Here is a 115,343-nt window from a genome sequence, read left to right on the forward strand (position 1 = left end):
GTATAGTCTCTGCTTGCTGACTGACCTGGAAGTAGGGTGCCTACATTCTCAGATACTTCTAGCATTTCGTCAACTAGCATTACATCTGTCAAGGTTGTGTTACCTGTGTTCGTTACCGTCAAGGTGTACACTACTTCCTCACCAGCCACTGTCACTACTGACTTATCTGCTGATTTAGCTAAGCTGATCGCTGAGTTCTGATCAACGTCTACTGTTACCGTTGCATCGTCTTCTGGCATATCTCCGTTTGGATCTTCACCTGTTGTGCTCGCTACGTTCACGATAGAACCGTTGTCTATATCAGACTGGGTTACTGTGTATGTATAGTCTCTGCTTGCTGACTGACCTGGTAGTAGGGTGCCTACATTCTCAGATACTTCTAGCATCGCATCCACGATCATCACATCTGTCAAGGTCGTGTTGCCTGTGTTCGTTACCGTCAAGGTATACACTACTTCCTCGCCTGCTGCTGTTACTATTGTTTTGTTCGCTGATTTAGCTATTGCGATTGCTGAGTTTTGTACTGCATCAACCTCTTCATCATCACTTACTGTGATATCGCCTACTGTTGCTGTCGCTACATTCGTCACACTTCCCGCATCAATGTCATCTTGATCTACTGTGTAAGTAGTGTTGATTACTTCTGATGCATTTGGTGCCAACGTTGCTATCGTCTGGTTCAAGCCTGTCAATGGATCTACAACAACTATGTTGCTCAAAGTCACATTTCCAGTATTCGTTACCGTAATCACGTAGTCAATCTCGTCGCCTACTGCTTCATAGCTTGAGCCAGGAGCTGCTGCCTTCGTGATGGCTAAACCTGGTGTCTGTACTGCATCAACCTCTTCATCATCACTTACTGTGATATCGCCTACTGTTGCTGTCGCTACATTCGTCACACTTCCCACATCAATGTCATCCTGATCTACTGTGTAAGTAGTGTTGATTACTTCTGATGCATTTGGTGCTAACGTTGCTATCGTCTGGTTCAAGCCTGTCAATGGATCTACAACAGCTATGTTGCTCAAAGTCACATTTCCAGTATTCGTTACCGTAATCACGTAGTCAATCTCGTCGCCTACTGCTTCATAGCTTGAGCCAGGAGCTGCTGCCTTCGTGATGGCTAAACCTGGTGTCTGAGTGATCGTCGTCGTCACACTCGCCTCTTCCTCTCCTGTCAAATCTGTGTTAACAAATGCTGTATTTACGATATCAGCACCTGCATCGATCATCGCTTGTGTAACTACAAAAGAAGCATTGAAAACCCAAGTTTCGTCTGTATCTAAGTTTCCATCTCCATTTGTATCACCTGAAGCAAGTGTCAATGGAGTAGCATCATTTGTTAATGGGTCAGTTACTACAACACCCGTCAATGGTGTATTACCTGGATTCGTGACTGTGATGGTGTAGTTCAAAGTTGTTGGCTTATCGATTTCATCGAAGTCAACTGTCTTAGTGATTGCTACGCTACAGTCATTGATTGTCAAAGTCACTGGTGTTCTTTCAAGAGACACACAACCCTCAGCTGTTACTGCCTCTGCATAAAAAGTAGCAGAACCGATCGAACTCAAAGTTGGTGTAACTTCAGATCCACCAGTGGGAGTAGCATACCATCGGTAAGTAATATCTGAAACTGCTTCGATTGCATCATTTGCATCTAAAGTCTGGATTGGATCTACTGAACAAACAGTGATATCACCAGTAGATACAGGTCTAACTGGAGCTTGATTTACAATCACTTCTACTGGCTGAATCACGAAACAACCTGCTAAAGAAGTAGCTTTGATATAATAAGTACCTGTTTCTGATATTTCTTCTGGATTAGTTAACTCAACTAATCCCGCTGCATCTGAAAAATAGGCTAAAGAATTAAACCCACTAGAACCAGCTGTTATTGCACCAGCAGTCAAATCAACCGTGCCTGGCTCACATACAGCAGCTGGGTTGGTGATAGTTAATACTGGAAGTGGGTTCACTGTAATAGACACTTCTACTCTAGTACTTTCACACTGACCGTCTTTCACTTGAGCAACCCAAACTGGATAAGTACCGGAGGCTACATTATCTGTATCTACCGTAGGAACAGATTCAAATGGTAAATCTGAAGTTTGTGAATCATAATATACCAATGAATATCCTGCATCAGCAGTGATATTGTAACCCTGTACCCCAGAACCCACACAATAATTCTCATTGCTGAAAACTGATGGTGCTGGTGCAGCATTTGGTCTGGTGATATTGGAAGTGGATATATTGAAACAGCCTCTACCATCTGTAACAGTCACAGTGTATGTACCAGGGCTTAAATTGGTTTGGTTTTGATTGTTTTCTGTACCAGCAGGAATAATCCCACCATCTGTAGCTGTCCATGAGAAAGTATAGTTCCCATCACCACCTGTAACATTCGTCAACGTAATGGTGCCTGCACCTTCTACTGAGCAATCATCATCTATTTTAGTCGCTGTAATTGAGAGTGGACTGAGTACAGTTACAGTTTTTGTTTCTGAACTAGTAAGCCTACCATCAGTGGTAGTTAAAGTTACGTTATATTCTCCAGGACTTGAGAAATTAAAAGTAGGGTTAGCATCAGTAGATGTTCCTAAACCACCAAAATCCCATAAATAGGAGTAATTTTCGGGATTACCCCCAGAGGTAAGATTTTCAAAACTAACCGAAAAGTCATTACATAAATCATCAAAATCAAAATCAACATTGATAGGGGTAATTATAACCCTAATAGCTTCTGGTTCTTCTTGACATTGAGAAGAGTTAGTATAACTAGAACAGTCATAATTGCTTTCCGTAGGATTTGTCCCTGAACCACCTGATGCTTGCTGTCTCCAAACTAATAATATATCAGTCAATCCAAGACTAGTTCCACAGGACCATAAAAAAGGAGAATCTGTTAAAATCAATTCCTGAGGCCCAGCAGTTTGAGATGGCAAAACTGAAATCCACCTATTTATAAAAAACACATCATTTCCGATAAGCAAGTCAGCTTGAAACCTTGCTCTATATCTATCAGCAGCTGCATTTGATTGATACTGTATGGCTACATTAACAAGAAAAGAATCTCCTTGATTACATTCTGTAACGATTTCATCAAGTCTATTTCCATTAATATCTACTAAATAAACATCTGTCAAAGTATAACTGTTTTGAGGACAATTATAAGTGTTTGAACAATCCGATGATGATTCTCTTAAATCAAGTAAACTTTGGGAATACCCAATTTGAATACCTAAAAGAAGGAAAACCAAACTCAATAACGATTTAATATACGTCTTCATAACCTAATAGATTAAGATACCTGACCCGTGAAGGTCATGGTTTGTGAATAAACATTTTTGATGGATGGAAGCGGGGTGCTAGGTGTACTAAGCGGCTTCTTGAAAAATCCCCCTGATGCTTCTGAATGAAAATCTAAAATCCAGTCTCCAAAATTGACTGGGATTACCTCGAAGAACTTCTGCGCGTCCTTCTGCATCTGCGCATAGCAGTAATACTGTAAACCTTTTCCCATAACCTGTTTTATTAAAAGCTTCAATTTCAGTTCGATACCCTGTTTTTTGATTCAATCTTGTTACACAGAATCAATCGAACATATTTATTTGCTGTAAAAATACACAAATTTGTATTTCATAAACAAGTTTTTTCAAAAAAAATATTCAACATAATGCATTTTTTTTTATTCAAAATACATTTTTATTTTTGTATAATAATTTTAATCAGCTGATTATTAATGTTTTATGTATTTTTACATTTCGAAAAAAATTTGAAATTATTTCAGACAAAGCTTAAAAATAAATTTCTACTTCACTGAAATATAATTGATTATAGATTTTTCGGTAGATTAAAAACCCATTGATTTAACAATTAAACATAAAAAAATATGACCTTTTGAGTTATACTTTATCTTTTGATTTTGAAAAAAACTTTTTAAAACTTAATAATCCTATTTTGTCATATTTTAAAATGACAAGAAAAAAACTGCCAGGTTTCTTTTAATACAATAAATATTACAGCTATTATGATTTACAAACCTGGCAGGTTTGACCAAAACTGCTACTTAGACTAAGTAGGAATAAATCTAATTTTATTTTACCGTGAGTAATCTAAACTGAAACAGGTCTTCATCTATATCGGGATTGTTAGGATGATCCGTAGAAAACCAAATCCCTTCCTCTGTCTCAAAAATATAATTGGCATTGGTGGCGCTTTCGGGAAGTATGATTTCTCCCACTTTTTGGAAATCCTCATCTAAAAATACCAAAGCCCATTTTGAAGCTAGAAATGTCACCCTTGACTCCATCTCATCGCCAGGGGATTCCTCAAACCTCGCCACACGCATATATAAGTTGTGCAACGGCAAATAAGCTGTACGCTCATAAGCATTTGAATAATTCATGATGCGCATGATTTCATCCATATCCTCAAACATATCCTTTGATGAGGTGGGAGGGTCTGCGGGGAATTGAGAGAAAGAAGCTGGGTAGCTATGCTGCACTCCATCCTTCATCACATAGATATCTCGAAAGTTAAGATTGACGATCAGTTCTCCATTTTTCCCCAAAGTGACTCCTGACATGATCATTTTATTGAGGTTTGTTCCCAAAAACTCCCGATCAAACATACTTGCAAACTCATATGTATCATCTTTCAAGTTGTAAGCAATTACATTAGGCAAAGCTGCCAGCTCATCGACAGTCAATGACGTCCATTGAAAAACCATTGGAATAGTTGGAATATAGAGCACATCATCTACCTTTTCCAATGCAAAACCTAGTGGAGAAATGTTCTTTTCAAAAATCTCCGCAGTCTTCAAAGTATGTTGTGATAAGACCTCCCCTGATGCATTCATTTGAAAAAATCTATCTCCTGATGTATAAAGCCAAATCTCGCCATCATCGGTGATCTTGACATCAGCAACATTTCCTCCCATGCCATTTGGCCCCTCTTTTTCAAACTTGGTTTCAAAAAGCAATTCCGAGGTCTTTTTATCAAAAGCAACTAGGGAATTTTTTCCATAATTGTAGAAATAAATCTTGTCTATGGTATTTACAAAGATATGGTTGAAGTGCCCCCAACCCTCTGGCATGGCAAAGGTTTTGATTTCAGTACTGAGATCTAACTGTATTTCGCTAGCTACATCTTCTTGATTTTTAGCTGTATTACAAGCAATAAGTAGGCTGATACTAATAATTGTAAAAATACTTCTGATCATGGTCTGGATTTTTGATGACTATATATTTCAGAAATATACTAAAAAATATTTTTAAAACTAAAACTTATATACTTACCCTTTAACTTCAATTTGATCTTGAGAATTACCAGCTTCTATCTCCACCACCAATTCCGCATACCAAGATTCTCCAAATTTCCTAATCAAAGCATCCTTCAAAAACTTGTAAACAGGAACACCTAATTTGGTTCCTAACACACAAGCGGCACTACAGATATCCCATCGATCATAGTTCAATGCTTCAAATCCATCATACTTTTTGACTCTGATGGGATAGAGGTGACAAGAAATTGGCTTTTTGTAGGCGATTTTCCCATCTAGATAAGCCTGCTCTATTCCGCATTTCAAAATACCTTTTTCATCATATAGGGCATAAGCGCATTCTCTATTTTCTCCAATGGTAGGAGTTCCCTTATCTCCTTCTGTGTCAATCACCCAAGTACCTTGTGCTTCAATGGCATCACGCCCTTCTTGTGTAATATAGTCCTTAACAATCGGGTATATATCTTCAATAATCTTAGTCTCTTCATCTTCCAGCGGTGCTCCAGCATCCCCTTCCACACAGCAAGCTCCCTTGCATTTTTCTAAATCACACACAAAAAACTGGTCTTTTATATCATCAGAGATGACTGCATTGCCTACTAGGATCATGATCATTATTCTTTAGACCTCAAAGCTACAAAAAAGCTTCTCTTTAACTCTACAAAAGATTCATTTGATTGTCTGGAATGCCTACAGTATATATTAAAACTTTCAGAATGGACCAAAAAAAGAACCGCCCCGATTTCTCGGAGCGGTTCAACCCAGCACTATGAAGAAAAGCTATTTAAAGCCTTACTAACATCATAAACAGTACTGATTAGATAATGTTTGAAAGTTTGAAAAAAAAATTACTTTTTTTTCTTAGAATCTAAATTCGTAGCCTGCTGTGATGAATCTAGGGATACCTACTCTGATTCCTTGTGGTCTTCTTGTAGCTATATACCTCTCATCTGTCAGGTTTTTGATAGCTACATTGAATCTAGAATTCCACTTTTTGACATCATAGCTTATCATGGCATCCAGAACTGTATAACTATCTAGCTTTCCTATTCTCCCATCTACAGAAGGCGCTACTGTATTCAATTCATCACCAAACTGATCACCAACATAGTTCAAGGTCAGTCGAGCACCAAAACCAGACTCAGTTTCTAATGTCAATGCTGAATTGATAAACCAGTTAGGCGCATAAGGCGTTCTGTTGCCGTTGATATTTATATCATCGATAAATCTATCAGCTGAATAAGTGGAAAGCGCATATGTTGCATTGATGTCATAGTTTAATCTTGTTTTGGTCAGACCGAAAAGGTTACTCAAATCAAAAACCATTGCAGATTCCACACCTCTATGTAAGGTAGCGCCTGCGTTGACTACTCCAAAGCCAAGTCCACCAGCAGACTCTGCCACAGGAATGATCTGATTGCTGAAATCCATGTAGAAACCAGTCATTTCCATAAAAATCCAATTGCTGATCTCTGTCCTGAATCCCAATTCATAATTCCAGCTTTCTTCCGCATCAAGGTCTAGCACATCTCCCATGGCTGTAATCGCATCTTTAGTTCTTGGAGGAGCATATCCTTTGTGCACACCACCAAAGAAATTCACTTTTTGAGCTGGTCTATAATTGAAACCCATACCTGGGATGATTTCTTGAATTACATTTCCTGCTACTAAGATGGTGTCTCTGATACCGACTCCTGCAAAATTTCTTCTTCTGATATCTCTCTCGTAGTTGAAATTTTCATATCTCACCCCAAGGTTGAAGTCAACTTTTTCAGAAAGTGCGATTTTATTTTGCGCATAAGCAGCAAAAGCATTGCCTGTTCTTACTTCATCTTCGACCAAGTTCCCACTCTTCACACCTGCCTTTGTACCGTTGATACGTTGTTCGTTGGCTTGTTCCCATAGTAGTCTAGTTCCTACGGTCAACTCATTCTTCAAATTGAAAAGCTTGTGATCTATTTCTAATCTAGGCTCAATTCCACCTACAGCAAACTGCCTATTTCTATTTCCTGTACCATTTCTCATGAAGATAGCACCTCCTGGAATCTCTCTATCACCCCAAACCACTCCAGTCCAATTTGAAGGAGGGGTATTCGTATCGTTGATGCTGAAATCTTGCCTATTCCAATTTCTAGTTGTGGTGTAAGCATAGGCAATGGTATTCAACCTTACATTGCTATTGAATCTGTATTTATGACTGAAGCTGATAGAATATCTTGACACATCAAGTTGATCATCAGGAGCCAATCTAGTAAAGTCTTGACCACCTTGATCAAACATCACTTGATTGATACCTATATAAGTGGAATTAGAAACTTCATTGTATAGGCCCAACTTTAAGCCCAATTCAGATTTATCATTGATGTTAAAAAGAAACTTGGTATTGAGGTCAGTGATATCAAATTTTGTAGGTCCAATGTTATCCGCTCTCTTTTTCAAAAGGTTGACTTGCATACCTGTGTTGCCAAAGGTGTTGCCATAATTTACCAAGCCAGAGAAAAATCCTCCTTGCCCTCCTAGAATTTTTACTGATCCTTCTTGTTCTTGCGGAGGATTTGGAGAGATATAGTTGACCACCCCACCGATGGTCTGAGGACCGTAGAGGATTTGTCCAGAACCTTTAAGGATTTCCACGCCTGCCATTCTGTCGATTGCTGGAGTGTAGTACATTTCTGGCTCACCGTAAGGAGAAAGCGCTACTGGCACTCCATCTTCTAAAACCAAAACAGATCTACTTCTATCAGGGTCTAGTCCTCTGATACCGATATTGACACGCATGCCAATACCTTCCTCATCTACTACGTGTACACCTGGAGATCTTCTGAGTACTTCATTGCCACTGATCGGAGAAATGGTATTCAACTCTCTTTGATCTATATAAGTAACAGAGCCAGGAACTTTCGAAAACACCCTGTCTTTGTTAGCGATCACCGTGATCTGCGGCATTTCAACACCAGTCTCTTCAAATACCAAGTCCAACTCGCTAATCTGACCACCTCTGACAGTGACTTCGCGCGTGAAAGTTTTGTATCCTACAGCAGATACTTTGATGGTGTAGGTACCATCTTCCAAATCATAAATTTGAAAAGTCCCATCAAGGTTGGTGAAAGTCCCTTTCACTGTTCCCACTACCAAGATATTAGCATACGGGATGTTTTCTCCTTCTTTGGATTTGATTTTACCTGATATGACTACTGTCTTTTCATCTTTATCATTGATCAGTACTTCATTTGAAAATGCTGCCGTTGTAAAAGCGAGCATCAAAAGGGTGATAATTACCTTGATTTTCATACAATTGGTATAAAACTTATCTATTCTTATTTAGATTTAATTCAATTAACGATGCAAATGTATACGCTATTTAAACTTAATCCAAATAAGGTTAATAAGATTATCATAAATATTTTTTATGAAATACAGGCTATAATAGAAAAAATCAAAGCCTCATATTCTGCTCATAATTGCGACAACTTCTCTTGGTCAAAGGCAAAACACAAAGATAATTAACAGCTCTTGGGATATAATTTAGTAGTCTAACCAGACATACTTTATAAGGATTCTACAGAGCCAATGGAATCACATCTGAATAATTTGCGTTTATTTGCATTGTGCAAGCTGGCTTGTCGCCGTCCCGCTTCTTGGCGGGAAGGAGGAAAGTCCGGGCAACATAGAGCACCATACTTCCTAACGGGAAGGTATCAAGTTGGTGACGACTTGATAACAGATAGTGCCACAGAAAATATACCGCCCCGATCCGATCGGGGTAAGGGTGAAAAGGTGGGGTAAGAGCCCACCGCCCTGGTAGTGATATCAGGGGCAGGGCAAACCTTATGGGTTGAAAGACCAAATAGGTCCCGCACCGGATTCAATTTCGGAAAAGGTGGCTCGTCTTTCTGCGGGATGGGTAGGTTGATTGATCCCGACTGTGAAGTCGGGACTAGATAAATGACAGGCACTCTTTTTGTCTGACAAGAGGAGTACAGAACCCGGCTTATAAGCTTGCACACTTTTTATTTAAATAAACCAAAAACTGAAATATGCCAAAGATTCTAATTATCGATGATGAAAAAGTCATCAGAGCGACATTAAAGGAAATTCTGGAATACGAAAAATACGAAATCTCAGAGGCACAGGATGGTGAAGAAGGTTTAAAGAAAATACAACAAGAAGATTTTGATTTAGTGCTTTGTGATATCAAAATGCCAAAAATGGACGGCATAGAAGTTTTGGACAAAGTAGCAGCTTTGGATAAGCAACCTCAATTTATCATGATCTCAGCGCATGGTTCTATAGAAACGGCAGTAGAAGCTACCAAAAAAGGTGCATTTGATTTTGTACCCAAGCCACCTGATCTGAACAGGCTTTTGTTAACTGTTCGCAATGCCTTGGATAAAAAGAATCTTGTGACGGAAACTAAGGTCCTAAAGAAAAAACTTTCCAAAAAATTGGATATGGTGGGTGAGTCAGCCACCATTCAACAAGTCAAAGAAACTATTGAAAAAGTAGCTCCAACAGATGCTAGGGTTTTGATCACTGGGTCAAATGGTACTGGCAAAGAATTGGTAGCACACTGGCTCCATCAGAAAAGCAACAGATCATCAGCTCCATTTATAGCAGTCAACTGTGCTGCCATCCCAGCAGAATTGATAGAGTCAGAGCTATTTGGACACGAAAAAGGGGCTTTCACTTCTGCTGTGAAACAAAGACAAGGAAAATTTGAGCAAGCTGATGGTGGAACTTTATTCTTGGATGAAATCGGAGACATGAGCCTTTCAGCACAAGCTAAAGTACTTCGAGCGCTTCAAGAACATAAAGTCACTAGGGTAGGTGGTGACAAGGACATCAAAGTAGATGTGAGGGTACTTGCTGCCACCAACAAGGACTTGAAAAAAGAAATTGAAGAAGGAAAATTCAGGGAAGATCTTTATCATAGACTGAGTGTCATATTAATTCAAGTACCTGCACTGAAAGACCGGAAAGAAGATATTCCGATGCTTGTAGATAAGTTTTTGGGTGACATCTCAAGCGAATATGGTACTGCAAAAAAAGATATTGATAAAAAAGCCATTGCCAAGCTTCAAGAATTTCCTTGGACTGGTAATATTAGAGAATTAAGAAATGTAGTCGAACGCTTGGTGATACTTGGAGGACAAGTGATTAGTGAAGATGATGTAAAAAAATATGCTGACTATTAATGGTCAGCATATTCTTTATCCCTTGATTTCTTTGGCGTCCATAGCTTTGGCGTATGCTGGACATGGTCTGCTAGAAGCACAAGAAGCTAAAGCCAAAAGTCCAACTGCTAATACTGCGATCATTAACCTTTTCATAGATTTACTTTTTATAACTGTTTTCAAATATGTCTATTTCTCTGAGGAATACAAAATTAATTCAGCATTAAGTTGCAACCTCTGACCTCACTGTGGTCAAATCTTCCTAGAATTTCCAAATAACCATTTTCATCAAACTTGCCCAAGTCTTGAGTTTCTATAAAAGCGCAGGAATGAAAATTTGCCAAATCAATCACATTGATGCCGCCCTGTGATTTTGGAGACAAGGTATATGGATCATTCACATCTCTGATCATGACTTTCATGGTAGGTGGCAAGATGTACTTACCAAAGCCCCTGGAATAAGCTTGCGACATCAGTTCGGTCATTCCATACTCTGAATGGATCACATCCACTTGAAATGCAGGTTTAAGAATCGCATGCACTTCCTCTCTGATCATTTCCTTCCTTCTACCCTTCATACCACCGGTTTCCATAATAATAAGATTATCCATTTTCGGAAATTCCAACCCACCTTCTGCCAAATCCAATAAGGCAAAAGTGACACCTAAAAGTAAAACATTCCTGTTACTCTCTTTTAATAAGTATAACTTTTGAAGTAAATCTTCATGATTGTAAAGATAACTATCCGAGTGTTCAGACCCCGATTTTCCTATAAAATATTGCGCCATACTCACCAGTGAACTCCCAGGGCGTTCCAAGTAAGCTGGCAATAGTGCCAATACATGAAAGTTGTTTATACTGCCATATTCTAATTCAAAAAGATTTAAAGCGTGTTGCAGATAAAAATCCTCCGACCAAATATAATGTCTGCTCGTAATCGCTCCAGTCGTACCACTAGAGGAATAAAACTTATTATATTGATCAGGATTTCCGCTGATTACTTGATGATCCTTGAAAAATCTGATCGGTAAAAAAGGAATTGATTCTACGGATTGAATCTTCAAAGGATCGACCTTCCTCAGTGCGAGGTATTTGCTATATATTTGATTATATTGAGCCTGATAATGAAAAAGTTCTAGGGCTTTTTGATCAAAATCATCGAGTCGGAGATTTATGATATCTTCTGAAAAACTTTTGAAATAATTCATCGTTTTATAATTTGTCATTTCAAAATTAAGCAATTTTACAAGAGTAGAATCCCTAATCAATAAATCCTAGGCATGGACAGCATCAAACACCTGATTTACACCTTACTTTTTACAGTCATGACGGTGGCATGTATCACTCCACCGGACAACTTTCCATCTGTTCCAGAAATAGTCTTTGAAAAATTAGAATTTGTCAATACTTCAGGTGCAGATTCATTGATGGTGACCATTGGATTCAGAGATGCAGAAGGTGATATTGGACTCAATCCGACCGATATCAATCCTCCCTTCAACGCCATTAATTTTATCAGAGACGCGGGAGGAAGTGTGATCACTTACAGCCAAAGACCTCCTGGAGCACCTAATTTTAACCCTTTGGACTGGGCAATCAACCCAACTATCAACAATCAAGTATTTAGAGATACTGTCTGGGTAGAACAAAACCCTGATCACAATAATATTTTTGTCAAATTCTTTATCAAACGAAATGGTGTATTCCAAGAATTCAGATGGGAAGACCCTCCATTTTTCACAACTTTCAATGGTCGTTTTCCGAGAATTCTCCCAGACAATAGAACACAAGCTGTAGAAGGAAGTATCCGCTACAATATGCTTTCCTTTGGTTGGGAGTCAATTTTCCGAAATGACACCTTGAGAATTGATGTGCAAATTCAGGACAGACAGTTGAATAAAAGCAATGTGGTCTCAAGTCCTGAATTGACATTAAACCAAATTACTAGAAGGTAGGAGACTTTCATATTTCACCAAAGTTTGGCATTTCTAACCAATCTTCCTTTTTTATAAAGTCTTGGCAAGGAATGTGTTAAAATATTATTATAGATTGTTATTATCTTACTATATATGATACTTTCATTCTTTAAAAATCTAAACCAAACTCCTACTAACATGAAAAAAACAATTTATTTATCTCTGCTGATATCTATGATCAGCTTCTCAGGTGCTATGGCACAGGGATTAAATTTCGGTATCAAAGGTGGTGCTAATTTCTCGAATTTTGCGGGTAGCACCGATAACTTCAATCAAGAAAGTATTACTTCCTATCATGCGGGTATTTTTGCTGAGCTTGGATTAGGAGCTAACTTCTCCATTCAACCTGAATTGCTTTATTCCACAGTGGGTTCTAATTTGACTTTTGCAGGAGCTCAAGAAGATTTCAAGAATGAATTGGGCTACTTATCACTTCCAGTATTGATGAGAATTTATTTGATTCCAAATAGACTCAGTTTGGATTTAGGGCCACAAGTTTCCTTTTTGATGAGCGAATCTCAAAATGTGGATGTCTCTGATTCCAACACCTTTGACTTTTCTTTAGCTGGTGGCGCTACGCTTCATGTATTGGGGCCACTTTTTGTACAAGGTAGATATAACCTAGGGCTCACAGATGTGAAACCTGACGCCCAAATCACCAACAGAGTAGTACAACTATCTGTTGGTCTCAGATTCTAACTTCAATTGATTTCAGCAAGGCAGGAAGTCCCTCAGGGGACTTTCTTCATTTGTAGAAATTCGAAATCAACGAAATCATTTCGAGGACAAATGAGTTATATAAGTGTATCTTGTTTTTAATCTAACTGATTTATATTTTATGAAATGCTCACCAAAAACAAGTTTTCATTCGATTAATAATTATTTTGAGCATTCCATCTGAACCCTAAAAACAAACCATAAACAGATGAAAGCATCAGATCTTTTTGTCAAAGCATTGGAAAACGAAGGCGTAGAATACATCTTTGCCGTGCCAGGTGAGGAAAACTTAGACCTACTCCATTCCCTGAAAAATTCCAAAATCAAACTTATTCTTAATAGACACGAACAAGGTGCTGGCTTCATGGCTGCTACTTATGGTCGACTGACTGGCAAACCCGGTGTCTGTATGGCTACATTGGGGCCAGGAGCGACTAACTTGGTCACTCCTGCAGCTTATGCTCAGCTAGGAGGCATGCCCATGATGATGATCACAGGTCAGAAACCTATCAAGAAAAGCAAGCAGGCACGGTTTCAAATCATTGATGTGGTGGACATGATGCGTCCCATTACCAAATACACCAAACAAATCGTCAATAGCAATAACATTGCTTCTCAAATCCGAGAGGCATTTAGAATCGCACAAGAAGAAAAACCCGGAGCTGTACATTTGGAGTTCCCAGAAGATATCGCGCAGGAGGATTGTGAGGATACGGTCTTCCAAGTGACAGGACATATCATCCCCAAGCCAGATGAGCAAGCTATTACTGATGCTGTCAAAATGATAGAAGCTGCAAAAATGCCTCTGTTATTGATCGGAGCTGGAGCAAATAGAAAAATCACTTGCGAGGCTTTGAAAGCATTTGTAGATCAAACAGGGATCTATTTTTTTACTACGCAAATGGGCAAAGGGGTCATCGATGAAAGACATGCTCAATACCTTGGGACGGCAGCTTTATCTAGCAATGACTTTCTTCACGCTGCCATCGAAGAGGCTGATTTGATCATCAATGTAGGTCATGATGTGATTGAAAAACCACCCTTCTTCATGAAGCAAGGCGGTAAAAAAGTAATTCATGTCAATTTTGATCCTGCTGAAATTGATCCAGTTTATTTCCCCCAACTCAATGTGGTAGGAGACATTACTAATGCTGTCAAAAAGCTAACAACAGAAATATCCCATCAGAAACACTGGGATTTTGAATTCTTTGAAAAAGTAAAAAAAGAAGTCGGAGAGCATCTGAGTAAGTATTTCGAGGATATGCGATTCCCGATGCTTCCACAGCGATTGGTCAACCTGCTGAGAAAAAAGCTTGACTCCAAAGATGTCATCACGCTAGATAATGGGATCTATAAACTTTGGTTTGCAAGAAACTACACCTGTCATCAACCCAATACACTTCTGCTAGACAATGCGCTAGCAAGCATGGGCGCGGGGCTTCCATCTGCTATGGCAGTCAATATGCTGTATCCTGATAGAAAAGTAGTCTCAGTCTGTGGAGATGGAGGATTTATGATGAATTCCCAGGAAATCGAAACAGCAGTCCGTCTCAAACTCAATCTCACCGTGATCATTCTCAATGATGAAGCTTATGGCATGATCAAGTGGAAGCAAGAGGATATGGGCTTTGATGATTTTGGCTTAGGTTATAAAAATCCCGATTTTGTCAAATATGCAGAGAGCTATGGAGCAAATGGCTACAGACCAGCTAACGACCAAGACTTTCAAAAGATCTTGGCTCATTGCTTAGCGTCAGAAGGAGTTCACTTGATCGACCTGCCAGTGGACTATTCCCTCAACCACCCTATATTAAATGTTATGTTGAAAGAAAAAGCACAAAAACTATGAGTAATCAGAAACTGAAAATATTCAATCCATATAACCAAAGTCTGATCAGAGAAATCCCCATAGTGGGAAATGAAGCTGTAGAATCAGCCTTAGAAATTGCATCTACACTTTTCTTAGATAGGACGAAATGGATTCCTTCTTATAAGAAAATTGAGATTCTGGAAAAGGTTCAGGAGATCATGAAATCTAAAATTGAAGCACTTACAAAAACTGCTGCTGAGGAAGGTGGTAAGCCTTATCAAGACTCAAAAGTGGAAGTCCTTCGCGCCATCAATGGTGTAAAAATAGCTGCGGAAGAAATTGGTAAACTCAATGGTGAGCAAATCCCTATGGGACTTACCCAAGCTTCTGTCAATAGAATCGCTTTCACGACAAGAGAACCCATCGGTGTAGTGGCGTCCATTTCGGCATTCAACCACCCGCTTAATTTGATCATCCATCAGACAATCACTGCCTTCGCTGCAGGCTGTCCGGTCATCGTCAAGCCAGCCTCTACCACGCCACTTTCTTGCTTAGCTTTTATAGATATCTTGCAAGAAGCAGGAGTTCCTGAGGGCTGGGTGCAATGTTTGATCATTGACAATGAAGCTGCGGAAACTTTGGTGACAGACAAAAGGGTCAATTATCTTTCTTTCATCGGCTCGGCCAAGATTGGTTGGTACCTCAAATCAAAGCTGGCTCCAGGAACTCGCTGCGCACTAGAGCATGGCGGTGCTGCGCCTGTGATCGTCGAACCTGATGCAAATATGAATGAAATGATCCCCGCATTGGCCAAGGGTGGATTTTATCATGCAGGTCAAGTTTGTGTGTCCGTGCAGAAAGTATTTGTTCACGAATCTATCGCAAGAGATGTAGCAGAAAAAATCGCCGAAGCTGGCTCTAAGATGCTAGTAGGTGACCCTCTAGATGAAAAAACTGAAGTTGGGCCATTGATTCTACCCAAGGAAGTCGATCGTGTAGAAGAATGGGTCAAAGAGGCTAAAGCCAAAGGAGGAGAAATCCTAAGCGGCGGCAAGCGAATCTCTGATACCTGCTATGCTCCTACAGTAATATTCAACCCTCCACAAGATGTAAATGTATCTAAAGAAGAGATTTTTGGACCAGTGGTCTGTATCTATAGTTATACTGACCGATTAGAAGCTATTGAGCAAGCCAATGCATTGGATTATCACTTCCAAGCTGCTGTTTTCACCCAAGATATTGACATTGCTTTAGACACAGTTCAGCGACTCAACGCCACTGCCGTGATGGTCAACGACCATACTGCCTTCCGTGTTGACTGGATGCCATTTGGAGGAAGAGATGCTTCGGGAGAAGGTCTGGGAGGTATACCTTACTCCATGCATGAAATGACAAGAGAAAAACTAATGGTCATCAAAAGTAAATTACTATGATAACAGTAAAACATCAGAAATCGGAAAGTAAAGGTCAATTTGTATTGGAAGATGACGACAAGCAGATAGGTATAATGACTTATTCAGTAGCTGGAGCAGACAAGATCATCATAGACCACACAGAAGTAGACCCAGCTTATAAGGGTGAAGGTTTGGGGGAAAAGCTTGTCATGGCAGGAGTGGATTTTGCTCGAGAACAGAATATCAAAATTCTACCACTTTGCCCCTATGCAAAAAGTATTTTTGCAAAAAAGGAGGATATTCAGGATGTAAGATTATAACTTGTCAAAATGAAGATCATCCAAAAGTACTGAGGACTGCATGAAGCATATTTTACCCACTATTGTCATTGCACAGTTTCTCTGTACATCATTATGGTTTGCCGGCAATGCTGTACTTCCTGAGCTGGCAGCAGCCATGCAGTTGCCAAGTTCTTACTTGGGACACCTGACCAGTGCAGTACAGATAGGGTTTATTGGAGGCACGCTGATCTTTGCTATTCTTACGATTGCAGATAAGTTTTCGCCATCCAAAGTGTTTCTGATCTCTGCTTTGATCGCAGCAGCATTCAATTGGATGATGGTCTTCCCTAATGTTGAAGCGTGGCAGTTGTTACTTTATCGATTTGGTGCTGGCTTCTTCCTTGCGGGGATCTATCCTGTGGGTATGAAGATAGCTGCTGACTATTTTGAAAAAGGTCTAGGTCAGTCCTTAGGCTTTTTGGTTGGTGCCCTTGTATTAGGAACAGCCTTTCCGCATTTGGTTAGAAGTCTTACGGATTCTTTCCCTTGGGAATTTGCCATTTATTCCACTAGCATTTTAGCTATATTTGGGGGTTTGCTAATTTACTTCCTTGTTCCAGATGGCCCATTTAGAAAACCGGGGGCAACATTCAATCCATCTGCCTTTATCAAAGTTTTTGAAATCAAAAACTTCCGAAATGCTGCCTTTGGCTATTTTGGACATATGTGGGAGCTTTATGCATTCTGGGCATTTATACCCGTGATATTAGCTTATTTAGCCGGAAATCAAAATTTAAATATTCCCTTTTGGTCATTTTTGATCATTGCAGTTGGTGGAATCTCCTGTGCTTTGGGAGGGATGATTTCAAAAGTGATTCCTCCAAAAAAAATCGCCTTTTCAGCATTGGCGCTATCGGGTATTTGTTGCCTATTATCCCCTTTCATATTAAGCATTCCCAACCTGTACTTTACACTATTCTTTTTATTAATCTGGGGATTAGCAGTGACCGCCGACTCACCCATGTTTTCAACTTTAGTGGCTCAAAATGCTCCATCAGCATCCAAAGGAACTTCACTGACTATTGTTAATAGTATTGGGTTTGGAATTACAATCCTAAGCATTCAACTCTTGAATTTTCTGGCTCAATCTATCCCCACGCAATATCTTTTTCTTATTTTAGCGTTAGGACCTTTGCTAGGATTGATTGCCACTGCGAAGATCAAGACCCAACACTAAACTCAACAGCATGAAAAAAGAGCATAAATGGCAAGAAGAAATCGACTTGCTTAAATCTATTGTGGAGCAAAAAACGCAACTTGTACACAGCATCAAATGGGGCGGTGATGTCTATACCCATGAAGGAAAAAACATCATCGGCATCAGTGGCTTCAAAAACTATTTTGGTATTTGGTTTTTCAATGGAGTATTTATCAACGACCATCAAAATGTTTTTGTCAACGCGCAGGAGGAAAAAACAAATGCCATGCTCCAATGGAGAATGACTTCAAAATCAGAAATTGACGAAAAAACACTTCTAGACTATATCGCACAAGCCATAAAAAATGAGGAAGCAGGAATCAGGTGGACTCCTAAGAAGTCCGAGAAAAAGGAGGCTACGGGACTTTTGGCAGAAGCCTTAAGTGCCGATAAAGTTTTTAAAACGCACTTTGATGCATTGACGCCAGGTAAACAAAAAGAATATATCGATTATGTCAGTAGTGCAAAAAGAATAGAAACGCAACAAGCTAGAATAGACAAAATCAAACCGATGGTTTTGGAAGGCAAAGGACTCAATGATAAATACAAGAAGTGAGAACATGTAAACTATTGCATTGTATTAGGTGTTGAAACTGTAATGAAACGAAAATACATTTTTGCACTCCTGATTCCTGCCTTGCTGCTCTTTATGATAATCGATACAAAAGAAGAAACCATCACTTATACTTCAAATCCAAACCTTAAAACTACCGCTCCAGACGAAAATTGGAAAGGAAATCCCATAGAAGAGGACAGGCAATTTATCAATTTATACCATCCTTTTGAATCTTCGGTTAAAGACTTGCTCAAGTGGAAATTGAGTAAAAATCCACAAAAAGAAGAAAAGGAAGCTGACATTAGGACTTTACCGATTTCAACGGAAACATTTGATTTTGAATCAAAGGAAGATTATATCATTTGGCTAGGACATGCAAGCTATCTGATTCGATTGGATGGGGTTACTTTTATTACAGATCCATTGTTAATAGATAACCTTTTTTTAAAAAGAAAGAGTGAGCTTCCCTTTCCCCTAGCGCAATTTCCTCAAATAGATTACCTTTTGCTTTCACATAGTCACAGAGATCATTGTGATAAGTCAAGTATTAAATGGCTTTCGGAACAAAATCCAAACCTCAAAGTACTAACCGGCTTAGGGATAAATAAGGTCATAAAAAATTGGCTTGACGACCAGGAAGTACAGCAAGCAGGCTGGTATCAGACTTATGATTTAAATGATTCCAATCTTAGTATACATTATGTCCCGAGTAGGCATTGGTCTAAGCGTTGGCTCAATGATGACAATAAAAGCCTATGGGGTGGTTTTTATATTCAAAGTAAAAATCAGCGCATCTACTTTATGGGGGATAGTGGTGCAGGCCCACATTTCGAGGACATCAAAAACACTTTGGGCTCACCTGAGTACTGCTTGATGGGTATAGGCGCCTATAAACCAGAATGGTTTATGCATCAAGCACACATCAGTCCAACTGATGCAATAGAAGCTTTCAATGTTCTTGAAGGTAGCTATTTTATCCCCATGCATTACGGAACATTTGATCTTTCGGACGAGCCACTTTTAGAACCATGGGATGTTGTTGCATCCAATCAACAATCAATTAATGGCGAGTTGATTGAGCCAGTATTAGGCAAAAACCTGATCAAAAAATAAGCTTTTCACATTAGAGAAATATTAAAAACTATTTATTAGGTTTATCCACTTCTTGGAAAAACTTTGAACCCATCTTTATAAATTAATTTATCGTATCTTTACAGCACTTTGTAAAAAGATCGACCAGTTGTAGGTCGCTTTAATAGAACATTTCCTGCTGTCATAGACCATACAACATCTTTTGCAGCATCATTACACACAGCCAAATGGCATTCAAAAATCTTAATCTTATTGACCCTATCCTTAAAGCATTGGCTTTGGAAGGATACACTACGCCTACACCCATTCAGAAGCAAGCAATTCCTTTGATCTTGGAAAGAAGAGACCTCTTGGGCTGTGCTCAGACGGGCACGGGTAAAACCGCCGCATTCTCCATCCCGATGATCCAATTGCTTCATGATCAAAAAAAGCAAAAATTTGGAATCAAAGCATTGATCCTTACTCCTACCAGGGAGTTGGCGATTCAGATAGATGAGAGTTTAGCAGCATATAGCAAATTCACAAGCCTAAGACATACCGTCATATTTGGAGGAGTCAACCAAAATCCACAAACTGCTGCCTTGAAAAGGGGCGTAGATATCCTTGTGGCTACTCCAGGGAGATTGTTGGATTTGATCAATCAGAAATTCGTAGACTTGAGGCAATTGCAGTTTTTTGTACTTGACGAAGCCGATCGTATGTTAGATATGGGCTTTATTCATGACATCAAGAAGATCATTGCACTACTACCTACAAAAAGACAAACCTTGTTTTTCTCTGCTACAATGCCTCCAGAAATTCAGGTGCTTGCAGACAGGTTATTGACCAATCCTGCAAAAGTTGAGGTAACGCCACCATCTTCTACAGTTGATAAAATAGATCAGAGGCTTTATTACACTTCCAAAAGTGATAAGCCGAAATTACTCAAGCATTTATTGGAGACGCTTGATATTGAGACTGCCCTGGTATTTACCAGAACCAAACACGGTGCGGATAAAGTAGTAAAATACTTGCAAAAAGATGATATTCGAGCTGCTGCGATTCATGGAAATAAAAGCCAAAATCAAAGGCAAAACGCCTTGAAAGATTTTAAAGCAGGTAAATTAAAAGTTTTGGTAGCCACCGACATTGCTGCTAGAGGAATCGATATTGATGAACTTGCCCACGTTATCAATTTTGACTTACCCAATGTATCTGAAACTTACGTGCACCGAATCGGTAGAACAGGTAGAGCTGGCAACTCAGGAATCGCTGTATCCATCTGTGACGAAGAACAACACAAGGAATTGAAGGATATTGAAAAGTTGATCGGGAAAAGAATTCCTGAGATCACTGACCATCCCTATCCATTTACTGGTAAAGTAACTGGTCCAGCACCAAAACAACAAAGACCTTCTAGAAATAGTAAATCAGGAGATAGACGACCTGAAAATCGGTTCAAAAGAAGATAAACAAAAAGCCGTCAGCATCCTGCTGACGGCTTAGTTTAAAAAGGTTACGGTATAATATTCTTGATTTTTTTACTACCTGAATTGATATTCAACACCAGAAACTTGTGTCAAAAGTGTAGCTGGGGCATCCAATGCTTTTGCCGCTCCCTTTGGTGTAGGTGTCACGGGAGAATTTTCAGCCAAATACTCCAACATCACTTGATGTAAAGTCAAATCTTTATTGACTACGTTCTGTACATTGTTCATTCTACAGATCACATCGGCTGGATCTCCATCTCTTTCACAGGCACTGATCGAATAGGTCTTGGTCAATTCCAAGGGTTCACCTTTTACAGTCACTGATTTTACACGCTTCCCTTCATCTCCAAAAGCGTAAAATTCCACTTCCATTCCTTGAAACTTAATCACCCAGCCTCCAAATCGCTTTGAGGCATCTTCGGCAAAGACATTGTTCAATTCCTTCTCCAACCAATTCATCAGCTGGAGCCCTGTGACCCTGCCTGTTCTCACAATGCTATCCACTGGCAACATGTCGTATACATTCCCCCTGGTGATCGGGATATTACCTGTCTCATCCGGAGTAGTATTCGGCGGACAGAATCGGAATCCATTGGATAATACAATATCAATATCTGGTATCTTCCAACTCAAAGCATCCAGCACCATCTGATCGATGGGATTCTCGATGACAAAATACCGATAAAGAGGTATGGTAGAATAGCCTACTACTTTTTCAATGTCTGATTTAAAAGGCGCTTCTACTTGCTCGATGATGTTAGTTATTTTTTCAGAGCCTTTGATCTCATCAGCTAGCACATCCAAGAGCTCGTATTCATCTTTGACGACCTTACCATCTTCAAAAGTCAGCTCCAATTTCCCTAGAAAGGAACCGAAGGCACCCGGCTGTACTACTTTCGCATATTTGCCTTGAATAGGTTTTCTAACTCGTTCGTGTGTATCCGCTCCCAAAATGTAATCCACACCTTCTGCTGCAGGATTGTTAGCTAAAGCGATTTCTTGAGAAAGTCCTATATGTGAAACGATGGCTACAAAAGCACATTTTTCCTGATTTTTCAACACATCCACATAATGGGCTACATTGTCTTCTGGCTTGGTGAAAATGATACCCTCACTGTAATTTGGAGATTGTCGATTTGGAACTAGGTGATCATTGTAGCCCAAAAATCCGATTTTCACCCCATTGACTCTCCATATATAATATGGGGGAAAAATCAACTCTCCTTTTTGTCCATTTCCCAAATCATGGTACATATTGGCACATACCTTAGGTGCATTAAGTGAACCAAGAAGGTCTTGCATGGATTTCTTGTAGTAGACCACTTCCCAGTTACCTGGTAGATAGAGATCATAACTCATGGCATTGAGTATGGGCACCATGGCTTCACCTTCAGTCTTTACAGAAAGCATAGAGCCTTGGAACATATCGCCTGTATCAATCAAAAATGAATTTTCAACTTTGGCACGTTCTTGTTGAATGAATGTATGTAAATTAGCATACCCTCCAGCTTTTTTGAAAATGGACTCTCCATTTTCCCAGTATAGTTCATCATGCGGATGAATTTGACAGTGGACATCAGTAGTTTGAAATATGGTCAGTTTAAAGTTGGTTTTTGGGCTATCGTCTAAATCTACGGCTTGTTTTTGAGTTTCATTGGCACAACCTGGAGCTAAAGAGATCAAGCCTGTTCCTGCACTGAGTGCGCCCAATTTGGCAATAAAACTTCTTCTTGAGTTTTTCATGTTTGAATGTTAGTGTTTGCATCAAGCTACCAATAATATAAGGTAGATTGAATAATCAATATGTCACAAAGCAAAAATGTGAATTTCCGTAAATCAATGAAGTGATAAAAGTTACAAAGACAAAAAAAATCCAAGATTTCAAAATTTATAAAACATCGCTTCAGATGTAACAAACATCACCAAACCTAATCTCAATAGTTATGACTTTTGTAGGGTGATTTCAGGAAATGCTGATGGCTAGCCTGATTTTTACTATCTTCAAATAGAATTTAGACTATGAACAATACGTTTGCACATAAGCTTAGAGGTTTCCTTCCTATTTTGGAATGGCTACCTAATTATAAAAAAACAGATCTGCAGGGTGACCTTTCAGCGGGTCTAACTGTAGGTATCATGTTGATTCCTCAGGGAATGGCTTATGCCATGCTTGCAGGTTTGGAACCCATACATGGATTGTATGCAGTGACTGTCCCGCTTCTACTTTATGCGATTTTTGGCACATCTAGACAGCTTGCAGTTGGCCCTGTGGCGATGGTATCACTATTGACAGCATCAGGTATAGCGAGTTTGAATGCTGGATCTCCCGAACAATATTTGATTTATGCACTAACACTCGCTTTTTTGGTTGGCTTGATTCAGTTTGGAATGGGAGCACTCAAACTTGGATTTGTTGTCAACTTCCTCTCCCACCCTGTAATCAGTGGCTTTACTTCCGCTGCTGCTATCATTATTGGTTTGAGTCAGATCAAGCACCTTTTCAGAATCAACCTGCCTAATTCTGAGCATATTCAAGAAATGGCTGTAGCCATATTCCAAAATATTGGGGACATTCACTGGATCACTTTTGGAATCGGCGTAATTGGAATCATCATCATCAAGTACGGTAAGAAAATTCATAAAAGCTTTCCTGCTCCTCTAGTCGCAGTAGTGGTGGGTATTGCATTAGTTGCAGGTTTTGATTTGACGCAATATGGTGTCAAAATCGTAGGTGATGTACCAAGTGGACTCCCTACCTTTTCTTCACCATCTTTTGATATGGAGTCTTGGAAAACACTCTTCCCTATTGCATTGACGATTTCATTGGTTGGTTTTGCAGAGAGTTTTGCAGTGGCTAAAACTATCCAAGCAAAGCATAAAAATTATCGACTCAATGCCAATCAAGAACTGATCGCTTTGGGAATGGCCAACTTTGGGTCTGCCTTTTTCAGAGGTTATCCTGTGACAGGAGGATTTTCTAGGACAGCTGTCAACAATGATGCTGGGGCTAAGACTACTATGGCTTCTATCATTTCTGCGGTACTAATCGTATTGACTTTACTATTCTTCACAAGTTTATTCTACAATTTACCAAGTGCAATTCTTGCAGCAGTGGTTTTGGTGGCTGTTTCTGGCTTGGTTGATTTCAAAGAACCAGTTCATTTATGGCATAAGGATAAGTTTGATTTCACCATGCTTGTGGCGACGTTTATCATCACATTGACACTGGGGATAGAGACCGGAATCATTTCAGGGATGGTTTTATCCCTTTTAGTGGTGATCTACAAGGCTTCTAGACCTCATATGGCTCAGCTTGGTAGAGTACCCGGCACCAATATCTACAGAAATATCAATAGATTTTCGGACTTAGACGTCAAGGAGAATTTACTAATGGTCAGAATCGATGGCCCAATCTACTTTGCCAATGTAGAATACATCAAAGACAAACTGGACAAATGGATTCAAGAGCGCAATGATCAGGTAAAAATGATCGTGTTCAACATGGAATCTGTCACCAATATCGATAGCACGGGCGCACATGAACTTAATGAATGGATCAATGCTTGGAGAAAATCGGATATAGATATTTGTATGACAAGCATCAAAGGCCCAGTAAGAGATGTGCTCAACAGGTGGGCAATTCTAGAATGTGTGGGTGCAGACCATGTATTTGTAGATGATAACTCAGCCGTCTCAGCTTACGAGCATACAATGGATACTGAAACATTAGAAAAATATACGCCATACGCCATTCAATCAAATATCAAGAAATAATGTGCCAGATCAACGTCAATCAATACCTGTCCAATAATGAAAATTGGGTAAAAGAAGTACTGGCCAAGGATGCTGCGTATTTCGATGAATTGAAAATAGGTCAACACCCCAAGGCATTGCTCTTAGGATGTTCTGATAGCCGAGTGAACCCTTCTAAAGTTCTAGGGACTGAACTTGGGGAGCTATTTATCCATAGAAACATCGCGAATGTGGTATCACACACCGACTTGAATTTCCTCTCTGTCATGCAATATGCCGTGGAAGCATTGGGAGTGAGAGACATCATCGTGTATGGTCATTATGGCTGCGGAGGAATCAAGGCTGCTTATGAAAACAAAGCCAATGGACTGATCGATAACTGGCTTGCCAACATCAAAGATGTGATCAGACATTATAGAAAAGACCTAGAGGCTATAGCAGATGAAAACGAAAAACTCAATCGGCTTGTAGAATACAATGTACTGGAGCAAATAGAAAATATCAAACAATCCTCAGTCTATACAGAAGCCTTGGCCAAAGACATCAAACTCAACCTCCATGGCTGGGTATTTGACTTATCTACAGGATTAGTGAGAAATTTGAAGGAAGAGGTGATTGTTTGAAGAAAAATCAATGGTCATCATAATGACCCCAAGCGGCAAGAACTAAAAATACTTCTTTTCCCTTTGCTTCTCTCCGTCCCTTAGAACCCTTTGCGAGCCAGTAAACCCACTATGCAATCAACTCTTCGAAGTCATCTCGGATATAGATTACATTTCTACCTAACTCAATCCATTTCTTCTTTTCCAATTGCTTGAGCAATCTTGAGATTACTTCCCTGGAAGTTCCTAGTTCATTGGAGATTTCTTGATGGGTGGTATGTAGCTCATTTGACTTATACTGCTTCATTTTGGTTACAATGTAGCGCATCAATCGCTCATCCATTCGCTTGAATGCAACTGCATCTAAGGCCACCAACATTTCTTGGAATCTATTTTGATAAGTATTGGCTACAAAATCTTTCCACTGCTTGTATCTATCAGACCACTGTTCATGGAGTTGAATCGGGATGCCTAAAATGACGGTATTTTCTTCAGCTACAGCCTTGATTTCTGATGGTTTGGAAGTAGTACAGCAGGTCAAGGAGAGCGCACAAGTTTCTCCAGGCTCGAGATAATACAAGAAAAGTTCTCTCCCATCTTCATCCATTCGCATGATTTTGATCGCTCCCTCCAGTACAATAGGCACCATTTTCACAAACTGACCTGGTTCTGTGATCACCTTGCCATAATCGAATTTATGCACTGTACCCTGCTCCAACATGGCACAAAGCAAATTAGGGTCGGTGATGTTGGGTAATTTTTGTTTGAGGTAATCTAATTCCATGTGATAAAGAAAAGCTGAATGAATATCCAAAATAGTGATAATAGTCACAAAAAGAAAAAGGGTTGGATAAAATACCCAACCCTTTGTTAAAATAGTAAACCAACCACACGCTCAAGTAGTAAAGCCTCCGTCGATTACATAAGTCGCACCAGTGATAAATTTACTTTGATCAGAGGCAAGAAATGCAACCAAGTCAGCGATATCCTGATTATCCGCGTATCTTCCAAGTGGGATCATCTGCTCAAAACTCTTTTTCACTTCAGCTCCAGCACCTGGTGCAAAGCCATCTTCCAAAGAGCGCATCATCCTATTGTCTACAGGTGATGGATGGACAGAATTAACCCGTATTTTCAATGGAGCACCTTCTAATGCTCCTACTTTCATAGCACCTATAGTGGCATGCTTACTAGTGGTATAAGCCATCATTTGTGCAGTGCCTACCATGCCTGCTACAGAAGAGGTGATGATGACAGCACCTCCGTTTTTCATTTCTGGGAAACCATATTTCATCCCTAACCATACCCCCTTGACATTCACAGCGATTACCTTGTCAAACATCTCCTCTGGATACTCAGTCAGAGGCTTCACTACTCCTTCAATTCCTGCATTGAGAAAAAGAATGTCAATAGGCCCCATCTTTTCTACTGCTGCTTTGGTATAAGCCTCCACTTGTGAAGCTTGACTGACATCTGCTGCAAATGTGTAAACCAAGTCAGAATTGAGGGTTTGCTTTGCTGCTTTCAAATCTTCTTCCCGGAGATCTACCAGCATGACGGCGGCTACCCCCATCTCCAAAAATGTCTTGGCAGTAGCCAGGCCTATTCCTCCACTGCCTCCAGTAATAATTGCTGTTTTTCCTTTGAGTGTCATGGTTTTTGTTAGTTTATTGATGTAACTCAAAGATACGACACAGCTTCACTTACTAAACAGTCTATAATCAGCACTTTAACTGACTTTTGTCATAAAATAAAAAAGAAAAATTAAAGACCTTTGAATCATTGAAACCAAATAACCCTAGCCATGAAAAGAATCATCGTCCCTGTAGACTTCTCGAGTTACTCAGAGAATGCTTTCCTAAGTGCTTTGAAGATTGCTTCCAAAGGCAACAGCAGTATCACCTGTGTTAATGTCGTGGCTTCCACACTCAAATGGGCAAAATTGGATGAAAAAGAAAAATCCAAACATCAAGATATCATAGATCTAGAGGCAGAGAGCAGAGACAAGCTCAAGGCTTTTATCATGGACCACAAATCACCCGGAATCCCAATAGAAGGTGTAGTAGAAGTAGGCCTTCCTGATGAAGAAATTGTCAACTTAGCCGAAAAACAAGCCGCTGATCTTATCGTGATCGGTGCCTATGGAAAAGGACATATAGAGGGTAAGTTCATCGGCTCCAACCTTCAAAAAGTCATGCGCCAAGCCAATTGCCCTGTATTGGCTGTGAAAAAACCTCTCAATGGAAATGATCTGCGCAAAATGGCTTTTGCATCTCTTTTCAACGAGGAATCCAAACCTGCATTTACTCGAATGAAGCCATTGATCAAGCAACTTCGATGCGCAGTGCATTTCCTTTTCGTCAATACCCCTGAGAAATTTGTAACCTCTATGGAGTCAGAACATAAAATGCAAAAATACGCTATAGGTCAAGAGGAATTGATCATTCACAAACATGTGTACAATCACCACGAAGCAGAAAATGGTATCGTCGAATTTGCCACTAGAAATAATATTGGCTTTATAGGTATGGCATCCAACAAGAGGAAATCTGCCAACACTTATATGATTGGTGCTACAGAAACTGTTCTTTTCAAATCAGAAATCCCAGTACTCAGCGTTAAATTTGAGTAAGAAATCGAAAAGTTGCAAAACCACCCAAATGTAACCCTAAGCAGTAGTCGAAAGGCTACTGCTTTTTTTAATCTATCACCACTTTTTCCATGTGTTTCCAATGAATAATCGAGTTACCCAAATTATCCAAACTAGAAATCACTTGTTTGATGACATTGGTTAAAGTAGAAATCGGGATCTCAGGTTGGTGCTTTCTAGCTTTCTGGTAGAGTTCACCTATGGCATTTTGATATACCTTATCATGCATACTGATCCAATCTGGCCTATCGCCTTCATGACTGGCATCAATGTAGGCTTTCATCTTAATGAGCTGGTCAAAAGTGATTTTTTTTAGAAAACTCAATAGTTCTTTGACCTGATCATCTTCTGATTCATGCATTTCTTTGACATTGTGCATGACATCTTTGATATCTTTGGCTGAGTAGACCATCGTTCTCAGTGCCAACATCAGGGAAGTTGCTCTTTGAGCTGATACTTCATCCAAATTTTCTTCTTGCAATTGGATATGATAGGCGGTGAGCTCGTCTTCTAGTTGCTTGATATTTTTATATTGAGAAAGCAGGTCATAGGGCTGTTGGATCAATTTTCGCCAGATAGACATATTCTTATTTTCTATTCTATCTCCTTCCCAAATTTTGAAAATGAAGTCAGCCGTCAGATCAAATGCCAAGTGAATTTCCTTTTCCAAAGCAGCTACTGCAGCTTCTGGTATTTGGGGACTCACTTTGCCAATATATCTTGCCAATCCTTGCTGCTTTTCTTCTCCAAACTGATGTCGAAGCCAGTTTTCTAGTTTGTTGATAAAAGGATAAAAGAGCAAAATCCCAATCAAATTGATCACGGTATTCAGCAATACCAACTCCATCAATGGGTCATGGATGGAGAATACTTGCATTGTGATATCTATCAAAGGCCGGATAAAAGCAAACACAATCAAGCCTGTAATCAGATTAAAAAGGAAATGAGCCAGAGCCAGCCTTTTCTTATCTGCCGGCCCATTGAGCGAACCGATACCAACAGTTACTGTCGTGCCAATATTAGCCCCAATGATCAGGACTGCCCCCTCTACTAAGCCTATGACACCAGCACTCATGGCTGATAGGATGATCACAACCATCGCTGAACTAGATTGGATCAATGCCGTCACTACTAGTCCAATGACTAGATAAATCCAAAGTCCATATTTATCAAATTGGCTTAAATCAATCTGATCAGCAACTGCCTCGATAGCTGATTTCATAAAATCCAAACCCAAAAAGAGGAGCCCAAAACCAACTGTGAAAGCTCCCAAATTACGAAGCATAGGCCTGCTAGAGGCAAATAAAAATAATAAACTCCCCATTCCAAGAAAAGGCATAGAAAAAGCTGCTACACTAAATTTAAAACCCAACGTTGCTACAATCCATGCAGTGACTGTAGTTCCTAGATTAGCACCTAGTATCACCCCAATGGCATTTTTGAGATTGATCACCCCTGCTCCTAGAAATGCCAAGACCATCAAGGTCACCAATGAACTACTTTGCAAAACCGCAGTAATCATTGCTCCAATCAAAATTCCTTTCCATGCGGTATTGGTAGATTTTTGAAGCAAATTTTTAAATGACTTCCCAGCCAATTCCTTGATAGATCCCTCCAACTGATTCATCCCCCAAAGGAATAGCCCAATCCCTGCCAAAAACTTCCAAAAGTCAAATATCTCTTGTTCCATAGTGCTCAATGATGCTGAAAACTAAGATAGGGAAAATCTTCCCAAATAAGCAAGTCTGATAGAATACTGATGAAAGGGATTAGGCGGATGTTCACAGTTTTAATCATATCCACTCGTCTGACGGATTGAAACCTTATTATGGGATTAACGCTCTACCCGTCTGACGGTTTGGAACCGTATTAAGGTTTACCGTTGACCCGTCTGACGGTTTAGAACCGTCTGACGGGTATCGGGTATCGTCTATCCATCTGACGGTTTGGAACCGTCTGACAGATTTACAAACTTCACTAAAATCCCAATCAGTTTAAATCCGCTAGATCAGCGTTCTATTCTTCTGGCTTTTTCCTTCTTTATTGCTTTTGGATTGTACCATAGAATCAAGCCTGTGATACTTAAAAGAATCAAAAAAACTGAGGTAATGGTAGAATAAATATGCTTTACCCCGCCATCTCTTCCAAAGATAAAATCCAAGATACTACCATCATGAATTTTTTCTATTAGGTCAGAATTCCTTTGGCTGACAGACAGTATTTCTCCAGAATAACCATCCACCTGTATTTCTGTAAAATGCCTTTTAAAAACTACTTTAGCAATACCTTTTTCTGGTCTGATATCTACTCGATCAATTTCATATCCCTTACCAACACTGTCCTTCATGTGAGTGCTCGCTACAACAATAATTTGTTCTACAGGAATCCAATTAGCTCCTTCCGCAACTCTTGTCTTTTGACTCGTTGGAATGAGGCGCATTTCTTTTTTCCAAGCCAACATAATTGCTGTTACCGATACCAAGATCAAAAAAATGGCAATAGGCACACCAAACCACTTGTGTAGCCTTCGAGAGATTCTGGTTTGGGTGACGAGTTGGTTGATTTTTGGCATTTTTTATTTAGAAACTCCAAAGTACACGAGAGATCATCAATAAACAAAAAGATTCATATCAGCGGTGAAATTAGATTCTCAACTAGGCAAAAACCACATTGGCTAATTTCATCGCTTCGTTGAACTCCATCATATTCAAGCCTGGAGTTCTACCGCATTTTTCAAGGATTTTGATCAGTGACTCTGTTGCTACATTTCCTACCAAGTCATCTTTGGCCATTGGGCAACCACCATAGCCTTTGATCGCCCCGTCAAATCGCTTACAACCAGCTTTGATCGCAGCTTTAATTTTGGGTTCTAGCTCATCAGGTTTGGTATGTAGATGCGCCCCAAACTCAATATGTGGATAAGCTTGGATATTGACCTCAAAAAGATTGCTTATCAATGCTGGGCTGGCTGTACCCACCGTGTCAGCAAATGAAATAATTTTGATGCCAAGTTCGTCCAATTGCTTGACAAAATCAGCAATCAATTCAGGTGAATAAGGATCATCATAAGGATTTCCAAAGCCCATGCTGAGATAAGTTACAAGTATCTTGCCTTTGACTTCAGCTAAGTTTTGGATTTCTTCCACCGTCTGCAAAGCTTCCTGAATAGTCCTATTCGTATTGCGTTGCTGGAAGGTCTCAGAAACAGAAAGCGGAAAACCAAGATAGTCAATCTGCTCAAACTGCAAAGCATCCTCAGCTCCTCTTGTATTCGCTACTATAGCAAGGAGCTTTGATTTACTCTCAAAAAGGTCTAAAAGATCGAGCACTTCTGCGGTATCACGCATCTGAGGAATGGCTTTGGGGCTTACAAAACTCCCGAAATCTATAGTATCAAAACCTACTTGAAGCAATTGATTGATATAGGCAGCCTTGATGGCTGTGTCTATAAATTGCGGAAGCCCTTGCATGGCATCCCGTGGACACTCTATCAGTTTAATCATGCCTTGAAGATAGTCCTAGAGGTCTGGAGGAACAAGTTTTTTTTGCAATTATTAACTCTTAGAGTTCCAAAAAAGACTAAGATCCACTAGTTAGAAATGATAGGTTCTCGCAACGATCAAAATGGAACTGTAAAGGACCTAAAAGGAAAAAAGAAAAACATATGTTGTGAATTTTACAGATTTCTCTGTGGACGATGAATGGAAAAACAAAACCCTCGAGATTTCCAAAAACCTCACAGGTTTAGCATATCAAATTTAATACTTTGAGGTCTCAAATGAATTCAAGGAAAAGATCTTGATATTATAAAGACCTCAAAGGATTTTTAATAAAGACCTTTAAAAGACCTCTTTTGCAATCTTATAAGTCGCGTCAGCCTTACTCATGGTGTAGTAATGCAGGCAAGGAGTCCCAGCTGCAATCAACTCTCTACTTTGCTGGATCGCCCATTCGATTCCGACTTGCTTGACATCTGCATTGGTCCTGCATTTTTCTAAGTCATCCATCAGTGCATCTGGCAAATCAAGAAAGAAAGTCCTCGGTAACATCGTAATCTGCCCCAAAGTTGTAATAGGCTTCAAGCCTGGTATGATCGGAACTGTAATTCCCAAGTCCCTAACTTTCTTGACAAAATCAAAATACTTCTCATTATCAAAAAACATCTGTGTGACGATGTACTCAGCACCAGCATCTACTTTTTCCTTGAGATGCTTGAGATCAAATTTTAAGCTTGGCGCTTCAAAATGCTTCTCAGGATAACCTGCCACACCCACACAAAAATCTGTCTGAAAGCCTGTTTCAGTCTCTTCATGCAGGTATTTCCCCTGATTCATCCCTATAATCTGAGCTACCAAGTCCTTGGTAAATGCATGCCCATCGGGCTCTGGCACAAACTTATTCTCACTTTTAGGAGCATCTCCTCGCAAAGCCAGCACATTCTGCACACCAATAAAATTCAGGTCAATCAATGCATTTTCTGTCTCTTCCTTTGTAAATCCCCCACATAACAAATGTGGTACTGCTTCTACCTGAAATCGATTCATGATCGCAGCACATATCCCAACAGTGCCAGGACGTTTTTTGGTACTGACTTTTTCAAGCAGGCCATTGGGATGCTTTTTGTAAATGAACTCCTCTCTATGATAGGTCACATCCACAAAAGGTGGCTGAAACTCCATCAAAGGCTCAATTCCTTCACAAAGATCCTTGAGACTTTGCCCCTTCAAAGGAGGTAAGATTTCAAAAGAGAAAAGTGTTTTCTCAGCTTGAGAAATATATTCTGTAATTTTCATTCGTTTAAAATTTATCTGTCAGTTGCCACATGGAATGGTTCAATGAATCAAATTATTTGATTAAATCTACTACTTGTAGGCGCGTTAAACTTAAGATTCTTGAATATTAAATGATGGTGAATATGCCAAATTTGGAGAAAGCCACTTTTCTGCTTGTTCTTGGCTGACACCTTTTCTTCTAGCGTAATCTTTGACTTGATCCTCTCCGATTTTTCCTAGTCCGAAATACTTGCTCTCAGGATGCCCAAAGTAAAATCCACTTACCGAAGAGGTAGGGTACATGGCAAAACTATCCGTCAAAGTGATTCCTATACTTTCTTCTACTTGCAACAAGTTGAAGAGCGTTCGCTTCTCGCTGTGCTCTGGACAAGCAGGGTAACCTGGAGCAGGTCTGATTCCTGTGTAGGTTTCCTTGATCAGCGCATCATTATCCAGGTTTTCATCCTTAGCGTAGCCCCAAAGTTCCTTTCTTACCAATTCATGAAGATATTCCGCTCCAGCTTCAGCGAGTCGATCGGCTAGTGCTTTGAGCATGATATCATTATAGTCGTCTCCTTTTTCTTGAAACTCCTTCAGCTTCGTCTCGATCCCCCAGCCAGCAGTCACTGCAAAGCCCCCTAGGTAATCTGTTTGATCTGGGTGAATATAATCAGTTAAGGAGCGATTAGGCACACCTTTGCCTTTTTTACCCTGTTGTCTCAAGAAATGAAAACTTACTCCATGCCCTGGAAGTACTAAGTCATCTTCCACACGATCCACAGGGAATAGTCCCACTACTGCCTTAGCTTGAAGCCATTTCTCAGCAATGATTTGATCCAGCATGTCATTGGCCTCTTTGAAAAGTCGCTGTGCTTCTTGACCTACAACTTCATCTTTGAGGATTTTAGGGTATTTGCCCGAAAGCATCCATGTGCTGAAGAAAGGGGTCCAATCGATGTATTGCCTCAAAATATTCAAGTCCAAATCTTCCAACACAGTGGTTCCAAGTTGAGAAGGCACCACAGGCTGGTAATGCTCCCAATCAATAAATACTGGATTAGCTTTGGCTTCTTCATACGTTGCCATTTGCTTTACTTGTTGCTTAGCTTCGTGCTCGATTCTCAGTTGTCTATACGTTTCCTTGATTTGCTTGTGATAAGCTTCTTTGGTCTCTTCAGAGATGGACTCACCTGCTATGGGGACAGATTTGGATGCATCCGTTACGTGAATCACTGTTCCAGAATATACAGGGTCAATTTTGACAGCTGTGTGAATTCTTGAAGTCGTAGCCCCACCGATGAGCAGTGGAATTTGAAGGCCTTGGCGCTCCATCTCAGCAGCTACATGAACCATCTCGTCTAAAGACGGTGTGATCAGACCACTCAATCCAATAATGTCAACTTTATTCTTGACCGCTTCATCGATGATCTTTTGCGCATCTACCATCACACCTAGGTCGATGATTTGATAGCTGTTGCAAGCGAGTACTACTCCCACTATGTTTTTACCAATATCATGCACATCACCTTTCACAGTGGCCAAAAGTATCTTCTTGATGCTACTTTGCTCTTCATTGTAATCCACATCTCCTACTTTTGGCATGAAGGGCTCTAGGTAAGCTACGGCTTTTTTCATCACCCTGGCAGATTTCACTACCTGCGGCAGAAACATCTTACCTTCTCCAAAAAGATCCCCCACCACATTCATCCCGTCCATAAGAGGTCCTTCGATGACTTTGAGCGGATTTTTGAGTTCAATCCTAGCTGCTTCTGTATCTTCGATGATGTAGTCTATGATTCCTTTGACCAATGCATATTCTATTCGTTTAGACACAGGCTCTTCTCTCCAAAGTTCCGCTGCTGCCTCTTTTTTATCAGAAGCCTTCACCGTCTCGGCAAATTCCAATAAATCTTCTGTAGCCGAATCATGCCTATCAAAAAGCACATCTTCTACTTTTTGAAGCAAGTCTTTTGGAATATCATCATAGACTTCTAGCATCGTCGGGTTGACAATTCCCATATCCATTCCATGCTTGATGGCATGATAGAGAAAAGCTGCGTGCATAGCTTCCCGCACAGGGTTATTCCCTCTAAAAGAAAAACTCACATTACTCACTCCTCCGCTGACTTTGGCGCCAGGGAGATTTTGTTTGATCCATTGGGTTGCATGGAAAAAATCTAAAGCGTTTTTCCTATGTTCTTCCATTCCAGTAGCAACTGGAAATATGTTTGGGTCAAAGATGATATCCTGAGGATTGAACTTTACCACATTAACGAGAATATCATAGCTACGCTTACAAATGTCGATTCTACGTTGGTAGGTATCCGCCTGACCCGCCTCATCAAATGCCATGATCACCACAGCTGCACCAAATTTTTTGATAGTCTTGGCTTGGTGAATAAATTCAGTCTCTCCATTCTTCAAACTAATGGAATTTACAATCCCCTTGCCCTGAATACACTTGAGGCCTGCCAAGATTATCTCCCAGCGGCTACTATCGATCATGATTGGAATTCTACTGATCTCAGGCTCAGAAGCAATCAAATTGAGGTATTTTTGCATTGCAGCTACACCATCAAGCATCCCTTCATCCATACACACATCTAATACCTGAGCTCCTCCACGAACTTGCTCTAATGCTACATCCAGTGCCTCATCATATTGCCCATTGAGAATTAATCTGGCAAACTTCTTAGACCCTGTGACATTGGTTCGCTCTCCTATATTGACAAAGTTGATTTCAGGTGTAAAAACCAAAGGCTCCAACCCCGAAAGCTTCATCACATCTATATTTTTGATTTTACTCATCTGAATCGTTTACAAATTCTAATTTCCTTGGACTATACTTTGCTGCTGTCTTAGCCAAAGCAGCAATATGGTCTGGTGTAGTTCCACAACATCCTCCCAGTATATTGATCAAACCATCTTTGAGAAACTCCTCCACCTGACCCGACATCTCTGCTGCATCTTGATCATATTGACCAAACTCATTAGGCAATCCTGCATTGGGATATGCACTGATATTGAAAGATGCATTTTCTGAAAGCACTTTCAGATAAGGGCGCAATTCTTTGGCACCAAGTGCACAATTTAGCCCCACACTGAATAGGGGTATATGGGATACAGATATCAAAAATGCCTCCGTGGTCTGACCAGACAAAGTCCTGCCTGACGCATCAGTGATCGTACCAGAGATCATTACTGGAATACCTCCATCTTTAGGATCTAGTGGTAAGCCTTTTTCTTCAAAAACCTCCTGAATAGCATAGATAGCGGCTTTGGCATTCAGTGTATCGAATATAGTCTCCACTAAAATGATATCAGCACCTCCGTCAAGGAGACCTTCTACTTGCTGCTTATAAGCTGCTGCAAGTTCATCAAAAGTCACAGCTCGATAACCAGGATCATTCACATCTGGTGATATAGAAGCCGTCCTATTAGTTGGCCCCACTGCTCCAGCGACAAACCTTGGCTGATCAGGGGTCTTCTCTGAATATTTTAAAGCGACCTCTTTGGCAAGCTTCGCAGATTCATAATTGATCTGATAAGCTAGATGTTCTAAACCATAGTCAGCTTGGGCAATGGTAGTCCCGCTGAAGGTATTGGTTTCGATGATATCTGCACCTACTTCAAGGTAAGCAGCATGAATGGCTGTGATAATATCAGGACGGCTGAGGGAAAGTAAGTCATTGTTACCTTTGAGTGGCTTTGGGTGATGCTTCAACTCAGGAGTTCTGAAATCATCTTCAGTGAGTTTATATCGCTGGATCATGGTACCCATGGCTCCATCTAGGATAAGGATTCTATTTTGTGATTGGTTGAGAAGTAACTCGGTTCTATTCATGTCTGTCGCTATCTATTCAAAAACCTATGCGAGCAAGAACCGGAAGAAAAAAGATTTTTGAATCTAATCTACCGCTCATCTTTTCCCGAACTCAATTCGGAATGGGAGTTAGCACCTTGCTGATTCAGGTTGCTAAGACGTCTCAGGGCCCTTCCCTCGGTCTTTCTCGATAAGCAAGTCCAAAGGTACTGCCTAATCTTCAATAATATCAACTTTTTTAAAAAATCTTTGTCAACGTAGAGAATTTGACAATAAACTACATCGAAATGAAATGATTTAACAATAAAAAAGCGATTATGGCCTGATTCCTACTGTGAAGTGTAGATAAGAATTTGACATATACTGATACATAGGCACGCTGGCCAGGCGATACCTACTTAGCGGAACTTCATAGCCTCCGTGCACAGAAAAGAGTAAGTTGAAGACATTCTCAGAAGTGAAAGGAATACCATAAGCAATATAAAGCTCAGGCTTTGCCATCATTCCTGCATTTCTCAAATACCCATCAAAATCAGGCTCCTCAAAAAGTCTTGGAAAGTCAGGTTTGATATTATTGGTAAGCGTATATCTAATATTAGCATAACCAAGACCTGCCAATCCACCTATTTCGAAATTTTTTCGCTCAAAGAATTTATACCCTGCATTCCCGTACATCCTTACACTGTTGAGGGTATGGGAGTGATTTTCTTTCGCCTGACCTTTCATCCCTAGATTATAAAGATCCATGCCATAGAGCCAACCTTTGGACTCACCAAGAATTTTGATACCCCAATTATTAGGTCGACCTTCGAAAGCTTCTAATCCATTTGCTTCAAGAGATTCATTGAACCGATTAGGCTGCGTAAAATGAAACCCCGTCAATATCTGAGCAGAAAGAGAGGCGTCACGATAGAAGAAGTTTCGATCTGGAAGAGAAATTCCCGTACCAACTCTGAAAAAAGCGCCACTCTGTACATTCCCAAATCGAATTCCGTTCAATTCCCATGATTCTTCAAATGGACTGAAAGAGTAGCCAAACTTTGCCATCACTTCAAAAACCTCTTCTCTTCCAGGAATGTCTAAATCATAACTCATCTGAAATCCTATTTCTGTCAATAGACCAGTAAAATACCTTGATCCTTTATGAATATTACCGTCTCTCAAGATAAATCCATGCTGAGGTTGTTCCAGAAATTGATTGATATTTTGAGCGGTATTTTCCCGCAACATCTGAAAGTTCAAAAAGCCAGAGCCTAAAGACATGTAATGTATAAACTGAAATCGACCCTCTTCTGTCAAGGCATAACCAACATTGAGCAAAGCACGGGTTGACCTGTAATCAATGTCATATCCATTGAAAGTAGATTTAAGACCTGCATTTTGATAAATTTCAAATCCTAGGATAAAGTCATTATACCTTGTTTGATAACCCATCCCTAGATTAGAATATCCATTTCGCATGGGGGTGAGCCCTTTATTAGCCAACATTTCATTGAATAGTCTTAGATTGGCTCCTGTGTGCCCATAGGTCACATAGAAGGTAGATCTATTCCCTTCATTATTTTGGGCAAAGGCTCCAAGAGAAAAAAAGAAAATAAAAACGAAAACAAGATTTTTCATAGTTGGCATTTGTCTTTCAAAATTAATTGAAAAACCTCAATAGAAAAGCGCTGTAAAATCAAACATTAAGGTATTTGATGATTTTGGCATAGAGGTTATCTGGATTGAATGGTTTTGGAATGTAGTCATTCATCCCTACAGCTTCTAGCTGATCTTTTACCTCCAACAAAGATGATGCTGTTAGTGCAATGATAGGAAGATTCCTTATTGAGACATCTTTATGAGCACGGATAAATTCGCCCACTTCAAATCCATCCTTCTCTGGCATTTGCAAGTCTAATAGAATCAAATCGAATGATTGAGATAGCACAGCCTCTATGGCTTCATTACCATCGTTGGCCATGATGACTTCTTTTACTCCCCACTTATTCAAAAACTTCTTGATCATAATTTGATTCACCAAGTTATCCTCAGCAACGAGAATTTTGGCATGAGACAAATTTTTCTCAGTATTCACTTTTTCTTCTTTGCTCTCAAGCAATTGAATATCTGGTTTTTCAAACCCTATCTCAAAAGAGAACATAGTTCCGCCGTGGGGCATTCTGTCCACTTGTATCTGTCCGCCAAATAATTCTACTAATCTTTTCACAATGGCCAATCCAAGTCCAGTACCTCCATATTTGCGGGTAGTTTCTGCACTTGCTTGTGTGAAGGCTTCAAAAATACTCCCCAATTTTTCCTTAGGAATCCCTATTCCGCTATCTTCAAACTCAAACCTAATTTTGACCTCATTTGTAGTTTCCTCTAGGTTTTTCAAATGAATTCTTACAAACCCCTTTTCGGTAAATTTGATCGCATTTGAAATCAAGTTATTCGCAACCTGTGCCAGTCGAACTGGATCTCCCATTACCACCTTAGGAAGCCTGCCATCCACGTCAAAACTGACTTCGAGGCTCTTTTCTCTTGTCTGATAAGTATAAGAATGAATGATGCGATTGAAAACCAAAGAAAGATCAAAGGCAACTCTTTCCAATTCTATTTTTCCGGATTCTATTTTACTGTAATCCAAAATATCATTGATTAATCCAAGTAGATTTTCAGCAGAAAACTGAAGGGTTCTCAAATTTTCCAATTGATCAGGCCTCGGCTCATCTTCTATTAATAAATGTGCCATTCCTATAACTGCATTCATTGGAGTCCTGATCTCATGACTCATGATAGACAAGAATTGAGATTTGATGGTAGATGCTTTCTCTGCTCGATCTTTGGCATGAAATAGTTCGCGCTGAGCTTCTTTGAGTTTTGTGATATCTCGGGCAATCCCCGTATAATGTCGGATATTACCCATTTCATCTTTGATCAACCTACCATTAGAGCTAAATACCCGATAATCACCTGATCTGTGCTTTAGCCTGTATTCTAGGTATTGATTCACTTCAAAAAAATCAGTAGAGGCAGATTTCAAGATATCAGAAAACACCATCAAGTCATCTTCGTGGAGAAACTCTGTCAGTTTCCTACCTGTGACTTCTTTATATTCGTAACCCAAAAACTGCTTCACATTGGGAGACACATAGGTCAACTCCATATCCAAGGATAGGGAGAAAATGATCTCAGTTGACTCTTCTACCAGCGTCCTATACTTTTCCTCACTTGTCCTGAGATTTTCCTTAGCTTCGTATTCTTCGTTGATATCTCTTACTATACCCAATGCATATTCTACTTCTCCGTCATAAACGATCGGTCTAACAGTCATTTCATAGACCCGCTTTTTATAAAGTAAGGTTTTTTGCACAAACTCTCTCTTTTCCAAGGCTCTGATTACCGCAGGCTTGATTTCGTGAAGATTGTACTTATGGATTTCTTCGAGTGACTTCCCCTCAAAATCAGCAGAAGACATGCCCCAATTCCCGAAATTTGTCCCTTCCGCCACGATATAAGTGAGATTTTTGTCAATCAGGAAGACATTCGTCAAAGGAATGTTTGCAGCAAGGACTCTATATCTTTGTTGTGAACGGATAATTTCTTCTCTATTTTTTTTGCGCTCGGTAATATCTTGAAGCAAGCCTTCATGTAAGATAATATTTCCCTGAGAATCATATACTTCTTGCGTTTTATCTTCCACCCAGCGATAGGTGCCATCTTTTTTACGAATTCTATATTCTCCAGAAAATGCTGGTACTCCTTTCCCATCTTTTTTAGCATAATGATATTCCACCAATTGCTCTGCGTCATCAGGATGAATCAAATCCAAAATACTCACTCCACTAGCCAGTAGAAAATCTGCTTGATATCCAAATTGCTTGATATTCTCAGTGATGTAGACCAATCTAAAGTGATCATTGGGGTCCACTGTAAAAAGAATTGCAGAACTATTCTCCACGATCATTTTAGCCTTTTTAGCCAAATCCTGCTGTTTAAACAATTGAGATAAGTTTCTAATCAAAAAAGAAAAACCAATGGGCTCTTTCAAATCATTGCAAAAAACCTGTACAGATAATTCATAGGGGTCAGTTTTTCCTTTGATATTTTTTAAGACAAGTTCTTTTCTAAATTCATCTTTTCCATCAAGTTTTTGTAATATTTCGATCAAATCAAATTCCTCCTGAAAATTAAAATCGAACAATTCAGTGATCTTTCCTTCAAACTTGGTCTTCACTTCCAATTGACATTCCATAAAAGCTGCTTCATTCATATAAATGACTTTCAACTGATTGTCAGTCACATAAACTGCATCATTAACTTGCGCAAGAATCTGTGATTGGAGTTTGAGGTATTTCTCTGCATCACGCTTATCAGTGATGTCAGTACAGTAACCGTAGATCTCAAAGCTTGATGTGCCTGGAATATTCCTTACCTCTATCGTGTAGCTAATATACTTGGTCTCTTCAGCACCGATGAGGTTGAATTCTCCTGAGATAGAACTACGCTTATTAATTGCCTGGTTGATATTGTCCAAAAATCCAACTCTATCAGCTTTATCAATTTTTTTGATCAGTTCAGTAACTGATGCAGACCCAACATGCTCGTCTAGTCCAAATAGAATATTTAAACCTTTAGAGAAGAAGAGTCTATTCTTAGAATTACTGTATCTCCAAGAACCAGATTTGGCAAGCAATTCTGTCGAAGTCAGTAAGTTTTCATTTCGTTCAAGACGCTTCTTGATAGACCTATTGATAAAAGTACCCGCATACACATCTCCAAGCTGTCGTAGTACATACTCATCCTTCTCGTGCCATGCTCTTGCTTGCCCTACAGCATCTAGCCCAAAGAATCCAATCAATTTATTCTCAGAAAAAATCGGTATAAGGATCACTGATTCTATCCCTTGTTGCAAATAGATTTCTCTTTCATAGGCGAATTTATCATCCATTTTGGACACTTCTGGAATGATAAAAATTTCCCCTTCCTTGAGAGACTTGATCGTAAGTAGATCATCCGTGATCTGTATACTCTTCATGAATTCCATCTGCGGCTCAACTCCGTCAGCCACCCACTCATAAGCATACTCTATCTCTCCTTTGACTTCATGGAAAAGGAAAATATAAGCACGATCTGCTTTTTCAAATTCTCCCAACATACGCAAGGAATCGTTGAATACCTCGTCTAATTGCTCTTGCGTCGCATTTACAAATTTTTTGGAAATTCGATTGATCAGCCGCTCTAATTCATAACGCTTTTGAAGTGATTTCTCTGCTTTCTTGTAGTCTGTGATATCCCGAGCACTGAATAGTATTCCTCTAATCTGTGGATCCTTGAGAAGATTCCTTCCATAACTCTCTATGTAAATTTTTTTTCTTCCTGGAATTTTGATCCAGAAGTCAAAATTCACCTCTTCTTCCGTCCCCAAAAGTTGTTCGAAATCACCAGTTACAATTTTCAAAATACCTTGATTGATGAAATCTATATAGGTTTTTCCTAATACTTTTTCAGGTTCAACACCTAATTTCTCAATGATAGAGGAACTGATGAATTTGTACATCCCTTTTTCATCCAAAATCACCACCATATCATGGTTATAGCGCAAAATGCTCTTGACCAACTCAAGATCCGCGTTTGCTGACTTTGAACGAGTAGCCATCTCAGATATTTCCATGATATCTTTGATCAATCTACCTTTGACAAAGAGTAACCTATCTGATTCCCCTTTTGGCATGCTTACAAAAACCCATTCGAAACTTCTTAGGTTACCAGATTTATCTTTAAGAGATTTGATAATTTCCACTTTCGGTAAGTCACCATCAAGAAAAAATTTGTTAATTTCTGATTCAATTGTATCTGCCTCGAAAAAATCATGAAATCCTTGGACATTCAGATCAAAATTATCTTTGAAATACTGATTGAGATAGACAATTCTATCAGGTGCAAACACCAAAATAGGTTCATTTACTTGATCAAAAAAACTAATTAAGTCTACTGGGGTGAATTCGTTCATCTTGGAAAATAATCTTAGCTTCGATTCAGATAGGATGTACAATATAAGCTTTGCGACTAAACTACAACATTTTCTCTTAAAACATATTTGCAACTAAAATTAAAATAATGTTCCAAAAAACAAAAACCCTATTTGTGCTATTCCTGCTGCTTTGGCAATACAGTATCGCACAAGAAAATGACTTGATTCAGTTGACTGATCTGACCAAAATCATCACTACTTCTTCACATCAAATTACCCCTGATGGTAAGCAGGTAGTTTTTGTAAAAAACTTTGTGGAGAGCAAAGGAAATGATCAGTATAGCTACAAAAGCCAAGCTTTTATAGCTGACCTTACAGCACCATTCGCAACTAGACCTTTGACTTCTGCAGAGTACAATGTCTCTTCTATTGCACTTTCTCCAGATGGCAAGCATCTGGCATTTGTAAGACCCAAAGACGGTAAGGCTCAAATCTGGATACTTCCAATGAACGGAGGGGAAAGTCAAGTGCTAACTAATGAAAAAAATGGCGCAAGCAGTCCTCAATGGTCTCCTGATGGTAAGAAAATATTATTCTCCTCTACCTTCCCTATTTGGACTGTGGATGGAAGGCCTGAGTGGGAACACCAAAGACCTGGCAGAGAATATGGTGACGAACCAAATTATAAGGCAATCAATGCTGGAATTGGCAAGGAGGAAATCAAACCGAATCCTGATGGAAACTTGGAAGAACTCCGTGCCTGGTTGGCAAAAAATGCAGCCAAAAATGATCCAAGGGTTATAGATCGCTTAAATTTCCTTGGCGAGAAAGACTTGAGTCCAGACCTTTTCTTCTCTCATCTAGGCATTTATGACCTCAATACTGAAAAATCTGAGATAATCACCCAAGGATTCCAAAGTTACTTTGGGGCTACTTGGTCTCCTGATGGAAACTATATTTTAGCGTCTTCATTAAAAAATGAGGAGCATCCAGACCTAACATCACATGCTGAAATCTGGAAAATTGACCTAAAAACTAAGGCTTCTGGGGTATTTTTCAAATTGGATAATCATAGGGTCGGCAACCCTTCTTTCTCTCCTGATGGAAAATGGTTACTTATCAATGGTCAAAACATAGAAGAGCCTAGTTATAACCAAAGTATGATCGGTGTGATGAAACCTGACGGCTCTGGCTTCAAATGGCTTTCCGAAAATCTTGACAGAAGCATCTCTAGTGGTCAATGGACAGCAGATAGCCAATCAATCTACTTCACGGGAGGCAATCAAGGAGGTACTTCACTCTGGAAAGTCAATCCAATTAATGGCAAAATCGACCCCATTATCACCGGGCCAATAGGTGTGGGTAACCTGAACATCGTAGGGCAAAAAATGGTCTATAGCCTGATAAAAATCGAAAATCCTTCTGAATTTTACGTGGCTGACCTTGCAAACAAGTCTCCACAACAAGTGAGTAAATTCAATGAAGGCTGGCTAGCTGGTAAGAAAATTTCCAAACCAAAAGCACATCAAATTCAAACACCTGAAGGTTTCACCATCGATTATTGGGTAATGGAGCCAGTGAATAGAAAAGAAGGTGTCAAATATCCAACAGTGCTTCAGATGCATGGTGGGCCTTCTGCTATGTGGGGTCCGGGTGAAGGATCCATGTGGCATGAATTCCAAGTCATGACAGCCATGGGTTATGGAGTAGTCTATGCCAATCCAAGAGGAAGCGGTGGCTATGGCAAAGCTTTCCAAAAAGGCAATTATAGAGATTGGGGAGACGGTCCTGCTGCGGATGTCCTAGGATCACTAGATGATGCGACCAATAGATATGACTGGATTGACAAGGATCAGTACTTCCTGACAGGAGGTTCCTATGCAGGCTATTTGACTGCTTGGATAGTCGGACATGATCACAGATTCAAAGCAGCATTTTCTCAGAGAGGTGTTTACGAACTGACTTTTTTCCTTGGTGAAGGAAATGCATGGAGATTGGTTCCAAATCACTTTGGGTATCCATGGGAAGAAGGTGTGAAAGAAATCATGGATTATAACAGTCCACAAACTTACGTGGCTAATATCCAAACGCCTCTATTGATCAAGCATGGCGATGTGGATTACAGAACTGGTGTCCGTCAATCTGAATTGCTCTACAAGAGCTTAAAAATCCTCGGTAAACCAGTAGAGTATGTCAGATATCCAGATGAAGGTCACGAGTTATCAAGGTCTGGGGCTGTACATAGGAGAATAGACAGAATCGGACGTATCATGGAGTTTTTTGAACGCTATGTAGCCCACCCATAATTAAAACCAATGAAAAACAGAACAATGAAAAAACAGCTATTTTATTTCCTGTTTGCATTTCTCTTCATTTTTGAAGCTAATGCGCAGGACAAATCCGAACCTCGTCCAATGGACTGGAAAGACATCCCCTCTTGGAAATCCATTTCCAGCAATAGTGTTAGGATGTCTCCCGATGGCAAATGGATGGCCTATGCTATGCTACCTGTAGAAGGCGATGGGGAATTGATTATCCAAAAAACAGATGATCCAAAATCAAAAAAGACTTATGCAATTGGTTCTACCAACTTTGCGAGCCTAAGCTTCAGTGAAGATAGCAGATGGATAGCCTTCAAAGAATATCCAAAAGAGAAAGAAAAAAAAGCAAATAAAGGCAAGCCTCTTCCTGAAAAAGTAATCCTATTGGACTTAAAGGAAGATAAAAAGTCTGAATTTGAAAAAGTAGCCAACTTCTCTTTCAATGGAAAAGCCGCTTCTCACTTGGCACTAAATCTTACCAAAGAAGGTACAAATGGTGATGCTAAAGGTTCTGATTTACTTATGGTACAATTGAACTCAGGTAAAAAACAGAATCTAGGTAACGTCCTGGAGTTTTCTTTTAATAAGTCAGGGTCACACTTGGCCTATGTAGTCGATGCTGCTAATCAATCTGGCAATGGAATTTACCTGATGAATATGGCCAGCAATAGCACGCAAGTCTTAGACAGTGATGCAGCATCGTACAAGTCCATAAATTGGACTGAAAATGGGGATGCTTTTGCTTTGCTCAAAATGGTCAAAGACAAAAAATATAAACAAGATCATGGTAAATTGATCGGTGTCAAAAACCTGAATAATCCACAATTGACAATCTATGATCCTGTGAAGGATAGTGTCAATTTCTCAAAGGACTACACCATCAGCCCAAACAGAAGACCACAATGGTCTGAGGACTTAAATAAGCTATTCTATGGCATACATCCGCTTGTTCTTGCCAAAAAAGAAGATAAAAAAGAGGACAAAAAAGAAGTAGATCAAGACTCTGTCAAAGCAGCTGAGGCTGAGAAATTGGCGAAAATTATGGCTGACACTTCTATCAAATCTATTGCTGATCTTCAAAAAGCGATCGCAAAAGCTGACAGTACCAAATCCAAGCCAGCAACTTCTAATGGAGATTTGACAAAGCCTGATATGACCATCTGGCATTGGCAAGACAGCAGACTGCAGTCCAGGCAGCAAGTGCTAGAAAATCAGGACAAAAACTACAGTTTCTGGGCTATGTATGATGTGAAGTCAGGTAAGCATATTGTACTTCAGGACAGCAGCATGAAAGAGTTGACCTTGATGCCTCAGGAGAAATTTGCACTCGGAGCAGATCAGAGTGCTTATGAACTGGACATCAACCTTGATGGACAGAATTATAGAGATATTTATGTAGTTGACCTTTCCAATGGTGAAAGAAAGCAACTATTTGAAAAATTCTATCTTCCTTCATTCGCTTCCTATCCAAGATCATCACCTGATGGGACTAAAATGTTATATGCATATGATGGACATTTCTACATCTATGACTTGAACAACGAAAGCAAAACCAATATTACTGAATCCATTCCTGTCACCTTTGTCAATGAAGAAGATGATCACAATGTGATCAAACCGATGCAGAATGCTTTGGGATGGAGCAATGACAGTAAATATGTCTTATTGAGAGATGGCTGGGATATCTGGCAGGTTCCTTTGAACCCGAAGGAAAAAGCTGTGAATCTAACCCAAAACGGCAGAAAAGAAAACATCAGATACCAAAGCAGATTTGTCTTAGATGATGAAGAAAAAGGCTACGATTGGAAGCAAACTCAGTACTTCAGAAGCTACGGAGAGAATTCTAAAAAGAGTGGAATTGTCTCTATAGAACCAGGTAAAGCAGGATTGAAAACAGGTGCTAGGTCTTTGATTTGGGAAGATGCCAATATCAATAGGTTTACTAAAGCTAAAGATGCTCCTGTCTATTTCTTCACAAAAGAGACATTCAATCAACCTACCGAATACTATCTCACCGATGCCCAAATCAATCAACAAACTCAGCTGACAGAGAATACGCCTGATGCCTCAAAATTTGTATGGTCATCTGGAGTGAGATTGGTAGATTATACTTCAGACAAAGGAGCCGAACTTCAAGGAGCTCTTTTCCTTCCGGCCAATTATGAAGAAGGCAAGAAGTACCCTACTATCATTTATTATTACGAGAAACTTTCTCAAACCTTACATAATTATAATGCTCCGGGATTTAGTGGTACAGGCTGGAATCCTAATATCTACACAAGTAATGGTTATGCGGTATTTATTCCAGACATCGTCTATACTATGGATGATCCAGGAATGTCTGCAGTATGGTGTGTCTTACCAGCAGTGAAAGAAGCCATCAAAACAGGTGTAATCGACGAGAATAGAATGGGACTTCATGGCCATTCTTGGGGAGGTTATCAGACTTCCTTCTTGATTACACAAACTGACATGTTCAAAGCTGCAGCAGCTGGAGCACCACTGACCAATATGATCTCCATGTATGACTTGATCTACTGGAATACTGGTGGCGGCAATATGTCCATCTTCGAAGCTTCTCAAGGAAGATTCACAGGAGGCCCGTGGGAAAACTGGGGATCCTATCAAAGAAACTCACCCGTATATCATGTCAAAAACGTCAAAACACCACTTTTGATGTTGCATAATGACAAAGATGGGGCTGTTGATTTCACTCAGGGTATTGAATATTACAATGCGCTAAGAAGATTGAAAAAACCTGTGATCATGGTTCAATACAAAGGTGAAAATCACGGACTGTCTAAGTTGGAAAACAGAAAGGATTACAGCGTAAGAATGATGGAATTCTTCGACCATCACCTCAAAGGAAAAGAAGCACCAGACTGGATTGCTGATGGCGTTGAGAAACTCAAGCTGGAAGAACATTTAGAGACAAGAGTATTCGGGAATAACTAAAAATAAAATTAATTTTAAATAATTTTATTGATATTTTATTTCACTATTCAAATATGATAGTTCAAAAAATACCTACAAGTAGCTATTTTTTGAATAAAATTTTATAATCATATTTGAAATGCTTTTAAGAGTAAATCTGTAAAGGTGTTTAAGTTTTAAGTGGGATCCACGAGATTCAAAAAAAAGTCTTTGCCAGTGGCAAAGACTTTTTTAATTTTTAAAAGTATACAATTCGGTTCAAATAGACTTCATTCGAAAACTTTATAGGATACCTTTGTAATTCTATATTAAAAAGGTGCATTAGTGAATATGAAAAAAGACCTTCGAATTATTTATATGGGTACGCCTGAGTTTGCTGTACCTTCTTTGGAAATATTGGCCGAAAATGGCTGGAATATAGTAGCTGTAATTACCGCACCTGATAAACCGAAGGGAAGAGGACAAAAACTGATACCTTCACCAGTAAAAGAAGCCGCGCTCAAACTTAACATACCAGTTTTACAACCCACCAACCTCAAATCACCCGAATTCCTAGATGAATTAAAATCCTTTCAGGCAGACATACAAGTAGTCGTAGCTTTCCGAATGCTCCCTGAGGTAGTTTGGAATATGCCTCCATTAGGGACATTCAATTTGCATGCCTCACTTTTACCCAATTACAGAGGCGCTGCACCTATCAATTGGGCCATCATCAATGGTGAAAAAGAAACAGGTGTCACTACTTTCTTCCTCAAGCATGAAATAGACACAGGAAGTATTATCTTCCAAGAAAAAGAATCTATTCATCCAGAGGATAATATTGGAACATTGTATACAAGATTGATGGAAAAAGGGTCAAAACTGGTACTCAAAACAATCCAAGCTGTAGCAGAAGAAAATATTCATCCACTTCCACAAGATGAATCAAATGCCCTACATCATGCTCCCAAAATATTCAAAGAGACTTGTGAAATAGATTGGAACAAATCTGCCATAGAAATCCATAATCTGGTACGTGGGCTCTCTCCTTATCCAGCAGCTTGGACCACTTTCTTAGATAAAAACTGTAAAATCTATCTGACAGAAGTAAGTGATAAAAACCTTCCAAATCTAAAGCCTGGAGAATATTATTCGGATAGTAAATCCAAATTAACCTTTCAAACTGGAAATGGCAGTCTCAATATCCTAGAGCTACAACTAGAAGGAAAAAAGAGAATGCCTATAGCTGACTTCCTGAGAGGAAATAAATTACCTTAAAAATAACAATTAAAAAACTTGCCAATTGTCTGATTTTTTACGACATTTGTTGTATATAAAATCAAGAGCCATGGGGATTGTCAGTGATTTTGTTGCCAGCTATGGATTTGCAGGAGATAGACTTTCACTACGTCTAGCAAAGACCAGCCGTAATGGGCTAGCTTATGAAGATTTCTCAAATATCGTAGCAGATAGCCCTATCCCAGAAGAGAGTTGGGCTGACCTCTTACACGTATCAGAGAGGACCATGCAGCGCTACAAAAAAGACCAAAAGCCATTTGAATCAATTCATTGTGAGCGCATCCTTAAATTAGCCATGCTCTTCAAGTTTGGCGAGGAGGTATTTGGCGATATGGATTTATTCAAATCATGGCTTTATGAGACTTCTATTCCATTGGGTTCACAGACTCCCTTTTCGCTATTAGATACCTCTTTTGGGATGGACTTAGTCAAGGACGAGTTAGGGAGGATTCAGCATGGTATTTTTGTATGATAGTCTATCGCATCAGCAGAGAAGCATACGCTAATGACCTCAGCGGAAAAGGTGCCATGCTCTATGGTGCAAGATGGAATAGCAAAGGAAAACCTGCACTTTACACAGCTGCTTCCATATCTTTGGCCATGCTAGAAGTAGCTGTGCACATCAATCCTATTAAAGTCCCCAAAGACCTACAATTGGTCAAAATCCAAGTTCCAGAATTATTAATTAAAAAAATCCATCTGGAAGACTTGGATCCTTCTTGGAAAGAATCACCCCCTAGTCACTTTACTCAAGATATCGGAGACAAATTTTTATTGGAACGAAAATATTTTATACTTCAAGTCCCTTCAGCTGTGGTACCAGAGGAGAATAATTATATCATCAACCCCATGCATCCTCAATTTGACAACTTAGAAATACTATCAATCTCACCAATGCGATTTGATGCTAGACTTTTTCCATAAATAGAACATAGGACAGCTTATCTCTTTGATCAACAATTGATTTTGCATTTTTTATACTCGAATTTTTGAATTTCATCACAGCAAGTGGTAATTTTATATCCTTATTTAAAATCTATTTGATATGAAAAAAATGATAAAACTTTTCTTACTGATTTTTCTCTTTTCATCAGCAGCAGAATCAGAAGCACAAATTGGCAATAGGCTGAAACAAGCCGCAAGTAGAGGACTAAGCAATGCTTTAGAAAAAAGAGTTGAAAAAGAAGCAGAAAACATTGCGCAAAGGCAACTTGAAAAGGCATTTGAAAACATCTATGGACCTGATATGCCTGCTGGAGGCGGATTCAACATGGAAAAGATCCTTAGCGGAATTTCTATGGATGTAGAAGTTGCAGATACTTATAATTTTGATGGCTATACAACCATGGTTGTCAAAAGTGTAGATGAAAAAGGGAAAGATTTAGACCCTTTTATGATGAAAACATATATCTCTGAAAGTGATAAGGCGGTTGCAATGGAATTTGAAAATCAAGATAAAAAAAGTAATGCTAAGACCGTCCTCATCTATGATATGGAGCGAAATGCTTCGATTTTCTTAATAGATTCCGACGGAAAGAAAAATAGCATGGCTTATAGTTATGATTTTGAAGCAATGTCAGAGGGAGTAGATATGACAGACTGGGAAAACGATTTGGAAGATGCGGATTTCAAAATTCGTAAAACTGGTAATAGTAAAGTCATACATGGATACACCTGTGAAGAATATATTGCAGAATCAGAAGATGGAAAAGCGACTTATTGGATTACAGATAAGCCAGTCAAAGGAAGTGGGACATTTTGGGGTGAGGGTAACCCTCTCATGAGCACCAAAGCTTATCAACAGCAAAGTGGTAGAATGGACAATCTCCCTAATGGTCACATGATGGAGATGTATTTTGAAAGTCACAAAGACCAATCTAAGAGCGAAATTAAAATAACAGAAATCAATGATAATAGCCCCTCAAATTTTATCATGAAAGACTATCCGAACATCCTTAAGGGAGAAGAAAAGTAAAAAAGACAAACAACCCTATTACCTAAAACCAAAGTCCATCTATTTTAAAAAATTGATGGACTTTTTTCTAGATGCGGGTCAATTGTAGTCATATGAAACATCATCATCCCGCAAGACCTATAACTAGTCAAAGTATGAAAACTTGAATACTGTAAATTCATTTTCACAATTTGATTTTTTGCCTTCAAAATCCTTGGTATCTTGTGTTCCTAACCTATAAATTCCCACATTGAAAATATCTTTAATAGTTGCCAAGGCTGAAAATAATGTCATAGGCAAAGACAATCAGCTGATTTGGAGACTTTCATCAGATTTGAAACTCTTCAAAAAATATACTACTGGTCACCATATCATCATGGGTAGAAAAACCTATGAATCTATGGGCAAACCACTACCCAACCGTACATCTATCGTGATCAGTAGAAATAAAGACTTTGAAGTTCCGGAAGGTCACTTTTTGGCACATTCTCTTGAGGAGGCTATCCAATTGGGCATCAGTAGGAACTTAGATCAAGTATTTATCATTGGTGGAGCTCAAATATACAAGGAAGCAATACAATTCTGTGACGAAATGATCATTACCGAGGTACAAGCTGCTCCTGAGGGAGATGCCTTTTTCCCTGAATTTGACCGTAAAGCATGGAAAATTGTACACTCAGAGCACTTCCCAAAAGATGATAAAAACGAGTATGATTTCAATTTTATGATTTATAAAAGAATCAATCCATGATAGACTCAGTAGTGTGGATCACGGGAGCTTCTTCTGGAATAGGTGAAGCCTTGGTAAAAACTTACCATCAAGCTGGTTGGAAAATCATCATTTCAAGTAGAAAAAAAGAGGCTTTAGAAAATCTTAAAGCAACCTGTCAAAACACGGGAAATATTTACGTACTCCCTTTAGACTTAGCTGACAGCTCCCAATTCACTGAAATAGTAACAGATGCAATCAAGGCATTTGGCCATATAGATATCTTGATCAACAATGGTGGAATTAGCCAAAGATCCCTTGCTCTAGATACAAGCATAGAAGTGGACAGGAAGATTATGGAAATAGACTTTTTTGGAACCATTGCTTTGAGCAAGGCGATTCTTCCTCACTTTGTGGAAAGAAAATCTGGGCATTTTGGTGTGGTAAGTAGTCTAGTGGGGAAATTTGGATCCCCATATAGATCCTCTTATTCAGCAGCCAAACATGCTTTACATGGCTTTTTTGATTCATTAAGAGCTGAGATATATAAAGAAAATATTTGGGTAACCATGATTTGTCCTGGTTTCATACGCACCAATGTCTCCATCAATGCCCTCACGGCTGACGGCACTCCACTTAACGAAATGGATGAAGCACAGGACAAAGGAATGAGTCCCGAAGATTGTGCCCAAGCAATCAAAAAGGCTTTGGATCGCAAAAAAGAGGAAGTGCTAATAGGGGGAAAAGAAGTTTTGGCGGTATACTTGAAACGTTTCTTCCCAAAGGTCTTTTCAAAACTTATCAGAAAAGCCAAAGTTAGATAGTCGAGAGAATTTTCGCCAATAATTTCATTACTTATCATTCTCTTTAAGCAAAAGATTACCCAAAAATGACTAATTACAAAGAGATCAAAGCAGAGATTTTAGCCATCGGAGACGAGCTCCTCTATGGTCAGATCATAGATACCAATAGCCATTGGATCAGCCAAGAGTTGGATAAAATTGGCGTACGAGTAGTAAGAAGAACGACTGTTGGTGATAATCGAGATTCCATCTTAGCTGCATTTGCAGATGCCGAAAAGCGTGCAGACATCATCTTAATGACAGGTGGACTAGGTCCGACAAATGACGATCTGACCAAACCGCTACTGGCAGAATACTTCAAATGCTCCATTGAGCTGGTACCCGAAGCCTTGGAAGCGGTAAGAATATTTTTTGAAAAAAGAGGAAGAGAGCTTACTGAATTAAACAGATTGCAAGCTCACTTACCTACCAAATGCACCTACGTACCCAATGAAGTAGGAACAGCTCCGGGCATGTGGTTTGAGGAAAATGGCAAAGTATGGATGTCAATGCCAGGGGTACCTCACGAAATGAAAAAATTGATGACGGACTTCGTACTCCCAAAAATAAAATCACTTTATGCTCTCCCAGTAATTTATCATAAAGTAATTAAAACTGTAGGGATTGGTGAAAGCTGGCTAGCCAATATCATCAAAGATTGGGAAAAAAATCTTCCAAATCATATCAAATTGGCCTATCTCCCATCTCTTGGTCAAGTGAAGCTCAGACTGACAGCTTTTGGAGATGACTACGACGAACTTCAGGCTGAGGTAGAAACTGCCATTGATCAAGTCAGACCTCTAATTGATAAGTACATCTATGGCTACAACCATGAAAGCTTGGAAGAATCCATTGGTAGACTTTTGAAACAGGCAAATAAAAAAGTAGCTTTGGCAGAAAGCTGTTCTGGAGGATATATTTCACATCTAATCACCAGCATACCCGGAAGTAGTAAGTATTTTCAAGGTTCTTTGGTCCCGTATCACAATCAATTCAAAAATGAAATTTTAGATGTAAATGCCGATACCTTGAAAGCATATGGAGCTGTAAGTGAAGAAACCATCATCCAAATGGCCGAAAATATCAAAACAATGTTTGGTGCAGATTATGGTTTGGCAAGTAGTGGAATAGCAGGCCCAGATGGAGGTTGGAAAGAAAAACCAGTTGGCACGGTTTGGATCGCTTGTGCATATGAAGGAAAAACAGTCAGTAAAAAACTTCAATTAACTCAAGACAGAATGTTGAATATTCAATTGACGGCTATAGCCGCCTTGAATTTACTAAGATTATGCATTTTAGGAAAAACAGAATAAAAATTTTATTAAATGATTTTGTATTACCTAAAATAAAATTTAATTTTAAAAGTCAGAAATAAACCCAATTAAATAATATAAACATGGCAACTGTAGAAATGGTAATGCCCAAGATGGGTGAAAGCATTATAGAGGGTACCATCCTAACATGGCTTAAAAAAGAAGGAGACAAAATCGAGCAGGATGAGTCTGTTTTGGAGGTCGCCACGGACAAGGTGGACACAGAAGTTCCAGCTATATATGGTGGTATTTTGAAGCAAATATTAGTTAAAGAAGGAGATGTAGTCGCTGTAGGTGCAACGATTGCGATCATAGAAACTGATGAGGAAGTCTCTCAATCAGACAATACTGAAGCACCTTCTCCTGAGACTGCTAATAAGGCAGAATTGATCGCAGCAGCTCCTGCGCAAACAGCAACTTTGGTTGAAAGTATTTCATCTGATGATTCTAAGGGAGATAATCGCTTTTACTCTCCACTGGTACAAAGTATTGCTAAGGAAGAAAATATTTCAAAAGCCGAATTAGCCGCTATTTCTGGAACGGGCAAAGATGGAAGAGTCACCAAAAACGACATGCTTCAATACCTCAAAAATAGAGGTCAACAAAAGCCTCTTCCACAATCAGCTACACCAAAACCATCAGCAAGTGCACCTATGCCTAAGGTAGAGGTGAGTATTTCTGCCCATGACGAGATTATCGAAATGGATAGAATGCGTAAGATGATCGCTCAAAGAATGCTTGACTCCAAGCGTATATCTCCACATGTAACTTCTTTTGTGGAGGCGGATGTAACCAATATCGTTCTTTGGAGAAATAAGGTAAAAGATGCTTATAAGAAAAAAGAGGGCGAGGCACTTACTTTTACTCCTTTCTTTGTTCAGGCTGTTGCAAAAGCCATTAGGGATTTTCCAATGATCAATATTTCTGTTGATGGTGAGAATATCATAAAAAAGAAAGATATCAACATTGGAATTGCAGTCGCTTTACCTTCGGGTAATTTGATCGTACCCAATATCAAAAATGCTGATCAATTCAACTTGACTGGACTTTCTAAGAAAGTGAATGATTTGGCTACTAGAGCTAGAAACAACAAACTTTCTCCTGATGAATTGGGAGGAGGCACTTATACGATTTCTAATGTTGGATCTTTTGGCAATGTCATGGGAACGCCGATCATTATGCAACCTCAGGTGGCAATTCTCGCAGTAGGAGCAATCACCAAGAAGCCAGCTGTGATAGAAACTCCAACTGGTGATGTCATCGCTATCAGACATAAGATGTTCCTTTCCCACTCGTATGACCATAGAGTTGTAGATGGTTCACTTGGGGGGATGTTTGTAAGAAGAGTGGCTGACTACCTAGAGGCATTTGATTTAGAAACTGAGCTTTGATCAATTCAGCAAAAAAGGAGGCTTCTAAGCCTCCTTTTTTGCTTTCTTTTCATATTGTTTTTTGATGGTGAGGGCTATTTCCTGAACTTGTACAGGTTTGGTTAGGTAGCCATCCATTCCGATCGCTATAGCATTGTTGATATCTTCTTGAAAAGCATTTGCTGATAAGCCAATGATAGGGACATTCTTTTTCTCATCATCCATTTGTCTGATGATTTCCGTAGCTTCAAGACCATTCATTTTTGGCATTTGAATATCCATCAGCACTAGATCAAACTTACCATCACGAACAGCAGATACCGCTTCTACCCCATTCTTTGCTATATTAATTTTATATCCCAACTCTTTCATGAGCATTTTCATAAATTTCAAATTAGTATCGTTGTCTTCTACCAATAAAATATCAACTGGGTAGGTTTTGGCCATGTTGCCCCATTCGAATTCCTCCAGCTTTTGGTCTGGCAATTCGCTAAGAAAATGCTCTTCTTCCAACCAGACCGTCCCATAAAGATTAAAGGCAAAAACAGACCCCTTACCCAATTCACTGGTAATTTTCAACTCTCCACCCATTAGTTCTATCAGCTTCTCTGAAATAGCCAAACCAAGACCCGTCCCTTTGTACTCTCTAGTAGTACTTCCATCAGCCTGTACAAAGGGCTGGGTTAAAGAGTTGATTTTATCAGCAGGTATACCAATACCCGAATCTATGATAGTAAAATAGAGAATGACATTCGTTTCCATAAAAAGTTCCCCCGTGATATGAATACTGATCTCTCCCTCTTCCGGTGTAAACTTCACGGCATTTCCAATCAGGTTAAATAGAATCTGACCGAGTTTAGTTCTATCTAACTGTACATATTCAGGCATCAATGGTCCAAAAGTATACCTCAGTCTAATTCTTTTCTCCTGAACAAGGCCGTTGAATATTTTAAGAATTTTTTCAATCTCATTTTTGAAGTGAAATTTACTCACATCCAGTTTCATCATCCCCGCCTCAATTTTGGAGTAATCAAGGATGTCATTGATAATTACTGAAAGTGATTGACCAGAGTCCTTGATTACTTGCAGAAACTCTTGCTGCTGCACGTCAAGATTGGTCTTTTCCATCAAACCAATGATTCCAAGCAAACCATTCATTGGCGTTCTAATCTCATGACTCATATTTGCCAAAAATTCTGATTTGGCTTTGTTGGCTAGTTCTGCCGCTTCCATAGCTTCTTGCAAACCCTTTTCCCAAAGTTTTTGCCCAGTGATATCTCTTGCTATGGAAATGACACGTTCATCATCCAATTTGAAAAGTCGTGTTTCAAATATCTTCTTCCCAGATTGAGATATAGCTTCAAATTCGATGGTGACCAGTTTCCCTGTTTTCTTTACCCGCTCAAAACCTTCCATTATTTCTAGACTTAGTGGTTCGGGCAGGACTTCTTTAATATTTTTCCCTATTGATTCGCTAGCAGAGCTAATCAATAGGCTCTCGTCCTGAACATAGTAATCCAAAAACATACCTTCATTATTATAAATAAAGATAATATCAGGTAAGCTTCGTAAAACTGAAACCAATCTATTATTACTCTTGAACAATTCTTGATCTGCCAAAAAACGATCTTGGATATCTGTACAGATCCCTACATTTCCAGTGAAAACGCCTTTATCATCAAAAAACAATTTTTCAAATACACGAACCCTTAGCCACTCCCCTGATTTTCTTAAAAAATTAAACTCCAAAGAAAAACTCTCTTCTTTATTTTCAATGGCCTTTTGAATGACTGTATCCAATATCTGATCATCTTTAGGGTCGATAAATGATTTAAATCCATCAATAAATTCTGTCTCATCATAACCCAAAATCTTTTTCACTTCACTACTGACATTCGTCATTTTCCGGTCTGCATTTTGAAAATAAATAAAGCCTTTAGATTCTTGCAAAAGGAGACTTTGTTGCCTAAAAAGTGATGTGATCTTATCAGAATTCTGCATCAAAACCCTATTCGACTCTTGAGCGTTTTTGATAAATCGGTATAAAATCAAGATTACCACGACAAGTAAAAACATCAAACCTACAAGTAAATAGGCATAAGTTGAGAAAATCCCTGAAGTGATGGATTGTCTATCTTGAACAAAAACCACAGAAAATTTATCATTGAGTGGGTATAATGTGAATGGATATTGGAAAATCAAGGCTTCAAACTCCCTGCTCTCTGGTTCATTAGTTAAAAAACCTTGGTAATTCCCTTTTAAACCTATTTCTATATCTTTCTGGATAGTATTGAATACCTCCTGCTGAATTTTGTAGCCTTTAGTAGGCATATACTCAAAAACACCAAAAAGCTGCCCATTGAAAAACAAGAGTTTTTCACTATTGATTCCTAAGTAATAATTACCCAACTGATCACCCAAAAATCTCTCTATATTAATCGCTGCTAGGATTTTAACCTTCTTTACAGGATTTTCAAATTTGATGTAAGCATCCTTATTTTGGACAGCTTCATCAAGGTTAGTGAAAGAGTTTTTTACAAAATTATTCCTTTGATCAAAGTGAAAAGACACCACTTGATCAGGAAACTCAACCACTATGGTATCCAATAAATTGCGATGATTATTGAAAACCCGTCTAGCCCGTCCTTCAAAAGCCATCTGCTCATTCTCAACTTGGTAGGTCCAAGGCTCTAGATTATTGACAAAAAAAACTAAATCATCATAGGTAACACCAAAATGATTCTGTATATCTTTTGCTGCCAATTCTACTTGTCTATTTAGGAATTGCTTTCTAGCTTCAAGTTGATTTTTGGATAGTGCATCATAAAAATTAAAAGCCAAAAAAACGACAAGCAAAACTACCAAAATACCAGTAATCACAAACCATCGATAGGCCTTGCTATATGAGTTTGAAGGTTGTTTTTCAATATCTATCATCAGATTTCTACATCTAAAATTAACCAACCTGTCCTTTTCATCTTGTATGCTCCAACCTCGAAATTGTCTAAACCTTCATTGAGTAAATATCTGTCGCCACCTGAAAGTAGGAAATGAGAAATCATACTTCTTACGGTCTTATTTTTACTTTTGAAAAGATTATATTCTTCAGGTCTAAAGCTATCAGAAGAAATCGTCTGAATATAAGTGTGGTTTTTCAAAGGTGGTAAGGCTAAAGCTTCTATAGCTCTTGACTTTCCTGCTATAACAGTTCCTGCTTCATCCAGTATTATTAACTTTCGATTAGTTTGTGATAGATAATTATCCAAAATCGCATTGATCGAAATATCAAAAGCTAAGACCATCTTGAGGTCATCATCAATGTAAACAGGGTTCAATAATGAGACCACCCATCCCTTTCCGACGGGGTCAATATATATTTCTCTCACCCAAACCATCTTTCTCTCTGGATTATTAACTTCATCAGCTTCATAATAAAAATTATAAGAAGTTACATCCAAATCTGGATCCAACATGGTAGCTGCATCATAGGGTGGATACAATCTGTTGAACTGTACTTTACTATTGAGGTATACTTGGGATATGACTTCGTTATTACTAATAACCCTCCTGAAAGCATCGTCCAATGGGTTAGTTAAAAGCAACATCTCCTCTACAGCTTGTGGGTCTGTATTGGGGATTTTAGGCAAGTACAATGTGCTCAACTCTGGATTTTCGTTCGGCGCAGAATTAGCATAATGCCCCTCAATCTTGTATCTACTACGATCTGCCAAAGCCAGTACACTATCTTTAGAGGCATAAAGTTTTTGAATTTGATTACCCAATCTTGCTAGCTCTTGCTCCAAAGCCTCAAAATCATAGTCCAATAATGCTATAAACGCCTCTACCTCCAATGATTTTTCTTCAGAGGAATAGTTTTTATTTGGCTGACAAGCAGTTATTATCAGAAAAAGAATAAGAAAAAGTAATGGTTTGCGTCTCATAAACCTTTAGGCTTTCATAAAGCTAAAGATTTTCAAGCTGTTTTTGAAAAGATTGTCCCATTTCTTTAAATCTCAGCTTGACAGCATCAAAAAAATCTGACTCATAAAAGGTATTCAAGTCAGACTCATCAAGAACATCCATTTCTGGAATCTTGAACGTTTGCTCCATCGGACCAAGCTCAAACTTGATCAAATATTTATTGTTCCAAGAGAAAATAGATATCCTGATGTCTTCTTTGACAAACTCTTGAACTACTCTCATGCTGGTCTTCTTACTTCAGAGCTATAGGTAATTTCAGATTTCAAAGAGGACGCTACTGAACAATACTTGTCCACCGACAAAGCTACCACCTTGGCAAACTCTTCCTCTGTAGCATCGGGAGAAACTAGCACAAATTTCAAATTGATGCTTTTATAAAATGCAGGAATCCCATCATTTCTATCTCCTTCTGCCTCCACATAAAAATCCACTATTGTTTTACGCTTTTTCTTCATCATCACCACTGCATCTACAGATCCGCAGCCCGCCAGGGCTGAAAGTAATAAATCCATTGGGGATTGAGCCTGCTTATTTGGTGCATCATACATGTCAATCTCCACTTTATTACCCTGTTGATTGACAGCTTCGTATTCGTAGTCCGCCTTCATGCGTACTGTTACACTTCTCTTACTCATAAATTAAAGATTATATATTCCAGTTTTTCACCTTCAAAACTACACCATCCCCCCTTTTCAACCTTAATCCTTTCTTAAGATTTACATATTTCTTCTATACTGCCCACCTACTTCATAAAGGGCATTTGTGATTTGACCTAATGAACAGTACTTGGCTGCATCCATCAGCTTTTCAAATATATTTTCATTTTTGATAGCTGCTGTTTGAAGTTTAGTCAGCCACTCTTCTGTGGTGGCTTCATTTCTCTTATGGAGATTGTTTAAAGTTTGAATTTGTGCTTCCTTCTCTTCTACATTTGCTCTGATCACCTCTCCTGGAGTTACTGTAGGAGATCCTTCTGATGAAAGAAAAGTATTCACTCCAATTATAGGGTATTCACCGGTATGCTTCAGCATTTCATAGTGAAGACTTTCCTCTTGGATTTTACCTCGTTGGTACATGGTTTCCATGGCTCCTAATACACCTCCACGCTCAGTGATTCTGTCAAATTCAGCGTAAACTGCCTCCTCTACCAAATCGGTCAGCTCCCCTATGATAAAAGCCCCCTGTAGAGGATTTTCATTCTTAGCCAATCCCAGTTCTTTGTTGATGATCAACTGAATAGCCATTGCTCTTCTCACTGATGCTTCTGTAGGAGTAGTAATCGCCTCATCATAAGCATTGGTATGAAGAGAGTTACAGTTGTCATAGATTGCATACAATGCTTGGAGTGTAGTTCTGATATCATTAAAATCAATCTCTTGAGCATGCAGTGATCTCCCTGAAGTCTGAATATGATATTTCAGCATCTGGGAGCGCTCATTGGCAGCGTATTTCAACTTCATCGCTTTGGCCCAAATTCTCCTTGCTACTCTACCGATGACTGAATATTCTGGATCGATGCCATTGGAAAAGAAAAACGAAAGATTTGGAGCAAACTTATTGATATCCATCCCTCTAGAGACATAGTACTCTACATAAGTAAATCCATTGGACAAGGTCAGCGCCAATTGTGTAATTGGATTGGCTCCTGCCTCAGCAATATGATATCCTGATATGGAAACGGAGTAGAAATTCCTGATTTGATTTTCTATAAAATACTGCTGTACATCTCCCATCAGTCTCAAGGAGAATTCTGTAGAGAATATGCAAGTATTCTGGGCTTGATCCTCTTTGAGAATATCCGCTTGAACAGTACCCCTCACCTTTGCTACAGTTTCAGCTTTGATTTTGGCATATACCTCTGCCGGTAGCACTTCATCCCCTGTCACTCCAAGCAACATCAGACCTAGCCCATCATTTCCTTCTGGGATTTGTCCTTGATACTGAGGTCTAGTAATTCCTTTATTTTTATAAATCGAATCAATTTTGGCATTGACCTCTTCCTCAAGGCCATTAGCCATAATGTAGATTTCACACTGCTGATCTATCGCAGCATTCATAAAAAATGCAGTCATAGTGGCTGCAGGCCCATTGATGGTCATGGAGACAGAAGTCATCGGATCAGCTAGATTGAAACCAGAATAAAGTTTCTTGGCATCATCCAAGCAGCAGATATTAACTCCTGAGTTACCTATCTTTCCATAGATATCAGGCCTATAATCTGGATCTTCTCCATAAAGTGTCACCGAGTCAAAAGCAGTGGAAAGTCTCTTGGCAGGCAATCCTTTTGATACATAATGAAATCTTTTATTGGTTCGCTCAGGTCCTCCTTCACCAGCAAACATTCTGGTAGGGTCTTCACCTTCTCTTTTGAATGGAAACACACCGGAGGTATAGGGGAATTCTCCAGGAACATTTTCAGTCAAACCCCATTTCAAAAGATCACCCCACGCTTCATATCTAGGCAGCGAAACTTTTGGAATACTGCTACCCGAAAGCGAAGTAGTAAAGGTTTTTACTTTGATTTCTTTATCTCTTACCTTGAATACATAGTATTCGTCTCTGTATTGTTGTGCTTTTGCAGGCCATTCTTCTAGCCATTTTTTATTTTTAGGATCCAGTTCTAGCTCCACTTCAGCATAGACTTCTTGGAGTTCTTTGACCAATCTATCTTTGTCCCCAATTTGGGTATTTTGAATAGCTTCGATGGATTTTTGAATACTGTATAGCTTTTGGGCAACTTCTTTTTGCTCTGATACCCATTTTCCATAAGCTCTATTGTTTTCAGAAATTTCAGACAAATACCTTGTCCTAGCTGGAGGAATGATATATATCTTTTCTGACATTTCACCAGTGACTTCAAACGAAGTCTTCAAGTCAACTCCAGTTTTTTCCACTAATTTATTGATGATTGCCTTGTACAGGCTATTCATCCCAGGGTCATTGAATTGAGAAGCAATGGTCCCGAATACTGGTATATCCTCGTCAGCGATTTCCCAAAGGTTGTGATTACGTTTATATTGTTTTTTGACATCTCTAAGTGCATCCTGAGCACCTCTTTTATCGAACTTATTCAATGCAATCACATCTGCAAAATCCAACATATCGATTTTCTCCAACTGCGTAGCAGCACCATATTCGGGAGTCATCACATAGAGTGACATGTCAGAATGCTCAATGATTTCAGTATCAGACTGACCTATTCCGGAAGTTTCCAGAACAATCAGATCAAAATTTGCTGCCTTCACAATGTCAACGGCATCCTGCACATACTTTGAAAGTGCCAAGTTGGATTGTCTTGTAGCCAAAGACCGCATGTAGATATTTGGATGATTGATGGCATTCATTCGAATTCTATCTCCTAATAATGCTCCACCTGTTTTCCTTTTGGATGGATCTACAGAGATGATGGCCATATTCTTATCCTTGAAATCAATCAAAAATCTCCTAACCAACTCATCCACCAAAGAAGACTTCCCAGCACCGCCTGTCCCTGTGATTCCAAGCACAGGTGTCTTGCTCTCACTAGCCATTTTTCTAATCTGTGCCAAAAGCTCTTTGCTTTCCTCAGGAAAATTCTCAGCAGCAGAAATCAACCTACCCAATTCCTTCTTATTAGTCTTATCCAAACTTTCAAGTCCCTTGTGACTGTCACCTACTGGAAAGTCCGATTTTTGTACCAGATCATTGATCATCCCTTGCAAACCCATGGATCTTCCATCATCAGGGGCATAGATTCTGGTAATGCCATACTGATGCAATTCCTTGATTTCTTCAGGGAGAATTGTACCTCCTCCTCCACCAAAAATCTTGATATGCCCTGCTCCTTTTTCTTGAAGTAAATCATACATGTATTTGAAAAATTCCACATGACCACCTTGGTAAGAGGTAATGGCAATAGCCTGTACATCTTCTTGGATCGCACAGTCTACGATTTCCTGAACTGACCTATTGTGCCCTAAATGGATCACCTCACAACCTGTAGCTTGGATGATCCTACGCATGATATTGATGGCAGCGTCATGGCCATCAAATAAGGACGCAGCAGTGACAATTCTAATGTGGTTTTGTGGTTTATAAATCTCTGAAGTAACTGACATATCAATGAATTGGGTTTATTTCTACTTGATCAAAAACTATTGTAGCTTTCGTTTTAATACTTTTTGAATGTGCTTGCGAATATAAGAAAAATAGAAGACTCAATCAGTATGGCGGCACAAGGATTTCGAAATATTATTCTGAATAAGTGATTCATTGCCTGAGGATTCCAAAAACAAAACAAATAATGCAAAGTCATTCAAAACAAAACATAATATTTTAAGAATAAGTGAAATCAGCTTATTAACTGATTTTTGTCATGAAAATCACACTTGAATTGGGCGTACTTTGTGCAAAGAAAAATTCTAATGCTTATCTTAAAGATTCATTAGGAAATAAATCTAAGCACCATGAAGCTATCCCTCTATCTAGGCACCTACAAGCGTGTAAAAGTATTTATCCACTGGACTTTTTCTTTGCTTTTACTCTGGATTATTATTTCAAATCTAAGGAACAACACTCCTGTAGAAGATATTTTATGGACTATTTTATTTGTATTCGGTCTTTTCTTCTGTGTGATTCTCCATGAATTTGGACATGCACTTGCTGCCCAGAAATATGGCATAGACACAAGGGACATCACCTTACTCCCTATCGGAGGCCTTGCGAGGCTCGAAAAAATCCCTGAAGAGCCAAAGCAAGAACTATGGGTTGCAATAGCTGGACCTCTAGTGAATATCGGGATTTTTGTTATCCTCTCAATAATCCTAGCTTTTACAGGGTATGACCTTGAGCGTTTAGAAAATCTGAATATCAATGGAAGTACCATGATTCTTTATTTGGCGTCAGCCAATTTAATCCTTGCGCTTTTCAATATGCTCCCCGCATTTCCTATGGATGGAGGAAGAGTTTTAAGAGCATTTCTAGCCATAAGACTACCTAGAGCCAAAGCGACTCGAATTGCTGGAAGCATAGGTCAACTTTTAGCTATTGCTTTTGTATTCTACGGACTGTTCAATAACCCCATCTTGGTTTTGATAGGCATCTTCATTTTCCTTGGGGCTGCTGCCGAGGTGAACCATACATCGCAAGCTAGCTTTTTGAAAGGTTTTAAGGTAAAAGATGCCATGATGCTTAAATTTCAAATCTTAGCTTATGATGCCCCCTTATCTAAAGCCACAGAAAAACTACTGGATAGTCAAGCGACACATTTTGTAGTAGTCAAAGATGATGTGGCTGTGGGCACGCTGAGTAAAGATCAAATCATACAAGGACTAAAAGTGGGTGGACCAAACCTGAAAATTGAAGAAGTAACGGACTTCAATCCATTCAAGATAGAAACAGAAGAATCGCTAGAAGAAGCATGGCGAAATATGATGACCAAGCAAAGAAAGGTAGCCTTTGTGATCGAAAACGGCCACTTTTTAGGCATTCTCGATCAGGAAAATATCACTGAATTTATTCTAGTAAAATCTGCGCTTTCTAATGATTGAGACAATTAAAGACCCTTATTTAAAACCAGCAGAAGAAATTCTAGAGGGATTAAAATCAAGTACCGAAGGGTTAACTGATGCAGAAGCTAGTTTGCGGCTTGCCAAATTTGGTAAAAACAGTCTTCCAGATCCAGCAAAAAAATCACTATTGAAGCTAATCATCAAGCAATTCAACCATTTGATGGTTTACATCTTGCTGATTGCCGCTGGTATCTCCTATGCCACTGCGCATTATATTGATGTCTATGTGATACTGGGTATCATCCTGATCAACGCCATCATAGGATTTGTCCAAGAATACAAAGCAGAGGGTGCCTTAGCAGCAATGAAAGGGCTGTTGGTTCCGAAATGCAAGGTTATTAGAAATGGCAATTTAATCAGCATCAACTCAGAGGAATTAGTCACTGGAGATATTATTGCCTTGGAAGAGGGAGATATTGTTCCAGCCGATGCACGGATCATTTACGAGAAAAATGCAAGGACAGCAGAAGCTTCCCTGACCGGAGAGGCTGTTCCTGTTCAGAAATCAGAAAAGCAACACTTAGAGGCATGCGGATTTTCAGACCAGAAAAACATGGTTTGGAAGAGTACATTCGTAGCCAGTGGTAGTATCAGAGCTGTGGTCACCTCTACTGGATTAGGTACTCAGATAGGGCAAATTGCCTCAAGCTTGAAGAATATTCTTCCTAAGAAGACAAACTTCCAAAATAAGACTGACAAGCTAGCGCTTCAGATGGCCTATTTAGCAATTGGGAGTGCACTTATTTTATTTGTGGTTGGCTACTTTGTGTTAGAAGTAGAGACTAGTGAGCTACTTTTAATTTCAATTGCAGCTTTGGTATCCGCTATTCCTGAAGGCTTGCCGGCCGTACTTTCTATTGTCTTAGCAGTAGGTTCCTATAGGATGTCTCAAAAAAATGCCATCATCCGCGAAATGACAGCTACAGAAAGTCTGGGATCAGTCAGCACCATCATCACTGACAAGACCGGAACCCTCACTCAGAACACCATGACCATCAAGAAAATCTGGGGCTTGGGCAAATCTGATATTGAAGTAAGTGGTGAAGGCTGGGATAGTGAAGGTGAATTTGTCGGTCAACAGAAAGACATCAATTCGCTTAAGGATTTAATTGAAATTGCCGCCCATTGTCATCAAAGTAGTATACAGGTAAAAGAAAATAATCAAGTTGCAGTTATAGGGGATCCTACAGAGGCTGCTTTTCTGGTTTTGGCCAATAAGGCTGGTGAACAAAAAAAATTCAAAATCATCGAAGATATTGCTTTTAGCTCTGAGCTCAAGTACCGGTCTACCTTAATTAATAAAGATAATGATGAAATCCGTTTTTATATAGGAGCCCCAGAACCTATTTTAGACAGGTGTAATTTTTTTCTAGATGAAAATGGCATTAGCCAAGAGTTAGACGAAATATCAAAGTCAAAAATCCAAGATAAGATTCAGACATGGTCCAGAGATAGCTTCAGGGTATTAGCTTTGGCTAGAAAAACGGGAGCAAACTTGGAAAAAGATGAATTACTTGAATTTGTGGGAATTGTTGGAATGATGGATCCTCCGAGACCCGAGGTAATTCCGGCTGTAGCTTCCTGCCATCAAGCAGGGATCAGAGTCATCATGGCGACTGGTGACCATGCTAGTACAGCGCTTTCCATTGCAATGAAAGTAGGGATTGCCAGAAAAGGTAGAGATCTTGTATACACCGACTCACAACTTCAGGCTATGTCAGAAGAAGAGTTCAAGATCGCTGTTCAAAATGCAGATGTTTTTTCTAGATTGACACCTTTGATGAAGTTGAAGATAGCCAAGGCACTCCAAGCTGAAGGGGAGCTTGTTGCGATGACAGGTGATGGTGTCAATGATGCTCCAGCCTTGAAGCAAGCGGATATTGGCATAGCCATGGGTATCATGGGGACAGATGTGGCAAAAGATGCTTCATTGATGGTCTTAGCAGATGACAATTTCTCTACCATTGTCCATGCAATAGAACAAGGGAGAATCGTATTCAACAATGCAAGGAGAACAAGCTTCTTCTTGATCACAACCAATTTCGCGGAAATATTAACCTTGATCACTTCGATTTCGTTTGGTCTACCTTTACCGTTGACAGCTACGCAGATACTTTGGATCAATATCGTTACGGATGGATTTTGCGACAAGGCATTGGCTGCCGAAAAAGGAAAAGGACGTGAGCTTACTTCCCCTCCAATCAGTCCAAAAGAAAATATTATTAATAAAAACATCATCCCATTTCTTTTGATCAATGCACTCATCATGACTGGTCTGGCGATCTTTGCTTTCAAATCCTATCTTCCAATGGGCATAGAAAAAGCCAGAACAATGGTATTCATCGTGATTGCATTTTCACAATTGTTCAATGTCTTCAATATGCGGAACCTAGATCAGTCTATTTTCAAAATTGGTCTCTTTAGCAATAAGTGGGTCAATTACGCGCTAATTATATCTATCCTAATTCAAGTTCTGATTATTGAAGTACCTGTCTTGGCTGCCCTTTTCAACTTCAAAGCAGTCAATCCGATTGAATTCATCACCTGGATTGCCTTATCCTCACTCGTCCTGTGGGCGGGAGAGCTCTATAAATATTTTAAAAACTACAAAACTAAATAAACATGTTCAAGTACATCAGTGCAGCAGAAGCTGTCAAACATATCAAAAGTGACCAAAGAATTTTTATTCATGGAAGCGCAGCCACACCGACGCATCTGCTTCATGCGCTAGCAGCTCGCAAAGATGAATTACGCAATGTAGAAGTAGTCTCTATCTCCACATTGGGAGAGATGCCTCTTGCATCTCCTGATTGTCTTGGTAGCTTCTTTATGAATTCGTTATTTGTATCGGAAAATGTGCGTCAGGCAGTCAATAGCGAACAAGGTGGCTATGTGCCCATTTTTTTGAGTGAAATAGGTAGGCTCTTCAGAAATGATATCTTACCAATAGATGTAGCGATTCTCAATGTTTCTGAGCCCGATGAGCATGGATATTGTTCCTTGGGGGTGTCAGTGGATATTGCAAAACCAGCTATTGAGACTGCCAAACTGATTATAGCTCAAGTCAATAAGCAGATGCCAAGAACTCATGGAGATGGACACATTCATTTTAGCAGATTTGCAGCTGCTGTAGAAGTAGATGAAGATCTACCTCAAGTAAATTATGGGGATAAAATCGGAGAAAACGAATTAAAAATCGGTTCATATATCGCCGAATTAATAGAAGATAGAGCTACCCTACAAATGGGAATAGGAGCCATTCCTGATGCTGTCTTGAGGCAATTGACAGGGCACAAAGATTTAGGGATTCATACTGAAATGTTCTCAAATGGAGTCATTGAACTCCTGGAATCTGGCGCTATCACCAATGCCTACAAGAAAAAGCATCCTGGGAAAATTGTAACTTCTTTTGCCATTGGAAATAAAGAAATGTATCAGAAAGTTCATGATAATCCTGTCTTTTCCTTCCATGAAGCAGCTTATGTCAATGATACCGCAGTGATTAGAAAAAACCCAAAAGTAGTCTCTATCAACAGTTGCCTAGAACTAGATTTGACAGGTCAGGTTTGTGCAGATTCTATAGGAAGCTACCACTACTCAGGCGTAGGTGGGCAAATGGACTTTATGCGTGGAGCTGCTTTATCTGAAGGTGGTAAGCCGGTGATGGCACTGTCCGCTGCTACAAGAAGAGGAGCAAGCAAAATCGTCCCATTCCTCAAGCAAGGTGCTGGCGTAGTGACTACCAGAGCTCACATGCACTATGTAGTCACAGAATTTGGAGTAGCTTACCTCTATGGCAAAAACCTCAGACAGAGAGCCTATGCCCTCATGAATATCGCCCACCCTGACCATAGAGAAGAATTAGAAAGAGCGATCATCGATAGATTTGGGAGTTATGTATATCCGGTTAGATAAGGATTTGAATCGCTTGTTCCGAGTGTCGAAATTAGAAAATTCAAAAATTAGAAAATTTGAAGATTGAGTCTGTCTCGAAAAGATTTATCATAGAGAAAAAGTAAAAAACCACCCAATTTGGGTGGTTTTTTTAATTGATTAAAACTTTGATTTGGAGTTATCTTGGAAGATCATTCCCTATATATTCATTAGGATTTGCTCTTGGGATATTTGCACCCCACTTTTGATTAATTTGATCGATGAAGAGGTTAGCCACAAAAGCATGCGCTCTTGCATTAGGGTGAACACCATCTAGAGAAAACCCACCATTAGGAGGAATAATAGAAGCAGTAAGTCCAACACCACCTGAAGACACTTGACCTTGCAGGACTCTATCAAGTAGATTGTTTACATCTACCAAAACTAGTCTATCACTATTCGCTTGTACAGCAGCATTGATAAAGCCATTAAAAGCTGTGATTTTATCTCTGATTTCAAGTTGTTCCTCAGGAGTCAAAACAAATTGATCCTCTACTGGGAAGCTTATACCTCTGATCAAGGCTGGATTTCCACCAACTGGCTGACCTAATGCTTGAGACAAGGGTAGTGTAGCTCTATCTGTAGATTTACTTTGTCTGATAGAAGGAAGACCAAGTGCAGACAGATCTGTCAAAAACTCATCCTCCATCACAAAGCCATTCTGACCAGCTTGGAATTGTATTTTTCTTCTTTGTTCTTCTTCCGCTGTAATTAAATTCCCAGCTCTGGCCATGGCCAATCCACCATTATAAACAGCATAACCTTGATTGGCTTGATCAGCCTGTGCTTGACTCAGTGGCAATGCATTCCAAGGAACTAGTGTGAAATATGGCAATACCGCCAAACTTGGAATATTTGCTACCGCTCCTTTTGCATTAGGATTCGCTGCGAGCATAGCTCCCAAAGCTGCACCCAATCTTTGTTGAAAATCTGAATTTGAGGTCAATATAGCAGGATTGGAAGCCCCACCAGTTGCATAACCTAGCACGTCATTATTTCCTAACCAGAAAGTAAAGAAAGTACCACCATTAGCCAAGGCCGCAGCAGCATCACCGATTACAGTAGAAGTACCTGGATTGGATGCAAACCTTTCATAAAGCCTGTTATAAGCAGGGTTAGCGGGTGAAGCCGGCCCTCCAGTCTGAGGAATCAATGCAGTGAGCAAAGTAATCCCAGGTACACCGAAGTTATTCAAAGTAGCTTTATTACCTGTAAAGTCACCAGGCAAATCTCCTGCTCCTATAGGCGCTGGGCCTGTAGCCCCTGTTTGTGGATTGACAGTAAGAACCAATCTACCCAAAGGACCTTGAGGTCCCATTTGAAAGAAACCATTAACTGAGTTGATATTAGGTACATTGAAGTCCCCACCTCCCACCGCTCTTGCTTGCTCAGCAAGAATCACTGCAAAAGAATTCTGTTGCCCCCTATTATAGAGAGCCCCATCCATAAATCCTGCTGTGAGGGAATTGCCCACGGAAACTATCTTGGTCAAATCAGCCGAACCGAAGGTTGGCTCATCAATCTGCGGCTCTGGAAATTCATAGGTACATGCCGCAAATGCGCCCAGTACCAGTAAGAGTAATAATTTATTGATATATTTCATTTTAGCCGATTTTTTAGTTCAACAATTCATCAAATGTGATAGAGATGTAGTAGATCGCTCCAATAGTCGGACCTCCAAAATTCTGGAAGTAACGGTTGTTGAAAAGGTTTGATCCGCCCAATTTTACAATTGACTTCAAGTCCTTCAATCTGTAGCTTACCTGTGCATCGAAAGTGTGAATTTCTGGCACATCTCCTTGTGCAAAAGTTGATTCCCATCTGAAAGCACTCTGATATCTGTAAGTCATTCCAAAACCAAGCTTTTCTGTCAACTTTCTATTACCAAAAGTGATGTTGGTCTTGTGCTCAGGTGTGTTGAAATCATTCAGGAAATCATCACCTATATTAGAAATCAACCTATTGAAGTTATAATTACCTCCTAAAGTAAAGTTCTTAGGAAGGTTATAAGTCAACCCTAGAGCAGCTCCGTGTGCTCTTACTTCTTGATCTACAATATTGGTGTAAGTTTGGAAGGTATTCTCCTGACCTGGAATAGTAATAGGAGTTAAGAGTGTAGGAGCGTTAATTGCGTTAATTGCTCCTTGATCTGTATTTGGCATTGCTCCTGGGAATACTGGTCCCGGAGCTCTTCTTACAGCTGTTTGAGTAATGAAATCATTGTAGATATTGTAGTAATATGCAAAATCTATCAATAATCTATTGCTTGCCAACAAGCTCTTATATCCAATTTCAAAAGACTGCACTCGCTCTGGGCGAAGCTCTGGAAGCGAAGTCACTGCCTCCAAAAGCCCTGTAGCTCTAGGATCTACGGGAGATAAACCTCCACCTACAGCGGCTACATAGTTATTGACAGAAGCCAAAGAATAGGCATTTGTGAAAATATCATATTTTTCTCTATAGAAAGGCAAACCACCAATCAATCTCGCAGACACCACATTCAAATCAATGTGTTGACCTTGCGTGGTTGGGTTTCTAAAACCAGTTTGATAAGACAACCTGATATTGCTATTGCCCTCTGTGAATACACCAGAAATCCTCGGGCTAAACTGCCCCTGGAAGTTTTCATTTTTATCATATCTCAAGGATCCTGTCAACTTCAATTTATCTTGGATAAAACGTTTTGAACCTTGTGCAAAAGCTCCAATTTCTTGGATAGTGATATCATTACCTTCTACATCAGCGAAGATGGTTCCATTGGATCTCAAGTCATATACTCTGTAAGAACCGCCAACTTGCAAGTCCATAAAGTCAATATCATTGCTGAAGTCATACTGACCTTCAAGCATATTCATGCGCGATTGATCATTGAATAAAGACCCGTTAGGAATTACATCGCCTCTTACAGCAGCTTTTGCTGCTTCAAATTCAGGTGTACCAGGTATAAATCTTCCTGTATCAGCAGCACCTCTAGCGAATTGGTGAGCACCTGCCATGAGTTGTGTTGAAGGCATGCCACCTGAATTCGGGTTAAATCCTCCAGCAGCAAGTGCTCCGAGATAGTTTAATCCATATTCCCCAAACCATTGAGTATTGTTTTTCCAACGATCGTTAATAGCTACACCTGTAAGATCTGCTATGTAAGAATCACCTGAATTTTCAATTGTAGTATAAGCTCTCAAGAAATAATTAGCTCCCTTCAGTTCCAATTTATGCTGAATGATGGAGAAATTAGCTAATGAGTATCTTTGTGCTCCTGTATATACTGAGGTTCCAGCACCATAGTTCATGGTATAAGACAACTCAGATCTGTCATTGATTCTATAATGCAAGGCACCATTTAACTTTAAGTTTTTAGCATTATAATCAACTAGATGTCTTTCTTCATAGCCAGTTCTTGAAACAACTTGATCAGGTAAAAATGGTAAGAAATCCCCAAGACCATTCTGTTGAGCTAACTGTTGGAAGCCTCCAGAATTCCTTAACAAACCTACATTATTAGAAACCTCGTCTCCAAAGACATGAACTCTATTAGCTCCTGGGTTAAAAGGAAGGTCACCTTGATTTCTGAAGCCTAGATCAGTCTGGTCTGTTCCATGCCAATCAAGTGCCTGCATGTAGGAAGCATTGACCTTAAATGCAAACTTGTTGTTGAATGCTTTGGCATAACGAATCGACCCTTCATACATAGGCTGAGGACTGGTAGGCTCTCCTGGTTGGCCATTGATATGGTTGACTCCTTGCTTGTAAAATGCACTTAAACCTTGGTATTCAAAAGGACTCTTGCTATTTACTAACAAAATACCATTGAAAGCATTTGGACCATAAAGTGCAGAGGATGCTCCTGGAATAAATTCCACAGACTCTACATCCAATTCTGATGGACCGTTTAAGTTACCTATTGGAAAGTTCAAGGCTGGTGCCTGTGTATCCATCCCATCAGTCAACTGTACAAATCTTGTGTTACCTGTGGAGTTGAACCCTCTGGCATTGATGATTTGAAAATTGATTGAAGAGGAAGTCACATCGACTCCTTTGAGGTTGGCAATTCCTTTATAATAGTTATCAGCAGGAGTATCTCTAATCGCTAAAATATCCATCTTTTCTATAGATACTGGTGATTGCAGAATGCTTTCCTCTACTCTTGAAGCCGAAACTACCACCTCTTGCCCAAGCATGAACTGCTCTTGCAGAGCTACTTGTAAGTTAGATACATTGGCTTCCGTAATTTCTATCTCTTGAGTAGTAAAGCCCACCATCGAAAACACCAAAGTCATAGGTGGCGCTTGGTTTACCCTAAGGTTGAAATTCCCTCTCAAATCGGTCACAGTACCGATTACTCTTCCTTTCACCACAATATTCACCCCTACGAGTGTCTCCTTGGTTCCTGCCTCAGTGACCGTCCCACTAATTGTGGTGGTCTGCGCATAAACCGAAGATGTGCTTAAGGAAACTATGACAAGTAGCGATAAAACTACCTGCCAAATTTTTCTAGTAAAATTTTGCATAAGTTAATCTTGGGTTAGTTGTTAATACTTTGTTGATTAGGTATAATAGGCGATAATTGTTGGGAAAATTAGATTTTTTTCCCAATAATCCTTTATAAATTCAAATAAAAATTAAAAATAAAAATCAGAAACTCCTAACACTTTCTGAGAACCTATTGAAAATCAAGGAAAAACCTGACTGACTCTTAGTTTAATATTAAAAAAATGTAACGCTTTCTAGGCTATTTTTAATTAAACTACTTTTGAGACAAGATTTAAAATATTAATTATATAAAAAAAAATACCTGACTTTCATCAGGTATTTTATACTTATTGGCTGGCTTTTTTATTCTCCTCGTTGACATGTTTGACTAGTCTATCGCATAGTTCCTTCATCTCTTCTGACATGTATTCATCCCCAGTAGAATTCAAGATTGTTTGAGCCATCCCACCCAGAATATCAATATAAAAGCGTTTCATCTCAGCTACTGACATATCCTCTGTCCAAAGATCTATCCTCAAAGTACTGTGATTTAAGTTATCCCAGACATTCAAACTGATACTTTTGGTGGCTTCTGCGCCATCCCCTTCTTTGTCAGAAGCATCCCATTGAATGGATTTAGGGAGATTTTTATCGTCAAGGTTGACAGTGAATTTTATTTCTGAACTTTTCATTGCTTATGTTTTTAATGCCACAAAACTACAAAAGAAGCCCCATAGTTCCGTTATGATACTAAACTTCAAAGGTCATTTCTGGAATTTCTCCTTCTACTACCAATTTACCCTCTGTTTTGGACTGTATCTCTTCTACACTGACTCCAGGAGCTCTTTCCAATAACTTGAAACCTCCTTCCGGTAACACATCTAAAACAGCTAAGTCAGTTACAATTTTTTTGACACATCTGATCCCTGTGATAGGAAGACTACATTCCTTAAGCAATTTAGATTGACCATCTTTACTACAATGTTGCATGGCAACGATGATATTATCAGCAGAAGCCACCAAGTCCATAGCTCCTCCCATGCCTTTGACCATTTTACCTGGAATCTTCCAATTGGCAATGTCACCATTCTCGGACACTTCCATTGCTCCTAGAATGGTCAATTGCACATGTCCTCCTCTGATCATTGCAAAAGATTCTGCCGAGCTAAAAAGCGCCGATCCTTTGGTCATGGTGATGGTCTGCTTGCCCGCATTGATTAGATCTGGATCTACCTTATCTTCAGTAGGAAAAGGCCCGATGCCCAATAGTCCATTCTCTGACTGTAGCACTACTTCCAAATCATCAGGAATATAATTTGCCACCAAAGTTGGGATCCCAATTCCTAGATTGATATACTGACCATTTTTAACCTCTTTGGCTATTCTCTGGGCAATCTGATCTTTATTTAGCATGGCTTTATGTTTTATTTGGGTTTGATTCTATTTTTTTAGAGATATAAAGTTGAAATACAGTAGAAATACAATTGATATATAGTTGAAATATGATAGAAATACAATTGAAATACTTCCTCCTTGTTTCCCGAAGCCTATTTCTACATTATTTCGCCGAAGGCATATTTCAACCTTATATCGCGAAGCATATTTTTTTATTATTTCCTTACCGTCCTCTGTTCAATTCTCTTTTCATAATCTTTTCCTTGGAAAATCCGCTGCACATAGATACCGGGGGTATGGATTTCATTTGGATTTAATTCACCAGCTGGCACCAATTCTTCTACCTCTGCAATAGTGATCTTTCCTGCTGCAGCCATCATAGGATTGAAGTTTCTTGCTGTCCCTTTGAAAACCAAGTTCCCCGCAGTGTCTCCTTTCCAAGCTTTTACAAAAGCAAAGTCCGCTTTGAGCCAGCGCTCTAGTAGATAAAGCTTACCATCAAATTCACGAATTTCTTTTCCTTCAGCTACCTCCGTCCCCACACCTGCAGGGGTAAAGAATGCAGGTATTCCAGCCCCACCTGCTCTCACTCGCTCTGCAAGTGTTCCTTGAGGAATCAACTCCACTTCAAGTTCTCCACTTAGGAGCTGTCGCTCAAATTCAGCATTTTCACCTACGTAACTGGAAATCATTTTCTTGACCATCCTTTTTTGAAGCATCAGTCCTATTCCAAAATCATCCACACCCGCATTATTTGATATACAGGTCAGATCTTTGAGATCCTTTTCTAAAAGTGCTTTGATACTGTTCTCAGGAATTCCGGAAAGCCCAAAACCTCCAAACATCAGGACGGCATTGGAAAAAACATCCTTCACTGCTTCATCGGCATTTTTCACTGTTTTATTGATCATGATTATTGGGTTATATCTGGGTTAATATTTTCAATGCATTTTCTTTATCCACATTCAACTGCTCTCTAAGCATCTCAAGTCCGTCAAACTTAGTTTCTGGCCTCAAATAAGCTTTGAGCTTGACACAAACTCTCTTGTCATATAAGTCACCTTCAAAATCAAACAAGTTCACCTCAATAGTCCTACTATGACCATTCACAGTGGGACGATTACCGATGTTCAGCATTCCATTATAAAGTTCTCCCTCCACATTGACTTGTACAGCATAGGCACCGTCATGGGGAATTAGCTTATAATCATTGGGTACATGCACATTGGCTGTGGGGAATCCGATGGACCGACCCACTTGCTGCCCCTTGATGATAATCCCGTTGATTTCGTAAGCTCTACCAAGATACTCGTTGGCAATTTCAACTTTCCCTTCTTGGAGAGCTGTTCTGATTTTGGTGCTTGAAACACCCACGTCATCTACATCTTGTCTAGAGATTTCTTCAAGCTCAAATGGGTATTGATCAATATGAGCCTTGAGGTAATCGAATCCACCTTCTCTATTCTTTCCAAACCTATGATCATAGCCTATGACTAATTTACGGGTTTGAATCTTATTGATGATGATTTTTTGGATAAATTCTTCAGAACTCAATTGAGAAAACTCCTTCGTAAAAGGAATCGTGACTAAATGATCGATTCCTGCCTCGCGTAAAAATTTCGCTTTTTCCTCAAAAGTAGAAAGCAGGAGTAAATTATGCTCTCTGGGATACAAGACCAACCTTGGATGCGGCCAAAATGTAATCAGAACGGTCTCCCCTCCTATTTCGTCTGCAATATTTCTGATTCGTTTTAGGATCTTTTGATGTCCCAAATGTACCCCATCAAAGGTACCACTGGTCACCACTGGATTTTTCACAGGTCCAAAATCCTCAATTCCTTCATATATCCTCATTCGGACGTGATTTTATACTTTCTATCAATTTGGGCAATTCTTCTGCATCTTCTAACATAAAGTCGCCGATCCTTGTTCGGGTCAAAGCTGACATATATGCCCCTACTTCCAAGATCTCACCCATATCCCTTGCAAGACTTCTGATGTAAGTCCCTTTAGAGCAGACAATTCGAAAGTCTATTTCTGGCAATTCAAATCTAGTAATTTCAAACTCGGAAACTTGCACTGGTCTCGCATCCATTTTTACCTCAATCCCCTTTCGAGCTGATTCGTACACACGCTTGCCATCTACTTTGATGGCAGAATGCATAGGCGGCACCTGCATGATATCTCCTGTCAATTGTGAAGCTGCTGCTTTCACTTGAGCTAATGTGAGGTGCGATGGGTCTGCCACATCCACTACCTCTTTTTCTCTATCGTAGCTCTCTGTGGTCTTGCCAAGTACAAATGTCCCTGTATATTCTTTCTCCTGCCCCATGTAGGTCTCAATGCTTTTGGTCTTTTTCCCAGCACAGACTATCAACAAGCCAGTTGCTAATGGATCCAATGTACCCGCATGTCCTACTTTCTTTATTTTTAGAGCATTTCTTACTTTTTTGACCACGTCAAAGGAAGTCCATTCCAATGGCTTATTGATCAGAAACACTTCTCCGTATGGTTCTTTATCCTGCATCTTATCTCAACAATCCAGCTCCAATAGCAATCAATCCAACAATCGCACAGTAAATAGAAAAATAAGTCAATTTACTTTTCCTCACCAATGCAATCATCCAAGTACAGGCAAAATATCCAGCTATAAAAGCAGCAATAAAACCAGCTGACAGGTATCCAAAACTATCCGAGTTATAAGTCAATGCCCCATCTAAGATATCCTTCGCAATCTTACCTAATATTAAAGGCACAACCATTAAGAACGAAAATCGTGCTGCCTTCGACTTATCGATCCCAAGCAATACCGAAGTCGAAATCGTCGCTCCAGATCTAGAAATTCCCGGAAGTATAGCGATAGCCTGAGCTATTCCCACCAAGACCGCATTCCCAAAATTCACTGGCTTGTCCGTATTCTTTGCCTTGTCTGCCAAGTAAAGTAAAACCGCTGTAAGCAAAAGCATGCTCCCTACAAAAACAATTTTACCACCAAAGAACTGCTCCAATTGCTCATTGAAAAATACACCGACGATGGCAGCAGGAATCATGGACAAGATTATCTTCAATGAAAACTTGGTCTCTTCATTCCATTTGAACTGAAGTAGCCCTGTGAAAATCTCTAATATATCTTTTCTAAAAACCAAAATCGTAGCTAGGGCTGTAGCAAAATGAAGAATTACAGAGAACATCATGCTCTCCTCAGGTAGTTTAGAATCTCCTAGTAAAGCAGCTCCTAATTCAAGATGCCCACTAGAAGAAACAGGCAAGAACTCCGTCAAACCTTGGATGATTCCAAGGATAATCGCGTCAATAATATCCATGACAAATATTTACTTTTCAGCCTTATGAAAGATGGCATAAAACTCAAAAATAAACCCGGCTAAAACAGTGATAGGCCCTAAGGTCAAACCCATGAATCCAAAGCCATGTGGCGTCGGGTCAAGCCCAATGATCGTAAACCCAATAACGATGATCGCAATACCGATCAACATCAAGGTGTAATTTTTCTTCGTAAAAGGAAAAGGTTGATTGCTCATATGAATTAGTAAAGTTCGTCTAAAGACATGTTTAAATATTTATTCACCGCTCTCAAAGTACTGAATACTGAAAGCATAGCTCCGGCCAAAACCAACCCCCCAAACAAATAGTAAAGGAGTAGGTAATTCTGAAGCATGGCAAAACCATCTATATTGGCCTTGGTGTATTCGATAATTCCATAGAGAATTGCTGAAGCCAAAACACCAGAAAGCGCCCCAAAAAAAAATGCCCTACTCAGGAAGGGCTTTCTGATAAAACCTCTTGTCGCCCCTACTAACTGCATACTTCTGATCAAGAATCTTTGAGAAAAAAGCGCCAGTCTAATGGTATTATTGATCAACATGATTACGGTTATGATCAGGATAGCTATAAAACCCCCCATGACCAAACTGACTTTGAGGAGATTTTCATTGATAGACTCTACTAAATCAGACATGTAAGTCACTTCAAAAACTCCATCCATGTCTCTAATAGCAGTGACGATCTCTTGAATTTCTTCTGAAGTCTGATACTCTTCAGCTATTGCCAGCGTATAGCTGTCACGCAGTGGATTATCATCCAAAAACTTGGTAAAATCCTCCCCTGTATCTTCAAGAAAACTGGCCGCAGCTTCCTCCTGAGAAATAAAAAGCAAGGAAGTACCTTCTTCTCTTTTCATCACATAAGGTTTTGCTGCTAATTGCTTTCCGATTTCGGCTTTTCGCTCATCAGAGATATTTTTATTCAAAAAAACTTGAATCTCAATGTTTTCTCGGATGATCTTGGTGAGTGTCTTGGCTTGGATAAATATCACCCCAAACAAGCCTACGATAAAAAGAGACAAGGTCGTACTGAATAGTACAGAAATGAATTTGAATTTACCTACTTTGGTTTTCTTCCTTGGTTTGCCTTTCATATAGCTCTTGAAGCATTTTTCTTATAAATTCTCTATGGCAATGACAACTGCTAAAAGAGAATTGGTCAAAATTAATCAGCTTATGGTATAATACCAATCAATCTTGATTTAATTGACCCGAATTACCTTTTCATCTGCAATAACGTAAGCTTGATCAGATTTGGTACAGGGCATGGCTACCAATCCTGTAAACCTCCCAAATGCAGGCATGATCAATCTTCTTTCCGAATAGAAAAAACAAGGTAAGGTGACTTTCTGCCTTCCCTTACCTCGAAGTGAGATGCCAGGATGAATATGCCCGCAAATATTAATTTTATCTCTTGGAAAATCCTCTAGTGGCTCATGGGAAAGAAGATAAACTCCTAAAGTCAGTGGTTCTTCGTGAATCTCCCATTTCCCAGATTGGTAACAAGCAGGGGGTAAAATATCATGATTGCCTTTGATCAAATGAAAATTGGTCTCAGAAAACTGATCAATAAATGCTTCTATGGCCCACCAAGACTCGTTCAGATCAGAATGAAATAAATCTCCTAGAAAGTATACACTTTCGGCTTGTGAATCTACAATCAACTTTGATATTCTACTTAAATCTTCATCATGGAGCAATTCGGATATGGGAACCCCTGCTTTTCTGAAATGTCCAGCTTTACCGAAATGTGGATCAGCTAGTAACAAAGCTTTGTGTTCTGGTAAAACAAGCGCCTTTTCAGGTAAAAAGCAAAGCTCCCCTAATTCTTCGATAACAACTTTTAAAATATTCTCTTGCTTGCTAAGATTTGGCATGTCAGTTTCAATAACGAGCACAAATTTGTAAAATGATTTCTCATAAAAGTAAACATTCCTTGAAGAATTCGTATTGTACATGTAAGTTAATAGAGCCCAAAATAATTCTTTTATGAAATCATCACTCGGTCAATTCTTAGCTTTCACATTCCTTTTTTTAGCTTCTTATGCAGTTATAGCGCAGGATGCAGATGCCATCGTAGGCGAGTGGTATACCACAGAGAAAGATGCCAAAGTAGAAATCTATAAGGAAAATGGAAAATACAATGGCAAGATCACCTGGCTGGAGCAACCCACTGAAAACGGTAAACCTATCCTTGATGCAAAAAATTCTGATAAATCGAAGCGAGATAGAAAAATACTAGGAATGGAGCTTTTGGAAGGTTTTGAGTTTAAAAATGGCACATGGGAAAACGGCACCATCTACGATCCTACCAATGGAAAAACTTATTCTTGCACCCTCAAAAAGAAAAGTGATAAAACGCTAGAAGTAAGAGGATATATCGGCATTTCGCTAGTGGGAAGAACTGTGGAATGGACTAAAGTGAAATAAGCAAAAGAAAAATTTATTCCTTTCCTATTTCAAGGCTCCCAGATCCCCACTGGCACCAATTCTAGCACATGGCCGAAAGGATCCTCAAAATAAATACTTTTTTGCCCTCTTGACCAAGATTGCTCATGGGTGATTCGTACACCTTTATCTTGTAGCTTTTTCTTAGACTCCTCGTAATCTTCTTGACTGACTTCAAAGGCAATGTGTTGCTTACCCTCAGCAAAATGGGGAGGCAAAGTAGATTCATTTTTAGTAACCTCAGGAAGAAAACACAAAAGTATTGAACTTCCACACCTGAAAAATATATGTCTATCAGTCACTTTTGAAATGACTGACATTTCCAAAATTCCAAAGTAAAAATCTTCGGCGATGTCCAAGTCTGAAATATATAAGCAGGTTTCTTTGATTTGAGTGTAATTCATGTTTCAATTTAAAATACTCAATACTCAAAAAAAATCCTACCCAAAATAAATTGGGTCAGGATTCTAGAATATTTACAGACTTTTAAATTTATCAAACTACTTCTCCAGCATCTTGAGCGCAATTTAAACCTTCCGAGATTTGCTCAGCCCTGAGATCATCTGGCAAAGCGATGATGGATACCTCTCCATTTTCATTGAGTCTGTTGAAGTTTTTAGGTTTGACTTTTCCCACAGCAAAGTGATAGCCATCAATCTGCTGATTCAACTCTGGAGAAAATAATACGGACTCAATCAAACTCTCAGACTTACTCTTAATCAATACCCTAACACCCAAATTCAATAATTTTTCATCCAAAGGCTTATCAAAATTCACTTTGGAGTAATTATATCCAAATCCATTTTTTGCTTTAATCAGATCTCCATACACAGCTGCACCTGTAGGTAGACTACCGGCGCCCTTACCTTGATAAAACTGTTCTTGAAGATGCTCTGAAGTGATTTTCACAGCATTGTATTCATTTTCCACTCCATGAAAAGGATTGTACTCAGCTACTAATGTTGGGATAATGAAAGCAGATATTCCTCGATAATCCTTCTCAGCCTTGGCGATCAGTTTGATCTTCAAACCAAGACTTTTGGCCAATGCGATTTCTTCCTCTCCAAGATGTTGGATGCCAAAAGTAGGGATTTGCGACTCACCAATAAACTTCCCAAAAGCATGCAAACACAGGATATTCAATTTGCTAGCTACATCACTACCATTGATGTCAAACTTGGGGTCGTCTTCAGCAAAACCCTTCTGCTGAGCCAATCTTAAAGCTTCTGTAAATGAAAGGCCATTGTTGAAAATCCTAGATAAGATATAATTTGAAGAGCCATTGAGCACCCCCTCCAAAGCAATGATGTCATCCTCTTCAAAATGTGTCTCTAAGTTGGTAATCACAGGAATGCCAGCTGCCGCTGCGGCTTCATATAGGAGTTTCCCACCAAAAACCCTTTGAAGCTGAATCAATTCAGGCAAGTGGGCAGAAAGCAATTTTTTATTGGCAGAGATGACTGTAATTCCTCTCTTGAGCGCTTCTGTCACATACTGATAAGCCTCTTCAGTATTGGAAATAAGTTCCAAAACATAGTCAGGATTTTTATCAAAAACCTCCTGAGGATTATATGAGAACTTGATATCAGAAGGTCTTCTTTTGAATTTGTTTTTTACCACAATGGCATCAGGAATCCATTGTTCTTTTTGTTTTTTGGCGATCTGGTAGTAGCCTTGGCCTACTACGCCAAAGCCAAAGAGTCCGATTCGTTTAGTCATTGTTTTCTAGGTAAAATGAGGTGAGAATGTAGTTTAACTGTTCATATTCAATCAAAAAGGCGTCATGCCCATAGGTCGATTGGATTTCACGATAGGTCCCTCTTGGGACATGATTAGCAATGAATTGTGATTCTTCTTTGAGAAAGAGTAAGTCCTTATCCACGCCAATGGCCAACACCCTTGAGGGAATTTGAGATAAAGCCTCTTTTTCCCCTCCTCTTTTTCTTCCCAAATCATGACTATCCATCGCTTTTGTTAGCATCCAATAGGAAAAGGTATTGAAACGATTGGCTAATTTTTGGCCTTGGTATCTTAGATAAGAGCTCGCTCTATAGTCGTCTAGGTTTTCACCTTGATCTGCTTGCTTTTCTGCGAGGTTTTCAGGATGTCTATAGGTCAACATCGCTATCGCTCTAGCTGCCTCCAAGCCCTTCTTCCCTGCGTCTTCGCGCCGTTCTCCCCAAGTTTGATCTGCTGAGATAGCCATTCTTTGTGTTTCGTTGAAGCCAATGATCCATGGTGTAGCTTTAGCGTTGGAGGCTAGAATAATGGTGTTTTTCACTTTTTCTTGAAGCAGGTAAGCCCACTCCAATCCTACTTGACCACCAAGAGAGCCCCCGATCAGTGTATTGATAGATGCTATACCTAAATGAATTCTGAGCAAATCCAAAGCAGCGGCCATATCACGACTAGTCAGGTTAGGAAAATCATAATAATATGGCTTTCCTGTACTTGGATTTTCAGAAAGGGGCTGAGTAGAACCATAGCATGACCCAAGTAAATTTGCACAGACGATAAAATGTCTGGTAGGATCATAGAATTTATCCTCCCCTACTAATCCTGACCACCAGTCTTGTACCTGTGCATCACCTGTCAAAGCATGTATTGCCCAGACCACATTATCTTTGGCGGCGGTCAGGTGACCTTGGGTTGTATAAGACAGATGAAAACCTGAGAGTACCTCTCCCGATTCCAGTTGAAAATCACCTTCATATGTAAAGGTCTCTTGCTTCATATCAATAATCAAGTATGGACTTGCTAGATTCATTGAGGAATAAAATGGACTTGTGTACTGTGAATGATCAAGATTTAATTTGCTCAAAGGCCTGTTGAAGGTCTTCTTTGATATCCTCAATATGCTCAATCCCTAGCGACAATCTCAACAAGGTAGGTGTCACACCTGCAGCAGCTTGCTCTTCATCACTCAATTGCTGATGCGTAGTTGCCGAAGGTTGAATAATCAAAGTCTTAGCATCACCCACATTCGCCAAATGGGAGATTAACTGGAGTTTATTGATAAATTCTGAAGTACTTTCTTTGTCTCCGTCTATTTCGAAACTCAAGACACCGCCAAACCCATTTTTTAAGTATTTTTTCCCTAATTCATGGTAAGGCGAAGATTTCAATCCAGGATAATTGACTTTCTTTACTTGAGGATGTGCTTCAAGCCACTCCGCTATTACTAGCGCATTGTCTACTGTCCTTTGCACTCTCAATGAAAGCGTCTCTAACCCTTGGAGTAATAGGAAAGAATTAAATGGACTCAAAGCTGGACCAAAATCTCTCAGACCCTCAACCCTTGCACGAATAGCAAAAGCGATATTAGGAAGTCCCAATGGATTATTTTCACCAAAAATCTCCCAGAATTTCAAACCATGATATCCTTCAGAAGGCTCTGTAAATTGAGGAAATTTACCATTGCCCCAATTAAAGTTACCACCATCTACAATGATCCCTCCTACCGAAGTACCATGTCCACCAATCCACTTGGTGGCCGATGCAGTGACCACATTGGCTCCATGCTTGATGGGATTGGCTAAGTAACCACCAGCGCCGAAAGTATTATCCACCACGAGCGGGATATTATACTTTTTAGCAATCGCCGCGATGGCCTCAAAATCAGGAACATTAAACTCTGGGTTACCAATCGTCTCAAGGTAAAGTGCCTTGGTGTTGTCATCAATTAATTTTTCAAAATCTTCGGGGTTATTTCCCTTTGCAAACCTCGCCTCTATACCAATTCTTTTGAAAGCAACTTTGAATTGATTGTAAGAACCACCATACAAGTAAGAGGTTGAAACAAAGTTTTCTCCAGCTTGCAAGATATTATTCAAAGCTAAAAATTGAGCCGCTTGACCAGAACCAGTGGCGACCGCAGCCACTCCCCCTTCAAGTGCCGCTACGCGCTGTTCAAAAACATCCGTGGTCGGATTCATGATCCTCGTGTAGATGTTTCCAAACTCTTTTAAGGCAAAAAGATTAGCACCATGCTCGGCAGAGTTGAATACATAAGAAGTGGTCTGATAGATCGGTACTGCTCTAGAATTGGTGGCAGTATCTGGGCTTTGTCCTGCGTGAAGTTGCAGTGTTTCAAAACGATAATTAGTAGACATAATTGATAGGTTTTATAGGATTGTTAAACTTAACTAGAGAATCCTTTTTGCTGAAGTTCTGAAGGAAATAACAGAAATTGGGGTAGGGTAAAAATTACCTACACATGGGACAAAGCATCAAAATGGCTAGCATAGCAAATCGATTTGAACTTGTCAATTGGAAATTGTGTAAATCTGAAATCTGTGGAATATAAATCATCTTGTTAAGAATTTATATTTCCGAAAGAGGATATTCTCTATCGGCAGGAATTGGCACCTTGGATTTTCCAGGTTGCCAGAGGGTCTTAGAGCCTGTCTCTCGCCTCTTCTTTATAAATCCCAACACTCAAAAAGTGAAAGGATACTGCAAAGTAAATTCAGGAAATTTTAGGATGCAAGGAAATGACGAAAAAATCTTGTTATAATTTAAAATGTAACACCTCATCGATTTCTAATTCAAAAAAAGTGCTCATGATGTGCGTAATCTGGGAAAGTAAAAATGAGTACGTGAATCCAATAATCTAAAAAACGTAATGCTTTTGTCAAATCAGTCAACAAAGGCTTCTTTTATAACTGCCTTGCATGCAATAATTTCCGCATCACTCAGCTTTGTAAAAACTCTTAGGATCCTAGTTTTATCTATTGTCCTGATTTGATCAATAGCAATCATTCCTATTTTATTTTGATGATTGACAACTACTCTAGTGGGGTAATTTCTAATTGTAGTAGTCATCGGTGCTACTATGACAGTTCCTAAGTATCTGTTCATTTCATCAGGTGAAATAATCACACATGGTCTTGTTTTTTTAATTTCAGCTCCAATTGTTGGATCAAGATTGACTAAGATAATACTGTATTGTTTTAATTCCATTCATCAAGATTTTCATCCTCAAAAACATCACTAATCAATAATTTATCATCACCCCTTTCGGCCATTTCTTTAAATTTAATTTCCCAATTTTCCCTTGGCTTCGTAATTGGTTTTAATATGATCTGATCATCTTCTAATATAATCTCCACTTTATCAGTAATGTTATATTTCTCTAAGATAGTTTTGCTTAGTCTGAGGCCTTTCGAGTTACCTATTTTAATGATAATTGCTTCCATAAACATTTTAAAATGTTCATACAATGTAATTACATTTATTCATTAAAAAAAGTTTCTCACCTTGATCATCAGATCAACTTATAAAAAAAGCCCACTCTGAGGCGGGCTTTTATACTAAATTTTTTCAAAAACTTATTTTGGCAATAATACCGCGTCGATCACGTGAACTACACCATTGCTACCAGCAAGATCAGCGGCTACTACTGTAGCACCATTGATCATGACTTTACCATCTTTAATAGACACAGTCAACTCTTGTCCTTGAAGGGTAGTTACAACTTGTCCATCAGACAAATCACCTGACATTACATTTCCCGCTACCACGTGGTAAGTCAAGACAGCAGTCAATTGATCTTTATTTTCTTCCTGCAAAAGACTTTCAACCGTACCTTCTGGTAAAGCTGCAAAAGCACTATTTGTAGGGGCAAAAACAGTGAAAGGACCGTCGCCCATCAAAGTCTCTACCAAGCCAGCTGCAGAAACTGCTGCTACTAATGTGGTGTGGTCAGGAGATCCTACTGCAATGTCCACTACAGTTGTTGGAGCTTCTTCTACTACTACTTCTTCCACTACTTCTGTTTCTGTAGTTTCTGTGGTACCACCTCCACAGCTTACTGCGAAGATTGTTGCGCTGCAAGCAGCAGCTAAGGATAAGATTCTTAAGATTTTCATTTTGTTAAGTTGTTTGATGATTCAATAGAGACCAAACACAAATTCTTCCAATTAGTTTTAAACAGCTGGAAATAATTGATAGAGGGTAAAAATTGAATACTTTTGTACACGTTACTGTTCACGAATGATGCCAAAAGAAAAAAGAGCGCAAGCACCTGTCAAATCCAGACTCCACCCTAGAAACAAACATAGAGAAAGGTATGACTTTGATCTTTTGACAAAGACTTTACCTGAGTTGAAAGCTTATGTTTTCACCAATAAATATGGAGATGAATCCATTGATTTTTTTGATCCTGAAGCAGTCATTACGCTCAATAAGGCACTATTAAAGCAGTATTATCAGATCGAATATTGGGAAATTCCTGAAAATTACCTCTGTCCTCCTATTCCAGGAAGGGCCGATTACATTCACTATGTCGCCGAATTACTTACTGACAAAAACGGTCAAGTCAAAAAGCAGACGAAATGTCTGGATATTGGTGTAGGAGCCAATTGCATCTACCCTATCATAGGTATTCGAGAGTATGGGTGGTCTTTTGTGGGGACTGATATAGACCCTAAAGCCATCGCCTCGGCTGAAAATATCATCAACAAAAATCTTGGACTCAAAGAGCAGATCACGATACGGCTTCAAAAAAATCCAAGAAACCTATTCACTGACATCATCCTACCCGGGGAAGCTTATGACCTAAGTATATGCAACCCACCTTTCCATGCATCGGCCAAGGAGGCCATGGCGAGTACACAAAGAAAGCTCAGCAACCTCAAAGGTAAACAGGTCAAGAACCCCACGCTGAATTTTGGAGGACAAAGCAATGAATTGTGGTATCAAGGTGGAGAACTTCAGTTCTTGACCAATATGATCTATGAAAGCAGGAGATTTGGAAAGCAGTGCAGATGGTTTACCAGCTTAGTTTCCAAAGAAGCCAACCTGCCCCAAATCTATAAGGTGCTAGATGTGGTGAATGCAAAATCCATCAAAACGATAGATATGAGTCAGGGAAATAAAATTAGCAGGATAGTAGCTTGGAGTTTTGGATGAATATTAGTTGTTAAACTCTTAAGCTTAACAAATACTCCATAGGAGAAAGAACTGGTATTTCTGATTCTTTAAAGTCTTTGCCATTTCTGGTAATTATTAAATTGCAATCCGTTTTTAAGGCACAATAATATTCAAGTGAATTCTCAAAATCTAGAAATTTTGAAGCCTAAATAATTTATTTAGCGTATTCGAGACTTTCAGTCTAAGGAATTTACCTTACCCTTATGGTTGTGTCTTTTCCATCCAAACTATACTTCGGAGTTCCGCCTTTTTGGGTAGCCACAAAGGCACCAAGCTTACTGGCAAAATCCAGGGTATCTTTAAGGTTTTTTCCTTCTAGATACATCTTTACAAATCCACTCAAAAAGGCATCCCCTGCACCCACTGTATCTTCAACTTGGACCTTATATCCTGGATGTGAAATGATGCTACCATCTTTATATACCATTGCTCCTTTGCCACCATGTGTGATGCAAATGGTCTCAATGGGGTATTCTTCCACCAAATAATCACAAAGGGCTTTTGCTAAACCATCTCTCTTATCCTTCAATTCAAAGAAATCCGCCAAAATCTCCAATTCATCTTCATTGATCTTCAGGATGTCGGTGTAACCCAACAGACTATCAATCTTATAAAAATCTATGTAAGGCGCACGCATATTGATATCAAAAACAGTCAAAAGGGGTTGATGCACCAAGTGATAGAGTGTCTGCCAAGATTGCTCATTCCTCACGGCCAAACTTCCGAAAACCAAGGCATCCGCCTTAGCGACCAACTCTTGATTATCAGTCGTCAAGCTGATAAAATCCCATGCTGCTGGCTCAAGGATTTCATATTTGATATTCTCCTTATCAGTTTGATCGATGATGACTTTGCCGGTTGGCTGACTTTCATCCTCCTGAATAGAAGTAAGTGGCAATCCATATTCTTTGACAAAGTCAAGGAGTTTTTGCCCATCCTCATCTTTCCCCACGCGTGAGATCATCGTTACATCCAAACCAAGTTGATGCAAGTTGAGCGCTACATTCATTGGTGCACCACCAGCCACTGCGCCATCGGGAAACACATCCCAAAGCATTTCTCCAAAACAAATAATTTTCTTAGCCATGATCTTTCAATAAGTCTCTCTGAATCTCTTCCAATGACCTTCCCTTCGTCTCTGGCATTCTAAACATGACCCAGAGCAACTGGAACAGCATCATCAATGCAAAAAAAGCAAAAATATTTCCCGCTCCATACTGATTGGCAAATAATGGAAAAACATTGGCTATCACAGCCGCTAAGATCCAATGGGTAAAAGACCCCAAGGACTGCCCGTAAGCTCGGAGTTCGTTGGGGAATATCTCAGAGATAAACACCCATATTACTGAACCTTGGCCTATGGCATGTGAAGCAATAAAAACAAACACAAAATAAGGCAACCAACTGCTATCTATTGCACCTCCAAAATAACTGTAAGCCATCAACGAAAGTGAAATCAAATAACCTATAGAACCAATATACATTAACATTTTCCTTCCTAATTTATCGATCAAGTACAAACCCATCATGGTCGCAAAAAGATTGATTGCACCGATTCCAATCGTGGAAATCAAGGCATCCTCAGTGGCAATTCCCGCAGATTCAAATATCCTTGGCGCAAAATAAATGATGGCATTGATCCCTGAGAGTTGGTTAAAAAAGGCCATCAAGACTGCCATCAGACTAATTTTTCTAAACTTCGACCCAAATAGCATTTTTAAACTGGCCTTTTCTCTGATCACCTTACTCTCCTCAATTGCCAAGGCGATAGCTTCATCTACGCCTTCTGGATCGGTTTTTGACAAGATCGCCCTTGCTCCTTCAAAATCTTTGTATTTGGCAATGAGCCACCTTGGACTTTTGGGTACCCTCACGATCAATAGACAATAAATCAATGCTGGTAAGGCTTCCACACCCAGCATCCATCTCCAAGCATTGACTAGATCAGCAGTTCCGATCAGGTAATTGGAAAAATAGGCCATCAAAATCCCAAAAACGATATTGAACTGATAGAGTGCCACGAGCTGTCCTCTCCTTCCCGCAGGTGCAATCTCTGAAATGTAAAGCGGCGCTACAACCGAAGATGCTCCAACTCCCAAACCTCCAAGAAATCTGAAAAACATAAAGCTATTGACTTCTGGCGCAAGCGCAGAGCCCATAGCCGAACCCAAATAAAGTAACCCTATCAGCAAGAGTGATTTTTTCCTTCCCAAGCGATCAGCTGGAATCCCACCAAATAGTGCTCCTATCACTGTACCATAAAGTGCTATAGCTACTGCCAAGCCATGTTTCAAGTCGGATAATTGCCAGAGTGTCTGAATATCCCGCTCCGCTCCTGAGATCACCGCGGTATCAAAACCAAACAAAAAACCTCCAAGCGCCGCGGTGATGGATAGGAAAAGTACATAATTTTTACTTTGCATATTTTGGGTTTTAGGGATTAGGAATTAGTTGATTTGGTTATTAGTAGATTGAGTTATTGGGTGGTTCTTTTGTATCATTTAAAATACCATGCAAATGCAATATTAAAAGTTATTTCCCCCAGATGGATTTGAGGTGGTGAATTTGAACTTTTGGATCTATTCCTTGAAGGCTCAATACTGTATAAGCTGAAGTTGGAAAGATCAGTTCTGTGATCACAGACTCACCATCATTGATGAAAATCTCAATGGAAGATCGGTCCAAGAAAATCCGAATATCCTTAACCTGAATTCCAAGCAGTGGAATCCTATGTACAGCAGGGAATTGATCTGAAAAATCAACTAACCCTGATTGACTCCTATCGATGCTGATTTCATCTCCTACTTTTGTAATCAGGAGATTATCCCCTTCATTATTGGAAAACACCATTTCAAAATCACCTCCAAGTGACTCTAAGCCTATTTCTAAAAGATCAGAATCTAGATTGATCAATTCTCCTGTCACTTCCATGGACTTACTCCTCAATTTCTTGAGTTCTGCTACAGGTCTTGAAGCAAGATTGAAGTCAGTTCCATGTTGCTGAAGCTCCAATGATCTTGGCAAAGTCATCGCAGATCTCCACTCCTCTGTAGGGACTTCTTGCGCATAGAGCCAATTACTCATCCAGCCTAAGAAAAGCCTTCTTCCATCTTCCTCTGGAATATCGGACCAGGTCACGCCAGCATAATTATCCGCACCATAATCAATCCATTTGGTAACCGTGGTTTCACTTCTAAATACTTCTCCATCAAAGTCCCCTACAAAATATTGCGTAGCGGATCCTCCATTAGGCCCACCAGGATTGATACTTACCAAAAGCACCCATTTTTCTTCACCCTCTGCCGTCTTCAATGGAAATAAGTCTGGACATTCCCACACTCCTCCATACGCCGCCCAAACAGGGTTGAAATCACTTTGGTAAATCCATTCTATCAAATTTGAAGAAGTATAAAAACTAATTTTATCCTTTACAGCCAAAGACATGACCCACATGCTACTCTCTTCATGCCAAATCACCTTCGGGTCTCTAAAGTCTATGATGCCAGGATTGGACAAAACTGGATTGGATTCGTATTTCTCCCATGTTCGTCCCTTATCAAGACTGAATGCTATTCCTTGTATTTGAAAGTCTTTTCTACCAGCTTTTTCTCCCTCTGCATCATGATAAGTAAAAATCGCTACCATTGGAGGGTTCTCCACCGACCCTAGACCCGAGGTGTTTTGGTGATCTATTACGGCAGAGCCCGAAAAAATGGTGCCATGCTCATCTGGAAAAAGCGCAATTGGGAAATGCTCCCAAGAAACCAAATCCTTTGAAATTGCATGCCCCCAGTGCATAGGACCCCAAGTGTTACCATCTGGATGATATTGATAGAAAAGATGATACTCTCCTTCGAAATAAACCATTCCGTTGGGATCATTCATCCAGTTAGATGGAGGAGTAAAATGATATTGTGGTCGGAATTTTTCATCAAACTGCTGAGGTGTTTCTACTGAGCTTTTGTCATTGTTTTGACAAGCTATAAAAGCAAACATCAACAGCGCGATAAGCGGGAATTTGATCAAGTAATTCATACGATAGGCTTAAATAAAGAAATAATTACGCTAAAAAATATCTTTATCCCAACTATTCAGGCTACAAATGATGAATGACTTTTTTCACTGACAGAAAATCATTTAATTTCGATCTTCAACAAAATAAAAGCACCATGTCCTACCTTCAGCACATTACCTCTCCCACACTATTGATTGACGAGAAAATATGCAGAGCCAATTTGCACCGCATGGCTCAGAAAGCAGCTAGAAATGGGATGGAATTGATTCCACATTTCAAAACAGGACAATCCAAAGCCATCGGTGCATGGGCTAAAGAATATGGGATAAAGGAAATCACCGTCTCTTCCATCAAAATGGCAGCATACTTCTGCGGAAATGGTTGGGAGACCATTCACATCGCTTTTCCATTCAACCCACTTCAGATCAGGAAGCTCAATGAACTCAGTCAAAATCAAAAAATATCAATCCAACTGGTGAATAGTGAAGTGACTCAGTTATTGGCTAAGAAACTGAGTAGTACTGTGGGCTTTTTTATAGAAATCGATGCTGGTTATGGTCGTACAGGCGTAGCGGTCAGCGATTTTGGAAAAATTGAGGAAATCCTAAGAATCAGTCAAACATCTGAACACTTACAGTTTAGAGGTTTCTATATCCATGCCGGCCATAGCTACTATGCAAAAGATGTGGCTGCCATTCACGAGCAGAACATAGCCGCACTCAACATGCTCAAAGACAAATACAGCACAGAATTCCCCAACTTAGTAACTAGAACTGGCGATACCCCTACTTGCTCCATGATGGAAGATTTTGGAGGTATAGATCAAATGGGACCAGGCAACTTTGTGTTTTATGACCTCACGCAAGCAGGTATAGGCAGTTGTACCAAAGCAGATATCGCAGTGGCACTTGCAGTGCCTGTGGTCGATATCAATCCCGAAAAAAGAACAATTTTGATACATGGTGGCAGGGTGCATTTGGCTAAGGATGTTTTGATTGAGCCAAATGGAGAGAAGAATTTTGGTGAAGTGGTCATGTTGAGCGAAAACGGCTGGGATATTCCTGAATCAAGATCATTCGTGAAAAGCATCTCCCAGGAGCACGGCATCATTCAAGCCTCTGAAGAACTCCTACAAAAAACTCATGTAGGAGACCTATTGGGCATCCTACCTGTACATAGCTGCATGACAGCTGACTGTATGAAAGCTTACCTCAGCTTGAATGGTGAATGGATTGATCATGCTGAGGGGCTTGTGACTTTTAATTTATAAAATATACTACTCCGAGCTTAAACATCATGCTATTACGACCAAATGCTTGAAACCTCACTTCTGGATTAAAGCCTATTTCATCCGTGATTTTGAGCATTCCTCCAGCACCTAAATTGAGTGAGTTATGATCAAATCTTCCGATTTCATTGAACTCGAATACTCTTCTATAAAAGCCATAGCCAGCTGTAACATACCACTGCTTTTCCTTTTCAGTCAAATAGTACCGCGCATTGATGTCAAATCCGCGAGCATTTCCTGTAGCCGGTGTGAAGAAAGTAAAAGAAGGTGCTACTGAAAAATAGTTTAATGGAAAATATTCACCCGTAAAATTCAATCCAAAAAAAGGCTTATCATAAGCCATTTCATAAGCATGAATCCCCCTGTATTGTCCTTGATACTGAGCATTTGCAAAATATGTGACAAAAGTCAAACAGATAATTAATAGATACTTTTTCATGTTTTTTGTCAAATTTTAAAATGCAAAATCTCTAGTCAAAGGCTTTCTACTGCCTCTAAAATCTATGGTATACATGACGTTCAACCTAATGATGTGTCGATTCCTATAAGTACCTGGAGTCATGGTAGGCCCATAAGTCCACATATGTCCACCAAAGAACATGTAATTATTGTAAGTGTACCCAATTGCCGTGTAAACCCTGTTTTCTTCAAAAATATTCCAGACCTGCTTTCCCGTCTCAAAGAAAAACTCGTTGGACGGAGCTATGAAAAAGGTCTTATTTTCCATTTTAGACTTATTCAAAGGAACGTATGCTGTAATCTTATACCTCCATCTATCGGTATAATTAAATTCAGCTCCTAAGTCGTTATTCCTTTTGAACCTATGCTCAAACCGAAATTGATGTAATATTTTAACAGAGCCGACTGATTGGGTTAATAGCCATTGATGCCAAAAACGAGGTTCTAAAACTGAATCTACATATTCAGGGTTACCTCTCTCAGGAGCAAAGTTCCACACTAACGTGGGACCAAATGTCACCTCAAAATTATCCGTAAACATATAAGTCATTCCAAAACGATTGTATAGCTGACTCATTCGACCAACAAAATCCAATCTATTGTCAGCACTTGATCTTCTTCTGTAATGGTTTTCTTGATACCACCACCATTTATCATTGAATCGTAATTTCAAATACAATCCATTCCAGTTTTCAGTCGTCGCAGGAAGACCAATTTTTTCCTGAGGCACAGTAATATTTTGAGCCTGAGCAAAATGAAAAACGAAAATCAATACAGGGATTAAAAGCAGAGACTTTAATAATTTAACCGACATATTTATTATACTAATTATTAAAGTTCTAAATCTGATTCAATTTTACTGATAGAAGACCTTCTATTGAGTCTTCTTTCTAAACTTCTTGTGTCTGCATTTCGCAGATCAGTCATTCTCATAATCAAGGATTCAATCTTTTTGGTCCAAACTTTTATTTGAGTATAATCTTCTTCTACCTCAATGTTTTCAACATAATTCTCAAACAACCTTTCCGCAGCTTCAAACAATCTAGGCTTTGCTCTTTGATCATACCTTGTGTAAGTAAATGGATTGAATACTTCCTCTTGATAGAATTCATCTAGAATCTCCCAATTTCTAGATACATTGGAAAGCACTTCATATTGTCCTTCCATTTCATCCAAAAGATCAAGCATGACATTGGCTTCATCTTTCTTTTCATTAAAACGATTAGCCTTAGCATATCTCTCATTAATCTTTTCAAAACCTGAACCAAGGACATTAGTTTTCACAGCTCTAATTAGGCCTTGAGTCAGTCCATCCTGGCCTTCTTGATCAGCAAACAACTCATCAATTGTTGTTTTCTTATCTTGAATTCTTTCTTCTAAGGTTTTTAGGTCAGCATCTTCTTCGATTCTACTCAATTGGCCGTCTACATAAGTTTTAAATCTACTTGTAGTAGCTGCCATTTGAGTAATATAAGCATCCAATGCAACATAAAAATCAGTATTGAAGTCTTCTTTTCTATACTCAATCTCAAGTGTTTTGTCCTCCTCTTGAAAGGAATATTTAACCTCGTCTTTTTCAGTTACAAAGATCAACCCTTCTTCTACCATGTACTTTACATCATAAAACTGAATGTCTTTATTCCTAAATTTCCCTATTAATTCATTGAAAGCCTTTAATTTTTGATATTGAAATTCAAAAAAGGAATACGCGGCAGACAAAGAATCAGAGCGCTGCCTATTTAAGCTTAACGCATTTCTATCTTTGTATTGCTCAACCAGCCTCATCAAATCATCAAACTTTCCTGGTAGATCTTCTACAATTTTTTGTTGCGATCTATTTAATTCAAAAACAAATTTTCGTGTATGAAGTGGATAATCAATCAACTCTGAATCATTATTAACAAAAGCTGGATCGTAACGAAGGATTTTAATTAAGAAGTCTGACAAAAATGCATTTCCAGCTTGCTGTGCTTTGTATTGTGATGTGTTTGATAGAAAGCCATCATTAAAAAGAATCCCGAACGTTTGATCAGCAATTCTGAACCCTTGGTTGTCACCTGCATTGACTTTATTCAGTTTAGCAATGGTTTCAAAAAACACAATTTCTTCCAAAACCTCATCATTGTTGAGATCTCTTTTGACCAAACCAAGTAAAAATCCATTTTCATAATTTCTAACTTCACTGATCAGCTTATCATCTTCTTCATAGACAAAGGTCCATTCACCTGTCATGATCCCATCATCCTTGAGCTCACCTCTGATAAAATGGGTGTATCTTCCTACAAATGACTTGAAGTTAAATTTCCCCCTGATATTCCCTTCTCTAAATTGAAATTCATCTGCTTGTGCCTTCTTCTTTAAGGAACCATCTGAAAACTCATTCTCTTCAAAGACCCAAGTTCCATTAGGAACGCCTCCAATATAGTTCGCTTTCAATTTGATTTGTGCACTTTTGAGATCAGAGATCAGCTCAAAATCGACTACATCTTTAAGCTCAGCTTGATGGTCTTCATCCAAATATTCCCAAGTACCTGCCTTTTGCCCTTGTTCGTATGCTCCAGAAATTACTGTCCTCAAAAATCTTGTCTTATTCTCTGGATCTCTTTCTTTTCTGAGAAAAGAAAAATCACCTTGTCTAATAACTGAGTTTTCTGGACCTTCTATGAATTGAAAAGTTGCCTCACCATTTATATTGTTAAATTTATATTCTCCTTTATACTCTTTTTGTGCTAAAATAGCATCTGGAAAAATTAAGCATAAGATTATTACAAAAGCTAGAAATATTTGATTTTTTCGCATACTCTTAATTTGATGTTGGGTGAATTACAGTTGGCGCTGAATGACTTAGCAAGACACAAAATTTCAAAAATCACACCAAAAGTCCAAAATTTTAGTGTTTATTTTAAATTTTTTATCATGCTTTAGGTACTATGAACCTAGAATTTTTTATCATATTATTTCCAATAAACCCTACTAACCAAAATTATAAAATGGAAAAGGCCAGAAACAATACAAAAATTACCTATTTTAAAGAAATCACCGAATTTATTTTTTTGACATCAGTTTAGTATTTTAAATAGAAAAAGCTTGGGATTGAACCAAGCTTTTTGAATCCTACTTGACATAACCAAGCGTTTTCAGCATACTCTCGCTGGTCTGCTCGGGTGCAAATAGCCAATGCTTGATGCTACCATCTGTGTCTCTATCAATGATCACATGCTTGGGTGCGGGGATCAGACAATGCTGAATACCGCCATAGCCACCAAGTGACTCTTGATAAGCACCTGTGTGGAAGAAGCCCAAATATTGTTTTTTACCTTCCTTAGGATTTGGGAGATAGATGTTGAACTGATGCGCTTCTGAATTGTAATAATCCATGCTATCGCAAGTCAGGCCACCCAAGTTGATATTGTGATATTCCTCATCCCAGTTGTTGATAGCTAGCATGATGTATTTTTGGTTCAGTCCCCAGCTATCGGGTAGCTGAGTGATAAAGCTCCCATCGATCATGTACCAAAGCTCTTTGTCATTTTGGAGCTTTTCATCCAAAATAGAATAAAGTACCGCACCGCTCTCTCCCACTGTATAGCTCCCAAATTCTGTGAAAATATGCGGTTCAACAGTATTATTTTTGGCACACATCCATTTGATATTCTTGATGATCTGCTCAGCCATATACTGATAGTCATAGTCAAAAAACACATTGGTTTTGATCGGCCAACCACCACCAATATCCATGGTATCTAGACTTGGAGCGATTTTCTTGAGATCTACATACTTTTGAATGAAACGAGTCAATTCAGACCAATAGTAAGCTGTATCTCTGATTCCTGAATTGATGAAAAAATGAAGCATCTTCAAAGACACATTAGGATTATCTTTGATTTTTTCTTCGTAAAGACTCAAGATATCATTGTATCGGACACCTAATCTTGAGGTATAGAACCCAAACTTCGGCTCCTCGTCTGCTGCGATTCTGATGCCTACTTGAAAAGGAACCTTGACATGTTCTAAGTAATAATCAATCTCAGTCAAATTATCCAAAACAGGCACACAATTGACAAACCCATCATTGAGTAATTCAGTAATATATTGCTTGTAAAGCTCTCTTTTGAAACCATTACAGACGATATAAGTCTGTTTAGTGATCTTACCTTGCTCATAAAGACTTCTAACCAACGGAATATCAAAGGTCGATGAAGTCTCAATATGAATGTCATTTTTCAATGCCTCATCCAATACAAAGCTGAAGTGCGAAGATTTGGTGCAATAACAGTAAGTATACTTTCCTTTATAATCATGCTTCTCTATCGCATTGCCAAAAAAGGTCTTGGCATTCTGGATATTTTCCGAAATCTTCGGTAGGTAACTCAACTTCAATGGCGTACCATAAGTTTCAATGATTTCCATCAAGTTGACCCCATTGAAATGTAGCTCGTTGTTTTCTACAGTAAACTCTTTGGTGGGAAAGTCAAAAGTTTGTTGAATAAGATCAATGTATTTGTTCATTCGCTCGATCAGGTTTGGATAAAATTGAGGCTACAAAATTTGTTTATATTCTTCGGAATTCATAATAAACAAAAGGAAAATCCCAATGGAACTTTCCCTTTTAACTTATATTACCCAATATAGTTCACATCTTTTCAACCAAACAACTCCTGCTTCAATAGTGACTGTTCTACATCAAACTTCCTTTTATTTTCGACCAATTTTGAAAGAACAGCCTTAAATTTCAATTCCTGATCAAGTTGCTTTTCCAAATAATTCATATAGGCTGACACCTCTGATTCAGATGCCTTATAATATTTGAGTGAAAACAACTGTCTCTCTGCCGAATATTCAAGAATAGCTCCTGCTGTATTACCCAAGCTGATCAACCCTCTCAATAGTCCTTTTAAACCCTCATACTGCTTTGTCAATTTAAAATATACTACCCTGAAAGATTTTCTTGCCTCAGGAAAATTTGGGAAGTCAAAGCCAGCTACTTCTTGGATCTCAAAAAATTCGCACATCTCCATTTGCTCAGATGCAAGCTGATTTACTTTTTGAGCAGTGGAGGACTTTTGAATCTGAAACTCCGCCGTGGAACTGTGTGAAGACTGTGCTACTGCCATGATTTTGAAATTTTGATGGTACGCTGAATAAATAATACTTCAAAGGTAAAGTGAAAAACTCTATTATCCTAATTACCCTATAATTTTTATAGGGTTAAATTTTTCTATAACCCCAACAGTCAGCAATATGTGGAATTATACCACAACTTTTCACCAAAATATTCGACAAAACCGCCAAAAAAAGCAAAAAAAGAGCTTGGTACAGTCTTCGATTAAAAAAATGCAGACTTCACTTGAAAAAAAAATTTCTCATAGTGACTGATGTGAGTACAAAAAATTCAGGTTTTTCCTTGGGGATACAAAATGATGCCAAATAGATTTTAACAATTCTAAACTTGAAAATTTTACAACATGAAGTATTTGATATACCATTTATTATCGTTTTTATTCTTTTGCCTATTCCTGCTTCCAATTACATCAAATGCCCAAGGAGTCACAACAGGCAGCATGAGCGGGTTGGTAAAAGATGATCAAGGAGAACCACTACCAGGCGCAACCATTCAAGCTGTTCATACTCCATCAGGCACTCAATACAACATGGTTACGCAGCCGAATGGACGATACACTATATCAGGCATGCGAACTGGAGGGCCTTATCAAGTGACTGTTTCATTTATTGGGTTTGAACCTAAGGTATTCGAAAACATTTCCCTCAGACTAGGTCAACGGTATGTCCTAAATGTAGAGATGGACGATGAGGGTATAGAACTTGATGGAGTTCTTATTGAAGGCAGAAAAGACCCTCTTCTCAATGATGAAAAAACAGGTGCCTCCACCACAATCAGTCGAGAAGCAATCACCACCATGCCAACCCTAAGCAGAAGTGTTCAAGACTTCACAAGGCTTACTCCTCAATCTTCAGGCGAATCTTTCGCAGGTCAAGACCCTAAAGCCATCAATTTTTCCTTAGATGGTAGTGTATTCAATAATTCTTTTGGATTGACTGGATCTATCCCGGGAGCACCAACGGAATCAACTCCGATTTCTTTGGAAGCTATCGAAGAAATCCAAGTCAACATTGCTCCCTATGACGTCACACAGGGTGGATTTACTGGCGCTGCAATCAATGCGATTACCAGATCAGGGGATAACGAGATGAGAGGTTCTGCCTTTGTAAATAACAGAAACCAGAGGTTTGTTGGAACCAATGCCAGAGGCAGTGAAGTGATCACAGAAGATTTCAATGTTCAACAATATGGGTTTAGACTTGGTGGCCCAATTATTAAAAACAAACTATTTTTCTTTATAAGTGCTGAATCAGAGAGAAGAAGTGATCCAAATTCCCCATTTATAGCTGCTGCTTCTGGCCGGGAAGGAGCAAATGTCACCCGAGTTCAAAAATCCGATATGGACGAATTGAGGGGTTTTCTTAATAATAATTTTGGATATGACCCTGGAGAATACGAAGATTATAACTTACCAACGATTTCAGATAAATTTCTGATAAAATTGGACTACAATATCAGTGATAATCATAAAATAAGTGCAAGATTCAACACTTTACTTTCCTCAAGAGAAAGACCTGTGGCAAGAACATCATTAGGCTTTGGAGGAAGAAATCAAAATCTCTTTTCCTTAAATTTTCAAAATTCCAATTATTTACTCAATGATGATATTTATTCTGGGATAATTGAGTTACAATCAAATTTTGGAGGCAAATTTTCTAATGAACTCCGTTTTGGTCTTACATCAAACAGGAATTCAAGAACTTGGGGAGGAGGGGATTTCCCTATGGTAGATATCCTAGAGGGAGGAAGAAATTATATTTCCTTCGGTACTGATTTGCTTTCCCCTAACAGAGGGCTTGATTCTGATACTTGGCAAATCCAAAACAACTTTACAGCATATCTTAGCAACCATACAGTGACAGCTGGATTGAATTTTGAGTATTTTGATTTCAGATACACATTTACTCCGACATTTTTCGGACATTATGTATACAATTCCCTAGATGATTTTTACAGAGATGTGGCGGGTGAAGAGGTGGAGCTGAGAAGGTTTCAAAGACAATACTCTGCACTCCCAGGTGGAGAGATTCCAACTGCAAATACACAAGCTTACATTGCTAGTGCATATGTTCAAGATGAAATTAATGTCACCAATAATCTAAAGGTAACTTTGGGTCTAAGGTTGGATGTGCCATTTTATGGACAAACGGCAGAAAGGAATCTGGCAGCAGAAAATCTTGACTTCAGAAAGCCAGATGGAGAACCGATCACTATTAGAACTGATAGACTTCCAGAGCCTCAGTTCATGTGGAGTCCAAGACTTGGCTTCAACTGGGATGTTTTGGGTAATAGAAATTTTCAAGTAAGAGGAGGAACTGGCCTCTTTTCAGGAAGACCAATCTACATCAACATTTCCAACATGGTCAATACAAATGGCGTATTGCAAGGACAAATACGAGAAGACAACACCACCAACTTCCCTTTTAATCCGGATGTAAATGCTTACATCCCTTCCAATGGAGGAGCTCCTGACACCTATGATCTGGCTTACATAGATCCTGGATTCAGGAACCCTCAGGTTTGGAGGTCTAACATTGGAATTGACAAAGATCTCTTTGGTGGATTGGTCGGTACTTTTGAAGCAATCTACACCCAACAAGTTAGTGATTTGCTCTTTTACGATTCCAACCTACGTCCATCAACAAGAAATCTATCTGGTCCAGATGATAGACCTTTGTATGGATTTGGTGATGAAGAAAATAGATTAAATCAAAATATTACAAATGCAGTAGTATTAGACAATACTAATCAGGGTTATTCATATAGTTTGACTTTTCAATTACAAAAAAACTTTAACAACGGACTTCATGCCATGGCAGCTTATAATTATGCTGTTGCCAAAAATATGGTTGATGGAAATACACAACATTTTCTATCATATGAAAACATTGCATCTGTCAGAGGAAGTAATTATCCAGAGCTTGGATTTTCCTTAGACGATCAAAGGCACAGACTGATTAGTTCAATTGGATATAGAAAAGAATACGCTAAAAATCTAGCTACTTCTATATCCTTATTCTATGAACTTAGAAACCAAGGAGTTGAATCATATGTATACAACACAGACATCAATGGAGATCAGATAGTAGGAAATGATTTACTATTTGTTCCTACCCAAGCTCAATTAAATGAAATGCAATTTGAGCCGCTTACTGTCAACGGCAATACATTCAGTGCTGCAGATCAAAGAGCTGCTTTCAATCAATTCATAGAACAAGATGCGCATCTTCGCAGCAGAAGAGGCATGTACGCATTGAGAAACGGAGTTCAGTTTCCAGTTGTTGGCAGATTAGACTTGTCTTTCATGCAAGAATTCTTTCTAGATATTAAAGGCAAGCGTAATACCATTCAAGTGAGGGCGGATATTTTCAATTTCACAAATTTGATCAATAATAATTGGGGAGTAGGACAAATTATCACGAATGAAACACCTATAGGCATCATAAATATTGATCCAGTGACAAATATACCCACCTATCAACTCAACCCTTCAAATGGCGCATTAGTCTCTGAAAGCTTTACTCGAACAGCAAACATTGGCGACGTGTGGCAGATGCAATTGGGACTACGATACATCTTCAATTGATAACGTAGCATATGAAAGGATAAACCATGATGTGATTTGCTCTAAGTAGGGGTCATAGTTATATTTTTCTTTATAACTTATAGTTGGCGCTATTCGACCCCTACATTTTTTTCTTCCTCGTTATAGTTTTATTTATTTAATACCTCCTGTTGGCAATAATCAGGTTTGAATTTACTTTTCATCCTGTTCCAAAAATGATAATCTTGCCAATTTTGACTACTTTTGCCAAGCTCAATTATGAGCTTTCAGAATACAAACCCAATATTATCAATTACCCTTTTATGAGAAAAATCAAATTAGTAGAAGTTCGCTCTGAGATCGCAGCAGGAACCAGGGGTGCCAGCTTAGGCATAGATGCACTTAAAATTGCGAGTTTGGATAAGAAGTCTAATTTTTTCACCAAGTTTGACCCCATCAATGTTCCCGATGCCAACAATTACCTTTGGAAAGGCAATAAGCATCCACATGCCAAATACATTGATGGCGTATATCAGGTTCTGAAAAATGTCTACAGTACAGTAGAGTCTCTGAGACTAGAAAAAAAGTTCCCAATCGTACTAGCAGGAGACCACTCTACTGCTGCAGGTACTATAATGGGGATCAAAGCCGCCAACCCAGACAAAAGACTAGGTGTGATTTGGATTGATGCCCATGCTGATTTGCACACACCTTACACCACTCCTTCTGGTAATATGCATGGAATGCCACTAGCGATGTGTATACATACTGACAACCTCGATTGTCAAGTCAATGAACCCGAAGAACTTACCATTCAATATTGGGAAAAAATCAAAAATATAGGAGGAGAGTATCCAAAAATCAACCCAGAGGATATTGTCTTTATTTCCGTAAGAGATACAGAAGAACCAGAAGATCACTTGATCAGTAAGTATGGCATCAGGAATTTCACTACTGAAGAAGTAAGACAAAAGGGCGTAGCAAATATCGCACAACAAGCATTGGATGTATTGAAAGATTGTGATCAAATATATATATCCTTCGATGTAGATAGCATGGATAGCTCCATTTCTGTAGGTACGGGCACCCCAGTTCCGAATGGACTGACTGTAGAAGAAGCTATTCAACTCAATGCAGAGTTGATCAAGGACAAGAGAGTATGCTGTTGGGAAATCGTAGAAGTAAATCCAACACTGGACACAGAAAACCTAATGGCCGAAAACGCTTTCGAAGTCCTAGAAGCTACTACTTCTTCTTTAGTAGATAACTTCTAAGACGTTTAAAATGAAACCGCGGTGAAATGCAGAGATCACGCAGAGATAATACTCCGTGAACCCTTGCGTCATCCGTGACTAAAAAACACAAGCTAAAAATGAACTTAGAACAACAGATTATTTCATCAATTCAACAAGGTTTCAAAGCGCTTTTTGATCATGAAGTAGGAATAGAAGATTTAGGACTTCAACCTACTCGAAAAGAGTTTGAAGGGACCTATACTTTTGTCATGTTCCCTTTCTTGAAAGTAACCAAAATGGCTCCAGAAGCTTGCGGAACCAAGCTAGGCGAATACCTAGTTGCTCAAACTGACCTTGTGACGGATTTCAATGTAGTCAAAGGGTTTCTCAATCTTTCCGTCAGTGAGACATCTTGGATAAGGGTTTTTGAAAAACTATACAGCAACCCATCCCTAGGTCAACTCCCCCCTAATGGACAGAAAGTCATGGTGGAATACTCCTCTCCAAATACCAACAAGCCCCTCCACCTCGGGCACTTGAGGAATAATTTTCTTGGTTATTCTGTATCCGAAATTCTCAAAGCAAACGGCTATAAAGTTACCAAAGCCAACCTTGTCAATGACCGAGGCATACACATTTGCAAATCCATGGTCGCTTATCAGCACTTTGGAAATGGGGAGACTCCTGAGTCCTCTGGACTCAAAGGGGATCATTTGGCGGGTAAATATTATGTGATTTTTGACAAAGAGTATAAAAAGCAAATCAAAGAACTTGTAGATCAAGGGTTAACAGAAGAAGATGCAAAAAAACAAGCTCCCCTACTAGTAGAGGCTCAGGAAATGCTGCGTAAATGGGAGGCCAATGATACTGAAGTCGTTGCTCTTTGGAAGCAGATGAATGATTGGGTTTATGCAGGATTTGACACAACCTATAAAAAAATGGGCGTGGACTTCGACAAGTTCTATTATGAATCAGACACTTACTTACTAGGTAAAGATATCGTAGAAGAAGGTCTATCCAAGGGTGTCTTTTTCAAAAAGGATAATGGTTCAGTTTGGGTTGACCTGAGTGCAGAAGGTTTAGACGAAAAACTCGTTCTCAGAGGAGACGGAACATCTGTGTACATTACCCAAGACATGGGCACTTGCGATCTGAAGTTCAATGACTTTGGGTTTGACAAGTCTATCTATGTGGTAGGCAACGAGCAGGATTATCATTTTGATGTTTTGTTCAAGATCATGCGGAAGCTAGGCCGCCCATATGGTGATGGGCTTTACCATTTATCTTACGGTATGGTAGACCTACCTACTGGTAAGATGAAATCTCGCGAAGGTACTGTGGTAGATGCAGATGACTTGATGAATGAAATGATCGAAACAGCAGAAACACACACCAAGGAATTGGGTAAAATCGAAGGCTTTTCTACCGAAGAAGCTAAGGTGCTCTATGAAACTTTAGGCCTGGGTGCTTTGAAATATTTCCTTCTCAAGGTAGACCCAAAAAAACGCATGCTCTTCAATCCACAAGAGTCAATTGAATTTCAAGGAAATACAGGGCCATTTATTCAATATTCACATGCAAGGATTGCTTCAATTTTAAGAAAAGCGGAGCAAATTGGCGTGGATTACACGCAGGGATTTGAAGGCCTAGATAAGTTGGAAGATGCAGAAAGGGATCTCATTATCATTCTGAATGACTTCGAGAAGAAAATCAGACAAGCTGGAGATGACTTCTCCCCTGCGCTACTTGCTCAATATCTCTTTGACCTTGCCAAAGAATATAATCGATTCTATGCAGATCTTTCGATTTTCAATGAATCTGACAAGAAGGTTCAAGCCTTTAGAGTGGCACTATCATCGCTCACAGCGAAAACAATCAAGTCAGGTATGAAGTTATTGGGTATAAATGTCCCAGATAGAATGTAATCCCATGAAAAAATTATTAGCAATTTTCGTTCTTATTGCCTTTGCTTGTACCTCAAGCGTACAAAAGCCCGAGAAAAACAATGAAACTAAAGTCACCCTTGATCAAATGCTCATGGAAAAGTCCATTTATGATTTCACATTGAATGATATTGACGGAAACTCAGTAGATTTCGCTCAATTCAAAGGAAAAAAATTATTATTGGTCAACGTGGCATCTAAATGTGGATACACGCCACAGTATGCTGACCTTCAAAAACTCAATGAAGAATACGGAGATCAAGTGGTAATCTTAGGTTTTCCGGCAAACAATTTTGGTGGTCAGGAGCCAGGCACCAATGAAGACATCAAACAATTCTGTTCAGCTAATTATGGCGTAACCTTCCAAATGTTTGATAAAATCTCCGTCAAAGGGGCAGACAAGCACCCGCTTTACAGATGGCTATCAGACAAAGATCTCAATGGATGGAATGATAAAGAGCCTTCTTGGAACTTCTGCAAATATTTCATAGATGAAAATGGTGAATTGAAAAAGTTCTTCCCTTCATCTGTCAATCCTATGGATGACGAAATCATACAGTTGATCACAGCTTAATCAAATACGATTTTTCACCTAAGACCTGTTTTCTATCCGAAGACAGGTCTTTTTATTACCTTAGTGGAAAAATTTTATAACCGTGGATATCACACTTGCCAATAAAAAACAAGCTTGGCTTCACGCCATTAGATTGAGAACCTTGCCCCTCGCATTATCTAGTATCCTGATGGGCTCTATCTTAGCCGCTTACAATCAAAGTTTCAGATGGGAGGTTTTTTTGTTAGCTGCCTTGACTACCGTTTTTCTTCAAGTCCTATCCAACTTAGCCAACGACTATGGAGATAGTGTACATGGTGCAGACAGTCAAGAACGTCAAGGGCCAATCAGAGCAGTACAATCTGGAGTGATCACTTTAGTGGAAATGAAAAATGCCATGATACTTTTATCAGGCCTTTCGCTCATCTCAGGCCTAATATTACTTTATATAGCATCACAAGATTGGAAAGTCTTTGCTTTGTTTTTGGGCTTGGGCATCCTTGCAATCATCGCTGCTATCACTTATACATCTGGAAAAAAACCCTATGGCTATGCTGGTCTTGGAGATGTTTCGGTGTTCATCTTTTTTGGGTTACTGGGTGTATCAGGCACATATTTTCTTCATGCCCTGACCTTTGATTGGGTGATACTGCTACCTGCTGTCTCTCTTGGCTTATTCAGTACAGCAGTACTCAATATCAATAATATCCGAGACATTGATTCTGATACCAAAGCAGGAAAGAAATCCATTCCTGTCAGAATCGGAAGAAAAGCCGCTTTAAAATATAACTGGACGCTGATTTCAGGAGGTAATCTATCGATTATCATCTTTGCATTTACAGAAAGTCAATTATGGGCTTTGGCACCATTAATGATGAGTCCTTTAATGATCAAAATTGGAATTGGCGTTAGCCAAGGTACACAAGCCCAAGCTATTGATCCTTTCCTTAAAAAAATGGCAATTTCCACACTTTTATGGGTGATTGTGTTTGGATTAGCTTGGTTTATTTTCAATTAATGACCTAAATCTTGAATTAGATTCATGTTTTTTTGTATTTTCCTGAATTATAAAAAAACAGCCCTAAACTTGCTAAGACAACTATCTTGACATGCTTAGGTTTCTTAGACTTGACAACCATTCAAAAACAAACCCATATCTTATGAAAACTATTCTTGTACCTTACGATTTTTCAGAACAAGCAAAAAATGCATTTGAATTTGCAAAGGGGCTTGCTAAAAAGAATAATGCTCACTTGAAGCTTTTACATGTATTAGAGACTCCTACCATGACTTCATTAGGCACTATGGGGACAGTGGAGTCAGGTCATGAAATTGATCAAATCTATGTGATAGAATTAGTAGAAAAACGCAAGCAACAGCTAGCTGATTTAGAAGCTCAGCATACAGATCCTGATTACAAGTTTTCTACTAAATTAATCTTTGGAAATCCTTACGCAGGAATTACCAAAGAAGTCACTGACTTTGATGCCCAACTGATCGTCATGGGTTCTAAAGGTAGTAGTGGATTGGAGGAACTACTTATTGGAAGCAACACTGAAAAGGTTGTCAGAAATGCAAAATGTCCAGTGATCACCATCAAAGATCAGCGCGACATCAAAAACATTAAAAAAATTGTATTTGCAAGTGACTTCGCCGGCGATTCTCTCAAAGTGGTCAATAAACTCAAAAAGTTGCAAAACACCTTAGGAGCTGAATTGTTTTTGGTGAAAATCAATACACCAAGCATGTTTGAAAATAGTAGGTCTGCTATCAAAAGTATGCAAAACTTCATCAAAGATCATCAATTAGAAAACACCTACTTTGAAGTCTACAACAGCAGCTCTGAAGAAGAAGGCATCATCGAATATGCAGAAGACATCAATGCTGATATGATTGCAATGTCAACGCATGGAAGAACAGGTTTCTTACATTTATTGAGTGGGAGCATCGCAGAAGATGTGGTCAATCATGCCAAAAGACCGGTTTGGACGATGAAAGTAAAGTAATAGGATGGCAAAAAAGAAAAATAACGATTGGAAGAAAAGGGATGGAGTAGTTTACTCTACGAGTGATAATTTTGAATTTGACTCAGGTGAAAGGGAAGAATTAGAGACACTTTCACCCCAGCGCCAATCACTCAAAGTGATGCTAGACAAGAAATCCAGAGGAGGTAAGCAAGTCACGCTCATAGAAGGCTTTATCGGCTCAGATGATGATCTCAAAGAACTAGGCAAAATGCTCAAAAATAAATGTGGTGTGGGAGGCTCAGCCAAAGATGGGGAAATCCTCATCCAAGGAGATCACCGAGATAAAATCCTAAGCATACTAATAGATGCAGGCTACAAAGCCAAAAAATCAGGTGGATAACCCAAAAAGTATTCAAATCGTCGACTTTGTCGGCGATTTTTAATTTTCACATTTCTTATGCTATGCGCAGACATTTGATTCTTTCCAGAATCTATTACATAGTTGAATTAATATTCCTTATCCCTTGCATACCCTTTTTGATTATAGCAGGGAAAAAGCTTAGAAAAGGAATCATGAGGTTGACTGCATATAGTGATTTCTTGTCTTTTACAAATTCAAATGCAACTCAGAATCTATTGATCATAGGTGAATCGACAGCAGCAGGCGTCGGTGCGAGTGATCAGAATCAAACATTTGCGGCGCATACTTTTAATCTATTGCAACGAGATTATCACATCTACAATATCGGGAAAAATGGCTTAAAAGCGAATGCCCTAAATTTGCTATTCCAAAATAATGCCCATAAGCTTCCAAAGCAATTTGACAAGGCTGTGATTCTCATCGGTGCAAATGATTGCTTTCAATTTAGTAGTCCGCAGAAGTTCTCAAAGGGGCTAGATCAATGTATCAATCACTTACATGTAATTGGCTGTCAATTAATTATCATTCCTTTGATTCCTCCTGTTCATCAATTCCCAGCTATTCCAACTATTTTACAATTCTTCTTAGGGATTCATAGACAGGTACTGATTCATCAGATGATGTACATAGCTAGCAGAAACAAGTCTGTAGTTTATATCCATCAAAACGAGCAGTATGCATCTGATTTTTTTGCAAAAGATGGCATTCACCCTTCGGACTTAGGTTACCAAAAAATGTCTGAGATAGTCGCTGCTACGATCATAAAGACAAAAGAAAAAGACAGCCAAACCTGACTGCCTTTTTACCGAAAAATTGAACCACAAACTAAACCTGTTTACCTGCTTAAATCGGAGGCAATCTTGTTATGTAATCTGATTTACGAATTTTTTCAAGTAGATGGATTATGTCAGTTTTCAAATTAGTGACAAACCAACCAAAAACTCTAGATCAAAAAGCTTACCCATTTTATAAATATCACTAATTTTGCATATAAAATATTTCAATGAAACAACGTATAGCTCAGTTTTCACTTTTAGTCAAAGACTATGACGAGGCAATAGCTTTTTATACCCAAAAACTGGGCTTCGTACTGCTTGAAGACACCCAAATTTCTGAGATTAAAAGATGGGTCAGAATAATACCCCCTGGAAATACCGAAGAAAACTGTGGAATACTCCTTGCAAAAGCGGCTAATACACATCAAGAACAAGCTGTGGGAAATCAGTCTGGTGGTAGAGTTTTCTTATTTCTTTATACTGATGATTTTGAAAGAGACTATCAAAATTTACTAGACCATAAAATCAAAATTTTCAGAGATCGATCAGATGAAGAATTTGGAAAGGTAGTGGTTTTCGAAGACTTATATGGAAACCTTTGGGACCTAATAGAACCAAAACAGTAAATACTATGGGGAAAAGGTCAATCAAAATAGCGAATCTAATTTCTACCATTGGACATCCTTTGATGCTAGGGACTGTTTATGTAATCTTCATTTCATTTTATGAATTAGAGCAAAATACTGCTTGGATTATCTCTGGTTTGATAATTGGTCTGGTGACAGTCCCGATCATTATTCATAACTGGGTCAAACTTAAAAACGGAAGTTACAGTAATTTTGATGTTTCTGACCAACAAGAGCGGATTGGTTTTTATCCATTCACCATCGCGCTTTTCACCGTTTGTTTCTTTATTTTCTACTATTTTGATTTTCCAAAAATCGTAGTAAAAACAACTGTATTTTTCACTTTGATGCTATGCTCAATGGCTGTAATCAACTTCAGAACAAAGGCTTCTTTACATCTTGCGATAGCATTGTTTATTGCAACCAAGATTTTAAGCTTATCTCTTCCACTTGCCTTCATATATCTATTTTTTGCTTTTCTTATTGGCTGGTCTAGGTGGTATCTTGGCAGACATTCACAAGAAGAATTATTGATAGGTAGCATTATTGGAGGGTTCTGTGGATGGCTTGCTATATTCTTTTGACCATTCGTGGAAACTATTCCATTTATCTTCGAAAAACAATCCTCAATTTTTGCTAGTTAAACTTACATAGTTACCTTTGCTGTATAAATGAACAGAAATAAATTCAATAGCGCACTTTTTTTGAACACAGCTCCCGCTGTGGCTGTTCATCATATGCATCATTCCTCTTAAGGAGGAAAATTATTTACATATCGCCCATGGTTGGCTGTTGGTATCTTGATGCAGCCCAAAAACCCAATTCTATTTAAGTATTGTATTTGATAAACGTATATTTGCATACATGGAAAATATTATTCGTATTGCCGTACAAAAAAGCGGTAGATTAAGCGACGACTCTCTCAGCCTCATTAAAGAATGTGGCATTAAATTTTATAATGGTACAGGCAAACTGAAATCCACATCCACCAACTTCCCCATCGAATTCCTTTTTTTAAGAGATGATGATATCCCTGGCTATGTAGCAGACGGTGTTGCAGACTTAGGAATCGTAGGAGAAAATGAACTGGTAGAAAAAGACAAGGAGGTCACTGTCCTCAAGAAACTTGGTTTTTCCAAATGTAGACTTTCATTGGCGATTCCAAAAGGCCAAGAATATCACGGAGTTTCCTATTTTGAAGGTAAAAATATAGCTACATCCTATCCGAAAATCCTCGGAGATTACTTGAAGTCTCAAAACATCAACGCTGAAATTCACGAAATCTCCGGCTCAGTGGAAATTGCTCCAAGTATTGGCCTAGCAGAAGGTATCTGTGATATCGTAAGTTCTGGTTCTACCTTGATGATGAACGGATTAAAAGAAGTAGAGCAAATATTCAAGTCAGAAGCAGTCTTGATCGCTAACAAAAATCTGAACAAAGAAAAGGTAGCGATTGTCGACAAACTACTGTTCAGAATGAATGCTGTGCAAACAGGCAAAAGCAATAAATACGTCTTACTCAATGCGCCAAACGAATCTTTAGATAAAATCATCTCCTTGATACCAGGAATGCGCAGTCCAACTATTTTGCCTTTGGCTCAGGAAGGTTGGTCTTCTGTACACTCTGTACTGAGTGAAGACCAATTCTGGGAAAACATCGAAGAACTTAGAGCAGCTGGTGCTGAAGGAATCCTTGTAGTACCAATAGAAAAAATGGTCATATAAGGTTTTACTTTTATTGCTTAAACTGATTGAAAAATCATGAAAATACTCATCAATCCGATCAAATCAGAATGGAAAACTGAATTAGCTAGACCTGTTCAGAAGACCAAAGACATAGAAAAAATTGTCAAGCCCATCATGCGCAAAGTAAAGCGTCAAGGCGACAAGGCTTTGAAAAAATTTGCGTTAGAATACGATCATGTCAATATCAAAAATCTACTAGCAAGTAGAGAGGAGATTGCAGCAGCCAAACTTTTGGTTCCGGAAGAACTCAAGCAAGCGATCATTCAAGCAAAAGAAAACATAGAGAAGTTTCACGAAGCTCAACAGACTCCTGACTTGATCATGGATACCATGGAAGGGGTTACTTGCATGCGTAAGAGTGTTGCTATTCAGAAAGTTGGTCTTTATATCCCTGGGGGTACTGCTCCACTTTTCTCTACTGTATTGATGCTCGGCATCCCTGCTAATCTTGCAGGATGTGAGCAGATCGTGTTGTGTACACCTCCTAATAAAGAAGGAAACATTCACCCGGCGATCCTCTTCACGGCCGACTTGATCGGTATAGACAGAATCGTCAAAGTGGGTGGGGCTCAAGCAGTAGCTGCTATGACCTATGGCACAGAGACTGTTCCAGCCGTAGATAAGATCTTCGGCCCAGGCAATCAATACGTAACCGCAGCCAAGCAATTGGCAGTCAAAAAAGGAGTCGCTATCGACATGCCAGCAGGACCATCCGAGGTACTGGTTTATGCAGATGAATCTGCAATCCCATCATTTGTGGCATCAGACTTACTTTCTCAAGCCGAGCATGGCATAGATTCTCAAGTGATTCTTGTCGCTTCTTCTGAAAAAGTAGCACAAAAAATCATGAAGGAGGTATACATTCAAGTAGAAAAACTAAGCCGTAGAGAGATTGCCAAAAAAGCACTTGACAACTCTGTCGCTGTGGTCATGCCCAATCAAGACAAAGCCATCGATCTAATCAATGAATACGCCCCTGAGCATTTGATCATCTGTGTCAAAGAAGAAGATGAAGAAGAAGTAGTAGGCAGAATTATCAATGCTGGATCGGTATTTATCGGAAACTTCACTCCTGAGTCCGCAGGTGACTATGCCTCTGGCACAAACCATACCTTACCAACCTATGGTTACGCTAGAAATTACAGCGGAGTATCCCTAGACAGCTTCACCAAGAAAATCACCTATCAAAAAATCAGTGCCAAAGGCATCCAAAACCTAGGACCTACTATTGAGATTATGGCGGAAAATGAACTCTTGGAAGCACACAAAAATGCGGTCACAATCAGACTCAATTACCTTAAAGAAAACTCCTGATGGCTTTTGACTTACAAAAACTCCTTCGCCCACACATCAATAAGATCAAACCATATTCCTCCGCAAGAGACGAGTATTCAGGTAAGGCAGGCATCTTTCTAGATGCCAACGAAAACCCATACGGGTCTCTTGCAGCAGGAAATTTCAATCGCTATCCTGACCCCTATCAGCTCGATATCAAAATGAAGCTAGCTGAGGTCAAGGATGTGCCTGCCAATCAGATTTTCTTAGGCAATGGAAGTGATGAAGCGATTGATTTGCTCATGCGGGCATTTTGCAATCCAGGTCAAGATAATATCATCTTACTTCCACCTACTTACGGCATGTACGAAGTAAGTGCTGGGATCAATGATATCGCTATCAAAAGAGTCAATCTTAGCACTGATTATCAACTGAGACCAGAAGCAATTCTAGCTGCTGTGGATGAACGTACCAAAATCATCTTCATCTGCTCACCAAACAACCCAAGCGGTAATAAAGTGAGAAGGTCGGATATCTATGAAGTCTTGAATAACTTCAATGGTATCGTGGTGGTAGACGAGGCTTATATCGACTTCAGCGATGAACCTAGCTTCACTACTGAGCTGACTAATTATCCTAACCTACTGGTGATGCAGACCTTTTCCAAAGCTTGGGGATTAGCTTCTTTGAGGTTGGGGATGGCTTATGCTTCCAAAGAAATCATTAAAATCCTCAATCTGATCAAGCCTCCATACAATATCTCTGGACTTACCCAAGAAAAGGTATTAGAAGCTTTGGATAATGCAAGTGCAATTCAAAAAGTAGTTGAAGATACGCTAGCAGAAAGAGCATTCCTTAAAACTGAACTAGAAAAATTTTCTTTTGTATCTAAAATCTATCCTTCTCACGCGAATTTTCTTCTGATCAAGACCGAGGGAGCTAGAAAAATTTACGAATACTTAATCGAACAAACTATCATCATCAGAGATAGATCCAAGGTAGTCCTTTGTGAAGACTGTCTGAGAATTTCTGTAGGAACAAGAACTGAAAACGAAGCTTTACTAAAAGCTCTAGTGCAATACAAGCCATGAAGAAAGCATTATTTATTGATCGTGATGGCACCATCATCATCGAGCCCCCTACTGACTTCCAAGTTGACAGCTTGGAGAAATTAGAATTCTACCCCAAAGCATTGAGTAATCTCAGGAAAATCGCTGAGGAATGTGATTTTGAACTGATCATGGTCACAAATCAAGATGGCTTAGGGACGGATTCTTTTCCAGAAGACACCTTTTGGCCAGCCCAAAACAAAATGATGAAAACCCTCGAAGGAGAAGGTATCATTTTTTCGGCTGTGCATATCGATAAGTCATTCGAGCACGAAAACTTACCTACTCGCAAACCAAGGATCGGTATGCTCACAGCTTATCAAAATGGCGACTATGACCTTGCCAATTCCTATGTGATCGGAGATAGAAAAACAGATGTGCAGCTCGCAAAAAATCTAGGGACCAAATCTATTTTCATTGGTGAAAAGCTTGAAGAGGCGACGTTTTCAACCAAATCTTGGGATGAAATTTACGAGTTTCTAAGACTTCCCGCTAGAAAAGCAACTGTGGAGCGAAAGACTTCTGAGACAGATATCAAAATCAGCCTTAATCTAGATGGAACGGGAAAATGTAACATCAGCACAGGTTTGCATTTCTTTGACCACATGCTCGAGCAATTGGGTAAGCACGGCGGAACAGATCTAGAAATCCATGTCAATGGTGATTTGCATATCGATGAACACCATACCATTGAGGATACAGCCTTGGCACTTGGGGAAGCTTATTTAAAGGCACTTGGAGACAAAAAGGGCATCTACCGTTATGGCTTTCTTTTGCCGATGGACGATGTTTTGGCACAATGTGCGATTGATTTTGGAGGACGTCCTTGGATGGTTTGGGAGGCAGAATTCAAAAGAGAAAAAATCGGTGAAATGCCGACAGAAATGTTCTACCATTTCTTCAAATCCTTCTCAGATACAGCCAAATGCAACCTGAATATCAAAGCTGAGGGTTCAAACGAACACCACAAAATCGAAGCCATCTTCAAGTCCATGGCACGAGCCATCAAAATGGCTGTAAAAAGAGACCTTAACGCCCTCAATCAACTTCCGAGTACGAAAGGGGTTTTGTAAGGCGAGGCAAATAATTTAAATAAAGCGAGGCAAATTAAATTGCCTCGCTTTTTCATTTTTCCCAATCTTTTCTGGGATTCGGGTTTTCCCAATCTCGCTCTGGTAAATCAAATTAGCTAGCATGTTGATTTGCTGATAGACCTCAATCTATATCTCTCATCCCTACGGGACTTTTGGATAGCATGTCTACCCCCTGTCATGGATTGAAATCATGACTAATATATCGGTCGCTCCTATGGAGCTGAAATGTAAACCACTACAAACCATCATGCAAATAAAGTAGTGCCAGAGGCACGACCGACATCATAACAGTGGGTTTCAACCCATTGACTCAAGAAACTTGCGAGGAAGGGAAAGTCCCGTAGGGATGAACGACATAAAGGAAAATCATGAGTTCCCAATAACATAAAAAGACCAGCTTTATGTCAAAGTTGGTCTTTTTAAGAATGCAATCGTTTTCTAAATTCAATTTATCGTTGAATAATAGCACCTCTTAATCCTTCGCTATTCAATAGCCCACCAAATTCTTGGATGACTGGCATTGGGACATTATTCTCAAGTGCACCTTCCACCACAGCTTCTACAAACAAATCATAATCAGCAGCAGATACCAAACCAGTCATTCTCGAATTGACAGCTGGATTGTGAGCGTCTGCCATATTCAGCCCTGTATATTCAATATTAACTGAACCGATTGCCTGCGCTAAAAACTCAGAGAAATCTGTCACCAAAGTGGTGAAACCAGATAAATTACCTGCTCCCACTTCTGCTAGCAATACAGAGAAATAAGGCTGTAGATCATCATACTTTCCTCCTTCATTGGTTGCAATTACCAATACTGTACTGGTCACTA

92 protein-coding genes, 1 other RNA gene and 2 riboswitches (1 of these 95 running past the window's edge) are annotated in these 115,343 nt (G+C 39.3%); of the genes, 44 read left to right on the forward strand and 49 right to left on the reverse strand.

From position 1 onward, the window contains the following. From CHB66_RS11780 to CHB66_RS11800, 5 genes are all read right to left on the reverse strand, one after another. A partial coding sequence (locus tag CHB66_RS11780) for a DUF7507 domain-containing protein (protein WP_170932486.1) occupies positions 1-3,146 on the reverse strand: 3,146 nt, incomplete at its 3' end. A 155-nt stretch (positions 3,147-3,301) separates the two neighbouring features. Beyond that, positions 3,302-3,523: a hypothetical protein gene (locus CHB66_RS11785; RefSeq protein WP_089241185.1), complete on the reverse strand. Its 222-nt coding sequence runs from the start codon at positions 3,521-3,523 to the stop codon at positions 3,302-3,304. Between the two features lie 573 nt (positions 3,524-4,096). Then, positions 4,097-5,224: a DUF4221 family protein gene (locus CHB66_RS11790; protein WP_089241187.1), complete on the reverse strand. Its 1,128-nt coding sequence runs from the start codon at positions 5,222-5,224 to the stop codon at positions 4,097-4,099. A 72-nt stretch (positions 5,225-5,296) separates the two neighbouring features. Next, positions 5,297-5,893 carry a DUF3109 family protein gene (locus CHB66_RS11795; protein ID WP_089241457.1) on the reverse strand — a complete coding sequence of 199 codons (597 nt, stop codon included), beginning with the start codon at positions 5,891-5,893 and terminating at the stop codon, positions 5,297-5,299. A gap of 252 nt (positions 5,894-6,145) precedes the next feature. Then, positions 6,146-8,575 (reverse strand): TonB-dependent receptor, encoded by a 2,430-nt coding sequence (locus tag CHB66_RS11800; RefSeq protein ID WP_089241189.1) that lies wholly within the window; start codon positions 8,573-8,575, stop codon positions 6,146-6,148. A 316-nt stretch (positions 8,576-8,891) separates the two neighbouring features. On the opposite strand from CHB66_RS11800, the gene rnpB reads away from it, so the two are divergent. Beyond that, an RNA gene (gene rnpB, locus CHB66_RS11805) (RNase P RNA component class A) lies at positions 8,892-9,294 on the forward strand. Positions 9,295-9,321: 27 nt separating this feature from the next. Beyond that, positions 9,322-10,479: a sigma-54-dependent transcriptional regulator gene (locus CHB66_RS11810; RefSeq protein ID WP_089241191.1), complete on the forward strand. Its 1,158-nt coding sequence runs from the start codon at positions 9,322-9,324 to the stop codon at positions 10,477-10,479. Between the two features lie 191 nt (positions 10,480-10,670). Here the strand turns inward: CHB66_RS11810 and CHB66_RS11815 are convergent, their stop codons facing one another. Continuing rightward, complete coding sequence (locus CHB66_RS11815) at positions 10,671-11,666, reverse strand: LuxE/PaaK family acyltransferase (protein ID WP_089241193.1); 996 nt, start codon at positions 11,664-11,666, stop codon at positions 10,671-10,673. 72 nt (positions 11,667-11,738) lie between these two features. Between CHB66_RS11815 and CHB66_RS11820 the strand changes: the two genes are divergently transcribed. The 9 genes from CHB66_RS11820 to CHB66_RS11860 all read left to right on the forward strand — a co-directional run bounded on the left by CHB66_RS11820 (position 11,739) and on the right by CHB66_RS11860 (position 20,993). Continuing rightward, a complete protein-coding gene (locus CHB66_RS11820) occupies positions 11,739-12,413 on the forward strand; it encodes a hypothetical protein (protein WP_089241195.1) in 675 nt (224 codons plus the stop codon). Between the two features lie 159 nt (positions 12,414-12,572). Then, a complete protein-coding gene (locus CHB66_RS11825; protein ID WP_089241197.1) occupies positions 12,573-13,133 on the forward strand; it encodes a porin family protein in 561 nt (186 codons plus the stop codon). 226 nt (positions 13,134-13,359) lie between these two features. Then, positions 13,360-15,000, forward strand: a complete 1,641-nt coding sequence (locus tag CHB66_RS11830; protein WP_089241199.1) for an acetolactate synthase large subunit — start codon at positions 13,360-13,362, stop codon at positions 14,998-15,000. After that, entirely contained in the window at positions 14,997-16,394 is a 1,398-nt protein-coding gene (locus tag CHB66_RS11835) for an aldehyde dehydrogenase family protein (protein ID WP_089241201.1), read from the forward strand. The genes CHB66_RS11830 and CHB66_RS11835 overlap by 4 nt, the downstream gene beginning before the upstream one ends. Then, positions 16,391-16,675 carry a GNAT family N-acetyltransferase gene (locus tag CHB66_RS11840; RefSeq protein ID WP_212668461.1) on the forward strand — a complete coding sequence of 95 codons (285 nt, stop codon included), beginning with the start codon at positions 16,391-16,393 and terminating at the stop codon, positions 16,673-16,675. Before CHB66_RS11835 ends, CHB66_RS11840 begins: the two co-directional genes overlap by 4 nt. 40 nt (positions 16,676-16,715) lie before the next feature. Continuing rightward, positions 16,716-17,873 carry an MFS transporter gene (locus tag CHB66_RS11845; RefSeq protein ID WP_089241203.1) on the forward strand — a complete coding sequence of 386 codons (1,158 nt, stop codon included), beginning with the start codon at positions 16,716-16,718 and terminating at the stop codon, positions 17,871-17,873. A gap of 10 nt (positions 17,874-17,883) precedes the next feature. After that, positions 17,884-18,450, forward strand: a complete 567-nt coding sequence (locus CHB66_RS11850; RefSeq protein ID WP_089241205.1) for a YdeI/OmpD-associated family protein — start codon at positions 17,884-17,886, stop codon at positions 18,448-18,450. A gap of 42 nt (positions 18,451-18,492) precedes the next feature. Further along, positions 18,493-19,563, forward strand: coding sequence for an MBL fold metallo-hydrolase (locus tag CHB66_RS11855; protein WP_089241207.1), 1,071 nt, complete (start codon positions 18,493-18,495; stop codon positions 19,561-19,563). Positions 19,564-19,769: 206 nt separating this feature from the next. Next, positions 19,770-20,993 (forward strand): DEAD/DEAH box helicase, encoded by a 1,224-nt coding sequence (locus CHB66_RS11860; RefSeq protein ID WP_089241209.1) that lies wholly within the window; start codon positions 19,770-19,772, stop codon positions 20,991-20,993. Positions 20,994-21,065: 72 nt separating this feature from the next. On the opposite strand, the gene CHB66_RS11865 is transcribed toward CHB66_RS11860, so the two are convergent. Further along, positions 21,066-22,754 carry a bifunctional metallophosphatase/5'-nucleotidase gene (locus CHB66_RS11865; RefSeq protein ID WP_089241211.1) on the reverse strand — a complete coding sequence of 563 codons (1,689 nt, stop codon included), beginning with the start codon at positions 22,752-22,754 and terminating at the stop codon, positions 21,066-21,068. Positions 22,755-23,030: 276 nt separating this feature from the next. Between CHB66_RS11865 and CHB66_RS11870 the strand changes: the two genes are divergently transcribed. Together CHB66_RS11870 and CHB66_RS11875 are read left to right on the forward strand one after the other, a co-directional pair. After that, complete coding sequence (locus CHB66_RS11870; RefSeq protein ID WP_089241213.1) at positions 23,031-24,785, forward strand: SulP family inorganic anion transporter; 1,755 nt, start codon at positions 23,031-23,033, stop codon at positions 24,783-24,785. Next, positions 24,785-25,387, forward strand: a complete 603-nt coding sequence (locus CHB66_RS11875; protein ID WP_089241215.1) for a carbonic anhydrase — start codon at positions 24,785-24,787, stop codon at positions 25,385-25,387. Before CHB66_RS11870 ends, CHB66_RS11875 begins: the two co-directional genes overlap by 1 nt. Before the next feature lie 109 nt (positions 25,388-25,496). Here the strand turns inward: CHB66_RS11875 and CHB66_RS11880 are convergent, their stop codons facing one another. Next, on the reverse strand, positions 25,497-26,150 hold the full coding sequence (locus tag CHB66_RS11880) for a Crp/Fnr family transcriptional regulator (protein ID WP_089241217.1): 654 nt from the start codon (positions 26,148-26,150) through the stop codon (positions 25,497-25,499). Positions 26,151-26,261: 111 nt separating this feature from the next. Then, positions 26,262-27,020, reverse strand: a complete 759-nt coding sequence (locus CHB66_RS11885) for an SDR family NAD(P)-dependent oxidoreductase (RefSeq protein WP_089241219.1) — start codon at positions 27,018-27,020, stop codon at positions 26,262-26,264. 150 nt (positions 27,021-27,170) lie between these two features. Here CHB66_RS11885 and CHB66_RS11890 point away from each other — a divergent pair, with 150 nt between their 5' ends. Continuing rightward, a complete protein-coding gene (locus CHB66_RS11890) occupies positions 27,171-27,998 on the forward strand; it encodes a universal stress protein (RefSeq protein ID WP_089241221.1) in 828 nt (275 codons plus the stop codon). A 67-nt stretch (positions 27,999-28,065) separates the two neighbouring features. Here the strand turns inward: CHB66_RS11890 and CHB66_RS11895 are convergent, their stop codons facing one another. The 8 genes from CHB66_RS11895 to CHB66_RS11930 form a co-directional block, all read right to left on the reverse strand. Continuing rightward, positions 28,066-29,706, reverse strand: coding sequence for a Na/Pi cotransporter family protein (locus CHB66_RS11895; protein WP_089241223.1), 1,641 nt, complete (start codon positions 29,704-29,706; stop codon positions 28,066-28,068). 318 nt (positions 29,707-30,024) lie between these two features. Further along, positions 30,025-30,588 carry a PepSY-associated TM helix domain-containing protein gene (locus tag CHB66_RS11900; protein ID WP_089241225.1) on the reverse strand — a complete coding sequence of 188 codons (564 nt, stop codon included), beginning with the start codon at positions 30,586-30,588 and terminating at the stop codon, positions 30,025-30,027. A gap of 82 nt (positions 30,589-30,670) precedes the next feature. Continuing rightward, a complete protein-coding gene (locus tag CHB66_RS11905; RefSeq protein ID WP_089241227.1) occupies positions 30,671-31,519 on the reverse strand; it encodes a hydroxymethylglutaryl-CoA lyase in 849 nt (282 codons plus the stop codon). Positions 31,520-31,855: 336 nt separating this feature from the next. Next, positions 31,856-32,809 (reverse strand): methylenetetrahydrofolate reductase [NAD(P)H], encoded by a 954-nt coding sequence (gene metF, locus CHB66_RS11910; protein ID WP_089241229.1) that lies wholly within the window; start codon positions 32,807-32,809, stop codon positions 31,856-31,858. A gap of 90 nt (positions 32,810-32,899) precedes the next feature. Further along, a complete protein-coding gene (gene metH, locus CHB66_RS11915) occupies positions 32,900-35,596 on the reverse strand; it encodes a methionine synthase (RefSeq protein WP_089241231.1) in 2,697 nt (898 codons plus the stop codon). Next, positions 35,589-36,632, reverse strand: a complete 1,044-nt coding sequence (locus CHB66_RS11920) for a homocysteine S-methyltransferase family protein (RefSeq protein WP_089241233.1) — start codon at positions 36,630-36,632, stop codon at positions 35,589-35,591. The genes metH and CHB66_RS11920 overlap by 8 nt, the downstream gene beginning before the upstream one ends. Positions 36,633-36,704: 72 nt before the next feature. Continuing rightward, a riboswitch (SAM riboswitch) is annotated at positions 36,705-36,808 on the reverse strand. 118 nt (positions 36,809-36,926) lie between these two features. Next, complete coding sequence (locus tag CHB66_RS11925) at positions 36,927-38,231, reverse strand: hypothetical protein (RefSeq protein ID WP_089241235.1); 1,305 nt, start codon at positions 38,229-38,231, stop codon at positions 36,927-36,929. A gap of 58 nt (positions 38,232-38,289) precedes the next feature. Then, complete coding sequence (locus CHB66_RS11930) at positions 38,290-42,606, reverse strand: PAS domain S-box protein (RefSeq protein WP_089241237.1); 4,317 nt, start codon at positions 42,604-42,606, stop codon at positions 38,290-38,292. Between the two features lie 107 nt (positions 42,607-42,713). On the opposite strand from CHB66_RS11930, the gene CHB66_RS11935 reads away from it, so the two are divergent. From CHB66_RS11935 to CHB66_RS11980, 10 genes are all read left to right on the forward strand, one after another. After that, positions 42,714-44,873 carry a S9 family peptidase gene (locus CHB66_RS11935; protein ID WP_089241239.1) on the forward strand — a complete coding sequence of 720 codons (2,160 nt, stop codon included), beginning with the start codon at positions 42,714-42,716 and terminating at the stop codon, positions 44,871-44,873. A 9-nt stretch (positions 44,874-44,882) separates the two neighbouring features. Further along, positions 44,883-47,843, forward strand: coding sequence for a S9 family peptidase (locus CHB66_RS11940; RefSeq protein ID WP_245812722.1), 2,961 nt, complete (start codon positions 44,883-44,885; stop codon positions 47,841-47,843). Positions 47,844-48,152: 309 nt separating this feature from the next. Beyond that, complete coding sequence (gene fmt, locus CHB66_RS11945) at positions 48,153-49,079, forward strand: methionyl-tRNA formyltransferase (RefSeq protein WP_089241241.1); 927 nt, start codon at positions 48,153-48,155, stop codon at positions 49,077-49,079. Positions 49,080-49,149: 70 nt separating this feature from the next. Continuing rightward, on the forward strand, positions 49,150-49,572 hold the full coding sequence (gene parS / locus CHB66_RS11950; protein ID WP_089241243.1) for a type II RES/Xre toxin-antitoxin system antitoxin: 423 nt from the start codon (positions 49,150-49,152) through the stop codon (positions 49,570-49,572). Continuing rightward, positions 49,569-50,024: an RES family NAD+ phosphorylase gene (locus CHB66_RS11955; protein WP_089241245.1), complete on the forward strand. Its 456-nt coding sequence runs from the start codon at positions 49,569-49,571 to the stop codon at positions 50,022-50,024. Before parS ends, CHB66_RS11955 begins: the two co-directional genes overlap by 4 nt. Before the next feature lie 121 nt (positions 50,025-50,145). Then, the gene (locus CHB66_RS11960; protein WP_089241247.1) at positions 50,146-51,075 is read left to right on the forward strand and encodes a DUF4412 domain-containing protein; all 930 of its coding nucleotides are present in this window, start codon (positions 50,146-50,148) and stop codon (positions 51,073-51,075) included. A 229-nt stretch (positions 51,076-51,304) separates the two neighbouring features. Next, complete coding sequence (locus CHB66_RS11965) at positions 51,305-51,805, forward strand: dihydrofolate reductase (RefSeq protein WP_089241249.1); 501 nt, start codon at positions 51,305-51,307, stop codon at positions 51,803-51,805. Beyond that, positions 51,802-52,587 carry an SDR family oxidoreductase gene (locus CHB66_RS11970; protein ID WP_089241251.1) on the forward strand — a complete coding sequence of 262 codons (786 nt, stop codon included), beginning with the start codon at positions 51,802-51,804 and terminating at the stop codon, positions 52,585-52,587. The genes CHB66_RS11965 and CHB66_RS11970 overlap by 4 nt, the downstream gene beginning before the upstream one ends. A gap of 65 nt (positions 52,588-52,652) precedes the next feature. Beyond that, a complete protein-coding gene (locus CHB66_RS11975; RefSeq protein ID WP_089241253.1) occupies positions 52,653-53,918 on the forward strand; it encodes a competence/damage-inducible protein A in 1,266 nt (421 codons plus the stop codon). An 83-nt stretch (positions 53,919-54,001) separates the two neighbouring features. Then, positions 54,002-55,309 (forward strand): dihydrolipoamide acetyltransferase family protein, encoded by a 1,308-nt coding sequence (locus CHB66_RS11980; RefSeq protein WP_089241255.1) that lies wholly within the window; start codon positions 54,002-54,004, stop codon positions 55,307-55,309. Between the two features lie 24 nt (positions 55,310-55,333). On the opposite strand, the gene CHB66_RS11985 is transcribed toward CHB66_RS11980, so the two are convergent. The 5 genes from CHB66_RS11985 to CHB66_RS12005 form a co-directional block, all read right to left on the reverse strand. Then, positions 55,334-58,225, reverse strand: coding sequence for a PAS domain-containing hybrid sensor histidine kinase/response regulator (locus CHB66_RS11985; RefSeq protein ID WP_089241257.1), 2,892 nt, complete (start codon positions 58,223-58,225; stop codon positions 55,334-55,336). After that, a complete protein-coding gene (locus CHB66_RS11990) occupies positions 58,225-59,229 on the reverse strand; it encodes a PDC sensor domain-containing protein (RefSeq protein WP_089241259.1) in 1,005 nt (334 codons plus the stop codon). Before CHB66_RS11990 ends, CHB66_RS11985 begins: the two co-directional genes overlap by 1 nt. Before the next feature lie 22 nt (positions 59,230-59,251). Beyond that, a complete protein-coding gene (locus CHB66_RS11995; RefSeq protein ID WP_089241261.1) occupies positions 59,252-59,491 on the reverse strand; it encodes a hypothetical protein in 240 nt (79 codons plus the stop codon). Continuing rightward, complete coding sequence (locus CHB66_RS12000) at positions 59,488-59,904, reverse strand: OsmC family protein (protein WP_089241263.1); 417 nt, start codon at positions 59,902-59,904, stop codon at positions 59,488-59,490. Before CHB66_RS12000 ends, CHB66_RS11995 begins: the two co-directional genes overlap by 4 nt. An 81-nt stretch (positions 59,905-59,985) precedes the next feature. Then, a complete protein-coding gene (locus CHB66_RS12005) occupies positions 59,986-63,366 on the reverse strand; it encodes a methylmalonyl-CoA mutase family protein (protein WP_089241265.1) in 3,381 nt (1,126 codons plus the stop codon). A 348-nt stretch (positions 63,367-63,714) separates the two neighbouring features. Between CHB66_RS12005 and CHB66_RS12010 the strand changes: the two genes are divergently transcribed. The 3 genes from CHB66_RS12010 to CHB66_RS12020 are packed head-to-tail and all read left to right on the forward strand — an operon-like array spanning position 63,715 to position 68,733. Further along, positions 63,715-64,797: a site-2 protease family protein gene (locus CHB66_RS12010; protein ID WP_089241267.1), complete on the forward strand. Its 1,083-nt coding sequence runs from the start codon at positions 63,715-63,717 to the stop codon at positions 64,795-64,797. Next, positions 64,790-67,438 (forward strand): cation-translocating P-type ATPase, encoded by a 2,649-nt coding sequence (locus CHB66_RS12015; protein WP_089241269.1) that lies wholly within the window; start codon positions 64,790-64,792, stop codon positions 67,436-67,438. Before CHB66_RS12010 ends, CHB66_RS12015 begins: the two co-directional genes overlap by 8 nt. Before the next feature lie 2 nt (positions 67,439-67,440). Beyond that, complete coding sequence (locus CHB66_RS12020) at positions 67,441-68,733, forward strand: acetyl-CoA hydrolase/transferase family protein (protein WP_089241271.1); 1,293 nt, start codon at positions 67,441-67,443, stop codon at positions 68,731-68,733. Between the two features lie 157 nt (positions 68,734-68,890). On the opposite strand, the gene CHB66_RS12025 is transcribed toward CHB66_RS12020, so the two are convergent. The 11 genes from CHB66_RS12025 to pdeM form a co-directional block, all read right to left on the reverse strand. Further along, positions 68,891-70,354, reverse strand: coding sequence for a hypothetical protein (locus CHB66_RS12025; protein ID WP_089241273.1), 1,464 nt, complete (start codon positions 70,352-70,354; stop codon positions 68,891-68,893). A 13-nt stretch (positions 70,355-70,367) separates the two neighbouring features. Beyond that, the gene (locus tag CHB66_RS12030) at positions 70,368-73,259 is read right to left on the reverse strand and encodes a TonB-dependent receptor (protein ID WP_089241275.1); all 2,892 of its coding nucleotides are present in this window, start codon (positions 73,257-73,259) and stop codon (positions 70,368-70,370) included. A 309-nt stretch (positions 73,260-73,568) separates the two neighbouring features. After that, positions 73,569-73,913, reverse strand: a complete 345-nt coding sequence (gldC, locus tag CHB66_RS12035; RefSeq protein WP_089241277.1) for a gliding motility protein GldC — start codon at positions 73,911-73,913, stop codon at positions 73,569-73,571. A gap of 58 nt (positions 73,914-73,971) precedes the next feature. Continuing rightward, positions 73,972-74,634, reverse strand: a complete 663-nt coding sequence (locus tag CHB66_RS12040; RefSeq protein WP_089241279.1) for a CoA transferase subunit B — start codon at positions 74,632-74,634, stop codon at positions 73,972-73,974. A gap of 197 nt (positions 74,635-74,831) precedes the next feature. Further along, the gene (locus CHB66_RS12045) at positions 74,832-75,527 is read right to left on the reverse strand and encodes a CoA transferase subunit A (protein ID WP_089241281.1); all 696 of its coding nucleotides are present in this window, start codon (positions 75,525-75,527) and stop codon (positions 74,832-74,834) included. 10 nt (positions 75,528-75,537) lie between these two features. After that, positions 75,538-76,470, reverse strand: coding sequence for a bifunctional riboflavin kinase/FAD synthetase (locus CHB66_RS12050; RefSeq protein WP_089241283.1), 933 nt, complete (start codon positions 76,468-76,470; stop codon positions 75,538-75,540). Beyond that, positions 76,457-77,143: a tRNA pseudouridine(55) synthase TruB gene (gene truB, locus CHB66_RS12055; protein ID WP_089241285.1), complete on the reverse strand. Its 687-nt coding sequence runs from the start codon at positions 77,141-77,143 to the stop codon at positions 76,457-76,459. Before truB ends, CHB66_RS12050 begins: the two co-directional genes overlap by 14 nt. Position 77,144: 1 nt before the next feature. Further along, a complete protein-coding gene (locus CHB66_RS12060; protein ID WP_089241287.1) occupies positions 77,145-77,939 on the reverse strand; it encodes an undecaprenyl-diphosphate phosphatase in 795 nt (264 codons plus the stop codon). A 9-nt stretch (positions 77,940-77,948) separates the two neighbouring features. Then, entirely contained in the window at positions 77,949-78,155 is a 207-nt protein-coding gene (locus CHB66_RS12065; protein ID WP_089241289.1) for a DUF3098 domain-containing protein, read from the reverse strand. Positions 78,156-78,160: 5 nt separating this feature from the next. After that, positions 78,161-79,051: a cell division protein FtsX gene (locus CHB66_RS12070; RefSeq protein WP_089241291.1), complete on the reverse strand. Its 891-nt coding sequence runs from the start codon at positions 79,049-79,051 to the stop codon at positions 78,161-78,163. Between the two features lie 108 nt (positions 79,052-79,159). Next, the gene (pdeM, locus tag CHB66_RS12075) at positions 79,160-79,834 is read right to left on the reverse strand and encodes a ligase-associated DNA damage response endonuclease PdeM (protein ID WP_089241463.1); all 675 of its coding nucleotides are present in this window, start codon (positions 79,832-79,834) and stop codon (positions 79,160-79,162) included. Positions 79,835-79,946: 112 nt separating this feature from the next. On the opposite strand from pdeM, the gene CHB66_RS12080 reads away from it, so the two are divergent. Then, positions 79,947-80,387, forward strand: a complete 441-nt coding sequence (locus CHB66_RS12080) for a DUF2147 domain-containing protein (RefSeq protein ID WP_089241293.1) — start codon at positions 79,947-79,949, stop codon at positions 80,385-80,387. A gap of 29 nt (positions 80,388-80,416) precedes the next feature. On the opposite strand, the gene CHB66_RS12085 is transcribed toward CHB66_RS12080, so the two are convergent. From CHB66_RS12085 to CHB66_RS12115, 7 genes are all read right to left on the reverse strand, one after another. Continuing rightward, the gene (locus tag CHB66_RS12085) at positions 80,417-80,809 is read right to left on the reverse strand and encodes a VOC family protein (RefSeq protein WP_089241295.1); all 393 of its coding nucleotides are present in this window, start codon (positions 80,807-80,809) and stop codon (positions 80,417-80,419) included. 91 nt (positions 80,810-80,900) lie between these two features. Then, positions 80,901-82,124, reverse strand: coding sequence for a homoserine dehydrogenase (locus CHB66_RS12090; protein ID WP_089241297.1), 1,224 nt, complete (start codon positions 82,122-82,124; stop codon positions 80,901-80,903). Continuing rightward, complete coding sequence (locus CHB66_RS12095; protein WP_089241299.1) at positions 82,117-83,172, reverse strand: homoserine O-acetyltransferase family protein; 1,056 nt, start codon at positions 83,170-83,172, stop codon at positions 82,117-82,119. Before CHB66_RS12095 ends, CHB66_RS12090 begins: the two co-directional genes overlap by 8 nt. 34 nt (positions 83,173-83,206) lie before the next feature. Then, entirely contained in the window at positions 83,207-84,517 is a 1,311-nt protein-coding gene (locus CHB66_RS12100; protein ID WP_089241301.1) for an O-acetylhomoserine aminocarboxypropyltransferase/cysteine synthase family protein, read from the reverse strand. A gap of 208 nt (positions 84,518-84,725) precedes the next feature. Next, positions 84,726-84,835: riboswitch (SAM riboswitch) on the reverse strand. Between the two features lie 208 nt (positions 84,836-85,043). Continuing rightward, positions 85,044-85,367 carry a type II toxin-antitoxin system PemK/MazF family toxin gene (locus tag CHB66_RS12105; RefSeq protein ID WP_089241303.1) on the reverse strand — a complete coding sequence of 108 codons (324 nt, stop codon included), beginning with the start codon at positions 85,365-85,367 and terminating at the stop codon, positions 85,044-85,046. After that, positions 85,358-85,603, reverse strand: a complete 246-nt coding sequence (locus CHB66_RS12110) for an AbrB/MazE/SpoVT family DNA-binding domain-containing protein (protein WP_089241465.1) — start codon at positions 85,601-85,603, stop codon at positions 85,358-85,360. Before CHB66_RS12110 ends, CHB66_RS12105 begins: the two co-directional genes overlap by 10 nt. Before the next feature lie 132 nt (positions 85,604-85,735). After that, entirely contained in the window at positions 85,736-86,275 is a 540-nt protein-coding gene (locus CHB66_RS12115; RefSeq protein WP_089241305.1) for a fasciclin domain-containing protein, read from the reverse strand. A 124-nt stretch (positions 86,276-86,399) separates the two neighbouring features. Between CHB66_RS12115 and rlmF the strand changes: the two genes are divergently transcribed. Next, positions 86,400-87,317, forward strand: coding sequence for a 23S rRNA (adenine(1618)-N(6))-methyltransferase RlmF (gene rlmF / locus CHB66_RS12120; protein WP_317045596.1), 918 nt, complete (start codon positions 86,400-86,402; stop codon positions 87,315-87,317). A 211-nt stretch (positions 87,318-87,528) separates the two neighbouring features. Here rlmF and CHB66_RS12130 read toward each other — a convergent pair whose 3' ends face one another. The 3 genes from CHB66_RS12130 to CHB66_RS12140 all read right to left on the reverse strand — a co-directional run bounded on the left by CHB66_RS12130 (position 87,529) and on the right by CHB66_RS12140 (position 91,373). After that, positions 87,529-88,425, reverse strand: coding sequence for a carbohydrate kinase family protein (locus tag CHB66_RS12130; protein ID WP_089241309.1), 897 nt, complete (start codon positions 88,423-88,425; stop codon positions 87,529-87,531). Next, complete coding sequence (locus CHB66_RS12135) at positions 88,418-89,761, reverse strand: sugar porter family MFS transporter (protein WP_089241311.1); 1,344 nt, start codon at positions 89,759-89,761, stop codon at positions 88,418-88,420. The genes CHB66_RS12130 and CHB66_RS12135 overlap by 8 nt, the downstream gene beginning before the upstream one ends. 109 nt (positions 89,762-89,870) lie before the next feature. Next, positions 89,871-91,373, reverse strand: a complete 1,503-nt coding sequence (locus CHB66_RS12140) for a glycoside hydrolase family 32 protein (protein ID WP_089241313.1) — start codon at positions 91,371-91,373, stop codon at positions 89,871-89,873. A gap of 134 nt (positions 91,374-91,507) precedes the next feature. On the opposite strand from CHB66_RS12140, the gene CHB66_RS12145 reads away from it, so the two are divergent. Continuing rightward, the gene (locus CHB66_RS12145) at positions 91,508-92,623 is read left to right on the forward strand and encodes an alanine racemase (protein ID WP_089241467.1); all 1,116 of its coding nucleotides are present in this window, start codon (positions 91,508-91,510) and stop codon (positions 92,621-92,623) included. Here the strand turns inward: CHB66_RS12145 and CHB66_RS12150 are convergent. From CHB66_RS12150 to CHB66_RS12170, 5 genes are all read right to left on the reverse strand, one after another. After that, positions 92,613-93,080 carry a hypothetical protein gene (locus CHB66_RS12150; RefSeq protein WP_089241315.1) on the reverse strand — a complete coding sequence of 156 codons (468 nt, stop codon included), beginning with the start codon at positions 93,078-93,080 and terminating at the stop codon, positions 92,613-92,615. The two genes, CHB66_RS12145 and CHB66_RS12150, sit on opposite strands and share 11 nt — an antisense overlap. A gap of 15 nt (positions 93,081-93,095) precedes the next feature. Continuing rightward, a complete protein-coding gene (locus CHB66_RS12155; RefSeq protein WP_089241316.1) occupies positions 93,096-93,914 on the reverse strand; it encodes a DUF2490 domain-containing protein in 819 nt (272 codons plus the stop codon). Between the two features lie 17 nt (positions 93,915-93,931). Continuing rightward, on the reverse strand, positions 93,932-95,899 hold the full coding sequence (locus CHB66_RS12160) for a hypothetical protein (protein WP_089241317.1): 1,968 nt from the start codon (positions 95,897-95,899) through the stop codon (positions 93,932-93,934). A 315-nt stretch (positions 95,900-96,214) separates the two neighbouring features. Next, a complete protein-coding gene (locus CHB66_RS12165) occupies positions 96,215-97,609 on the reverse strand; it encodes an arginine decarboxylase (protein WP_089241318.1) in 1,395 nt (464 codons plus the stop codon). 134 nt (positions 97,610-97,743) lie between these two features. Next, on the reverse strand, positions 97,744-98,214 hold the full coding sequence (locus tag CHB66_RS12170) for a hypothetical protein (RefSeq protein ID WP_089241319.1): 471 nt from the start codon (positions 98,212-98,214) through the stop codon (positions 97,744-97,746). Between the two features lie 351 nt (positions 98,215-98,565). Here CHB66_RS12170 and CHB66_RS12175 point away from each other — a divergent pair, with 351 nt between their 5' ends. From CHB66_RS12175 to hisB, 14 genes are all read left to right on the forward strand, one after another. Beyond that, the gene (locus CHB66_RS12175; RefSeq protein ID WP_089241320.1) at positions 98,566-101,808 is read left to right on the forward strand and encodes a TonB-dependent receptor; all 3,243 of its coding nucleotides are present in this window, start codon (positions 98,566-98,568) and stop codon (positions 101,806-101,808) included. A 281-nt stretch (positions 101,809-102,089) separates the two neighbouring features. Then, entirely contained in the window at positions 102,090-103,040 is a 951-nt protein-coding gene (gene rocF, locus CHB66_RS12180; protein ID WP_089241469.1) for an arginase, read from the forward strand. A gap of 98 nt (positions 103,041-103,138) precedes the next feature. Further along, positions 103,139-104,926: an arginine--tRNA ligase gene (gene argS / locus CHB66_RS12185; protein ID WP_089241322.1), complete on the forward strand. Its 1,788-nt coding sequence runs from the start codon at positions 103,139-103,141 to the stop codon at positions 104,924-104,926. Between the two features lie 4 nt (positions 104,927-104,930). Then, positions 104,931-105,518 (forward strand): glutathione peroxidase, encoded by a 588-nt coding sequence (locus CHB66_RS12190; RefSeq protein ID WP_089241324.1) that lies wholly within the window; start codon positions 104,931-104,933, stop codon positions 105,516-105,518. Between the two features lie 82 nt (positions 105,519-105,600). Next, a complete protein-coding gene (locus CHB66_RS12195; RefSeq protein ID WP_089241326.1) occupies positions 105,601-106,515 on the forward strand; it encodes a 1,4-dihydroxy-2-naphthoate polyprenyltransferase in 915 nt (304 codons plus the stop codon). A 142-nt stretch (positions 106,516-106,657) separates the two neighbouring features. Beyond that, entirely contained in the window at positions 106,658-107,503 is an 846-nt protein-coding gene (locus CHB66_RS12200) for a universal stress protein (protein ID WP_089241328.1), read from the forward strand. A 4-nt stretch (positions 107,504-107,507) separates the two neighbouring features. Beyond that, entirely contained in the window at positions 107,508-107,864 is a 357-nt protein-coding gene (locus tag CHB66_RS12205) for a translation initiation factor (protein WP_089241330.1), read from the forward strand. A 173-nt stretch (positions 107,865-108,037) separates the two neighbouring features. Beyond that, on the forward strand, positions 108,038-108,679 hold the full coding sequence (locus tag CHB66_RS12210; RefSeq protein ID WP_245812723.1) for an SGNH/GDSL hydrolase family protein: 642 nt from the start codon (positions 108,038-108,040) through the stop codon (positions 108,677-108,679). 209 nt (positions 108,680-108,888) lie between these two features. Next, positions 108,889-109,287 (forward strand): VOC family protein, encoded by a 399-nt coding sequence (locus CHB66_RS12215; RefSeq protein ID WP_089241334.1) that lies wholly within the window; start codon positions 108,889-108,891, stop codon positions 109,285-109,287. Between the two features lie 5 nt (positions 109,288-109,292). Continuing rightward, the gene (locus tag CHB66_RS12220; protein WP_089241336.1) at positions 109,293-109,871 is read left to right on the forward strand and encodes a phosphatase PAP2 family protein; all 579 of its coding nucleotides are present in this window, start codon (positions 109,293-109,295) and stop codon (positions 109,869-109,871) included. Between the two features lie 280 nt (positions 109,872-110,151). Further along, complete coding sequence (hisG, locus tag CHB66_RS12225) at positions 110,152-111,012, forward strand: ATP phosphoribosyltransferase (RefSeq protein WP_089241338.1); 861 nt, start codon at positions 110,152-110,154, stop codon at positions 111,010-111,012. Between the two features lie 36 nt (positions 111,013-111,048). Further along, positions 111,049-112,347 (forward strand): histidinol dehydrogenase, encoded by a 1,299-nt coding sequence (gene hisD / locus CHB66_RS12230; RefSeq protein ID WP_089241340.1) that lies wholly within the window; start codon positions 111,049-111,051, stop codon positions 112,345-112,347. Beyond that, positions 112,347-113,399, forward strand: coding sequence for a histidinol-phosphate transaminase (gene hisC, locus CHB66_RS12235; RefSeq protein ID WP_089241342.1), 1,053 nt, complete (start codon positions 112,347-112,349; stop codon positions 113,397-113,399). Before hisD ends, hisC begins: the two co-directional genes overlap by 1 nt. Continuing rightward, entirely contained in the window at positions 113,396-114,490 is a 1,095-nt protein-coding gene (hisB, locus tag CHB66_RS12240) for a bifunctional histidinol-phosphatase/imidazoleglycerol-phosphate dehydratase HisB (protein ID WP_089241344.1), read from the forward strand. The genes hisC and hisB overlap by 4 nt, the downstream gene beginning before the upstream one ends. A gap of 470 nt (positions 114,491-114,960) precedes the next feature. On the opposite strand, the gene CHB66_RS12245 is transcribed toward hisB, so the two are convergent. Then, a protein-coding gene (locus CHB66_RS12245) for a globin family protein (protein ID WP_170932487.1) crosses the window boundary here: on the reverse strand, positions 114,961-115,343 show its 3' portion. 694 nt of this gene lie beyond the right edge of the window; the window shows 383 of its 1,077 coding nt (coding positions 695-1,077); its start codon lies beyond the right edge, outside the window; its stop codon occupies positions 114,961-114,963.

The sequence above is a fragment of the Belliella buryatensis genome (assembly GCF_900188245.1).
GTDB classification, from domain to species: domain Bacteria; phylum Bacteroidota; class Bacteroidia; order Cytophagales; family Cyclobacteriaceae; genus Belliella; species Belliella buryatensis.

What these genes read in the sequence shown, in the direction of transcription:
- CHB66_RS12145 (WP_089241467.1), top strand. Translation starts at nt 91,508, where the DNA reads ATGTCCTACCTTCAGCACATTACCTCTCCCACACTATTGATTGACGAG.
- CHB66_RS11785 (WP_089241185.1), bottom strand. Translation starts at nt 3,523, where the DNA reads ATGGGAAAAGGTTTACAGTATTACTGCTATGCGCAGATGCAGAAGGAC.
- CHB66_RS11870 (WP_089241213.1), top strand. Translation starts at nt 23,031, where the DNA reads ATGAACAATACGTTTGCACATAAGCTTAGAGGTTTCCTTCCTATTTTG.
- CHB66_RS12215 (WP_089241334.1), top strand. Translation starts at nt 108,889, where the DNA reads ATGAAACAACGTATAGCTCAGTTTTCACTTTTAGTCAAAGACTATGAC.
- CHB66_RS12045 (WP_089241281.1), bottom strand. Translation starts at nt 75,527, where the DNA reads ATGATCAATAAAACAGTGAAAAATGCCGATGAAGCAGTGAAGGATGTT.
- metF (WP_089241229.1), bottom strand. Translation starts at nt 32,809, where the DNA reads ATGAAAATTACAGAATATATTTCTCAAGCTGAGAAAACACTTTTCTCT.
- rocF (WP_089241469.1), top strand. Translation starts at nt 102,090, where the DNA reads ATGAGAAAAATCAAATTAGTAGAAGTTCGCTCTGAGATCGCAGCAGGA.
- CHB66_RS12175 (WP_089241320.1), top strand. Translation starts at nt 98,566, where the DNA reads ATGAAGTATTTGATATACCATTTATTATCGTTTTTATTCTTTTGCCTA.
- CHB66_RS11930 (WP_089241237.1), bottom strand. Translation starts at nt 42,606, where the DNA reads ATGAACGAATTCACCCCAGTAGACTTAATTAGTTTTTTTGATCAAGTA.
- CHB66_RS11890 (WP_089241221.1), top strand. Translation starts at nt 27,171, where the DNA reads ATGAAAAGAATCATCGTCCCTGTAGACTTCTCGAGTTACTCAGAGAAT.
- CHB66_RS11955 (WP_089241245.1), top strand. Translation starts at nt 49,569, where the DNA reads ATGATAGTCTATCGCATCAGCAGAGAAGCATACGCTAATGACCTCAGC.
- CHB66_RS11895 (WP_089241223.1), bottom strand. Translation starts at nt 29,706, where the DNA reads ATGGAACAAGAGATATTTGACTTTTGGAAGTTTTTGGCAGGGATTGGG.
- CHB66_RS11985 (WP_089241257.1), bottom strand. Translation starts at nt 58,225, where the DNA reads ATGATAGATATTGAAAAACAACCTTCAAACTCATATAGCAAGGCCTAT.
- rlmF (WP_317045596.1), top strand. Translation starts at nt 86,400, where the DNA reads ATGATGCCAAAAGAAAAAAGAGCGCAAGCACCTGTCAAATCCAGACTC.
- CHB66_RS11925 (WP_089241235.1), bottom strand. Translation starts at nt 38,231, where the DNA reads ATGAAAAATCTTGTTTTCGTTTTTATTTTCTTTTTTTCTCTTGGAGCC.
- CHB66_RS11810 (WP_089241191.1), top strand. Translation starts at nt 9,322, where the DNA reads ATGCCAAAGATTCTAATTATCGATGATGAAAAAGTCATCAGAGCGACA.
- CHB66_RS11940 (WP_245812722.1), top strand. Translation starts at nt 44,883, where the DNA reads ATGAAAAACAGAACAATGAAAAAACAGCTATTTTATTTCCTGTTTGCA.
- CHB66_RS12070 (WP_089241291.1), bottom strand. Translation starts at nt 79,051, where the DNA reads ATGAAAGGCAAACCAAGGAAGAAAACCAAAGTAGGTAAATTCAAATTC.
- CHB66_RS12135 (WP_089241311.1), bottom strand. Translation starts at nt 89,761, where the DNA reads ATGCAAAGTAAAAATTATGTACTTTTCCTATCCATCACCGCGGCGCTT.
- CHB66_RS11935 (WP_089241239.1), top strand. Translation starts at nt 42,714, where the DNA reads ATGTTCCAAAAAACAAAAACCCTATTTGTGCTATTCCTGCTGCTTTGG.
- CHB66_RS12015 (WP_089241269.1), top strand. Translation starts at nt 64,790, where the DNA reads ATGATTGAGACAATTAAAGACCCTTATTTAAAACCAGCAGAAGAAATT.
- CHB66_RS12140 (WP_089241313.1), bottom strand. Translation starts at nt 91,373, where the DNA reads ATGAATTACTTGATCAAATTCCCGCTTATCGCGCTGTTGATGTTTGCT.
- hisG (WP_089241338.1), top strand. Translation starts at nt 110,152, where the DNA reads ATGGAAAATATTATTCGTATTGCCGTACAAAAAAGCGGTAGATTAAGC.
- CHB66_RS12155 (WP_089241316.1), bottom strand. Translation starts at nt 93,914, where the DNA reads ATGTCGGTTAAATTATTAAAGTCTCTGCTTTTAATCCCTGTATTGATT.
- gldC (WP_089241277.1), bottom strand. Translation starts at nt 73,913, where the DNA reads ATGAAAAGTTCAGAAATAAAATTCACTGTCAACCTTGACGATAAAAAT.
- CHB66_RS12205 (WP_089241330.1), top strand. Translation starts at nt 107,508, where the DNA reads ATGGCAAAAAAGAAAAATAACGATTGGAAGAAAAGGGATGGAGTAGTT.
- CHB66_RS12130 (WP_089241309.1), bottom strand. Translation starts at nt 88,425, where the DNA reads ATGGCTAAGAAAATTATTTGTTTTGGAGAAATGCTTTGGGATGTGTTT.
- CHB66_RS12020 (WP_089241271.1), top strand. Translation starts at nt 67,441, where the DNA reads ATGTTCAAGTACATCAGTGCAGCAGAAGCTGTCAAACATATCAAAAGT.
- CHB66_RS12190 (WP_089241324.1), top strand. Translation starts at nt 104,931, where the DNA reads ATGAAAAAATTATTAGCAATTTTCGTTCTTATTGCCTTTGCTTGTACC.
- CHB66_RS11800 (WP_089241189.1), bottom strand. Translation starts at nt 8,575, where the DNA reads ATGAAAATCAAGGTAATTATCACCCTTTTGATGCTCGCTTTTACAACG.
- truB (WP_089241285.1), bottom strand. Translation starts at nt 77,143, where the DNA reads ATGCAGGATAAAGAACCATACGGAGAAGTGTTTCTGATCAATAAGCCA.
- CHB66_RS11795 (WP_089241457.1), bottom strand. Translation starts at nt 5,893, where the DNA reads ATGATCCTAGTAGGCAATGCAGTCATCTCTGATGATATAAAAGACCAG.
- CHB66_RS12110 (WP_089241465.1), bottom strand. Translation starts at nt 85,603, where the DNA reads ATGGAAGCAATTATCATTAAAATAGGTAACTCGAAAGGCCTCAGACTA.
- CHB66_RS12160 (WP_089241317.1), bottom strand. Translation starts at nt 95,899, where the DNA reads ATGCGAAAAAATCAAATATTTCTAGCTTTTGTAATAATCTTATGCTTA.
- metH (WP_089241231.1), bottom strand. Translation starts at nt 35,596, where the DNA reads ATGAGTAAAATCAAAAATATAGATGTGATGAAGCTTTCGGGGTTGGAG.
- CHB66_RS11875 (WP_089241215.1), top strand. Translation starts at nt 24,785, where the DNA reads ATGTGCCAGATCAACGTCAATCAATACCTGTCCAATAATGAAAATTGG.
- CHB66_RS11900 (WP_089241225.1), bottom strand. Translation starts at nt 30,588, where the DNA reads ATGCCAAAAATCAACCAACTCGTCACCCAAACCAGAATCTCTCGAAGG.
- CHB66_RS11960 (WP_089241247.1), top strand. Translation starts at nt 50,146, where the DNA reads ATGAAAAAAATGATAAAACTTTTCTTACTGATTTTTCTCTTTTCATCA.
- CHB66_RS12200 (WP_089241328.1), top strand. Translation starts at nt 106,658, where the DNA reads ATGAAAACTATTCTTGTACCTTACGATTTTTCAGAACAAGCAAAAAAT.
- CHB66_RS12115 (WP_089241305.1), bottom strand. Translation starts at nt 86,275, where the DNA reads ATGAAAATCTTAAGAATCTTATCCTTAGCTGCTGCTTGCAGCGCAACA.
- CHB66_RS12105 (WP_089241303.1), bottom strand. Translation starts at nt 85,367, where the DNA reads ATGGAATTAAAACAATACAGTATTATCTTAGTCAATCTTGATCCAACA.
- CHB66_RS12040 (WP_089241279.1), bottom strand. Translation starts at nt 74,634, where the DNA reads ATGCTAAATAAAGATCAGATTGCCCAGAGAATAGCCAAAGAGGTTAAA.
- CHB66_RS12090 (WP_089241297.1), bottom strand. Translation starts at nt 82,124, where the DNA reads ATGACTAAACGAATCGGACTCTTTGGCTTTGGCGTAGTAGGCCAAGGC.
- CHB66_RS11970 (WP_089241251.1), top strand. Translation starts at nt 51,802, where the DNA reads ATGATAGACTCAGTAGTGTGGATCACGGGAGCTTCTTCTGGAATAGGT.
- CHB66_RS11975 (WP_089241253.1), top strand. Translation starts at nt 52,653, where the DNA reads ATGACTAATTACAAAGAGATCAAAGCAGAGATTTTAGCCATCGGAGAC.
- CHB66_RS11830 (WP_089241199.1), top strand. Translation starts at nt 13,360, where the DNA reads ATGAAAGCATCAGATCTTTTTGTCAAAGCATTGGAAAACGAAGGCGTA.
- hisC (WP_089241342.1), top strand. Translation starts at nt 112,347, where the DNA reads ATGGCTTTTGACTTACAAAAACTCCTTCGCCCACACATCAATAAGATC.
- CHB66_RS12065 (WP_089241289.1), bottom strand. Translation starts at nt 78,155, where the DNA reads ATGAGCAATCAACCTTTTCCTTTTACGAAGAAAAATTACACCTTGATG.
- CHB66_RS11880 (WP_089241217.1), bottom strand. Translation starts at nt 26,150, where the DNA reads ATGGAATTAGATTACCTCAAACAAAAATTACCCAACATCACCGACCCT.
- CHB66_RS12085 (WP_089241295.1), bottom strand. Translation starts at nt 80,809, where the DNA reads ATGAATTACACTCAAATCAAAGAAACCTGCTTATATATTTCAGACTTG.
- CHB66_RS12005 (WP_089241265.1), bottom strand. Translation starts at nt 63,366, where the DNA reads ATGTCAGTTACTTCAGAGATTTATAAACCACAAAACCACATTAGAATT.
- CHB66_RS12150 (WP_089241315.1), bottom strand. Translation starts at nt 93,080, where the DNA reads ATGAAAAAGTATCTATTAATTATCTGTTTGACTTTTGTCACATATTTT.
- CHB66_RS11820 (WP_089241195.1), top strand. Translation starts at nt 11,739, where the DNA reads ATGGACAGCATCAAACACCTGATTTACACCTTACTTTTTACAGTCATG.
- CHB66_RS11850 (WP_089241205.1), top strand. Translation starts at nt 17,884, where the DNA reads ATGAAAAAAGAGCATAAATGGCAAGAAGAAATCGACTTGCTTAAATCT.
- CHB66_RS12000 (WP_089241263.1), bottom strand. Translation starts at nt 59,904, where the DNA reads ATGAGTAAGAGAAGTGTAACAGTACGCATGAAGGCGGACTACGAATAC.
- CHB66_RS12030 (WP_089241275.1), bottom strand. Translation starts at nt 73,259, where the DNA reads ATGCAAAATTTTACTAGAAAAATTTGGCAGGTAGTTTTATCGCTACTT.
- CHB66_RS12220 (WP_089241336.1), top strand. Translation starts at nt 109,293, where the DNA reads ATGGGGAAAAGGTCAATCAAAATAGCGAATCTAATTTCTACCATTGGA.
- CHB66_RS12050 (WP_089241283.1), bottom strand. Translation starts at nt 76,470, where the DNA reads ATGAGGATATATGAAGGAATTGAGGATTTTGGACCTGTGAAAAATCCA.
- CHB66_RS11920 (WP_089241233.1), bottom strand. Translation starts at nt 36,632, where the DNA reads ATGAATAGAACCGAGTTACTTCTCAACCAATCACAAAATAGAATCCTT.
- CHB66_RS11980 (WP_089241255.1), top strand. Translation starts at nt 54,002, where the DNA reads ATGGCAACTGTAGAAATGGTAATGCCCAAGATGGGTGAAAGCATTATA.
- hisB (WP_089241344.1), top strand. Translation starts at nt 113,396, where the DNA reads ATGAAGAAAGCATTATTTATTGATCGTGATGGCACCATCATCATCGAG.
- CHB66_RS11835 (WP_089241201.1), top strand. Translation starts at nt 14,997, where the DNA reads ATGAGTAATCAGAAACTGAAAATATTCAATCCATATAACCAAAGTCTG.
- CHB66_RS11990 (WP_089241259.1), bottom strand. Translation starts at nt 59,229, where the DNA reads ATGAGACGCAAACCATTACTTTTTCTTATTCTTTTTCTGATAATAACT.
- fmt (WP_089241241.1), top strand. Translation starts at nt 48,153, where the DNA reads ATGAAAAAAGACCTTCGAATTATTTATATGGGTACGCCTGAGTTTGCT.
- CHB66_RS11845 (WP_089241203.1), top strand. Translation starts at nt 16,716, where the DNA reads ATGAAGCATATTTTACCCACTATTGTCATTGCACAGTTTCTCTGTACA.
- parS (WP_089241243.1), top strand. Translation starts at nt 49,150, where the DNA reads ATGGGGATTGTCAGTGATTTTGTTGCCAGCTATGGATTTGCAGGAGAT.
- CHB66_RS11825 (WP_089241197.1), top strand. Translation starts at nt 12,573, where the DNA reads ATGAAAAAAACAATTTATTTATCTCTGCTGATATCTATGATCAGCTTC.
- CHB66_RS11840 (WP_212668461.1), top strand. Translation starts at nt 16,391, where the DNA reads ATGATAACAGTAAAACATCAGAAATCGGAAAGTAAAGGTCAATTTGTA.
- CHB66_RS11885 (WP_089241219.1), bottom strand. Translation starts at nt 27,020, where the DNA reads ATGACACTCAAAGGAAAAACAGCAATTATTACTGGAGGCAGTGGAGGA.
- CHB66_RS11905 (WP_089241227.1), bottom strand. Translation starts at nt 31,519, where the DNA reads ATGATTAAACTGATAGAGTGTCCACGGGATGCCATGCAAGGGCTTCCG.
- CHB66_RS11995 (WP_089241261.1), bottom strand. Translation starts at nt 59,491, where the DNA reads ATGAGAGTAGTTCAAGAGTTTGTCAAAGAAGACATCAGGATATCTATT.
- hisD (WP_089241340.1), top strand. Translation starts at nt 111,049, where the DNA reads ATGAAAATACTCATCAATCCGATCAAATCAGAATGGAAAACTGAATTA.
- CHB66_RS12025 (WP_089241273.1), bottom strand. Translation starts at nt 70,354, where the DNA reads ATGAAATATATCAATAAATTATTACTCTTACTGGTACTGGGCGCATTT.
- CHB66_RS11790 (WP_089241187.1), bottom strand. Translation starts at nt 5,224, where the DNA reads ATGATCAGAAGTATTTTTACAATTATTAGTATCAGCCTACTTATTGCT.
- CHB66_RS12165 (WP_089241318.1), bottom strand. Translation starts at nt 97,609, where the DNA reads ATGAACAAATACATTGATCTTATTCAACAAACTTTTGACTTTCCCACC.
- pdeM (WP_089241463.1), bottom strand. Translation starts at nt 79,834, where the DNA reads ATGCCAAATCTTAGCAAGCAAGAGAATATTTTAAAAGTTGTTATCGAA.
- CHB66_RS11815 (WP_089241193.1), bottom strand. Translation starts at nt 11,666, where the DNA reads ATGAATTATTTCAAAAGTTTTTCAGAAGATATCATAAATCTCCGACTC.
- CHB66_RS12060 (WP_089241287.1), bottom strand. Translation starts at nt 77,939, where the DNA reads ATGGATATTATTGACGCGATTATCCTTGGAATCATCCAAGGTTTGACG.
- CHB66_RS11865 (WP_089241211.1), bottom strand. Translation starts at nt 22,754, where the DNA reads ATGAAAAACTCAAGAAGAAGTTTTATTGCCAAATTGGGCGCACTCAGT.
- argS (WP_089241322.1), top strand. Translation starts at nt 103,139, where the DNA reads ATGAACTTAGAACAACAGATTATTTCATCAATTCAACAAGGTTTCAAA.
- CHB66_RS12010 (WP_089241267.1), top strand. Translation starts at nt 63,715, where the DNA reads ATGAAGCTATCCCTCTATCTAGGCACCTACAAGCGTGTAAAAGTATTT.
- CHB66_RS12095 (WP_089241299.1), bottom strand. Translation starts at nt 83,172, where the DNA reads ATGAATCTAGCAAGTCCATACTTGATTATTGATATGAAGCAAGAGACC.
- CHB66_RS12170 (WP_089241319.1), bottom strand. Translation starts at nt 98,214, where the DNA reads ATGGCAGTAGCACAGTCTTCACACAGTTCCACGGCGGAGTTTCAGATT.
- CHB66_RS11860 (WP_089241209.1), top strand. Translation starts at nt 19,770, where the DNA reads ATGGCATTCAAAAATCTTAATCTTATTGACCCTATCCTTAAAGCATTG.
- CHB66_RS12210 (WP_245812723.1), top strand. Translation starts at nt 108,038, where the DNA reads ATGAGGTTGACTGCATATAGTGATTTCTTGTCTTTTACAAATTCAAAT.
- CHB66_RS12100 (WP_089241301.1), bottom strand. Translation starts at nt 84,517, where the DNA reads ATGTCTACTAATTATCGTTTTGAAACACTGCAACTTCACGCAGGACAA.
- CHB66_RS11855 (WP_089241207.1), top strand. Translation starts at nt 18,493, where the DNA reads ATGAAACGAAAATACATTTTTGCACTCCTGATTCCTGCCTTGCTGCTC.
- CHB66_RS12080 (WP_089241293.1), top strand. Translation starts at nt 79,947, where the DNA reads ATGAAATCATCACTCGGTCAATTCTTAGCTTTCACATTCCTTTTTTTA.